The following is an 86,990-nucleotide window of genomic DNA, read 5'->3' as shown; positions in this document are numbered from 1 at the left end:
GTTCTAAGAGACACAGTCTGTGCCTCGCATACATATATTATGATGATCTTAGCCTATGAAAGGATTGATTTTTATGTATCCGTACCCCGGGAATCCGTATCCCTTTAGAGGTCCCTCAGGTTATCCCTATTCACAACCGAGAACTGTTGGCTATTCCGCGCGATCTGAAGGACCATCAGCGCTGCCTTTTAAAGATTATGGGCCGAACCCGTTTGCTGTGAATATTGAACAGGCGGCAAAGCAGAACCAGGCCTATCGCCGCGCATTATGGACGGGAAAACATTTGCAGGTGACATTGATGAGCATTAATCCCGGCGAGGATATCGGTCTGGAAATTCATCCGCACCTGGATCAGTTTATACGTATTGAAGACGGACAGGGGCAAGTGATGATGGGCAGGCAGAAAAGCCAGCTCGATTTCCAGCAGCCGGTATCCCGTGATTTTGCCTTCATAATCCCTGCAGGAACATGGCATAACTTAGTGAACACTGGTCATGTACCGATCAAATTGTATTCCATCTACGCACCTCCTCAGCATCCCTTCGGCACCGTTCAGCAAACAAGGGCAGAAGCCGAGTCTGCAGAACGCTATGTCGTGGAACCGCCGACCTTTGTGTACACCGTGGATTAAGCAGTGTATCCCGTTCGTGCTTATCGCGCAAAAAAAGACTAAAATAGAAGCGACAATATATTCCTTTCTGCGAAAAGGGAAACGGCGGTGAACCTGTGTCTTTACTTGAATTTAATCATGTATTTTTCAAAAACGGAGATAAAACCATTCTCAGAGATCTTTCCGTATCAATTGATGCCGGCGATTTTGTATCGATTGTGGGTCCGTCAGGAAGCGGCAAAAGCACCTTTCTCAAACTGTGCTGCCATCTTATCAGTCCGACCGGCGGCACCCTCACCTTTCACGGACAGGCTATTGAGACCATTGAAGCAACGACTTTAAGGAAAAAAATTGCTTATTGCTTCCAGACACCGTATCTATTTGGCGAGCGGGTTCTCGATAATATCGCATTTCCCTATGTGATCCGAAACACATCCGTTGATCACGCACGGGTAGAGGCGCTTTTTTCTTCGTTTCAAATGACAACGGAATATCTGCAGAAAGACATCAAAAATTTATCTGGAGGAGAGAAGCAGCGCATTGCACTGATCCGCAGTCTGCTGTTTACGCCTGAGATTTTGCTGCTCGATGAAGTAACATCGGCACTCGACGTTACCAATACAGCCATTGTCGAGCAAGTGATCGCATCGCTTCATGACAAAGGAATGACCGTCCTGTGGATCACACATAACCCCGAGCAAAGCAGACGCCATGCCAATAAAGTGCTCACAATTGATAATGGAGAAATTCGGACATTGGAGGCGATTCGATGAATGGCTCCGCAACGATTCATGTGACTTCTCTGTTGATCGCTTCATTACTTGTGGCTGTTACTCTTTTTTTCTCGTATTGGCAAAAGCTGAAGCTGGAAAAAGAGACGATCATCAGCGTCATCCGCGCCGTTGTCCAGCTGGTTGCGGTCGGCTATATACTCGACTTTGTCTTCGGCTATAAAAATCCGGCTTTTACGACGCTATTGCTCCTGTTTATGACCTTTAACGCATCTTATAATGCTGCGAAACGTGGAAAAACCATTAAACACGGGCTGACGATTTCTTTTTTCTCCATCAGCGCCGGTACCCTTGTCACACTATTCATCCTGATCCTGTCCGGCATCATCAAGTATGAACCCAATCAGATGATCCCGATCGGCGGTATGATCATCAGCAATGCGATGGTCGCACTCGGCCTGTGCTACAAGCAGATAACCGCTGATTTCAGGCACAAACGCGATGAAATCGAGACCAAGCTTGCTTTAGGCGCTGATCCGCTGCGCTCATCCAAGGAGATCATCCGTGATGCCATAAAGACCGGTATGCTGCCAACCATCGATTCAGCGAAAACGCTTGGGATCGTTTCACTTCCGGGCATGATGACCGGGCTGATTCTTGCAGGCACATCACCAATGGAGGCGATCAAATATCAGATCATGGTTACATTCATGCTGCTCTCAACGACTGCCATTGCCTCTTTTCTTTCCTGTTACCTTGCCTATCGAAGCTTTTTCAATGATCGCAAGCAGCTTATCAATCAGAAGTAATAGGTGATTTGTTTTACTCTTAATGATTAAATCATAGATAAGGCACTGTTTTCTGCACGAAAATCCCCTTTAGAAGCTAGTTGTGAGTTGTGCATCCAACCTTTCCTTTTCAATCCAAAAAGGCAACTTTGCGGTAAAATGATGATAGTTTCCACAACACAACAGCACGGCTCAGGTTCAGTAAAACCAGTTTTCAGGAGGTTACGATGAAGATCTTACTTTTCATGGCACAGGGCTTTGAAACAATGGAATTCAGTCCCTTTGTCGACGTATTTGGCTGGGCAAGGAATGATTATGGGTATGATGTATCCGTGTCCACCTGTGGTTTTAGGAAAAAAGTAATGAGCAGCTTTCATATCCCTGTACTTGTCGATAAGACCATTGATGAAGTGAACATAAATGACTACGATGCGCTCGCTGTTCCCGGAGGATTTGAGGAATACGGATTCTATGAAGAAGCCTATGACGCACGCTTCCTGTCTCTGATCCGTGCGTTCCATGAAAGCAGAAAATGGATCGCTGCGATATGTGTCGGTGCACTTCCCTTAGGAAAAAGCGGGATACTTACCGGACGGCACGCAACCACCTATCATTTAGGTGACGGCAAACGCCAAGCTCAACTTAGCGCAATGGGAGCAAAAGTCGTGGACGAACCAATCGTGATTGATTAGAAAACTTGGCTTTGCCAGGCCTCTGGCGAAGGTAAAGGCTTAGTTGCACTTATACTATAATCCGCTGAATTTTAAACTTTCTTATAGTATAAAAAAATCATCACTTCTTATTGTCCGGAAACCGCCCCCGGTGTAGCGTTTAAGCTTCTTGAAGCCCTTACATCAACCGAGCAAATGGAGACCGTCAAGACGGCAATGGGCTATTAGGCAGAATCTATTAATGAGGTGCGACAATGAATCGAATTGAAGTAATTAGAAAATCAGAGAAAGATTACCACGATTATTGCTATGACCACAATAAACTTTTTGAAAAAGGTTCTTGGCTTTATATGCCGGTTTCAACAGTCATGGAGCAGCTCAAGGTTCTCAAAAATAAGGATTTTGTGCGCGTTTTAGATCTGGGCAGCGGCGTCGGGCGAAACAGTATTCCGATCGCGCAAAAGATCCGCGATGGTGAAGTGGTTTGCGTTGATTTACTTGACTCAGCGATCAACCATTTAAGGCGCTACAGTCAAAGCTATGGCGTCAAAGAAAAAATTAAACCGATTCAATCGGACCTCGTCGACTTTCCGATTGAACCCAACGGCTACGATTATATTATTGCTGTTTCCAGCTTAGAGCATGTTGCCACTATCGACGATTTTAGATATGTTCTGCAACAAATAGTAAAAGGCACTAAGCACAACGGCATTAATTGTTTGATCATTAACTCTAATATGGAAGAGCGTCTTGTTGAGACAAACCAGCCACTTGATGTAACTATGGAACTCAACCTTCCAACCTGCAAATTACTTGAGGAATTAAATCAGGTTTACAGTCAGGGCTGGAAAATGATTGACTCACATAGCAAACTGCTTGACTTTACAATAAGCCGTGCGGGGCAGCCTGTTCGATTAACAACAACTGCCGTCACTTATGTTGCCCAATTGATATAACTGAAGACAACTGGTGCTAAAATTGTCACCTCTCCTTCCAGTTCGCTGGAAAAACAGACTACGATCACTTTCAGAAAGTAATCAATTATCCGTTCGTTGTTCCAAATATTATTTTGCATATTCCATTTCCTTTGAACAAATTTCGCGTTGTGCCGATGTTTCACCGCACATCAGGCAGGGCTTGAAAACGCCGCAGTTTGCCAACGCAAGAAAGGAAAGTCTTTTGGCCAAAAAAATCGCAGCTTCTTCACAGGTTGCTTCGGGCATTTTTTTGCTTCGGTCATCAATCGGTCCACCTCTTTGTCGGTTAATTGAAGACAGGATTCAAAAAAGCCATTAAGGATGCTTTCACGCGCGAAGTCCAGAATATTTTATTAATTTCCTAAGCAAAAAACTTGCTCATCTTAAGCGACAAGCAAGTTAAAATTCACCAGAGTTAGAAGAGAATGCAAAGATGCTCATAACAATTAAATTACTGATTAAAAGGTTAATGCGATGGAAAGACGACCGTTTTGCTGCAACACCGTTACACGACGATCATAAAAATCGGTCATAATTTCCGGCGTCAGCACCTCCCTTGCCGCCCCCGCCTTATAAACCGTTCCTGCCTTAAGCAGCAGTGTATGCGCAAAACATGGGAGAATTTCGTCGACGTGGTGCGTCACGAAGATTATGGTCGGTGCCTCGGGCGATCCGGCCAGCTCAGCAACCAGCGACAGCAGCCGCTCCCGGGCGAACAGATCAAGTCCGTTGCACGGTTCGTCTAGAATCAGCAGCCGAGGAGCTGCCATTAATGCACGCGCGATCAGCACGCGCTGCTTCTCGCCTTGCGACAGCAGCCCGAACGGCCGATTTTCAAAGGATGTACAGCCGAGCTTGTGTAATAAGTCGTGCGCCCTTTCACGTTCGGCGGACGACGTTCGCACATATAAACCAATTGAAGCAAACTTGCCGCTAAGCACAATCGATTCCGGGCATTCATCTACCCTGATTTTCTCTGAAAGCGATGCGCTTACCCAGCCGATTTTCCGTCGCAGCTCACGCAGATCGACGGTGCCGAAGGGGTTGCCCAGTACAGCAAGGCTGCCGCTCGTCGGCCAGATATAGCCGTTGATCATCTTCAGCAGAGTAGATTTCCCCGAACCGTTCAGACCGATCAGCGACCAGTGTTCGCCTTCGCGCACCTGCCAATCTATATTCTGAAGAACCGTATGATCCGCACGTACCCAACTAATCTTTTGCGCATCAATGATCATACCTTGTTCCCCCTTTCACAATTTGCAGACATTACGGCTCACACCTGAGGCCATTTGTTTGAGCAGCGCCAGTCCCCCCGTGTCCGCGTTGCCGCCGCTGACAATCAAACCAATGTGCCTTCCTTGCACAGGTACCGTTTCAGAAAGCACTGCCCCAAGCGCGGCAGCACCGGCACCCTCGACGAGCAACTTGCTGCGTTCGAGCATCAGGAGCATCGCCTGGGCAATCTCCGAATCTGTAACGGTTACCAGATCATCAAGATAATGCCTCAGAACAGGAACGGTACGTTCACCTGGTTTATCAACGAGAATCCCTTCGGCTATGCCCGGTGATTGGTGGTTTGGCTGCTTCCTAGCACGGTGAAAAAGGTTATATGCCGCCGGTGCGTGATCGGATTGAACACCAATAACACGGATGCCGGGCTTAACACTTTTCAAATAGCAAACCGTTCCGGCAGCAAGTCCGCCACCACCGATCGGCACAAGCACCATGTCAAGTTCAGAACATTGAGCGAGCATTTCTGCGGCAACGGTTCCTTGCCCTGCGATTACCTGATTATCATCAAACGCATGGACAAAAACAGATTGATGCGTTTGACATTCGGCACGTGCCGTCTCATACGCTTCCTGATACGATGCACCGGCAAGCACAACCTCTGCGCCATAACCAGCAGTCGCTTGAATTTTCGCCTGTGGGGTGCGCTCCGGCATAAAAATTTTTGCCAATGCTCCGCGTTTTGCTGCCGCATAAGCAATTCCCTGGGCATGGTTGCCCGCAGATGCGGTCACAATACCACGATTCAGTTCTCTTGCTGACAGATGAGCCATTTTATTAAATGCGCCCCGCAGTTTAAAAGACCCGGTTCGCTGCATATTTTCCAGTTTCAAATGCAGATGTGCTCCGCTGATACGGTTCAAGGTTGCCGACTCGATCATCGGTGTCCGATGAACAACAGGCGTCAGTATTTCGCGCGCCTCCGCTATATCCGCCGCCGACACATAATCCCCAATGGACTTCACCCTTTCAGTTGTGATTCGGATTGCACCAACGATTTATTGTGCAACATTGGCTGTAATGTCTTCACTGTCTTCCTTGCCTGCCTTGACGAACGGCATCAGTTTGCGCAGCTCGCGGCCCACACGTTCGAGTTCCGAATTGTTTTCCTTTTGCTGAAGCGCATTGAACATTGGGCGGCCGACTTTGTTTTCAAGTACCCAGTCGCGAGCAAATTTGCCGGATTGGATATTTTCGAGGACTTTTTTCATCCGGGCTTTGACACTATCATCGATGACATAGCGACCGACGGTGAAATCACCGAACTTGGATGTATCGGAGCAAGAATAGCGCATCCCGGTCAGACCGTTTTCATAGATCAGATCGGTGAGCATTTTCATCTCGTGACAGGTTTCAAAATAGGCATTTTCCGGCTGATAGCCCGCTTCAACGAGCGTTTCGAATGCGGCTTCGATCAAGTGAGTCAGACCGCCCATCAGCACGGCTTGTTCACCAAACAGATCGGTTTCCGTCTCTTCTTTGAATGTGGTTTTAAGGACACCCGCACGAGCCGCGCCAAGACCTTTTGCCCAGGCAAGTGCCAGGTCTTCTGCTTCGCCGGACGGATTCTGTTCAACCGCGTAGAAAGCCGGAACACCGCCACCATTCAGATATTCGCGGCGGCAAAAGTGACCGGGACCTTTTGGCGCGACCATGAATACATCGACATCCTTTGGTGGAAGGATCTGAGTGAAGTGAATATTGAAACCATGTGAGAAAGCAAGAGCATTTCCCGGTTCCAGTCCCTCTTGAACTTCACTGTAATAGACCTCCGGCTGACGTTCGTCGGGGAGCAGCATCATCACAACATCAGCCTCAGCAGCTGCCTCCTTGACACTTTTTACCGGAAACCCGTCGCGCTGTGCTTTATCCCAAGATTTGCCTGGCCTCACACCAATTGTCACAGAAAATCCGCTGTCACGCAGGTTCTGAGCCTGCGAGTGCCCTTGCGAACCGTAACCAAGAACCGCTATTTTCTTTCCGCGCAATACATTTTCATTGATATCTTTGTCATAGTAAACTTTCGCTGTCATTTTCGTATCCCCTATCTATTTTTGTTTTATTGCCAATAATTAAATATTTTTAATTAGTCGTATCCATCGATGATACTTTTGGGATGCTTAGCGCAACAGCGTATACATCTACCAGCTTTTCCGCTTGACGAACGAAACGACGAAACTGGTACTCAGTCTCCGCCGACAATTCCAGGCACATGTGAAAGTGCTTGCCCTTGTGTTCCGCGTTCATTCCTACAATCGACAAATTGCCGCGTCCAAGCAGCATCGTTACCCGCGTCAACACATCGGGATTCGCCGCTGTTTCTACTGATACAGTCTGTCTCATTGATTCACACCCCCGCCATTTCCATTAGGCCTTTGCCAGGAGGAACCATCGGCGTAACATTTTCCATCTGCTTCACAACACAATCGACAAGTGCCGGCGCATCAGTCAAAAGCGCCGATTCAATCATTGCAGCCGCACCGGACGGATCAGTCAGCCGGTGAGCTGAAACTCCATAGCTTTCCGTAAGCCGAACAAAATCAGGCTGCATTTCAGGAATTGATTCCGCATAGCGTTCTCCATAAAAAGATTCTTGCCATTGCCGAACCATACCCAGCGTATGATTGTTCAGGATAAAAATTTTCACTGGCAGCTTGCGTTCCGCAATGACCGCGAGCTCCTGCAGTGTCATTTGGAAGCCACCGTCGCCAAGAATTGCTACAACTTTTTTCTGTGGACAAGCAATCTGGGCACCGATGGCAGCCGGAAGACCGAAGCCCATGGTTCCGAGTCCTCCCGAGCTGACAAAACGGTTCGGCTCTTCGAAACGGTAATATTGAGCCGCCCACATCTGGTGCTGTCCGACATCAGTCGCGACAATGGCATCAGGACCGGTAAAACGGCAAATCTGTTCAATCACGTATTGCGGTAACAATTCCCGACTGGCTTGAACATAATGGAGCGGATGGCTATCCGCGTAGCCGTGCAAATGATTCATCCAGTCGCGGTGATTCGGCAGTGGTTCTTGTAAAGCATTCTGCAACTGATCAAGAACCGTACCAGCATCGCCAACCAGGCCATAGTCGGTGTGCACCACCTTGCCAATTTCCGATGCATCAATATCGATATGCGCCACTTGGGCATTCGGGGCGAATTTTTCAAGATTCCCGGTCAGCCGGTCATCGAAACGCGAGCCGATATTGAGCAGTAGATCGCATTCGGAAAGTGCCATATTAGCGGCAAATGTTCCATGCATCCCGCCCATTCCAAGAAAAAGCGGGTGCGATGCCGGAATACTGCCAAGACCAAGGAATGTCGTCACCACCGGTAAATGACATGTTTCAGCAAATTGCCGCAATTTTCCCGCCGCATGGCTATGAACCACACCTGCTCCGGACAGCAATACTGGACATTCGGCCTTCTTAAGTGCTTCAGCGACCCGACGCACCATGCGGATATCTGCCTTGTTCGGTACATGATAGCCGGGGAGCCGGAGATCAAATGCCAGATCCGGCATGTTTTCCAGCCGTCCCGCGCAAATATCCTTCGGCAGATCAACCAAAATCGGTCCCGGACGCCCGCTTGTCGCCAAGAAAAAAGCTTTGGCAACCACCTCGGGAAGCTCGCTTGCTTGTCGGACGCGAAAATTGTGCTTCGTTGCCGATCCGGTAATTCCGATGACATCCGCTTCCTGAAACGCGTCGGTGTTAATCGCCTGCCGCGTCACCTGTCCGGTAAAAACAACAAGCGGCAACGAATCAATCAATGCGTCCATCAATCCTGTAACCAAATTTGTCGCGCCTGGGCCGCTTGTCGCAAGGACCACACCCGGTTTCCCCGAAACACGGGCATATCCTTCGGCAGCGTGCACCGCCCCCTGTTCATGCCGGGCAAGCACGTGGCGCATATGGTGGCGATAAACCGCATCATAGAGGGGCAATACCGCGCCTCCCGGATAACCAAAAAGTACGTCCGTTCCCGACTGTCGGATCAAACGAATCAATAAGTCAGCACCTGTTTCTGCGCACATTTCCGTTTTTTCGGTCACTTAGGGTTCCTCCTCTCTTTTTCTGTATCAGCCTTTGTTTCTGAGACCTTCAGCCTTCTCTGTATTTTTCGTCTCAAAACCCTTTGATACCTCATCGGATTTTCACATCCGCAAGTGGCATTTTTTGGGGTTGGCACAAATGTTAATCACTTTAAAAAATTCAGTCAACCCCCTTTTTTGAATTTTACCTCAGGGTTTTTAGGCGCACTTATGGAAGAAAATGACCCAAAAAAATTTTTTGATCAGCAAGCAAACCCGCATGTGATCAACGTAATCAATAATTTGCGTAAATTTATTATTGACAGAGATTTCCGGCGGTGCTATAGTTACGGTACTAAAAAAATTGATAATTCAGGTAAGGAGCAATTTACTATGAATCGCCCATTACAACGCATGGTTAAAGCCATTATTATTATTAGCTAGGGTCCCGGCATCCGTTGACAACTTAACGAATGCTTGGACCCAGCTTCGCGTTGGATGGGTTCAGGCAAAGCCGCCCATCCACAATCGGATGAGCGGCTTTTTATTATAATTTAAACAAGGTGGGATTTCTGTGAAGAACCAATACTGCATGAAACCAAACGTTCAAATGTATCTCATGTGGCTTTTTATCAATCTGTGCCGCAACATTCTCGAAGCCTGCAATGTTGCGCGCGTTTTTGTAACGAGCAAAAACGAAAAGAGCTTAAATGATTTTGCTGAACCGTTCCAGCTCACATTTCATCAGCTGCGCATGGCCGTGCGCTTCGCACTCGATCGGCGAATAGTTCTTTCATTTTCCGTTGCACATAACGAGTATTCATCCTTAAGACTTAAGCCGATTCTTTTTGTAAGAATGATTAGAACATTGAATCTGGCACTTAGAAACCGAAGCATCAATCTATTTTCAACAATTATTTTCTGACCGTGATCTGCTTTTTCAATTGTTTTCCTGCTACATTTCTGCGCTGAGGTCATATGTTGATTTAAGTTTCAGAAAGACCGAATCGCCCATATCATAGTTTTGAGAAAGATCCGTATCCACTCGCCAGATGCCTCCGTTTGTGCGGACAGTATAATGAATTTCTTTTCCCTGATACTGGACATTGGTCACTGTAGCCGGAATGCCCGAAGATGCGCGACTGAGTGCAAGCTGTTCCGGCCTGGCCGGATAGACAGCTTGTTTCTTCAACAGTTCAGAAACGCCAGGATCCGGCCACCGGCTGTCCGGTGCTTCATCCGGAGAAAAAGTCTTACCCGTCCAGGTTCCTTTAATCAGGTTGGCCTTCCCGACAAAACGGGCAACAAAATCCGTTTTCGGATGCATATAGATCTCTTTCGGCGTGCCGATTTGTTCGACCGTACCGCGATTCATGACCACCATACGATCCGCCATCGCCAGTGCCTCGCTCTGATCATGAGTAACATAAATAATTGTTGCACCGGTCAGACGATGTATGTCCTGTAACTCGCCGCGCATGGCAATTCTGAGCTCCGCATCGAGACTGCTGAGCGGCTCGTCCATCAGCAGCAGCTTGGGTTGCGGCGCAATCGCCCGGCCAAGAGCAACCCGCTGTTTCTGGCCGCCGGACAGCTCCGCGGGCATCCGGTCAGCGAAATGCTGAAGCTTGATCATCCTCAGAACTTCGTCCGTGCGCTGCTTATACTCCTTTTTTAACGCTGTGCGGACATACTGGTGGTGTAAAAGCGAGAATTCTATGTGCTTGCGTACATTCATATGCGGCCATAGCGCGAACGATTGAAAAACCATGCCGATATTACGCTGTTCCGGGGGAAGCGAATGTCTGGGACTCCCGACTATCCTGCCATCCATTTCAATCGTACCGGCCGTTGGCGCGTCAAATCCGGCAAGCAGACGAAGAAGCGTTGTTTTCCCGCATCCGGATGGGCCAAGTATGGCTAAGAATTCCCCGTCCTCAACGATGAGATTGATCTTGTCTAATGCAGTGAACGCGCCAAACGTCCGCCCGACTTCCTTAATGCAGATCGACATGATGGACCCCCACCTTCCGTTTCCAAAAGAAATGAATCATGGATAAACCGGCAAAACCAATAATCAGCAGTATAATGATTAAACTTGAAAAAGCAGTAGAATAGGTTGTATATCCCGCCTGCTCATAGCTGAAAATCACAACGCTTATTGTTTTCGACTGTGCTGAATAGAGCAACGCAGACACGGTCAGTTCTGTCAATGCTGTCAGGAACACAAGTCCCGCCCCGTTCAGAATCCCCGGGAGCAGCAAGGGGATTAAGATTTTCCGCCATTTCTGCCACCAGGACGCTCCACTTACCTGTGCCGCTTCTTCCATAGATACGTCGACTTGCAGCACGGCCGTTGTACTGCCGCGAACCTGCAGAATCAGAAAGCGTGTGAAATAGGCGATGAAGAGAATGAGCGTTGATCCGTAAATACCCGGATTCCAGCCTGGTATCGGTTCCATCCAGACAAAAATCATCGACAAAGCCATAACCGTTCCCGGCAGTGCATAAGGGAGTCCAATAAACAGTTCACTGATCTTCAGCAGCCGTGATGGCCTACGTATCTGCAAATAAGCGAAAAAAGTTCCGATGACTGCACCGATAACGGTCGTTACGGCGGCCAGCCGCAAACTATTGCGAATCGCCATCTGAGTGTCAGGGCTTTCCAGCAAAACAAAACGATAATTCTGCAAACTCAAATGCTGCAAAGTAAACTCAAGTCCGTAGGCCGGAAGGAGTGACGTTATCATCATGGCCGCGAACGGAATGCATGCAGTAACCAGGAAAAACAGCCAGATACCGCTTTCCACCAGCACTTTTGGCATGCGGGCAGGAAAATAGCGAGGTTCCCTGTCGGCAACGGACGTCTCCGTCGCTTTCATGCGTCGCTGAAACAACCACTGGCACAGCATGCCAAGCAGCGCGAGACCTCCAAGGAGCACCGAAAAAACGGATGCGCTCGCAAAGGCATCGGGGCCGAATCCAATGATCTGCTGGTAGATATGCGTACTGAGCACGCTGATATGAGCCGGAATACCAAGAAATGCCGGAATACCGAAATTATCCAGACTTGCAAGAAAGGCAAGAAAAGTGCCGCTGACGATGCCTGGAAGCGCCATCGGTAAAGTGACCCTAAAGAAGGTCGTTACCTTTGATCCCCCCGACGCCCGGCAGGCTTGCTCCATTTCCCGAGGAATCTGTCTCAGCACATTCACGGTAAACAAATAGACCAGTGGATAATGCGTTAATCCAAGAATAAAGATCATACCTGTATAACTGTACAGATTCCATGGATGCCCCTGAATGGAAAGCAGCGCGAGTGCTCTGGCCACAAGACCGTTCTCACTGAACAGCTGTGTCCACGCCAGTGTCGTAATATATGATGGAATAACAAAGGGCAGAACAATAAACACCTGCATCCATTTCTTGCCTCTGATATTGACATAAGCGACCATCCAAGCAAAAAAAAGTCCCAGTACAAACGCAATCGCCGTTGACCCGACGCTGATCATCATGGTGTTCCAGACTACTCGCCATGTGTACGGATCATGAAGAATTTTTTGGTAGTTTGCCAGTGTCAGTCCTTTTTCCGATGTAAACCCGAGAGCAACCAGCCGCAGTGTCGGCCAGACAAACAGCAGTGCAAAGCACAGAATACTAAAAATCCTTATAGGAAAAGAGAACCTGGCCGTTCCCGGCACCGTTCTCCCTTTTCCCAAAAACAAAGCTTTGATCCATTTCATCGATCAGGCAGTCCCTTCTCACTTGCCGAACAAAGTCGTAAATTGATTCTTATCCTCGGTTCTTGATTGATTGAGTGTTTGAATATCTGCGTCCAGCACTTTAAGTTCATCAATGCTCTTCAGACCTTCCGGTGCATCAACGCCTGGACGGATCGGTGTATAGCCCAGCTCGGCCGCCACTTTCTGACCGTCTTCAGACAGGACAAAATCAACGAACGCTTTGGCTGCCTTTGCATTCTTCGTATCCTTGATGATTCCGATCGGTTCAGTGATCACCGGTGAACCTTCGGACGGATAAATAAGTTTTACCGGTGAGCCTTGTTTTGCCGCATTGGCCACAACAAAATCAACAACCATGCCATAGGATTTACTTCCGGAAGCGACTGCCTTGAGCACGTCACCATTTCCCTGGACAACCGAAATCTGATTTTTTTTCAGATCCTTGTAAAATGACCAGCCTAATTGATCATCACGAGTGAAAACGCCTAAATTGTAAGCTGCAGCGCCGGAGTAAAGCGGGCTCGGCATAACTGCCTGTCCCTTCGTTTCCGATTCAGTCAGCACCTTCCAGGAATCAGGTGTTGTTTTCACTTTTTTCGTATTGACCGCAAGCGCCGTCGCCATCACTTTCGTACCGGTATAGTAACCGTCCGCATCGACTAATGCTTCTGGCAGATCCACAGCTTCCTTTGATTTATAAGCCATCAATAGATCCTCATCCTTCAGTGTTTCGAAGGTAACCGCATCAGCAAGCAAAAGCACATCGGCCTGAACTTTTCCGGATTTCTTCTCAGCCTGGATTTTACTCATCACGTCTTCCGTACCTGATCGAAAGACATTGACTTTCACATCCGGATACTTTTTGTTAAAGGCAGCGACCAGTTTCTGTTGATCCGCATCGGGCTGAGAGGTATAGAAAGTCAGATTTCCGGATACCTTATTCTCACTGCTTCCTGACGAATCAGAATTTGACGCGGAAGTCCCGCAGCCGGATAGCATGACGAGCACCAAGAGTGCAGCAGTTAAATAATTAATGATTTTCATCAATAAAATACTCCTTTTCTTTGTTAAAATGTTTAAACCACTGACCGATCTGATCGATTTTTCGTTTTCCGTTCTTTTTAATTTCAACCGGTGTAATCGTGACATAACCATTCTTCAAATGCAGAAAATCCGCACCTTTTGTCAGCTCGTCCAACTGCTGGTAATTGTCCTTCAGCCAGTAATAAACATTACCATACGGATCGTTCATGCCGACATACTGATAACGCGATACGGAAAGGTCCAGCGGCGCGACTTTCACACCACGACAGCATTCCTTCGTTGTATAAGGGAGATTCACATTTAAAAAAAGGTCCCTGGGAATCGAGTTTTGCACAATGATTTCACTGATTTCATAGACAAGCTGCTGAATCTTTTGATAATTAAGATCACGATTATTGAACGCCGCAAGCGACAGTGCCACAGCCGGAATTCCATAAAGTGTTGATTCAACAGCCGCAGCAATGGTGCCCGAATAGTATAAATCGCGGCCGAGATTGGGACCGAGATTAATCCCCGAAAAGACGAGATCTGGCCGATCCTTCATTAATACTTCAATGCCCATTTTCACACAATCGGCCGGTGTTCCATTCACTGCCCACGCCTGCACATTGGCCGGAAAAATATTCAGTGGCGTTGCTTTGATCGGGTAGCGAAGCGTGATTGAATGACTCACACCACTTTGCTCCTGATCAGGACAGGCGACCCAGACATCGCCCAGATGTTTGAGCACTGTGACCAGCGCTTCAAGTCCGGGTGCAAAAATCCCGTCATCATTACTTACAAGTATTTTCACACGGAATCCTCCTTACCGATGTGCCAAGACTCTGTAGAAAATCAAGATCTGCATGCAGCACATCATGCGATGGACTCAGGTCAAAGCCTTCCAAAATGATCGGCACATCTGCAGATTCCAGAAACGGCATGATTGAACGAATCGGCAATTGTCCTTTCCCAAGTGGTACATGACAGCACCCGACGGTTGAATCACTGAAATGAATTTTGCTGACTCTGCTGGTCCGCCTGTAGTAACGCACAATATCCTCCTCCATGGGGACATGGGCGATATCGAAAGTGGCGGTGACCGATGAAGGAAGCATGCTCAGCAGACGGTTAATGGCTTCAGGCGTTGTGATTAGCTCCTTCGGAATCTGCTCCATGAGCTCAATCGACAACCTCACATGCAATTGCTCCGCACGTTTCGCCAGGTAACAGAAACTTTCGTTCATCCAGTGTGCATAACTGAACGGAACATGAGCCAAGGTGGCCCGGCCAGGATGCACGGTCACATGACCGGCACCTATGCGGCTGGCAAGCTCAAGTGAGCGCTCTACTTCATGTACTGACTGGCGGCGCACACCGACGTTCAGCGCACATAAATTTAAATCCCAGCTTGCCGCATGAAGCGTCAGCTCTTGATGATACCGTTCACTGGCTGCCACAATGGCTGCTTCATCCGTCCCCCGATACCAGATGTGTTCTGCCCAGACTTCGACACCAGAGAATCCATATCGATCTGCCAGTTCCATCACCTCGTCAACCGCATTCGCCCAGCAAAGTGTTGACGACAAGTACATCGAATTCCCTCCTGAAATTCAAAATACCCAAATGTTCAGATGCCCCCTTTTTCACCGTTTTCGTCTTCCGTGACCATAATGATAAACAAACACTTTTAATCTTAAACAAATAAAAGTTAGCTTTACTATTAATCTTCTGTAAACCCCATGATTTGTCGTGCACTCCTGTTACAGATGCGAAAAAACAAATTATGCCGTTCTCATCAACTTTTTAAAAATAATCGTAGCGAAGGGCACAGACGATGTATTACTTTTATGTAAATAATTTACCTTTTTTTAATATCGCTTCGTTAAAACGCCTTTTCTTCACCTTCAGGATCATGTATTTCAGATTAGAAAACTTGGCTTCGCCAAGCTTTTGGCGAAGGCGAAGTCTTAGTTGCACTTAAAGTGTAAATTCAAGAGGTATTAAAAAAGCTTTTCCTGCTTCTTGTGCAAATGCACAAAAAACAGGAAAAGCTTAGCCGCAATGACCGATAAAACGCACCCAGTGACCGGTAAACCACCGCCGCAACCGCAACGATCGATAAACAACCTTCCGCCGCCTCTTTGATCAGCCAAGTGTCCTCACTAATAGAAACAATTCAGTTCACGACAAGCGCGCGCCGCCCCATTGTATCGTAAATATTTTGGAACTTCTCTCTGCCGACCCTGACATCCTTGCCGCTCAATTCGGTGGACTCACAGTCGTTGAAAGAAACATAGTGATCATCGAAACCAGTGACGACGATACAGTGCAGCGGTCTCGGTGAACTGATCCGTTTGCCGGCCGGCGTTTTCCAGAATCTCGGCGTCGGCAGTTCATGTGAAATCGTGAACCAGACAAGCACCGGTTTCCCGCTTGCCACATAGTCTTCGACAACGCTGAACGGTTCGCCGTAGAGTGCCTGACCGCCACGCCGGTAGCGGTCGAGCACCTTCTTCAAAGGATTTGGATTGATGGTTATACCGTCGTCATACGGATCGCCGATGAACCCGACTTCGGGATCGCCCCATGTGTTCACGGATCCATCCGCATGCCGCGAAACCGGAGTGTCATCCCGGGGCATTTGACGAGCAATTACTTCTTTATCCACATTCATACCATAATAACGGAGTGCCATCGCCAGAGCAACCGCCTCACACCCGGTCGGCAGTTCCGGGCGCTGTCTGATTAATGGTACATCCAATTGAAACATGCTGATCACACCCTTGATTTGGATTATGACACCTTATCTGTTTAATACGAGATCATTTAGATTTTCTACCGCCCCGTCCGACAGATTCACACCATATTGGCAGTCTAATTTCCTGCAGAGAATAAAAAGATATGTACTCGGATCACAGACGTAATAAGGTTGGAATTCCAGCAGTGGTGCGAGCAAGGCATAGGCCTGTTCTTTCGAAATCGTTGTTTTCTCTGCCGGTTGAAAATGGCTGAATGAATCAATCAGAAGCTGGTTATCCAGGCATTTGCATACCTTTAAGTCATTCGAGTCAATAAACAGGATGAGCTTTCTTTGAAACGCATGAGCCGTCACATTCACCAATTTGATGGTCGCAACGATATAGTCTCCCTCTCGATACAGTTCTTTTAAAATCCATTTTCCGGAGTCGCCAGGGTACTCCTGTCTCAGAAAATCGCGTACAACATTAATGCATTGTTTTTGTTCAGAGCTTGTGATCGGCCGTTCGTCCGGGCCAGGTGCTCCTGAGAAAGCCTGCTCACAGGTGATTGTTTCAAACAGTTGAATATCTCTTTCTGTGAACCGTCCTCCTTCAAGCGGAATGTCCCAGAACATAACTTGATTTTGTTCAACCACCGGTTTTTCATGCATCAGGCTTTCATACGGAATGACCTTCTTCTGCGCATTTGTGACAAAGGCCTCATCTATAGCATAATAGGCGGTGATTTTTTCTTGCTCATAAACTGGGATTTCAATCATGGACAGCTGTTTTTTTGCCAGTTCATGCAAACTGTCCGGATTCAGTGTCTTTTTTTCCCTTCTTATTTGACTTTCCGGGGGGTGCTGCGTGTGATTAATAAATGTCGTTAATTGCCCATTGGCATTATATTGAATCTCCAAAAACCCCGAAGGAAAGATTCTGATCCCGTCAATACATTCATAAAAGTAGAAATGGCGCTCTTCCTCCACTTTTTCCAGCTGAAATTGCTGGCCGTAAATCAGACCGGTTTCTTGTTCGATCCATTTGATGACTGTCTGCCGATCCTGGTCATCAAAGCAAACGCCATTTGCAAAAGTCTGATCTTGGACAAAAACAATGCTTCTCGTCTCCCTCGTCTTCACGTCGATTTCGATAACTGCCGTTCCGTCAGGATTCAGGTCCTCATCGTCAGAAAGATCAGCCTGCCTGGGCACCCACTCCATTGACAGTGTGTACATTCTTTCATTAAAAAAATGGGGGTACCGGTAAAATGCGCAGTTTTTCAGGACATATTGCTCCAGTCCGAATTTACGCTCCGTGAATGCGACGAGTGCTTTGATTCTTTCATCCATGTCATCATCTCTTTCGGATTATTCGGGCATTTGTTCTCTCTGCATTATACACGAAAAGCACTGCAAATCGACGCAGCGCTCAAACCAGAATATTCGTTTATCTTCGAAACTATTTGTGAATACTGAACGTAATAGAAAAGTGTAACATCTTGCTTTTTCACTCTATTAACGGTATAAAGGGAATAAATACGTGATAATCAGAACTTTCAAGACAGTTACATGTATCAAATAGTTTTAAAAGGGAATAGACCATTAAAAGAGAAACTGGCATGAATGTGGGAGTGACTATTTTTGACTTTGCAAATACCTGAAGAGATAAACTTGTTTGATGAGATGGTGAAGCAGGCAAAGCTGCATCCGAAGAAAGTAATCATTGAGGATATGCAGAGCAGGTTCACATATAAGAAATTCCTGATTGCCGTCAATATTATGAGTAAAAAAATCCTTGAATCAGCCGGCCACGAAGAACGGATCGGTCTTTTTCTGCCCAACGTGGCCGCACAGGCCATTGTTCTGTTTGCATTGTTTAAAAACGAACAGCAGCCCTGCCTGCTTAATTTTACAATGGGCACGCAGAATATAATTGACTGCATGGAGACCGCATCATTGCAGACGGTGATTACATCCCGGGAGTTCGTTAAAAAGGCAGATCTTAGCTTCACACTTGACGAGATGGAAAAGCAGGTCAAGATTATCTATCTCGAAGACTTGACAAACGGCATTTCAACCCTGCACAAAATCTCTGGCCTGGTCGAATCAAGGGTCGCCGGCCTGAAGAAAAGAAAGATGTCCGACGTGATTCTGTTCACATCCGGAACCGAAGCCAAGCCGAAAGGTGTTGTGCTGACCCACCGGAACATCTATGCAAACATTGTCCAGGTAAAGGAATATATCGAACTTAACGAAAATGATCGGATCTTCAATCCGTTGCCGCTGTTTCACTCGTTCGGCATGACTGTCGGTGCCATTCTTCCGTTTATTCTTAATATGAAATCGTTCCTGTATCCGTCACCGCTCAATTTCCGTGACATTCCAAAAGCAATTTATAAAGATAAAAGCACACTGTTTGTTGCGACAAACTTCTTCTTTGCCAATTACGCCAGGTTTGCAACGAAAAAACAGTTCCAGTCACTGCGTATCGTGGTAGCCGGAGCAGAGAAATTAAAAGAAGACGTTCGCGAAACCTATAAAGAAAAGTTCGGCATCACGATTCTTGAAGGGTACGGAGCAACAGAGACTTCACCGATTATTTCTCTGAATACGCCGCAGCATGTCAAAGAAGGCACCGTTGGAAGGCTGATTCCGCTTATGGAAGCCAAAGTCGCGCGAGTTGAAGGAGTCAGTGAAGGCGGAAACCTGCTGCTCAAAGGTCCGAATGTCATGAAGGGTTATCTCATTCATGGCAAGGGATTTGTGCCTTGTGCTGAGTGGTACAACACCGGCGATATCGCGCGTATCGATGAAGATGGATTTATTCATATCATCGCCCGTCTTAAACGATTTGCAAAGATTGCCGGTGAAATGATCTCGCTGAACAAAGTAGAAGAGCTGGCACTCGAATGTTTTGGCACGTCTGATTTTTACGCTGTCAGCATCCCCGACAGACGAAAAGGAGAGCAGATCATTGTGTTCACCACGCAATCCAGATTTTCACCGCGGGAATTCAAAAAATTTATTAAGAGCAGGAAAATGTCGATGCTCTATATGCCGTCTGAGATCAGGCAAATTGCCGAAGTCCCGCTTCTCGGCAGCGGTAAACCGAATTACTGGCGTCTGGAAAAACTGGCAAAAGAATAATTGTCGGATTTGAAAGCGATACGTCAAAATAGAAAAATGGTCTCACGTGTTCAAAACGTGCTGGATTTTATATGAAGAGGGGAGCTCATCGTCAATGAGACTTTGAGCTCCCCTCTTTTCTGGCCGATTAAGCAACAAATAGCGCTGAACCGATCTGTTCCGGTCCCCAGACCCTCATCAGTTTTCCTGCCCGCTGATCTGGCGGTTTAAATTAGCCATTTCAATCGCTCCGGCTGCAGCATCCCATCCTTTATTGCCTGCCTTAGTGCCGGCACGTTCGACGGCCTGCTCAATCGTGTCCGTCGTCAGAACGCCGAACATAACTGGGATGCCGCTGTCAAGTCCGGCTCGGGCAATCCCTTTCGACACTTCATTGCATACGTAGTCATAATGCGAGGTCGCGCCGCGGATGACCGCACCGAGTGCGAGCACAGCATCGTAGCGTCCGGAAACGGCCATTTTCTGTGCAATCAGCGGAATTTCAAAAGCACCCGGTACCCAGGCAATGTCCACATCTTCAGGGGCGACGCCATGCCTTTTTAATGCATCCTGCGCACCCGACAGCAGCCGGCTGGTAATAAATTCATTGAAACGGCTGACAACCACACCGATTTTCAATCCTTTTCCGATCAGATTTCCTTCATAGATATGTCCCATGTTCATTCTCCTTTTTCACATTCAAATAGGCTCAAAGATGCAGTAAATGCCCCATTTTCTGCTGCTTGGTCAGCAGATAAGGTCGATTTTGCTCATTAGCCGGAATTTCAATAGGTACTCGCTTGATCCGAGTGATCCCGTGTTTTTTCAGATCTTCGATTTTGAGTGGATTGTTGGTCATAAGCAGCACATCGTCAATACCCAGATCAGACAATATTTCAGCGGCTGCGCCGTAATCACGCATATCGGCGGGAAATCCGAGCTTTTCATTAGCCTCGACGGTATCCTCACCCTGCTCCTGCAGTTTGTATGCGCGCAGTTTATTTAATAATCCGATGCCCCGTCCTTCCTGGCGCAAATAGATGAGCACGCCTTTGCCGCGTGCTTCGATCATCCGCAGCGAAGCATGCAGCTGCGGACCGCAATCGCATCGCTGCGAACCGAATACATCACCGGTCAGGCATTCAGAATGGACACGGACCAACGTCGGTTCATGATCACCGATCACTCCTTTGACGAGCACTATATGCTCCTTCCCGTCAAGGAGCCCCTGATAGCCAATCGCCCTGAATTGACCATATTCCGTTGGCAGATTGACTTCGGTCGTACGGCGGACTTGATGACTCCTCCGGTAAGCGATTAAATCTTTGATCGTGATTCGCTTCATCTGAAATTGTTCGGCCATTCGTTCAAGCTCGGGCCGACGCGCCATATGCCCGTCTTCGCGCAGCACTTCGCAGATAACCGCAACCGGCTGGCTGCCCGCCAGCCGGGCCAGATCAACGGCAGCTTCCGTATGACCAGCACGCTCAAGCACCCCTTCCTGACGGGCGATCAGCGGAAAGACATGTCCGGGATGATGAAAATCTGCGGGACCCGCCCCTTTTTCGAGCATCGCCCGAATCGTCTGCGAACGCTCAAAAGCACTGATTCCGGTTTTCACCGTTTTATGGTCAACACTGACGGTAAACGCGGTTTCATGGTTATCCGTGTTCCGTTCTACCATGGGCATAAAACCAAGCGATTCAGCCACGGATGGGGCCACCGGCGTACAGAGCAGTCCTTTGCCATAGGTGACCATAAAATTGATGGCTTCCGGTGTTGCATGTTCGGCAAGGACAAGCAGGTCACCTTCATTTTCGCGCTCCTCATCGTCGCTGACTAAAACCAGCTTTCCTTTTCGCAAATCCTGCAGTGCATCTTCAATAGTTGATAACATTGCCACACCTCCAGTAATGAATTAAATAAATCCATATGCATGCAGCTTTTCAATCGTCAGCGTTTCTTTATTCGGCTCAGCTTCCTGATCTCTCTCCAGCTGCTTTTGCATGTATTTTTGCAAAATATCGCACTCAATGTTCACTTGATCACCGATCCTTTTTGCCCCTAAAAGGGTATGCACCGATGAATGCGGGATCAGAGATACTGTAAAGGTATCTGATCCGACTGCAACAAGCGTAAGACTCGTTCCGTCAACAGCAACAGATCCTTTTTCCACCATCCGCTCAAGCAGGCCTGGCGGCACCTGAATCGACAGCATTCGAGCATTGCCTTTGACCGTGATGCGGACAATCCGCCCGACTCCATCTACATGTCCGGTCACAAAATGCCCGCCATACCGGCCATTTACCCGCATTGCCCGTTCAAGATTCACAGGATCGCCGCGTCTCATATCCGCAAGCGTTGTTGATCGGATTGTTTCGGGCATAAGATCCACGGTAAACTGATTTGAGGAATATCCGGTGACCGTCACGCATGCACCGTTGACGGCAATGCTGTCACCAGGCCTCACATCGCTTAGAATCCTGTCGGCATGAATAGCCATTCGAACAGCCTGAACTTGTTTAACAATTGTAGCAACACTTCCAACTTCCTCGATCAATCCGGTAAACATGGTTTAATCACCTCGGCTGGCGACAATTTTCAAGTCATCGTCCATCTGCTCAATATGTTCAATTGTCAGCTGCACACTGTCGGCGAGCTGCGCCATACCTTTGCCCCCGATCGCCGGCAGCGCATCGATCCCGCCGATCAGCTTAGGTGCGACATAGGCAACCACTTCATTAACCGCGCGAGCTTCCAAAAAACTGCCGTGCACGGTTGCTCCGCCTTCAACAAGAACAGAGGTGATCCCGTTTTCCCATAGCGCCGCAAGCATCTCCCGAATGGCAATCGGTTCCTGTGAGAGATTAAAAATCCTGACATGTCCGCCGCTGATCCGCGCCGCTTTTTCCCGATCAAAATTGTTGCCGGTAATCAGCCAGGTTGGCGCACTCCGATCTGTCAGCACAAGCGCATGCTCATCAATGCGCAGATGGGTATCAAGCACAATGCGAATCGGCTGGCGCGCTTCCGTGTGTGCCCGGACCGTCAGCCGCGGATTATCCGCCGCCACCGTTCCGATACCGACAAGAATGGCGTCATGTTTCTCCCGCAGTTTCTGCCCGTCACGCCGCGCCGCCTCACCCGTAATCCACTGACTTTCACCGGCTGTTGTTGCCGTCTTACCATCCAGGCTGCATGCGATTTTTAAAGTCACATAGGGAGAATGGTGGCGGATCGCATGGAAAAAGAAACGATTGACAGCATCCGCCTCTTTCCTCATCAAACCGGTGTCCACCGTAATACCTGCCGCGCGCATGCGGGCGATGCCTTTCCCAGCAACGAGCGGATTTGAATCAGTTGAAGCAACCACCACCCGCTTCAGCTTTTTCTGTATGATTAAATCCGCACAGGGCGGCGTTCTTCCTGTATGCGCGCATGGTTCCAGTGTGACATAGATGGTCGCGCCTGCGGCCCGCTCGCCAGCCATGCGCAGCGCATGGACTTCCGCATGTGCTTCGCCTGCTTTAAGATGTACGCCAAGACCGACTACCCGGCCGTGACTGACAACGACCGCCCCCACCGCCGGGTTCGGATGTGTCTGCCCCCGTGTCGTTTCGGCCAGATGAATCGCCAGTCTCATGTATGCTTCATCATCCAAACCAATCCCCTCTTTCCGCCTCAAATATAATAAGCCCCCCGAGAAATGAAACCTCGGGGGGCATTGCGTGTCGCTGTCAAATACAACAGAAGTCTCCTGCATGGCACACATTATAAATGAAAACATACGTTCTCTATAAATGGCTGCCAAATAAAGAGTTCTGCTTATTGATCCTTCTCCCATCCAGACTGTACTGTCGGCTCCAGCTTCTCACTGAATCCACCGTTTGCCAGAGGCAACCGGGTCGCGGGCTGACGTTCATACGAACGAATCACCGCCGGTTGGGAATTTCACCCGACCCCGAAGGATTTCTCTATGAAATTGGTTTTATTATAGCACAGTCCATTGATCGAATGAACAATCATGCTCACACAGGCTTCTTCCAGTCATTACCCGGAATTTACCGTTCGTCAAGGTCACGAATGATTTACCGGTCATTGTCCGAAATTTACCGACCATTGCTGTCTCCACAGTTTTCTTGAAAGCGGCAGCATGCAGTTTGCTGTATTGCTTTCCCTGGTATCAACGAACGACAAGAACAGATATGGGAGCATATTTGGCCATATACGCCGCCTGACTGCCAAAATGTTTTGCAATCCCTTTCTTATCTTCGGAGCCGATAATCAATAAATCGGCATCCGTGTGCGGAATGATATCTTTAACGATCGTTTCACCCGGTTCGCCTTCAGCAACAATCACTTCGACATGTTCGACACCATAATCCAGTGCTGCTTTTTTGTAGAGCTGCACATGTTCTTCCAGATCTTCACGCTTCCCGTGAATAAAATCTTTATTCAGTGCCTGATATACATTCATTTCACCTTTTTCCAAAATGGATACAATCGTCATTTTTAGCTGATCTTTTTTGGCGCGATACATCGCATACCGAAACGCCAGTTGCGCGTCCGCAGAATCATCGACACCAACTAACAGATGTGAAAAATCTTCGTTCATCAATTACGCCTCCAATGCGTGATCACAGCGATGTAATAAATCCCCAGACAATCTGCAGGTTAAGATACGTAAGCACGATCGTGCAAGCCCAGGCAACCAGTGTCACCCACATTTTATTAACAAAACGTTCGCCCATAATTTTTTTCGAGCTGGTAAAAAGAGTCAGCGGAATCATGGAAATCGGCAAGGCAATCGACAGAAACACTTGTGAGTTAACAAGCAGGTTATCCATGGCGCTCTCTTCACCATGATAAATGATCGTGCAGGCCAGAACCGGGATCACAGAAATTAAACGTGTCACCAGACGGCGCGCCCACAGAGGCATCTTCAAGTGAATATATCCTTCCATGACAATCTGCCCGGTCAATGTGCCGGTAATCGTCGAGTTCTGCCCGGAAGCAAGAAGCGCAACCGCAAACAGAATACTTAAAACAGGGCTCGCGACCGCTCCGGCCAGCTGATTGTCCTGCAAAGCATTGAAAAGCGACGTGAACGTACCAAGACCTTCACCGTGCCCGAAGAACAGTGCCGCACCAAGCACCAGCAGCAGGCAGTTGATAATAAATGCACCGGACAGTTGAATATTAGAATCCCATGTAGCAAACTTTACTGCTTTGGCAACCTCTTTTTCATTGTTGTGATCAATACTGCGAGACTGTGCAATCGATGAATGCAGATAAAGATTGTGCGGCATGACCGTCGCGCCGACAATACCTAAAGCCATCGTTAACTGGCCGGTATGCAGAATCTCGGGTTTCGGAACAAATCCGGCAAACATCGCTGCAACATTAGGATTAGAAACGACAACTTCATATAAGAAAACAAGTAAGATGACGGAAATCAAGGTGATGACAATAGCCTCTATTTTTCTAAAACCAAGCTTAGTCAGAAGCAGCAGCAGGAGTACGTCGAGAACAGTCAATGAAACACCGATCACAAGCGGGATATGAAACAGCAGCTGCAACGCAATCGCACCGCCAATGACCTCCGCAATATCCGTGGCACAGATGGCTGCCTCAGTCGTAATCCAGAGAATAACTCCAAGTACTTTGCCTGTATGGGCACGAGTCGTCTGAGCCAGATCCATTTGCGTGACAATGCCAAGCTTTGCAGCCATGTACTGAAGCAGCATCGCAATTAAACTTGAAATAAGAATGACCGAAATCAGAAGATAACCATATTGTGCTCCGCCGCCAATGGACGTTACCCAGTTGCCCGGGTCCATGTAGCCGACAGCAACCAGTGCTCCGGGACCCGAAAAAGCGGCCAGTGTCCGCCAAAAGTTCCCGTTTTTTGGAATGGGAACCGTACTGTTGATTTCTTCCAGACTGGGCCCATTTGCATATTCAATTAATTTACGACGTTGTTGCGACTGTTTTCTGACGCTTTGCAGTTCAGTCATACTTTCACACCTTTCCATTTTTAGTCAATATTCATTTTTTGATGCCCACTTATTCGATCAATTCCTTATTCTGAAAAAATCATGGTCACAGCAAAAACCGAAAAAACTTTCGCTCGCGATTATTATCATGACCATAATTTTTTCTTCATCGAAAACCATTCCATACCTGGATGTTCGCCTTCTTCCATAATGAATTTATTTTTCTGTATAGAATCAATGTTTCTCATAGGAAACTTTTATTCTGTAATACAATATACATCTGTTTTTCCTGGATAACAACCCCACTCCATAAAATTTTAAAATTTTTAACGAAGCAGTTGAAATTTAGTTGCGCACTTATTTTCCTCGTTCACTTTCTTCATCAATAATCAAACAATGATTTGATTATGAAAGACAATTAATCTATACTTTAATCAAATATTCATTTGATTGAGGTGATCAGATGCCTGTACAACAGGATATCTGCAAAGTGACCTGTATTCATAAAGACAAGGTGATGCGCCTTAGAAAAGAATTGTCGGAATGCCGCTCTGATCCAGTGGCGGATCTGTTTAAATTATTGGCGGATCAAACGCGCGTAACCATTATTCATGCACTGGCACTTGAGCAGGAGTTGTGTGTGTGCGACGTTTGCGCGGTGATTGGATGCTCCAAAGCAACAGCGTCTCATCATCTTCGGTTATTAAAAAAATGGGGATTTGCCGAGTCACGTAAAGATGGAAAATTCGTTTATTACACTTTGGTTGATGATAATATCCGCAAGCTGGTAAAACTCGTATTTTTACATCAGCAGCCAAAAGAGAACCAAAGTGATCAGGAACTGGCTGAATAGGAAAAGAGCGGCGTGAGAATGAGGGCGACAAAATCATCAAGCAAAATATCGCTTTCGCTCTGCTTGTCAAAGCGGCCGCTATGCTCCTCGTTTTTCCGGGATGGCTGACGCTTTGGCTGGCTGTATTGAGTGATACCGGTGCAGCATTGCTTGTTATTCTAAATAGTCTGCGGCTTTTCAGGATTAAAAACTGAAGCAATCGTTGGGGGGGGGATTGTTTGGAAATTCGAGAATATCAGCCAGAAGATGAGGAAAGCTGGCTGCGCTGCCGCGTTCTTGCTTTTCTTCATACGGCCTATTACGATGATGTTTATCAGCAGAAAGAAGTATACGCACATCCATCCATTGAGCTCGTCGCTATTGAAAAAGGTCAGGTGATTGGCCTGATCGACGTTGAATATGAAACAGAGAAACACACCGTTTGCGCGGCCTGTTCCGCGCTTGGCGCTATGATCTGGCACCTGGCTGTCCATCCCGATTTCCAACGATCAGGGATCGGTACGGCTTTGCTCATTGCAACGGAAAAGAAGCTGAAATCGCTCAATATTTTTCAGCTGGAGGCCTACACGCGTGATGATGCCTGGGTCAATCTCTGGTATCAGAAAAATGGCTTTCATCAGGTGAGCCATTATTTGCATATATTCATGGAGGGCAACGAACTGAATGGAACCATCCATGCAACCGATCCGCATTTAAAGCCAAAATTCTGCTTTGCACAGTATACAGGAGCAGATGAAACGCTGATTAAAAAAAGATTTTCTCGTGTCCACGAATGCCGCTGTTACCGGAAAAATCTTTAAATTGCCAATTGCGGATTGTATCAGGACATACCAGTACCCGCATGATGATCACACTGCATCTTTAAGCCCGTTTACAAACCAGTTGAATCGGATTGCCATCCGGGTCCTTTATCCAGCCGGCACGAAGACGGTGATTGAGAAAGTCATGGGGCTCAGACAACCGTTTGGCCCCTTTTTCTATTAAAAAAGTAACTGCGCGATCTGCATCATCTACCCAAAATACCAATTCACAGCCCGAGTTACCCCCCGGAGCCAGGCCATGAATATCGACCGCGGACTCTTTTGTCGCAATGCCCAGTGTAAATCCTTCAAGCACCAGTTCATGATGAACCGCCAAACCATCAATTTCAGCCGTAAACGTCGTTTTAAATCCCAGGCTTTCATAAAAAGCTTTCGATTTTGCCAGGTCTTCAACATACAAATTGATTTGCGGTGAATGGAAATTCATTGAGCGCCTCCTGACTGCCCTCATTCGATTAAATAAGAAAACTCGATATTCAGGTACTGCAAAGGGACAGACTGAATGATCGAGTTGACATTTGGCATGCTTCATTTACTTTTTTTAAACGTTTTTTTACTGGTTTTCTGAATTCTGTTTTTCACGAAAGGTTCGTTTACAGCATTCATCCGTTGGTCTGTGTAGAAAATGCCTGGAACTTTTCCTTAATTGTATCGGCGGAATGTTTGAATCTTGCTTCTTCCGCATCTGTTAATGGAAGCGTCAGTACTTCTTCGATTCCATTCTTGCCGATGATGGCTGGCTGGCCGACATATGTACCGTACTTTTCGCTGTAGCAGGAGCAGATATATGCGGCACGGGCATCGGAGAGAACCGCCTGACCGAGTTTAACAGCACAGGTCGAGATGGCCCAGCTTGTGTAGCCCTTTCCCTTATAGACTTCCCAGCCTCCGCGGCGTGCTGCTTCTTCAAGATCATCCAGATTCAGATTTTGTCCCTCAGCAAGCTCTGTAATATCCAGTCCGTTTACGCGGACCGTTGACCAGGCTGTGAATTGCGATTCCCCATGCTCTCCGTAAACATAGCCGGAAACATTTTTTGGATCGCAGTTAAACTGATCCGAAACAACCTTCTGCATCCGGGCCGTATCAAGGAATGTGCCGGTCGCAAAAACCTGCTGACGGCTGAGTCCGGTGTTTTCCTGAAAATACTGTGTAATTGCATCACATGGATTCATCGTATCAATAACCACACCATGGAAGCCGGACGCTTTAACCTTCGGTGCAATATCGCGAACAATGTCCTTCGTGTACTCGAACTCAGCCCAACGGTTGCCTGCTGCCTGCTTCTCCGCGTAGGCGAGAATATTCCCGGCGGTAATGAACAGGATATCCGCATCGGCAAGTTCGTCGTAATCATTGATTTTAATGATGGTTCGTGTGTCAATCCTTCCCTGCATGTCCTGCAGATCAAGCTGCTCGGCGCGTGCCAGTTCTTCGTTCGTATCGATAAGGATCAGCTCATCGGCAATCCCCCTTAATACGAGCTGGAATGCAGCTGCGGCGCCAACGTGACCAAGACCGATAATTGCATACTTTCTCATCTCTCTAGCCTTCTTTACAGTGATATTTAACATTCTATCACTATCATAACATAGATTGATTTTTCTGAACCTGTTGCTGTTAATATTTTCCGATCATATTCCAATAATTTTGCGTATGGAGAATAAAAATACATTCACTACGAATGCCGCAATTTTGGAACAACGTCTTTTTACAGCTTTGCTATACTGAATTTACCGTACGGTTGGAGGGAATGCTTCATGGACACAATGGAAATCTTGCAAGATATTCTGGACTATGTTGACGAACATATCTCAGGTGACATCACGCCCGAGCAATTAGCAGCACGTGCCGGATACTCAACTTGGCACTTCTGCCGGGTTTTCCAGTGGGGAACCGGCTATTCGGTGATGACTTATGTGCGCAACCGCCGTCTTGCTTTTGCCGCCTATGAACTCGCATCCAGGCAGCGTATTCTTGATCTTTCAGTGAAATATGGATTTGAGACTCAATCTGGCTTCAGCAAGGCATTCCGCCGTCATTTCGGCTGCTCGCCGGGAACGTACCGGTTGCACGCCCATCGTGCACGGCCACTCCCGCCAAGTCTCTCCCTTACCAACAACTATTTAATTGGAGGAATTCTATTGGAACCGAAATTTGTGAAACTTCCTGCGCTGCAAATCGCTGGCTTTGTGCTTAAGACAACAGCATCTGATGGCGAAAACAACCAGGCCATTCCAGAGTTTTGGAAAGAATATATGACGGATGGCAGAATGGAAAAGCTTCACTCCGAGGAGTTTGTGAAAAAGCATGACGAGTATGGGGCATGCTTCCCGGAAGAACCGGAAACTGGGAAATTCGAATATGTGATCGGCGTCGAAACTCGTGAAGGCGCAGCGATTCCAGGCGACTATCAAATCCGCTGCCTTCCCGGCGCAACCTATGCGGTCTTTTCAACACCGCCAAGTAATGCAGATCATTTTTCCAATGCTATTCAAGGCACGTGGAACTACATCTTTAATGAATGGTTTGCCAAATCCGGATATGAATATGCACCAAATTGTGCCGACTTTGAGCTTTACGACGACACATGCATGTCAGACACAGGAAAAGTATGTGCCATTTATATTCCGATTGTAAAAAAACAAGAATAATCGATAGATCGAAACACGGATGCTCCCTAATCAGCAGGCGGGTTATCCGTGTTTTTCTTTTGTCCTCATTCTTTAATGGGTCAGCCGTCTTAATCGATGAACAAAATAGTACACGGATAAGGGCCACCAGGAAACGGCAAACGCGGGATACACCGCCCACAAATGCTGCGGTGATACCAAATAATTCACCGATGAAAAATAAAGGATGGTCACACCAGCTCCAGTCATGGCAAAAAGGAACGGTTTCTTAGCCAGAAACAGGCTCATTGGCCACCACAGCACAGCAAAGATCGGGTGAATGACCCAAAAACAGTCAGGTGAAGTGATGCGATTGACAGCCGCAAAGAAAATAATAATCAGTCCAGAGCCAATAATCGACAATTGATGAGGGTGACGCCCGAATGTAATGCCAATTGGCCACCATAGCAAGGCAAAAGTCGGGAAAATGCACCAGATAAAGCGTGGTTCAAAATAAATGTTCAGCAGCACATAACAGCCCATTAACGAAAAGCTGGCCAGATATGCAAAAACGGGCTTTAAAGCAGCTTTTCCCGCACATACGACAATAGGCCAGGCAACAGCAACAGGCAGAAGATAAACAAACCAGAGATACTCCGGAGTCTCTACGATATTTTGGATGATACATAAAGTCAGAAATAAACCGGAAGCGATGATGGATCCTGTTTTCTGATCACCGGTCAGTAACCAGGCGAGCGGACAGAGCAGCAATGCAACAGGATAAATGGCCCAGAAACTTGTCACACCGGTAAATAGATTGACTGCCAGAAGGAAGACGCCGGTCATGACGCAGCCTATTGCAATAAAATCGCGCAGCGCTCTGTTCATTCTCTCCCCTCCAACTTTTTGCGATGCAAGTGATAGAACATCGAAAGCGGCCACCAGGCAACGGCGAATGCCGGATAAATAAACCATACAACATGTGGCGTGTAATAAAAATTGATAAAGACGAACAGTGCAATGATCAGGCCGCTCCCCCAGAGAGAAAAACCAAGATTTAAGCGTGCCAGTTCAGACTTGCGATGATTTGAATCGGGTAAATCCATTTCCTGCCTGATCTCTTCAATATCTCCAAATTCAACAATGACTTTATTAATGGCATCCTCCTCGGACTTGCCTTCCTCGATAAGATCAGCTACTTTTTCTTCTAAGTCGCGAATGATCTCTTCCCTCACGATTTTTGTCTGCTCGGTCTCCGGAAGCGTTTCAAAAAGCTTATTAATATGGGCTGTCAGACGTTTCATTCATCAATCTCCTCCATAAATAAATCCACAATTTCTTTAACCTCTTGCCATTCTCTGACCATCTCATAAAGATAGGCCTTTCCAAGTGTCGTGATTCGATAATATTTTCTTTTTCCGCCATGAGAACGTGCGCCATAATACGACTCAATTAACTGCTTCTTTTCCAGTCTTTGAAAAACGGCATAGAGCGTAGCCTCTTTTATTTCAAATCGGCCGCCCGTTCGATGGCTGATTTTTTTCGAAAGTGCATAGCCATAAGAATCTTCATCTTTGAGCAGGCGAAGAATAATGGAATCTAAATGCCCTCTTAGAATATCACTGCGAATAGGACTACCCCCCATTTCCTCAATTACTCTGTCTGATGTAGTAATCATAGCATCAATTACTCTACCTGTCAAAGTAATTTTAATCGAAATCAATTCAGACCGCTGGGTATCCTGGACTGTAAACTTCGCAATTTGGAACCGCAATTTTTTATGGCTTTATCTATATTGATTTTACTGTGGGATTAGAGGGAAGCTTCATGGCAAACGTTTTGCTGAAAATCATGATGGGGTATGAGGCGCGACTTCCGGAAGACCCGGAAACCGGAATGTTCGAGTGTGTGATCGGCATTGAGCCATGTGAGAGAGTTAATATTCCGAAAGACTACCAGATTCGCGAACTGCTGGGGAGCAACCTATAATCGCAAGTAGACATCGGGGGCAAAAGGTCACTCAATCGGGTCAGATTATTTATCGATATGAAACTTTATGTAAGGCATGTCTTTCACTTTTAATTGATATTTTTCCTGAAATACTTTTTCTTCCTCATCTATATATCCTTCAAAATAGATCTCTTCTATATTCTCATGATTAAAAAAGTAGACCTGATCTTCGACTTTTCCTGCCGGGTACGTACAGGCCGAATAGTCAAAGTATCCGATTATCCCATTTTTGTTGTACAAAGGGGCCCGATTTAATATCATCAGTTTGACGTCACCATTTTTAAGTCGAACAACACTTCCAATAGGCAACAGTTTCATCAATCGATTTCTCCCCTCTCTATCCTCTTATAGAGCTGCATACGCGAAAAAGGCTTCATGATCATCAGCATCCAGAAAACAAGATACCCCAGCCCACTGACGATTAAAAGAAGCAGCCGGCTGAACATGAAAAAAAACAGAGAGCCGGTCACGCTGGCAAGAAAAATAAAAAGAGACACAAAGAATTCCCTGTGAAATTGTTTTTTCCCCTGAGCAGCATAATTCAGCAGATCTGTATTCGTGATAAAAATGTTTCTTGAACGATTCTGAACATAATAGTTTTTATAGAAAAATTTAGCAACCAAGAAGCTGCCGGCCAGAATCACGATAAAACTGATGAGATTGGAAACAATGCCGCTAATGTTCTGATACAGAGCATTTAATGCGTACGAACCATAAAGCACAGCCAAACCAAGAAAATAGTAGCGTACGTTTCCCTTGTTTCTGTGAGGCAATCGGTACATCTGCTTTTGATTCGCATCATAAAACAGTGTGTAGCTTTCTTTTTCCCTGTAAAAAGGAATCAGTGTCTCAAACATTTTTTCACCCACGTTTGCATAATTGAAATCTTTCTTTTGAAAAAAAGCACAACATATAAGCCATCATAATAGCAGTGACAAACGAAGCAAGCGTCCAGACAAACCACCAGGTCATGACGTATAACCATGTGAAAAATATAAAAGCAGCCACTAAGGAAAAAGCAATAACAAGGTCTTTCTTCAATACTTTTCTTCCTTTGTATTCATAATCCTCAAGAGTGTCTTTTGTAATAAAAATTTCTTGTAAATCCCTGAAAAAGTACATGCGGTACAGGCCATAACCAATTGCCAGACTGATTACAATTTACTATTTTCCTTAAATTTTATATACTTTCTTATAGTATAATAAAAGCCATGTCCGGTCCCGGCGCAATTAAAATCACTAATGATGTTAGGGGAAAAGCAGAAAAATATGCCAGGTCGGTCATAAAATCGCGCCTTCCTATTCTCACGCAGTTTTGTGCGGCGGCATCACCAGATTTTCTAATTATTAATTATTGCGTAGCATCTGTATTTAATCATTGGAGATGGCAGATAAATAATTGGAGAGTCTTTCTTTCAGTTTTCCATGCTTTTCTTCACTGAATTGCTTGTCTTCATCAAACCAGTTCGAAGAATCATAGAGCCACACCGGCTTTTTCCTTCGCTCTTCAAGTTCCCATTCATATCTTGGAAAAATATGTGCATGTAAAAACGCATCCGTATTGCCCAGTATATCGTAATTAATGCGGAGCGGGTGGCAAATCTTGATGATCGCGTCACCAATGATGCTCATGTCCGTTAAGAACTGTGCACGCTCTGAAATGGTTAAATCATTAAGACTTGATACTTCTTTTTTCGGAAGCAGAATGCAGTAGCCAGGCAAAAACTGTGTATCACCGATGACCGCGTAGCCGCTTTTCATTTCTGCCAGCACCATCGGATTGGTCCCGTTTTGTGCGGATTGAATTCTGTTTTCTTTCCAGTTCACATGTATCGCCTCCTTTTTTCTTCTTTTGATTGGCTGACTGGCTTCAATGCAGATTTTTCATGAATGGTTCTCAAAAACCAAAGGTAAAAATGACCGGTGACAAACGGCCTCAGCGTTATAGCCATCAGGATCTAAAAGATAAGCCGCATAGTATTGAGGATGATAGTGTTCACGGTATCCAGGCGCACCGTTACTTTTTCCGCCGCACTTTATCCCCTGCTCAAAAAAATCCTGCAAACAGATTCTGTCCATGTCTTAATTCATTTGATATAATATACAAAAAGGAGTCGTTTTGTATTAGTACACTTTCCGCGCTCGTCCCCATTTATTTTTTGATTTTTATTGCAGTTCCTGTCTTTGTCATTTGGTACATGTTTCAGTTTCTAAACATACATAAAGAACAGAATGAACTGCTCAAAGACATCGCCAAAAAATTGGATAAACATGATCAATGACAGAGGAGCTTCCTCGATTCAGCATATCGATTTTCCATTAAAGTTCAATCCAGTAACGCTGAGTGATCCGTTCTCCATGACGAAGCTCATTTTCGAGAACACCGCCATTATGGAGAATCGTTTTCGCAGAACCAATATTATTCTGATCACACGTTAGCAGAACACGTTTGAGCTGCAGATTGCGCGCTTTATCCAGAGCCAGCGCCAGCATCTTCGTCGCATAACCTTTATGCCGCTCCGATGGTCGAATGCCGTATCCGATGTGACCACCAAGATTTACTAAGGCTTCGTTTAATTCATGACGCAGATGCACTGACCCATAGAGATAATTCTGTTCATCCACCAGAAAATATAATGTTGCAGGAACCCAGCCGCGCCTGCGAACAATGTCCGTTTTCCCCTCATTCAATTTTTCCAGAAATTGCGAATAGGCTTCCGCTCCTTTTGCGGAAGCACTGGGTACAATTGCTTCGCCTGACTGGATCCACTCCGACAAATAACTGTTAAAAGATTCTTCAAGTTCAGGCGTTAATTCAATCAGTTTGAACATATGATCTCCTCTGCTTTCTTTGCTCAAAAAAGCTTTTTTCTAACTGTACTTTTTCCATTTTCTGATTTTCGTTCGAAAACTCTTAAACGGCGCAACCGAGTTAATATGGATCCATTTCCACATTGGCCAGTTTGCGTTTGTTACCGTCCATTTCCGGACACCCGGTGTAAAAAGTTCGTCATCGCTCAGTCCCTGAATCCAGGCACACCATGAATCGACCTTTTTCTCAAACAAATCACACAGTTCCTTTAAGGAATAACCGGTATATTGATCGTAAAATTGCTGATAAAGAAGCCCGAGCTGATTCCATTTATAATTGGCAGAAGGAGTCATCACTTTCTGCCCGGACAGCTCCGTACTTTCCCAACCCATCACCTGTGTCAGCCAGCCGACCTGATAAGCGATCATTTCATACGGCGTTCTGTCCACCTGTGCAATACGCCAATGCATTTTATTTCCCGGGACGTTATCAAATTCTTTGATGAAAAGTTTAAATGTTTTTTGGATTTCAGCAATGAGAGCTTCCTTGTTATCATAGCTCTGCATGATTAGTTCTCCCAACTCATTTACTTGTATAAACCACTTCAAAAACCTCGCAGACACAAGGTATGGTTTGATCAAAATTCAAACCGGCTTCGGCATATTCCCGCTTAAAGAAATCTTCGTGCACTTCTCGCCAGTAAGCAAGTGAACGATCGCCTTCTCCCTCATGGTAGGCGTGCTCCCAGCTTACTGCGTTAAACGGAATGATTTCCACGACCACGGTCTTTGTCACCGCAACAGGCAAGCCACTGCCGTCCAGAATAATATTGTACTCGCCGACTTGCGGAAGCGGTTCATCCTTTTCATATAATTCATAGGCTGATGCCGTCGCTGTCTTGATTCCTTGAACAACCAGATCGGCCAGCTCATTGGCTGTTTCTGCCGTGTAGCCAAAGGACCAGGCCTGATAGTCATCCTGCGCCAGACTGTGCTTCATTTTAAAATCATTCCAGAATTTTTTTATCGCTTCATCGTTTGCCATTGACTTGTCCCCTTCCTTTTATTGACAGACCACTCAATTTTGTGAAAAACAAATCCATTTTGAAGCAAGCTTAAACATAAGCGGAATAAGGAAGAGCATCGCCGTAGACATTGCGAACGTCCCTATTATTAAACCGTTGAATAAGATTAAATGGCTTTGGAAAGCTCTCATTATTATGATGGTGTGGACGGGAATAATCAATAAAATTCCGGTCATTAATCCTGGGGAATACTTTCTTTCTATAATCGCTCCAAGTAAATACGAAAAAAGAACATTTAACATCATGGCAGCCAGAAATCCAAAATAAGCATATTTAAAGCATACATTTTCAGGAAAAAGAATGAACATTGACGTAACAAAATACGCGGCTGCTGTCACTGCAATGACCGCAAACAGAAATTGATCTTGTTTAACCGCCTGATATAACCTGACCTTCGAGTGCCTGGTCATTCTCATCAGCCAAATACCCTCTTCAGTATTGTGAATGGAAATGATAAATAGAAAAAGGAGGAACATTGATGTTTCCACAATCATCCGGCTCCCTTTGTCACTAATTTATGACTGTCAGTTATGCAGAATACGAAGTGATCCAGTTTAGAATTGGACACTCAGCTTTTGCGGCCGCCAATATCCCTTTACCTTTGAATAGGGAATCACGTGATCATAGTTCCCGACCGTAAGAATGGACAATGTATTCAGTCTGTTTCTAAGGGGAGCAATATAATCTTCAGGAATGAATACTTCAATCTTGCAACGATCAAAAGCCATGCTTCACCCACCTCTACACTATTGCATGAATTTCAGAACATAGAAAATTTTACTTGCTCACTCTTCCCATGACAATTGTATTGTAGTAACGGCCATCAGATAATAATTTATCTTTTTTTAAAACACCCTCAATCTCAAACCCAAATTTTCTATAAAGGCCGACTGCCTTTTCATTTGTTTCTAAAACAGTAAGGGTCATTTTTTTAATCGTATTGGATTCTGCCCATGCAATCGACTCTTTAAGCAGATGGGTTCCGATCCCGAGACCCCAGTATTTTCTTAAAATGCAAACACCAAATTCAACTTTATGAGCGAATCGTTTTAAATGATTTCCCTGGCATCTTGAAAAACCCACGATGATGTGGTCAATCGAGGCAACCAGAAAAAGATTCCGATCACTTTCTGTATCTTCTTTAATTAATTGCCGAAAGCTCTGCTCATCTATGAACTGCTCCCCTGATTCTCTGTCCATGTTCTGAGTTTCACCGTCAATTTGTACCCTAATCTCGGATAAACGCTTTGCATCATCCGGACATGCCGACCTGATTATGTAGTTGATCCCACCACTGCCCGTGAATTTTTTTTGCGCACGAATCATTCGATTCCACATCCCTAATCATGGATTGTCAAAATAGGACTGCCAGCATCAATGGTAGAATTCCTTTGTCATGTATGTACTATTGGGATCATTGGTGTAGTCTGCAAAGGGCTGACATTCGTGAAATCCAAAACACTCATATAATTTTCTCGCAGGCGCAAAGGCTGCACCCGCCCCTGTTTCTAAACTTAACCGGTGATACCCACGTCTGCGAGCTTCTTCGATTATTTTTTGAAGAATCTGCTTAGCCACACCTTTTCTCAGATGCGCTGATGCTGTTCTCATGGACTTGACCTCTCCATGCTGATGATCGAGCTCCCTAAGCGCACCGCAACCGAGTAATTCATCCTTTTCCCATGCACTCCAAAAGGTTATTTCCGGCCTTCTTAATGCCTCAAGTGCCATTGCGTGAATACTTTCAGGCTGAGAAACCTGCGCCATGCCCTGAAGATGTGCTTTAATCAGTTTAATGACCTGATCACCGGTTAAATCGTCGATTTTAATGTTTATTATTTTTTCTCCTCACTCGTTTATGGCATGACCCGTGTGCCGCTTAATACGGGATTCAATTAGATCGAAACGATGGATTTTAATTTTGAAAAATCCTCTATTTCCAAAATAAAACCTCCCAGCTTGTCGCTCAGAATCCATCTTCTGCTGTTCAAAACATCGTACAATTATCTAATCGATCCACCGGAATAGCTGAGGCGGTAAACTTTCTCATCTCTAAATGAAATGTTCTCTATCCCTTTAAATAACTCAATACTGCCTTCATGTGAGTCAGAGTAGATAAAATTTCCCTCTGTGAATTGCTTAGGTCCACGAAATGGAGTATCTAAATTAACTTCGCGCATCGCTTTTCTTAAAAAAGAATAAATTGTTCGGGCATCTTTAATATCCTGCTTACTGTTCACGCCGCCTGAATACACCATAGACCATATTGGCTTTTCCTGATAATAAACGGTTTCCTGCCCAATGAAATAACTCATCCCAAAATAGATATCTCTGTAGAAGAAGTCCCCATTTTGAAATTCTAATTGTTGCGAACCTTCAAGTTTGGGCTCCACGGATGCATCATCACCCTGAGAGGCATACGATTTCTTTTTTGCTTCGACCAAAAAATCCAGAAATGCTTCATTTAAATTCACTATTTTACATCCCCTAACCTTGAGATACATGAAGCATATCGCAGGAATATGCATTCGTATATCATTTTAAAATCAGCTACATACGGCAATATCTGTTATGTGGACGTATTTCATTAATAAACTTGTTGTGTTAAAAGAATAGATTCATTTGATACGATGTGCACCTCTATGGTGTCGCATATCAAATAAAAGAGCAATAAACCAATAATCGATAAAATTTCCTTCGTCAACTTGTTGTAAAATCTCATTCTTATTTGCCCATTTCACTGATTGAACTTCCTCATCTTGTAATTTTAAATCTTTAATATCGATTTCTCTCTTAACAAGATAGTAATCATCAAAGCCCTCATCAAAATTTATCGTAAAAAATGGTCGTTCATTTGATAAATCAATTTTATAGCCTATTTCTTCAAACGTTTCTCGTTCGGCGGCTTTTTTACTTGTTTCGCCAGACAATGCACTGCCACCGACAGAGACATCCCACATATTTGGCCAGCCCTTTTTCCATGGCTGACGTTGTTGGATAAGCATTTCATTTTTTGAATTAAAAATACAAACATGAACGACAAGATGATAATCACCTTTATCAAATTTACTTCCTCGTTCCATTGTTCTGCCAGTTAAGTTTCTGTTTTCATCATAAATATCCCAAAGTTCCGTAAAAAATCACTCCCGCAAATAATATTCTCGTTATGAGGCCATTCACAGTTTGCGTCACCCGCGCAGCAGGGATGTTTGGCGCAACCGTTTCAAGTTGATTTATAAAGAAATCAAGTGCTCATTCATTTGTGCAGCTGTTCCTCCTACTTCAATCCGTATGATTGCTCCATTTTCAATGGTTAGTTTTGAAAGAATTGAAGATGTGCAGTTCATGCTGTAGCCCTGTTCAAATTCTAATTGTTGATTCCCTTGAATCTTATTATATTTATACAAATAGCATGTCAATGCCCCGGTTGATGTTCCTGTTGCACTTTCTTCAGGAATGTCATATAACGGCGCAAAATTCCGGCAACTGGCTACTTTATCGCTGCTTTCATTTAGTGTGAACAAATGATAACCGACAACGTGATACTTTTTGCTTATTTCGCGAATTTGGGAGAAGTCAGGCTTTATATGATTTAAAACAGAAACATTCTTAATCGGAACAAGGATGTCCCGTAATCCGGTTGAGACAATTTCAACAGGAAGATCAGGATCAAATCCCGTGTCCGGAAGATTCAATGATTCCGCAATTTCTTTTTTGTTTGGCTGCTCATAAAAAGCGGGGAGTGCCTGAGAAAGAAATACTTGTTGCGTATCATTAACGCGCACAGAAAGTATCCCGGCCTTAGTTTCTAATGCATACACGCCCGGGTGAATCTTCTGCTCTGCATGCAGTAAATAAAAAGCGGCGATCGTCGCATGACCGCATAAAGGGACTTCATTATTTGGGGTAAAGTAGCTCAGTTTAAAATCAGCTACGGTTGACCGCTGAAAAAACGCTGTTTCCGAAAATCCAATTTTACGAGCAACCAGCTGCATTTCTTCTCTTTTGAGGGAATCAGCTTCTAGAACTACGCCGGCGGGATTACCGCCTGTACCGTTTTTTGTGAATGCATGTAACGTATGTACTTGAATATTCATGCAGGCTTCCTCCTGATCGCATCGCTTTTCTGAGTCATCTCTATTGTGACGTTGTATCCTATTTACTCACATATCGTTCAGTCATCAGCATGTATGTATGTTCAGATCCTTTTCAAAGCACACGGATTCAGAATGTTCCACATACTTTCCATAGTTTAAAATGCGATGATAAGATTTTCGCTGATAAAACCGAACTGCATTTTGATTGATCAATCTTGTTTCTAAGATTAACTTGAGGTAGCCCGTTTTTCGAGCCTCCAAAATTCCGCCGCAAAAGCTTACTCGTGGCAAACTGCTTCAATGTTATATCCATCAGGATCTAAAAGATAGGCAGCATAGTATTGAGGGTGATAATGCACCCGGTATCCGGGGGCACCATTACTTTTTCCGCCACACTTTAACCCCTGTTCAAAGAAGTCCTGGACTTCCTTATGGGTATTAGCCTGAAATGCAAAATGACCATATACAGGTTCCCCAACTGACAGCCACAGATCGCCTCCCGGGTCACTTGAAATCCCATCACTGAAACTTACAGATTGTTCGTTAACCAAATGCTTGTGATAACCTAACATCGCAAGAACACGCTCATAAAAATCGGCACTGCGTTTCAAATCACTAACGATCACATTAATATGATTAATCATTGGCTTATCACCATCCTTGATCAGTCTTTCTTGTCTCATTATAGAACGTATGCTCCCTGTGTACAACGATTGTTAACAAAGTTACGAAATCTGTCAAAAATGAAACCAAGGAATGGATGCAGTGAAACGGCAGGACCATAGACCCTCGAAGCGTTAAGATTGATCCTTCTCTATAAAAAAACTTAGAATGATACCCTCTTTTCTAAGTCAAGGTATGCTTCGGATAACCAGGGATGCACTACTTTTAGTTCATTCTTATGCAGCATTAAATAATGAATATAGCAATACGCTGCACTGGTTATTGAATCATGCAATGCACGATTCAATTCCTCTACGTAAGGAGGCGTGCCCTCTTGATCCCATTTGATCTTATCCGCCACAAATAGAATAAGATCCAGTTGCCCCGGATTCTTTCTAAGTGTTGTGTGACATTCTATCGCATTCAATATTTCTAAATCTCTTATTTGAAATAGATCTTGTGCTATCACTTTGGATATCTTTTGGTGAAGGAGCATCGGAAAATCAATCTCCTCGTCCAAAATGGGAATACCGAGTTCCTGAGCTACCGACAAACGTTCAGCTGAAGGGAATACTGCACTAATATCATGTAAAATGCCAGCAATCGCAGCCTTATGTTCTGGATAAAGACATTCTTTTGCTAATCGTTCTGCTTCTTGACTCACTCGTTTCGAGTGTTCTGCAACCGCCGGCAAATGATGCTGTACCAAAAATTGATAAGCATCATTCATACAGTCACCTGTGAAATCAAAACTACCAATTACATTTGAGAAAACGTTCAAAAAGGTTCCCTCCCCCATAATCGCACAATAATTCTAAACCACCAGACATCTTCTTTATTTCGCGAATCTCTTTTGTAAAAAATATTGATTAAATCCCTCCGGATGATTTTCAAGAACACCAAAAACTTGAAACCCGTGTTTTTTATAAAACTCAGGCGCCTGAAAACTGAATGTATCCAGATCGATGAACCTGCATCCACTTTCCAGTGCAAAGTTCTCCATCTTATTCAATAATTTACTACCGTATCCCTTACCGCGAACTGCTTTATCAACCCACAAAAAGTCAATAGAACATTTCTCTCAAGCAGTTGCCACAACAATAGGTAGCTTACTCATAAGGATAATAATGAACAGCTTCCATTCTATATTCTTTTATGCATGTAATATATGTACTATTGTATTGAACAACACTGCAGCCTTTGAAATGATGATCTTTTTTTCCCGAATAGCATTTAAATGCCCATTCAAAAACGGCTGTTAAAGAAGCAGTATCAATGTAATTTCTCAGGATATCCCATTGTTTCACCCGATGATGCCTGCTTATCCAAGCATCAATCCAGCTTTCTATTTGATTGGTTCCTTTATAAACCGGACCATAGCATTCAATGATTTCACAGGTAACATCACAGGTGCTTATAATTAACTGTTTGTCACTTTTTTTCCATCCGTTGACATAATTCTGAAAAAGACGATCCATCTCATATCTGTTCATTTTGGTTTCACTACCATTGGGGTTGTTTTTATTCAGCTTTTTGATTCATTCAATCCGCCAATAACCCGATCATACTTATTTTCTTTTCTTTCACGCTCATCTTAACCATGTCTGCATTTGATTCTATTGCAAAAATGAGTTATTTGGCACAAAATGATTAGCTGTAATGCCAAATTACCTTCCAAAATCAAGCACTTGAGCATCTGTTACTAATGGTAATGCGATAATTGCTCACAATTTTTGAGTATCGTTCCAATAAAAAGTTATCAATTCATCCATTAAGCAATGAGATGGATTGGCTGCTCGCGAGATTAACTGACTTTATTTATGAAGATTGATGTTCAACATATTCCGCAATAAGACCGTCAGGGTGTCTTACCGTGACATTTTTTCCTGTTGGTACTTTTCGTGGTTCTCTGATGATCTCAAAATGGTTCTGCTTAAAATAAATGAGAAAGTCATCAAGTGAGTCAACCATGAAAGTCACTTTGGTTTTGCTGAATGGTTTCAGATCTTCACGTTTCCCTGCGACAAACAGAAAATCACCAATTGAAGCGAGTTCCAGATGCATTTCAGGATAGTTAAATCGTGTGTCCGGATGCATACCAAACAATTTTTCATAGAACGGCAGAACTTCGTCTAAATCATTCACATACATGCGAAAATAGGTTTTCTTTATGTGCATTTTATACGCTCCATTTCATTCCATAGTGCTTTCATGCATCAACTGTCGGCATTACTCCTATTTTGCAATAAAAAGAGCATATAAAATAAATGCGATGGCAATGATTACAATCACAGACATACATCCTGGTTTTCCGATGAAAACGCGATCAAAATTGTTATCTTCACTGATTTTTTTTACTTTTTTGTCATCGTCAGTCATGATCTGGTCCCCTATCTTCGTTTCGCTTAACCTAACAGGTACTTGCAGGACGCCATATAAATAAGATATATTCCTGCGGACAAAATAACTGCGTTTACCGGACGCAGCCAATTTGTTAAGAAAAACACAGAAAAAATTAAGACAACCGCGCCGAACGCGCCAAAAATTCCATCAAATTCTGTGGTCCTGAATTCCTCAACATTCATATGCCGAATTTGCAGCCCCATATTGATCAACGTCATGACAGGAATAAAAGTGATGACCCCTGATAAAAACAGAATCTTTGATTTGCTGAAATAGGACATGAGCACAAAAATGGTCCCGCCAATGATAAATTTTATAATGTAACCCCAAGCCACCGAATCATCACCTTTTCCGCTACTGGCACTGATAATCGCTTTTTAATAAAAATACGATTAAATACGTTGAAAAGCAAAGCATTTTTTGATTGTTTTGCAACCATTTATTCAAAAATATTATATTTATGTATGTTCAGAAAAAACGGACGTCCAAATACTCACCCATGCTTTTCAACCATGATTCAGTGTTTTCAAATATTGGACCTTTGTCAATTCCACAATTGATTCCGAGGTCCTGATAAATCCAAGTTTCTTGAAAACTTTCTCAGCTGACGTCCTTGCCCCAGGAAACTCGTCATACAGTTTCTCTGCGCCTAATTGATTGAAGGCTGTTTCAATGAGCAGCCGCACAGCTTCTTCACTGTATCCACATCCGCGAAATTTTGCTTCAATGATTATGTTCACGCAGTAGGCTCTCTGTTCTGCGTCATATCGCAGGGCCACTTCACCGATTGGCGTTCGGGTATCATTTTTCATAATATACGCATAGTAGTTTTTAGTCCCGTTGCCGTTCCATCGCAAATACCAATCGTTCCAATACTTTTCCGTGAAATCAATGCACCCTGGGTCGTTATTATAATTATCAAGTGGCAGATGATAGCCGCGATTGAATGACATAGTGTCCGGCTGTGCCAATAGTTTTTGTCGATAAGCCAGTTCACGGAATGAAGGCTTGTACAAATATAATCGTCCGTTCATTTCATCTGTTTCCTTCTTTCAATGTTGACCTTGAATAGATGTGAGTAAATCTGCGATTCATAAGCCTGCCTTGCTTTCTGCCTATTTATTCAGCAGTCGGGCAACATCACGTTTTTTCCATTTCTTATGTACATGGTCGCGAACATACACCTGTTTCGGGCTTGCCTCTACCTCATCATAGGTTCCGTCTGAGTACGTCCCCACCACAAGTGTCGCATGATATCGGCTGTAAAAAACAATGTCGCCGACTTTGGGGTACGTTGCATTCGCAACAAGCTGCCCATTATTACGGGCATAATCATAGACATTGCGCACACGGCGATAAAAATAAGGAGTTGCCGGTGTGTTGGTGCCTTTTTGGGTCTGATAGTGGTCCGGATGATGTGCAAAATCATTTTTGAGCAGCTGATCCAGAGAAATACCGGCATCCGCATAGGCAATGCGCGGAACATCAACACAAACAATGAAACCCATATTTCCGCCGATGTTACCATGTCCGCCTTTCAGCGGATCATAGAGCACACCAACCAGCTGCTTTGCTCCATCAATGAGATCCTGTTGATTCGATTTTCCATTTCCGTTGGCGTCCCCATCCTTGAGATTTGCCGCGCCATCGCCATCCGTATCCGCATCGAATTGATTGGTGACCTGATCACGGTCCAGGTCACCACTGAATACGTGCTGATCATGAAAACCGTGAAATCGATCAAGATAGAAGCCAATCAAAACCACTAACACAATGAACGAAGCAGCAACTAGGGACAGGGTTTTTAATTTTTTCATCAGCATCATCCATTTCTGTCCATTGACGTGAGATTCAAAGTTTTAAAGCTTGCCGTTTAAGACAGGATGCATTACAAACAGTCCAGCACTTCATCCAATTTTTCAAACTTTCTTATAGTACAAAGTAAGCCGATCGATTGAAGCTAACAATCTCGTACTCAATACCCTCAGAATCTTTAAAGAAAAAAGCATAGTAATCCTTACAATACTCAGGATAAAATCGTGGAAAATGAACGATGTTAATCCTCATTTTTTTAATCTCGGCGAACAGGCGGTCAACTTCAGCACGCAAGCCGACTTGAAAAGCAAGATGATGAAGTGCCCCAGGCTTCCTTCTGCTTACCTTTTCCTCTTTGTATACAGAACGTGGACTGACAAAGCCCAGTGAAAAAGCTTTGTGATGATACTCGACAATCTTGTATTCAGATTCCAAAACAGCATCTTTTTCCTTGTCCTTTAAATCAAATCCCAACAGCGGCAATAATTGATCATAAAATGCCTCCGCTCTCTCTAAATCAGAAACAGCTAAATACAAATAAAGAAAAGCTGCTTCCGACCATGAACCCATTGCTGCATTGGTTGCCGAATAAAATCGGCCGATTTGATAAAAACGTTTGGCAGCGAGGATTCTATGTTGAACGATCTCCTGAACTGTATAAATCATCTTTTTCTGCGCGCTGGACGAGTTTAGAAATGTACAGGCTTCCTGATGTATGTTCCTTAGAAGATTATCTTTATCCCGAAGCACCCTGATTTCAGATAGAAAACGATTTGCCCATGGATCTTTGCAGACAGACCTTATTCTTGGCAGTGAGGAAAAATGAATCTGGATGATGATATCGCGGTATTCAACGTTCTGATCATCGGTCACTTTTAAGTGGTTATAAATGGTTAGATCAACATCACTGTATTGATCCGCAGTTCCTCTTGCTATTGAACCACCTATTGATACAAAGCGTTCATTGGGAAAGAACGAAGCAACATAGTCCATTGCTAAAGCAATCAATTCTTTGCTTCTCGCATTCGTTGTAATTCCTCCTTTGACGGGGCAGGATCTGTTTCCATTATAAAGGAAGTGGGAAGGTGCAGCACATCATTTATTTGACAATTCAGTTCATTTTATAAATTGGGAGCGATCGTTATTAAAGATTGGTTTGCTGCCACCAATTTGTTCATTCGATTCAACCAACGCGTCTGTTATACTAAGAACAGCGCTGCTGATTGTTCGCTTATCCTTCACGATGGGGTGATGACATGCACTGGAAATTAAGAATTCCGCTTCTATTATTGACTTTAGGCACCATATCCGGGATTTATCAGAAAATACCCGCCATTTTCTGGGATCATTTGGGCTATGTAATGAGCAGCGCTCTATTTTTCATCATCATTGCCCTGCTGTTTATGCTGTTCGAACGGCTCGGGATCAATAAAAGAAATGTTCATTTTTCTATAGGACTTTCGCTTATTTTTATGGGTTATTTCTTCGATCTTTTGATGAAGTGAAATTAATGGAAAATGAATGTCAATCCCTTAATGATCGGTGTCCACAAATGTGGATAGGCTTTGAGAATGGCCGCCTGAACTTCGGCCGCAGAAATGTCGCTCATAGGACCTTCCTGTGTCGAAGAAACAACAGTTTCCATGCCTTGAACAGCACGCCCGACGGCGACATACCCATGGGCGTACTCACCAATAGCCACATGAGAAGCGATGGCCATTCCGCCGATGGAGAACATCCCAATCGATAGGCCACCCAGAGAAAACACGCCGATCGCTATACCGCCAATGGCAAGTGTCCCGATTGCGATGCCTCCGACAGCAAGCAGCACGCCAAGAACAAGATTACCGAAACTAAGCAGCCCGAGCGACAGCAGACCAACACAGAGAACACCCAGAGATAGCAGCCCTACGGATAACAGGCCGATGGCAACGCAGCCCACCGCGATGATTCCTTTAGCGACATATAATCCGGAACCGATATTGACATGAATCAGTGGAAGACCAAACAGCTTCCGATCACTTTTATATTCGTAATGCAACCTGTGACTGCGCATGATCATTGTTTTTGAATCGCTCGATTTTTCTTCGGCCGGAGAAGCATCCTGAACCAGGCTGTCAATACTGGTTTCAAATCTTTTGCTGAGCGCAATTAATTTTTCCATATCCGGATAAGATTGCCCGGACTCCCACTTAGAAACGGCTTGTCTCGACACGTTAAGTTCATTCGCCAATGTTTCCTGAGACATCCCCTGCTGTTTTCGTAATGTTCGCAGCTTTTCCTGAAAACTCATGCTTATCACCTCACCTTCAGTCTATTATTTTTTCTTTATGCCGACGACCACTTCAAGCTGTCAATTTGTCAACCAATAGTTGCATGTCTGTTTTTTCACAAGTTGACCTTTATTTATGTCCTGTTCAGAGCGGAAAGTGATTAAGGGCTGACACAAATATTCGTGAGTTTGGGAGCAATGGGCGTGTCATCATTCGTTATCTTCGCCCACGCTGATCAGACCTTAGAAACAAAATCGTTATCCGATGAACGTGCTGAAAACATATATGGGATCTGAGGTGCGTTATTTTCCGATCTGCTCGATCAGCCGGTTTGCTGCCTGTCCGGCGGAAAGATGACTTACGTCGATTTTCTGCGTGGATAACGTTTGATACAGCTGCATCCGTGAATAGCTTGCCTCAAGCGTGTCCATCGTTCGAATTCCCTTTTGAACATCCTGCGTAAAATGCGCACGCAATGCTTCTTTAGAGCAAATCAACGAAAATTTATACAGGTCAAAGCCACCATGCAGACGAGAGAGAATCTGATCAAAAATGAACTCACGATGAAGTACCCAACAAAAGATGACATAGCGGAATGAAGTGTTAGCCAGGTAGGCGTTCAACAAATAAGTAATGTTATTGATGACCATGGCTTTGTTCTCTTCTGAGAAGACCCATGGATTCATTTTCCAGCACCAGTCGCCATCGAGAAACACGCTTGGCTCCAGTCGGTCTGCGACCAGCTCCGCAACCGTCGATTTTCCAACACCCATCGTCCCATTAATGATGATCAGTTTTTTCATTTTCATTACCTTCCCTCATTTTTAGTAACAATGATTCTCGTTCATTTATGGGCATTGCATACATTTCAAAAATTTTCTGTTCGTATTTATGGTCAGATCCCAGTCACATTTTTGCAGCATATCCTTCTTTTTCCGAATGACCGAGCAGGTATAAAAAAGCCGGTGCGGGAATTCGGATGACCGGAACGCGCGTATGATGCGCAGTCACGCCATAATCCTCAGCTCGTTTTGTAATAACCAAAGCCCCCCGTGTCTTTTTGCTTTCGTCATTAGCAAGTTCAATAATCGCATCGGATTCCGGAATATGCGAATTTTCGCGATATTTAACCTCACACAAAATTCTGGAAGCAGGCAGTTCAACCACAACATCGACTTCTTTTTCATTTTCTTTAAGCTTACGATAATAACCGACTTGTGCATTCGTTGTATAATAAAAAGCTGCAATATGCTTATACACTGTTGATTCAACCATCACGCCCATTTCATTCGAATTGGTAATGACATCATCCAGCATGAGCACTGCATTGCGTATGGCAGCGTCAGCGACATAAATTTTCGGGCGGCCTTTGAGAATGCCCTTGCCCTCAACACTGATGGGTTCACTAATGTAAATTAAATTGGCCTCCTTTAAGAAGCGTATATAATTCGAAAGCGTCACTTTATTCATGCCATCGAGCTCTTTGGACATTGTGGACAAGTTAATAATATTTGAAGAATTCATACATAGGTACAGAAATACCTTTTCAAGCTGCAACGGATTGCGTACATTAAAGAGTGTTAAAAGATCACGCTTAATCACTTTATCAACAACATCTTCCCGAAGCATTCTCTGTGAAAAGGCGTCATCATGTGACAGTGCAAGCTCCGGAAATCCTCCAACTGAAAGATATCGGTAAAAATGCTGTTGTAACGAAGACAGCCTGGTCATGAGGTCCGTTAAATCACTCTGCGGCAGCCGATAGAGTTGAGTTGGACGTATGCCGGATTCCAATTGGGGCCTTGCCGGTATTTGCAAAAGATCACAATATTCATAGAAGGATAGGGTCGGAATTTTAAGTACACTCCATCTCCCCACACCGCTGTCGGCAGAACCTTTTTCTAAAGCAGGACTTGCGGACCCAGTCGCAACTAAGCGGACATTAAGGCGCGTATCATATAACGTCTTTATCCAGGTTTCCCAGTTTTCCGCATACTGAACTTCATCAAAGAAAAAATAAAGGGTTCCCTCAGTGGGATAGGCATTCTCGTACGCACGCAGAACACCTTCGAAACCACCTAATTTCAAAATAGGATTATCAAACGACAAGTAAACAATATTTCTTGCCGCCGTTCCTTTTCCTAAAAGATTTTGAATGAGCTGATACATGATTGTCGTTTTCCCAACACGTCTTGCGCCTGATAAAACCACAAATCTTCGCAATTCCGGATGAAAGAGCAGCTTAGTTGCTTCATAATAAGCAAAACGATGATGCGGCGGTGCCATTTTTTCAGATATTGGGATTCCCTTCCACCAAGGATTATATTGAATTAATAAATTAAGCAGCTTTTCGTCTGCAAACGGGATCATTTATTATCCTCCTTGAATAACACAATATATATTCATTTTAACTATATAAAAAGTATACTATACATAATTATAATCATCATGAATAGTATACTGTTTTTTTATGATTGATAAATCCTGTAGAAGAAAGAGACTATCCGCGATGCACGTACCTCTCCATGCAGAGAAAAATCGGGGCAAGAACGACCAGCGTGATAATAAATAAAAGAAGCAACAAAGCCGAGTGGTGTCTGTCGATCATGAATCCGGCAATGATCGGACCAATGATAGCCCCCATTTGCCAGGCAGTGTTAATGGCGCTGTTATACCGTCCCTGTACATTTCGTGCTGCCAGTTCATTTGCCAGCGCAGGAAGACTTGAAAACAGCAGAGTTTCACCCACTGCCGTTATCGCAAATGAGCCAATCAAAATCAGCGCTCCAGCAGACACATTGATAAATCCTGCAATAAAGATCAATGAGTAACCACCTGCAAAAAGTAACATCGAAGCAGCAAGAGCTATCGTCTCCCGCAAATTTTTCACTAATTTTAGAACTAACCACTGTCCAATCACAATGACCAGACTGTTTGCAAGCAACGCCTGACCGACGACGGACACAGATACATGTGCCTGATCCGTGACCCATTGCGGGAACAATGTACCCGCCATCCCCGTCATTGCCGTACTGATAGCTAAGTAACTGCACGAAAGAATAAACAAAGCTTTCTGGCGTCCCATTACCCGATGAAGCGAGGAACAGTGATTAATCTTTCTACGCTTTACAGGCATGGGTGGGTATTGCCATTTCCGAATCACCCGGTTGCTGAAAAAGGCAAAGCACACATAGGTGGCTGCATCAAGCAGAAAGATGAATTGAAAAAGAGCAAGACCATGCCGCTGAAAAAAGAATCCGCTTAATGCAGACCCCAGGCCAAACCCGGCATTTTGTAACGCAAAGGCAACACCAAAAAGCTCCACTTTTTGCGATTGATCAACGGCATGAATTAAAATAATCGATAACGCATTCCAGGCCGCTGCGGCACCAGCACCGGATAATAGCGATGCAAATATTGCCCATTCTTCGTGAAAAGCACCTGCATAGAAAATTCGTCCCAATGCACTCATTACCAAAGCGGCAAGGAACACAGGCTTGACACCGAACCGATCACTTAACAGTCCTGAAATCGGAGTGGCAACCGTTCCAGCAACTCCGCCAATGCCTATGATCAAGCCGGCCATTGCAAATGAAAAACCCCTCAAATGATGCAAATAGAGAATGAGATAAGGATCAGACATACCGGTTCCAAAAAGCGAAACGGTGTATACAAATAAAATCTTCCATATTCCTTTTTTAAATGAAGGAAAAATACCTGACATTGTCTTTAAATCTCCTGTCTTTCTAGAAAACACTCTTTCATTTTAATTGACCCATTCTGACACCTGCTGTCACCTTTAGAGAGCTTTCTTAAAAAAGAACAGAGATGTCCATATGGACAGATTGATATAAAGAACATTGATATAAAGAACGAAAAACCGAACTTTCGCAAAAACTTCACATTTTTGCAAGACTGCTTTTCATCGTCGAACATTTGCAGATGCACATTTTTCTCTCGGTAAATTTAAGTTTGTGGGTGCTTGTCGAAAAATAGTTGGCACGAATAATGATCGAAAAGCATAAAGAACTTGTCGTTATTGGACGAATATAGTCGGAATAATCAGCCATTTTACCCATAGGATTTTTTTCGAGCACATTGACCTATTGTTTGCCTTAGATGCTCATAGTAAGGTGGCAATTGAAAGCGATTCCAAAAATAATGTGGAAAGAGGGGAGAAAAAAACATGAGTGTTTCTCTGTTTGGAACGTTTTCTTTTAATCAGCACGATTTGTCATATAGAGAGAGAACATTTCATGTGCATCTGATGAGAGAAAAACACTTTTAAAGACAAGGGGGAAAATTATTTGTTGAAACGACATCTCTTTACAACCAGTTTACTGGGATTCAGTCTACTGCTTGGAACTTTCCCTTCCAGCTTGGGTGAGGTACATGCGAAGGCACAGCAGGCAGACTCCTCAACCATTGTCGTGGACAATGCGACCGGAACGGATCAGAACGGCAAGGCAATGTCGGGGCCCGGACTAAACAACACCGATGTCGATGGCTACTGGTACTCGATCGGAGCATCTCAGATCAGTGCCTCGGCTGGTGGGCAGACTCTGTATCTATACAGGGGCAAGGACTGGCGCAATAAGAAACAGTTTGCCAAAATTGCCGACCCGGAGACCTCCTATCGCAAGGCAGATGGAACCGTGATACGTCCGTTTGCCAATTCGAAACTGGAACGTATCGATTTCGAACGATCGCCAACGGGAAAATACGTCATCTGGATGCACTGGGAACTCAAATCAACCTACAATGCCTCTCATGTGGTCGTCCTGTCCGCAAATAAAGTCACGGGTCCGTACAAAGTTGTTGCCGACCACAGTCGGCCCGGAGCCAGCCGAAATGTTGGCGCCAAGGGCCAGGCCGGAACGACTGATAAAAAAGCGGCAATGGGTGATCGGGTTGGCCAGTTACGCAGTGACTTCAATACCAAAAATGCTGCCGGAGAGTATGACGGCAGTCCTGAAGTTCCGGTAACAGGAAAAGATTATCCGGCATATGTTCAGTCTTATCCGGAGCCGACAGGCCCGAAAAGTACAAGCTATGACCCTGACAAACCGACAAAACCGGTCAGTTCCGACATGTATGGCACTTCAGAAGGCGGTAACTGGTGGACATTCAATTTTAACGACTTGAAAGACAGCTGGAATCTCAAAGCTGTTGCGGTGCGCATGACCCCCTATGATCAATCCGCCTACGATGCGGCCGTGGCAAAAGGATTAAAACCAAGCGCTTCAGGTTATATCGTCAGATACCCTGCAGCCAAAGCCGATCCAACCAAGGCGGCGGGCATTTCCGCGCAGAATTATGGCGGAAGTGCAAAAACGGCTTATGATCCAAATACTAAAGATCAGACCAAAGCCGTCCTGGGTCCAATGGCTAAGTCGTCCGTCTATACCCAATCTTATACAAAAACGTCCAATGATAACGATCAGCGTCAGTCGCTTAAAGCACCGTTAATCTCGCCGCGAATTGACGAGAATACCGGCGTTAACAAGGATAGCAAGTCAGTGGTCGTGAATCAGGGCGACCGTGTCTATGTTACTTCTGACGTGGATCTAGGCAAGTACAAGGTTATGGTAACAACTGATGGTTCAGATCCTCGTACCAGTAAGACCGCCTGGCAATGGGATAATCGCTATAATGTCCCCGATGTGCCGATCAAGGATGGTATGACGATCAAGGCGGTAGCCACAGACTTGGCAGGCAATAAATTTTCACGAGTATCGACAAGCACGTTTACTGTAGCCAAAGCAGGAACCAAGGAGTCGGCTGATGTACCGGTGTTTCAGCCGGTTGCCAATTTTAAGAGCGGTAAATATCAAGTCACCGATACAGCCAGCATGTTCGGCTATAAAGAATTACGCGTCCTTGAACCGACTTATAACGCGGAAGTATACTACACCATGGATGGCGGGGATCCTACGCCTCCGCGCTACGGTCAGAACATCGGCTTTGGAAGCCGCGATTTTACCATTTTCAATGACAGCCAGAAAAGCGGCGGTAATGGAAAATCCTACTTTATCACCGCTCAGGACAATATCTACACACGCGTTTGGCAGCTGAACGCTGACATGACGAATGTGGTGTCTGCCAAAGAGCATGATATAGACATCGCAAAACACCGTGAGGCTCCCCAAGTGATTCGCGGTCCTCACGGCAAGTATCTCTATCTGCTGACTTCCGGCCAGTCTGGCTGGTACAAGAACCAGGCAATGTATCAGCGCACCACTAGTCCAGCATTGGGCATGAGCGCCAAGCGTGACCAATATGGGTACCGTAATGGCGGGAGCAGCTGGACTCCGTTGCAACCATTCGCTGATGCGACGACCTACAACAGTCAGGTCGGCGGTGTGTGGAACTTCGGTACCAAAGACAAGCCGGTCTATCTGTTTAATGGCAGCCGTTGGATTGCCAACGATCTGGCAGGATCGACCACCATCTGGCTTCCGTTAACCATTAATGATAAAGCGAAGGGACCTGGAGCGGAAACCGGCAAAACGGTGACTGTCGGTACCAATAGCACAGGAACAAAAATCACTGTTCCGACATACAAACCGGCACCGGGTCTGGTCAGCGTCAAGTATTTCCAAAAGACCTACATCAACCCGTCCAAAGGGACAGTCGTTGGCGGTGATGGTACCGATGAACAGATCAAGATTCAAACCAGCTCAGGTAAGCCCGAGAAATTCGATCCTTATAATCACACCCCGCGGGTCATTGCCATTCAATCGGTGGGCAGCTTCACGCAAATTGGTAAAGCGAGCCCCAGCAAGAAAATTGGTGACAATTGGGAGACAATTGCCAACAGCGCGCTTGAAAAACAAGGTATCGTCCATCGCTACGACGTCGGTGAAGCGTTCAATGGAATCGACTGGGACGTTGACAACTACGACGGTACAGAACAGGCGTATAAAGGGCAAAATGGCAAGTTCTACATCACCCTGGATCTGGGCCAGAAACGCAAGCTCACGAATGTAGCCCTTTCTTTCAAAAGCGTCGGCGGTTCTGACAATGCGCATCGGTATACCATTCTGGGTTCAAACGACAATAAAAACTGGACGACCCTGGTCAATAACAATCAGAATAATATCCCGGGATTCCAGGCCCATGATTTAACCGGTAATACCTATCGTTATCTCAAGTTCCAGAACAATCAGTCATTTGATATCGTACACAACAAAGATGCAGACTGGGCACGGGGACTGTATGAGATGACGGTCCGCGCAGAGAAGACAATCCCGCTTAAGACCGCCGATCTGGAAAAGGCAGTTACCGAAGGCGAAACCTTGCTGGGACTGGAAAGCCACTTTACCGCAGCATCTTTCGCCGCCTTCAAGGATCAATACACCAAAGCCTCTGCACTGCTGGACGAACTGCGTCATGAAGGTCAGCAGACCAAGCACACTCAAGCCGAAGTCGACAAGGCAGCAAAAGATCTCAATGCCGCAATCAATGGACTGCAGGGGATTGGCAGCAGCCAAACGGGGATCAAGGTTGATTTTGCCGACCTGTCTGATGCCGTCCAGGCTGGGAAAACCAGTCTGACCGAGACAAAACAGGCAGAGATCAATACGGCAAAAGAGGTTGAGGCGGTTGCTCAGAACGCGACAGTATCCGTGAAACGCAGCTTAAAGAATGTGAAGGCGCAGACACCATCATCCAAATTGATTAAAGCTGTAGCTAATGGACAAAAAGTGCTGTCAAAGGTAGCCGATCCGTCAACCACACAATCTGACATCAACACTGCCCTCAAAGCAATTAAAGAAGCAAGAAAATGACTCACGGTTATCCGATAATAAACTTGATGATAAGAAGACTAACCATGTCCTCCCCATTTTAATACGCAAGTGGTAATGGACACTTACTGAAAATAGCTCCGAGGTGACAATTGATCCTCATTGTCACTTCGGGGCTATTTAATTAATCCTGGTGGCTCAGCCAGTCTTACTGATAGGACAGGTTGGGGATCAAGCAGCTACTGGCTCCGAAAATTCTTGTATTCACCTATACCTGGTCGCCCATTCAGTTACAGAACGTCAGACTTGCGCAATATATAAGTGAATGATAATATTTATATACGATTATATAAGAAGGTGTTTATATGAAAGGCATCAATTTAGAAGACATGTCCTTTTTGTTAAAACTGATCAGCGACAAAACCCGCCTCACCATGCTTGCCTACTTAAAAAATGGTGAAATGTGCGTATGTGAATTTGTTGCGGTGTTTGACCTGTCACAGCCTGCCATTAGCCAGCACCTGAAGAAATTGCGCACAGCAGGCATCATTTGCGAACGCAAGCAAGGTACATGGGTCTATTATCGCTTAAACCCGGACCTTCCCGTCTACATTTCGGATCTTATCCGGGCTCTCCCCACTCTGATAATCAAGAAATGCAGTTGCCAGACAAGCAAGCTCCCACCTACCCCAAGCGTAAAGGATGGTGTTTAACGTGGATAAAAAAATCATTTACTTTCTCTGCACAGGAAATTCCTGCCGCAGCCAGATGGCCGAAGGCTTTGGAAAAAAATATTTAGGCGACACATTTGATGTACGTTCGGCTGGCATTGAAGCACATGGATTAAACACGAATGCAGTGAAGGTCATGAAAGAGGCAGGTATTGATATTTCACAGCAAAAATCAAAACGCATTGATATGCATCGATTAAAAGAAGCCTACCTGGTCGTCACGCTTTGCGGGGATGCCGAGGAACGGTGCCCAATGACTCCTCCACAGGTGCGCCGGGAACACTGGGGCTTTGATGACCCGGCAAAGGCTCAAGGTACGGAAGCGGAAAAATGGGCAGTATTCCAGCGTGTCCGTGACGGCATTGAGAAGCGAATCAAACAATTCGCGGCAGAAGAATTATCAATGAAAAGGAGTGGGTAAATTTGGCACTGACCAATGACCAGATCAGGCAAAATGTACGGAATCGGTATAAGAAAATCGCTCTTCAGGATGTTTCAGCTTCATCCTGCGGCTGTTCCTCTGAAGTGGGCTGCTGCGAAATGCGCGCTGATCATAATCATGTAGCCAGGCAGCTCGGTTACTCTGCTGAAGAATTAGATGCCATACCTGAAGGAGCTAATTTAGGTCTGGGCTGCGGCAATCCACAGGCCATTGCTTCTTTAAAAACCGGCGAGCACGTACTGGATCTTGGAAGCGGCGGCGGATTTGACTGTTTTCTTGCTGCACGTCAGGTGGGGGCTTCCGGTCAGGTTATTGGTGTTGATATGACAGCGGAAATGGTCAGCAGAGCACGTCAGAACGCTGACCGCGGGCAGTTTGTCAATGTTGATTTTCGTTTGGGTGAAATTGAACATTTACCTGTAGCTGACCAGTCTATCGATGTCATTCTGTCGAACTGCGTCATCAATCTTTCACCCGATAAATTACAAGTATTCAGAGAAGCTTTTCGTGTACTGAAAAAAGGCGGACGGCTGGCGATTTCAGATGTTGTGCTCACAGCCGAACTGCCTGACGAAATAAAAAATGACCTGGAGGTCGCCTACTCTGGCTGTATTTCAGGTGCATCCTCAATCGCTGATCTGCAAACCATGATGAAGCAAAGCGGGCTTGCACAGATTGAAATAAAACCAAAAGATGAATCCAAAGCATTCATCAGGGAATGGATTCCAGGAGCAAAAATTGATAAATATATTGTATCGGCAACGATCCAGGCCGTTAAACCATTATTTGATTAGATGTGTCAATTAGCGGCGCCGGCACCTTTGTTTTCAAGAATCAGCAGCTACACTTGGCCCGTATATTTTGATATTCTCGCTCAAGTTCCGATAATGACAATTCAAAAAGATGCTTGCCGTTCTTCTTATATACATGATGAGCAATCAGCCGGTCAATTAATTGCTCACGTCTGCTCTCTGCTGCCTGATTCAGCACACTGCTCATGTAAAACATCTCCTTCAACTAAAATAGCCCCTTCCGCTTTTTCCACGATAAGTAGAGAAAGCAGAAGAGGCTTATTTTACTGACTCTACTTATCTTCAAGCAATCTCTGCTTTTGGACTTAGCACCGTGCCCGTATCTGGCCGGTTGCTGAGGCTTCACTGGGCCAATCCCTCCGCCTCTCTCGATAAGCAACATGTAATCCTGGTTATTAACTTATAGATTCATTTTACGACAATTATTCATACCTGTAAACTGTGAATTAAGAAAATCCAGACAGAATTCCCACTTCTTAATTTTCGAATCGTTCATTTATACCTGTCGAGATCGTCTCCCGCTTGCCGCAGGCAGTCCAAGGTTTCAGTAAGTATGAACACCCTTGGTTGAACACTACCTGTTCCAAGTTTGTGACTCTCATGTGCCTGTACTGCTGTGGCAGTGAGCTTCTCGTTTGAGTGAAGCAGTTCGACTCGTTGTCAGCTGCGAATAATCAGAACATCATGCGGTTCAAGAATGGTTTCTTCATCTATTATCGCGGCGTTCAGTATATTCTGTCTACCTGCAAATCGCGCGGTGTTCACCTTCTGCTTCTCTGCCGTATGGTTTAACACAAAATAAAGCTGATCGTCTCCGTAAGTTCTGACAGTGATCTCGACCCCGTCCGGTGAGGGATAGAACGGCAGCTGATGTGCCGCAATGATCCGATCAACAAGTGCATCCATGCCCTTCTCATCTAAAACCGTACCTACATAATAAGCGGCGCCTTCACCAAATGTGTTCACGGAAACAACGGGCGATCCTTTGTAGAAGACATCGTCATCATAAGTTGCGAGTGACTGAGCCCCTTCAAGATGTGAGCAGTTGGCCACTAATGAGCCGCTCACTTGCTGGCTGCCGAATTGTATGCGCAAAGACTTCTTCGGTGGCAGGGCATCAATTTCTTCCGCCCAGATCCCGCACATTCTGCGGAACGGTCCGGGATAGCCGCCCATCACTACATTGTCATGTTCATCAGATATACCGCTTAGAAAAGTAGTGACAAAGGTGCCGCCATTCTGAACGAATTGCTCAATAGCTTCCGCAACGCCAGGCTTAACCATCATCAGAACGGGCGCAAAAACCACATCATACTTTTCAAGCTCCCTCGCGGACAGATGGTCAGGAATCATATCGACAGCGACATTTTTTCGAAACCATGCCGCATAATAGCGATGAACCTGGTCAACATAGCTCAGTTCAACATTTGGACCGCTCGAATACTCAAATGCCCAGTAGTTCTCCCAGTCAAAGATGATCGCCACTTTGGCTCTTGTCTATCCATTCATCAGCTGCGTGCCTATGGCTGCGAGCTCCTGGCCCAGCTGTGCAGTTTCTTTCAGAATACGTGTCTGATCATGATCCGCGTGGCTGATAATGGCACTATGGAACTTTTCCGTGCCGCCGCGGGACTGCCTCAGCTGAAAATATTGAATTGTATCCGCTCCATGAGCAATAGCCTGATAGCTTAATTCGCGCATCTGCCCCGGTTGCTTAATCGCATTATAAGGCTGCCAGTTCTGCTGGCTCGGCGTCTGTTCCATAAGCATGAACGGCTGCCCGTTTTTTAAACCACGCATCAGATCATGCTTCATGGCAGTAAGACTGATTGGTGTATTGTAGGCAGGATAGCTGTCCCACGAAATGATATCGATCTCTTCCGCCCATTTAAAATAGTCCAGATTCTTATAAGTGCCCATAAAATTAGTCGTAATCGGTGTGATGCGATCAAATTGACGGATCGCTTTCTTCTCGGAAATGAAGTTGTTCAGCATGCTGTCCGAAGTAAAACGGCGATAATCAATGGACATGCCCGACAGCGTCGTATACCGTTCATCGATCGCGTCACCAAGATCATTAGGCGGAAAAATCTCGTCCCAATCATAAAAGGTGTGCCCCCAGAAATGCGTGTACCACGCCTCATTAAGTGCTTCCAGAGACTGGTATTTGTTCTTTAGCCAGATGCGGAATGCCTGGGCACAGTGATCACAATAGCACGATCCGCCGTATTCGTTTGAAATATGCCAGCAAACAACTTCGTCCAGATGTCCGTAACGCTTGGCAAGCCTTCCTGCTAAACGCGCACTGTACTTCTGGAATGTCGGCGAATTCGGGCATGCATTGTGACGCTCGCCGAAGCGGTGCTGCCTGCCGTAAAAATCGGTTCGCTCAACGTCCGGGTATTTCTTTGCCATCCACGCTGGCAAGGCGGCGGTAGATGTAGCCAGCACAATATGGAAATGGTGCTGCGCTAACACGTGAACGATTTCATCCAATGTCGAGAAGTCATATTCATTCTCGCCCGGCTGCAGTTGTGCCCATGAAAATACATTAATCGTCGCTTCATTCATATGAACATTCGTCAGAATCCGCATATCCTGCAACCATACTTCTTTCGGCCATTGTTCCGGATTCCAGTCCCCGCCGAATAAAAAGTGCTTGAAAGGTGTCCGTTTCATTGTCAGCCTCCATCAATGTCAGTCATTTCTAAACTCATCTTAGCACAAATAAACAGACGAACTCACCGGTTTACTCAGACGACTCTGTTTTTCTGCTATATGCCATATGCCAGAAATGCTTTTATGAAATCACTTTAAAAATTCATTAAAACGTCAAATAACAGACCGCCAGGTGTTAACAGGCAACCGCCAGATTCAGATGGGCACCAACCAATACACAAATCATGCAACCTGATGTATGATGGTCTTACTGCTTAAATTGAGGTGTGTGCTTCATGTGGGATTTAACAAAAGGAAGTCCGATAAAAAAAATAGTCCTGTTCACGATTCCGCTTCTTATCGGGAATCTTTTTCAGCAGCTCTATAATGTTGCGGATACCATTATTGTAGGCCGTACGATCAGCATCAAGGCTTTGGCTGCCGTAGGCGCAACTGACAGTTTGTTTGCGCTGATTATTGGTTTTGCGCAGGGAATGACAGCCGGGCTGACCATCGTGACCGCACGTCGCTACGGTGCCGGGGACATTCAGGGAGTTAAACGCAGTTTTGCCGTCAATATTCTTATCAGCGTCGCCGTATCACTGATTCTGACATTTATCGGTGTTTTCTTTGCACGTCCAATACTCGTGCTGATGCAGACACCTCATGACATTATCGACGATGCACAAAAGTTTATTGTTGCCTGCTTCTGGGGGATCGGCGTTACCGTCCTGTACAATCTTTTTAATAACGCCTTACGCTCTTTGGGCAACAGTCGGGCACCGCTTATTTTTCTGGCTCTTGCCTGTGTGGTCAACATCATTTTTGACTTTATTTTCATTCTGTTTTTTCATATGGGCGTTGCCGGTGCCGGTTTCGCCTCCGTCGCCGCACAAGGGTTATCTGCTATCTGGTGCCTGCACTTCATCAAAAGATTCGTGCCGGAACTCCAATTGTCACGCGCGCATTTCCAGCATCTTTTCCGGGAAATCAAGCCACATCTCCAGCTTGGTCTGCCGATGGGTTTCCAGGCCTCAATCATTTCAATCGGAGCCATCATTGTTCAGGTGATGCTGAATACACTGGGGTCGAATGCAGTAGCCGCGTATACAACGGCAGGACGTATCGATTTTCTGGCGACACAGGTCTCGCTGTCTTTCGGAATCACGATGGCCACCTATGCAGCGCAGAATCTGGGCGCAAAGCAATATGCGCGTATTCGCAAGGGCGTTCGTCAGACGATCATGCTCTCCTCGGTGATAAGCGTGCTCATGGGGGCGCTGATCATCGCTTACGCAGTCCCGCTCTGCCATTTATTTGTCGGCAACCAGCAGCCTGCCGTCATTCATATGGCACAAACTTATTTTCTGTATAACAGCACAATGTACACACTGCTTTCCTTACTGTTGATTATACGCTACACGCTGCAGGGACTTGGCCACAGCGCCCTGCCAACGCTGTCCGGAATCGTCGAACTGCTCATGCGTTCATTTGCCGTTATTTTTCTAATTAAGCTCCTGGGCTTCACAGGAGCAAGTCTGGCCAATCCGCTCGCATGGGCCGGTGCGCTGCTCCTGCTCATCGGCTCCTATGTTTCCGTTAGCCGCAAACTCAAGGCATTGGAGACAGGCAGTGAATCCTATGAAACACATCGCACGCAGCCTGAGTTTATTAAATGACGTAAGAAGTGCAGCATTGCCGTAATGAAAAGTCAGCCTGCTTTCCGTGATCTGGAATTAAGATACAGACAAAACGCGCCAAGCAGCGCGCTGACCGCACAGAATGAATACATGAGACGGGCGCCGCCAAGGCTGAATAAGTAACCGTTGAGCAAGTTGCCGAGGATACCGCAAAGACCGACAAAAACCATGTTGAAAATACTCTGGCCCGTAGCCAGCATTCTATTTCCCGAAATAGTGGCAACATACTGTACGGCAGACACATAGAAGAAGCCAAATGAGAGTCCGTGAAGTCCTTGCATCAGCATCATTGTGAGGGGATCAGCAATCATCATCTGCAAAGACCAGCGCAGCACGTAGACGGATGAGCCAGTATTAAGGTACCTTCCAGTCCGATGCGTTTAATCACCCGGGAAGCAATCAGCATGGCCGGTATATTCGTTAATGAAGCAAGAAGCAGGCCGACTCCCGCCATTGAAAACGATCCGCCGATTGACTCAAAGGTAACGACGAAGTAAGAATCAAATGCCGGCAAAGTCTGATTAACGAACAGACAGCCGATCAGGAAGAACAGAAACTTCCTGTTTTTTAAAATGAGCGACACATCTTTGAAAAAAGGTGCGCTGCTCGTTTTATTCGCTTTTCCTTCATCAGAAAGACCGAGTACATTCAGAAAGCAGACCGCGCTGAGAAGTACAGTCGGCACCCACAGACGCTGAACAGAGAAACCCGAAACAAAGAGTCCGCCAAGAAATCCGCCGAATGCCATGCCAAAACTGGCAAAGCTGCGTATCTGTCCGTAAGACACGGAGAAGCGACCGGACATTGAGATGGCATATGAATCCGACACTGGTGCCTGAATATTTTTGAAAATCGTAGCCAGCGAATAAGCGAAAAGCAGAATCAGAAATGAGCGAGAATTATAAAATAACGACAGAACAGCTGGGACAGCAACGCTAAGCAGCAAAACAAATTTACCGATTCCATATCGATCAACGGCCACACCCAAAACAGGCTGAAAAATCAGCGCAACCAGTGTTGCAACAGCAATGATCAGCCCCGCTTCTTTCGTCTGCATACCGTCCGATACGAACCAGGAAACCATATAAGGACCGAGAAATCCCCAAATCAGGCCGGAAAACAGATAAAAGCCTCTTAAATTCATCAGCCCATGCTTTGAACGGTGGAGCTGGATCTCCTTACCTGATACATTCATTTTTATCTTCTCACCCGTAAAATGCGCCACATCTCTTTGATCAGGAACAGCTAAGACACATGGCAGCTTTATCTTTTTATATCTCAGATTTTAATTTTCAGACATTCACGGAAAAATGTTTAGAAGACTTGGCTTTGCCAAGCTTCTGGCGAAGCCGCCGTTGCACTTATACTGATATGAACAAAACTGTCAATACCCCCACTTCATGAGATGGGATCAGCTGTTTTTAGGCAACTTGAAGCAGATGCCTTAATGCAGGACGAAAAACGGACAAACACCAGACAGAAAACGTTCTTTGCTTTATTCTGAAACAATTGCGTCGATCTTTTTTAATTCTTCCATCGTGAAAGGCGCACTGTCCATCACCTTTAAATTATCCACAATCTGCTTCGGTTTTGACGCTCCGATGAGGACGCTGGTAACCGCCCCATCTTTCAGCACCCATTTTAGCGCCATACTTGCCAGACACTCTCCGCGTTCATGAGCGATTTCGTTAAGCTGACGGACACGGTTCAGCCTGTCTTCCGAAAGCTTTGTCTTGTTCAGGAACCTTCCGTCAGTTATCACCCGGCTGTCGGCAGGAATGCCATTGAGATAGCGATCCGTCAGCACTCCCTGTGCAAGCGGACTGAATGAAATGATCCCTTTTCCTTCTTGAACCGCCGCCTCCTTCAATCCATTCTTCTCAATCGTACGGTTAAAAAGATTATAGGAATTCTGATTAATAACAAAGGGGCATTTCAGTTCATTCAGGATCCGGGCAGCTATGCTCATTGTCGGTCCGTCGTAATTGGATAGCCCGACGTACAGCGCCTTTCCGCTCTTTACCGCCTGATCAAGCGCACCCATCGTCTCCTCAAGCGGCGTTTCCGGATCCATCCGATGGTGGTAAAAGATATCGACATAATCAAGACCCAGCCGTTTCAGACTCTGATCCAGACTGGACAGAAGATATTTTCTGCTTCCCCAGTTTCCGTAAGGGCCGTCCCACATCTCATAGCCCGCTTTCGTGCTGATGATCAGCTCGTCTCGATAGGGTTTGAAATTTTCCTTCAAGATTTTCCCCAGATTTTTTTCTGCGCTTCCCGGTTCAGGTCCATAATTATTGGCCAGATCAAAGTGCGTGATTCCATGATCAAAAGCCGTAAAACACAACGCTTTCATTCGTCCGTATTCCGCCGTATCGCCAAAATTATGCCATAAACCCAGTGACACTGCCGGCAATTTCAGTCCGCTGTTGCCGCAGTGATTGTAGGTCATTCGATCATATCGATTATCAGATGCTTGATACATCGTCATCATCTCCCTTTCACTTAACAGAAGATACCACTTCAAGTATACTTGAAGTCAACAGACTGTTTTTCCGGGAGTGCGTACCATTGACTGTATACACAATTAAAGATATCTCAGAGATGTTCCATCTGCCTGCATCGACACTGCGTTATTATGAGGACATGAATATTCTGACCAACATCCGTAGAACCGCCTCCGGCCAGCGCATTTATGAAGCAAAACATGTTCATCGTCTCCGAACGATCTGCTGCCTTAAGCGAACCGGTTTGTCGATTGCCAAATTGCAGGCATTCTTTACCTACGAAGAACGGGAACCGGAACATATCGATGACATATTGAACCTGTTAACGGAGCAACAGCAGCATATTACAGAACAACTCATACAGTTCCGGAAGGATTTAGCGCATGTAAACAGAAAGCTGCATTATTATGGCGATATCAAAGCCGCACTCACTTCAGGAAAAGCACTTCCCCGCTGGAGCAACTACAGAGACAAGCAGTTTTGAGAACGTAAGGCTGCTGGAGATCATCCGCTGTGATCGGCATGTGGCACTGACGTTTCTTCATCAGAATCCTTTGCACCGCAGGCACGATAGAGTCAATCAAAATTGGCATGCCGATGCCGTACCAACGTTTCTGGTCCCCACTGGAAGATGATGATCGCCGTCGTTATGCCAAGGAGCACCACCGTGATGAACGGATCATAATGTGAGCCGTTATTCGGAAACAGCGTCTCACTGACATTGACCAGATCGTGAAAAAGAATGGCTGATAATATACTTTTTCCCGTATTACTGTAGAGCCAGACGATGATGATGCGAAGCAAAACGGTCGCCGTGCATTGCCAGAGGGCCCATATCATGCCATGGCTGGTTTGAATGAAGGGAATAAAATGCCATACCGCCCACACAATGCCCAGAGCCGCCCCGGCCGTTAATGCGGACCATCGTTTGAGCATTGGCTCGAAGACATAGCCCATCCAGCCTAGTTCTTCGCAGGCGGCGGCGACAAAGAACAGAACAAAGAGTACCGGTATTGACACAAAAGGTATGTGTGCCTCGGGGAGCGTTCGTCCCGAAACGCGCATTACCCAATAGGAGAGCCACATGATTAATGGCATCAAAAACAGGATGGGCAGATACCAAAGCTTATGCTTCACTCTTTTATAATCAAAAACTCTCTTTAATAACCTTTTTATGCATCCCGCTCCCTCCTCTCTGCAGGTAAGGATCAAAGCAGCAAGGAGCGGGCAGCAGAACATAAACGCACTCAAAGGAAGATTCATCGGGAGCCATTTCACCTGCATGGAGCCGAACAGCCAAAAGGGTATTGAGAGTACAAAAACGAGCACAAAAAATGTGATCGGTGATCGCTTCATTGCGCCATCTTTATTCATGATCGCTCCCCTCCGCAAAATCTATTTTTTACCGAACTATGCCTCATCATCAGCCAGTCTCCTGATCTTTTGCTTCTGCTCTGCTTCCGTCCGGACATATTGCATAACCTAAAGCAACGGCTGTCAGAAGGCCTGTGGAAATGAGCCGGCAGGCTACGCCTCTTTCAAAATACGCTCAGCGCATTAAAAATCCCGCGCGTCACAATAATACTAGGAACTCATGCGTTTTCCTCTCTGAGCAAACTCTTTTTTCATTTCATGTCCGTACCTGACACCTGCCACATTCATGGACTCTTGCATTATAGCATTAGCAAATACGAACAAACAGTCTGCATTTTTAATTTCTGAAGTGTTATAATTAAGCTGGGAAGGAAGATAGATTTGAAATAATAAACGGCATAAGAGATTGTAAAGGACTGTACATGTTCCAGATGGATCTGTACATTGAATTGATCCAACGATCATCATCACACATGTCTTTTAGGAGAAAAAAGCCACTTCAGATTAATCATTGGCACAGAGTGAGGCAACCTACCATATTCGGCAACCTCGCCAATGATCACGTATTCCATTCAAATTCCTCCTTTAAAATTCGATCGGTCCATACCAGTTCATCATCCCACCTGCCATATTCTTTACCTTAAATCCATGCGCGGATAAGATGGACGAAGCCACACCGCTTCTGCTCCCGGAATGACAAACCATAATATGTTCCTGATCTTTGTTGATTTCGCCAAGTCGGTCTTGGATCTCATTAACCGAAATATTCTGTGCCCCGGGAATGTGCCCCTCGGCAAATTCAAACGATTCACGAACATCAATGATACTTACCGGTGCATGACTGCGTATCAATTGTTCTACTTTCTCAGGTGTCCATTCTTCATACATACTGTTCTCCTCCTTGAATCTGCTTTCTTCTTAAAAATCATGTTTTTTATACCTGCATGGGTATATTTTTCTCCATAAAAAACTAAAACCAGCGATTCATGCCGCCTCGTACATTGATCACATGCTCATAACCTGCCCTTGTCAGAAGTTTGCAGGCCAGTGTGCTTCTCATTCCGCTTTGGCAAATGACAACCAATTCTTTGTCCTTCGGAATCTTGCTTAGATGTTCACTCAGAGTTTGCAGCGGAATATTGATAAACCCCGGAATTGACTGACCGCTGAACTCTGCCCTTGTGCGGACATCAAGAAAATAGTTTTCCTTTTTATCTGGCAGATAGACATTCTTAAGTTCTGAAGTACTTATCTTTTTAATCTTTGATTTCCCAAAGATCCAGTTCATGTCTGACTCCTCCTTTCTTCTGATTCCTACCGGCTTTTTACCAGCATTTGAACCGCTTCATTTATAATGGATTCAGCTGATCCTTCTCCGTTTTCAATTTGCTGACGCAAACAGGCTTCAAGATTCTTGCCAATAACCAGGCCAAGCGTGCGATCCATCGCTGAGCGTGCAGCCGTCATCTGGGTGACCACATCGCGGCAATTTTCACCCTGCTCCATCATGTGAATGATGCCACGGATCTGCCCGTCAATCCGTTTTAACCGATTTTTCATTTGCGGTGTGTATTCCATTACTCCTCCTCCTTATTATACCCCTATGGGTATAATACCCGGCTCATTTTTTAAAGTCAATTAAAATGATGAGCGCATAACAGATTCAACTTCTGGGTTCATGTCAACCCAACCATGCGATAAAAACATTCTTAAATGCTGATGCCATGAATCCAGTTCCCACTCCTGATTAGTTAAATCATACTATAGCTTCAGTGTCTGACGGCTCAAATCAATGGCAACCATTATCAATCCGGCATGGAAATGAAAAAGGAGAAATTTTTTATAAATGAGGCATGTTGATTTCAATTGCAATACGATTGCAATTTGAAATACAATGGCAGCATAGGAGGCATTCAAAATGGCAAGAACATCCAATGTATTTGCTCATGTTGAACCAGAAATCAAAGAGAAGGATGAACAGGTACTGGAACAGCTGGGAATTCCTATGTCATATGTGATCGGTCTGTTCCTGCGGCAGGTCGTACTGCAACGCGGCATTCCTTTCCATATAAAACTTCTGGAAAATAAGCCTCTTGCTTTCGTTTCTCAAAACAATGAACAATTCAATGCCAAAATTGAAAGTGGCCTGGCTGATCTGATTGCTGAAAAAGTATGTCAACTGAAAGCGCCGCTGACAGAATGCGGCGTGATTATGTGAATATGACATATGAACCAGTGGAAGGGCATATATACCGTGTACGCGGGCCGCAACCCGTACAGAATTTATGAGTATATCACTTTCTCGCTGCTTGAACCGGAGACTGCTAAAAACAGGCTTGGAAAATTCTGAATGCAGCCGCGAGGATAAGCATCCTCTTTTCTATACTCTATTTTGGGAGGAATACCCATTGCTGACAGATCAACTGACGACTCCCTGCGGAATCATTTCTGTTCTCAGAAACGGCAAACCAGTATCCTTTAATATTGTTGACAGTGAGTACAATTCAATGTTCACTAAAGATAATATTACAGGTCAGAATATTGAAGTCTATCCAGACAGATGTATTGAAATCATCATTGATACACAGGAGCTTCCCTTCGGTGATAAAATGATCTGCGTGCTGGATAAGAACATAATGGATAATGATGGTGGTGGAGAAGGGATGGTGAATCTAATAGGACAGCATAACGGATTTGACATAGCCTTGGGTACTCTTGATACCGAACACTATGAGTATGGCTGGAACCCGAAAAGCAAAACTTTTCCTTCCGATCTGCACCCGACAAAGCGGTGTCTTTGCTACACCTTTGATTATTGCAACGGGGGCTTCAAGTTTGACATTGTCGATGATCCGAAATTATACAATGACCGATATTACAGAAGATGCATCCTTATTAAGGTGGCATGGTGCAATAGTGAAAAGCCATATGCATGTAATATTGTCAGTTATCTGACCAGTTGGTAACGGTGATTTGCAGAGAAGGATGAGTGAGCGCATGAAATTGTCAAACAAAATTCATCAGATAAACATCGTGAGGATTGATTATCCCCTGCGTTCTACGAAGACACAGGCCTGCGATTACATATTCAACCCCCTGCAGCTACCAAGATAATGAGTTACACGCCGCCTTCATGATCAAGATAAAAACATCCAATGTCAAAACCAATGTTGCGCTGATCGGATCTTTTTATGCACACGCGGCACACTGTGCCATACTGGATGGTTCAAAACTGACTGTGCTCATGGATGATCAAGCCGTACTCTTCGATATTGAGACCATGTCTATTCTCAGGCATAGGTCCATCGGCGATGAAACCTATTTCTCCATTTATCCGCTCAGCAGTGGCTATTTGGTTCATGGAGAATTGTCCATAGTGCGGCTGAACAGCCGTTTTGAGCAAGTATGGACATTTTCAGGATCAGATATCTGGGTCACTCAGAACGAGAACCACGAAGAATTCCGCATTGAAAATGATCAGATACTCCTGGAGGACTGGAATGGGGTCAGATACGCGTTGAACACGAACGGAAAGCTACTCTGGAATACTCAATAGAAAGCAAAATCACCTACCTTTTTATATCTTGCTCATAAATTTTCATTTTCTGACGAAATACCCTTTCTGCGGTGCACCACTACTTATCAGCGCTTCCTGAATGCTGCTCTAGGGTCTTTGTGATCTTCCGGCGTTTGCGTGTGGGTATGCGCATAGACCTTGTTAAAATGTTGACACATTTCTTTATCCGTGATTCCTTTTTTGGCTGCTATCTTCAGCATTTTCAGGAGTTTTCCCAAATCCTCAGTTTTCATATATTCCGTTTTGATGTCCATCAACTCACTCCCCCGGCCAACTCGTATTGATGCTCTCGGAATTCTGCTTACCGAACGCACCCGCCACACCTAAGCCACTGCCCATTCTTCAATTTAATACGAAAGTTCTCTGTTGACAAACCAGCTATTTAGTAATACTATATACCAGTAGTTAGTAATACTGCATATCAGTTATAAAAAGTAGGCAGAGGTGATTGTCCTGGAAAACCTGACGGAAATGCTCAAAGGCGTGCTTGAGGGCTGCGTTCTTGAAATAATAAGCCGTAAAGAGACCTACGGCTACGAAATCACGCGGCGGCTGAACGCCCTTGGTTTTACAGATGTGGTGGAAGGAACAGTGTATACCATACTGATCCGGCTTGAACGAAACAAACTGGTTGAAGTTACCAAAAAGCCTTCCGACATGGGACCGCCACGCAAGTTTTTCGCGCTCAACGATGCGGGACGCGAGAAACTGCGGACATTCTGGGAAAAATGGACGTTTGTTTCATCAAGAATTAACGAGTTAAAGGAGGAAAAACAGTGAACTTTTGGGAAAAAATCACCGGCAGCGACATGACTAAAGAATTTAAAGCTTTTGAATTACGCGCCAAAAAACTGCCGGCGGATTATCAGGTGGCATGGGAAAAAATCAAGGCCAATCTCTGGCCGCACTCAGATTTGACCGGCCGCAACCTCATGCCTATTTTCGATAATGTACTTGGTTTTCTCGAAGAAACGGCGGCGGATGGTCAGAGCGCACAGGAAGTTCTGGGTGAGGATATCAGAGGCTTTTGTTCTGCGCTTGCCGGCGAAGAAGGGGCAAAGTCTTTTCGTGACAAATGGCGTGCGCAACTCAACCATAATATCGCTAAAAAATTAGGTAAATAGGAGGACAGAAAATGGGAATTCAAGAGATCATCAAAGGTAAAAAAGAATGGCGCGCACATATGGCCCGTGTCAAATCACTCCCGCAGGACTATCAGATTGTGTATAAAGAGATTCAGAAATACCTCTTTAAAGTCGGACCAGTTCAGTTGACCGAGGGGACAGGTTTACTCTCGGAAATTGTTGATCTTTTTGAGGATGGTGCGGCTTTGGGAAAAGATGTGCTCGAAGTAACCGGCAAGGATGTGGCTGCTTTCTGTGACGATCCAATCAAAGATTCAAAAACGTACGCAGACATCTATCAGGAATCGGTTAACCAAAAAGTTAACAAGGCAATGAAAAAAGTTACGGACAAAAAAAAGTAAAAGGAATGATCAGGATGGAAAAAGCAATCCAAGTAAAAGGGCTGCAAAAATCGTACAAACAGCATCATGTCCTGAAAGGTGTGGATTTGGAAGTGGAAAAAGGCAGTATTTTTGCCCTGCTCGGCTCCAATGGCGCGGGCAAGACCACAACCGTCAAAATACTCGCCACGCTGCTTAAACCGGATGGAGGAACCGCTGCCGTCAACGGCTTCGATGTTACGACAAGTCCTGAAAATGTGCGATGGTCGATCAGTCTGACCGGGCAATTCGCCGCCGTTGACGAGATTTTGACCGGGCGGGAAAATCTGATCATGATTGCCAGACTGCGGCATCTCAAGAATCCGCGTCACGTGGCGGATGACTTACTCAAACGTTTCGGCCTGACCGGAGCTGCCGACCGAAAAGTTTCCACTTATTCCGGTGGCATGCGCCGCCGGCTCGACATTGCCATGAGCCTGATTGGAAATCCGCAGCTTATCTTCCTCGATGAGCCGACCACCGGGCTTGATCCCGAAGCGCGCATCGGGGTCTGGAACGTGGTTCAAGAACTTGCCGACAGCGGGACGACGGTATTTCTGACGACGCAGTATCTTGAAGAGGCCGAGCAGCTTGCAGATCAAATTGCCATTTTGCATGAAGGACGGATCATCGTGAGCGGCACGTTCGAAGAACTGAGGAAACAGTTCCCACCCGCGAAAGTGGAATATATTGAAAAGCAGCCGACTCTCGAAGAAATATTTCTCGCAATCATTGGCAAGAAGGAGGAAAAATAAATGGAAACAACAAAGAACCACTTTTTCAGTGACATGAGCGTCATGCTTGGACGTTCGATGCGCCATATTACCCGCAGCATGGACACCATTATCACAGTCTGCCTCACTCCGATCGCAATGATGCTGCTGTTCGTCTATGTATTCGGCGGAGCCATCAAAGTCGGTACGGACAACTACGTGAATTACCTGCTGCCCGGCATCCTGCTGATTGCCATTGCAACCGGAATCTCCTATACAGCCTACCGTCTGTTCATGGATATGCAGCGAGGTATATTTGAACGATTCAATTCCATGCCGATTGCGCGTTCAGCCGCGCTTTGGGGGCATGTGCTGACCTCACTCGTAGCAAACGCAATCTCGGTTGCCGTCATTATTCTTGTTGCACTCGTTATGGGTTTCCGCTCAACGGCAGGAATACTCTCGTGGCTTGCCGTAGCCGGCATCCTCGCATTGTTTACGCTGGCGCTGACCTGGATCGCGGTGATTGCCGGACTATCTGCAAAATCGGTAGACGGAGCAAGCGCCTTTTCCTATCCAATTATTTTTCTCCCGTTTATCAGTTCAGCGTTTGTGCCAACCGAATCGATGCCGCCTGTTGTGCGCGCTTTCGCCGAAAACCAGCCGGTGACCGCGATCGTGGATGCCCTCCGCGCGTTATTATCCGGGCAACAGGTGGGTACTAATCTATGGATCGCACTTGCGTGGTGCGTCGGCATTATGCTCGTGGCCTATATCTTCGCGATGCGGGTATATAAAAAGCGGGTATGAAAATGGAGCATCCTATCTCAGAACGCAGGTGTGAACCGCTGACATCATCTTTAAAAATCGAGCTCAAAGCTGCATCTTTGAGCCCGGTTTTTGCCGATTTTTAATCCCTGTCTCGTGCTGAATGGCTAGTGAGCAAAACACAATCGTTCATCCCAAGGAATCAGTGGCTGGCCTTCTTTTCTTTTTTAATCGTGTATATTTTTCTGTTCTCACCACATTCGGCAATAAGCACATCGCGCAACATGTGGATGTTTGATTTTTCCAATTCACGGACAACCCATTTTTTATCGACCCCCAGTTGACGGGCATTGAGATTGACCCACTGTCCGTTAATGATGATCAACGAAGGCCATGCTGTCATACTTGACATGATTCGCAATTATTTTATAAATCATCCGACTTTATTTAAAAGCGACACGCATCTTTCTAAACAACTATACACCTCTTCAAAAAGAGCTATCATTGGTAGAATGAGAACTTCCTCCGCAAATCTCAACAGTATTTTTTCATTAATCGTTCTTACTTCCAGTCGCCTCAACGAGCATTTATTCCATGCTTAATTTTAGAGCCTCTTTGGCGGCAAAATTCTTATTCTTTACTTGTAAAAAAAGATATGATAATCTATGAATGAATAAATTATTTAATTCATTCACGAAAGGAAAATTATTTTGGACAAAGAAACGTTACTCAAAGCTGCCAGGAAGTCATTTCTTAAGCAAGGATTCAAAAAAACGAACGTTGCGCATATTTGCGCTGAAGCGGGTATGGCCACCGGATCGTTTTACAAATTTTTCAGATCAAAAGAAGAACTGTTTTTAGTGCTTTATGATCGTGAGAATGAAACTTTACGGAAAAATCTGATGCAAGAATTAGATCGGCAAACGGATCTCATTGAAGCAGTTGATGTTTTACTTGACTACGTGTTTGCTCATGTCAGGCAAAACAACATTTTATTGGAGTGGTACAAGCAGTCAATCGGGCCAACACTCCATAATTATTACGCGCGGCAAATTGCTGCCGGCGATTATTCATTTTCCGCCTATTTAAAGAAACGACTCACTGAATTTAAGGTGGAGCTAACTCCGGCAGGAAAAGAGGCTTTAGATCAGCTCGTCCTTTTCGTTGATTTTATGGATAAGAAAATGGATTCGGCGGGATTTGTTGCCTACACGGGGATCTTTCGAAAGATGGTACGTGCATATTTGAATCAATATGTTATTCAACGAAAGAAAAATGGAGGCGTGAAATGAAGGTGTTAACGTGGTCGATCATCATTGTCCTATTAATCGCTGTTGGCTTAGTGGGCATTTCTTATGGAATAACCTTGTCCAATAATCGATTTGACCTTAACAAATTTTCGATGGTCAAATTAACATCAAAACAGGTGGAACTTGGGCAGTCTATTAATCAGATCAGGATCAATGTCAGAACCGCAAAACTGACTTTTACGACCGGCAACAGTTCCAAAATCGAGATGACACACGTTGCAAACGGACAATATCAGGTGAAGCAGTCAGGAAATCAGTTAGTCATTGAGCAGGATGATCACCTGAGTCACCATTTAGAAATCGGAAAGTCTCCAATCATTAAGATTACTGTTCCAAAGCCTGAGATAAAAGAAATCAACGTTTCCCAGTTAAACGGAACACTGATTTTTAATCGGCTCACAACCGAAAAACTTATCGTCAATCATTATAACGGAACAACGGTTGGAAATAGCTTGACCATTGCTAAACAAGGTGTGATTAATAAGCATAACGGAGCAACCAGACTGACAGGTGCCAGATTCCCCGGACTAAAAGTTTCTGTCAAAACCGGGAAATTTACATTAAATGGCGCGAAAAAGGCATCGTCCATGCACACTTATGATGATCATCACACAGATCAATTGGTGATCAATAGTGGATCGGGTCAGGTATCCGTATCAAAATAATAATTTTATAACGCCTGATGTCACTTTGGCATCAGGCATTATCTATTTCTTATAAAGTTAAAGATCTTTTTCGCGTAGAATCGATTATGCGAATTTTTCCTCCCTGGACTCTCACAGAACCGCATGTAAATCAGCGAAGTTCACCATCATTTCCCACAGCATTTCTTATACTTCAGTCCACTGCCACAAGGACAAGGATCATTACGTCCGATTTTATCAACTTTAATTGGCTGATTACTTGATTCAAAATGGTATGTATCCTCCTCTAATTCTTTTTCCCCTGGTAGTTGTTCCTTCTCCACGTTCTTATCAAAGCATGCCCACCATTTCATCTCGGCAATCGAATCCTCAATAAATTGAAGGTGAGGGCTATTTTCATATTGATTAAGCGCTTCTTCTTTCGTGAGTTGTAAAACTTGTTCTACGTCCTTCAAACGGATCATCATCGTATCTATGCAACCCTTCGCGTAAACACGTTTTATAGAAGCATAGGTTTCTTGCGGATACAAATCCGTGCAGCAGTTGACTATTTGGGCATTAAAGCAGTCATGCTCGTCAGACCGTTTTTCCGTGAGCAGACATTCAAAATACTTGACGACCCCTTCCCTCTTGATCTGTCCTTTCAGGGCAAGGATGACCAGGGCACTGAGGCCCTGACCGCGTGCAAACTCATCCAGTTCTGTATTTTCGATCAGTTGCTGAAGCGTTTGAATGTCTCCATTATAAACAGTTGCCAGCATACGACTTGTTCCTTCGGTCAGGGCGTCTCCGAGTAACAGATCAAGTTTATCATCTGAAAAATGCAGAATACTCACTAATAATGGAAATAGTTCCTTGACCCGAAATTGCGATAACAGATATAAAGCATAAATAAGATCAATTCGCCGTGGTTCATAGTCATCAGGGTGATTGACCACTTCCTTGACGATCTCGATAAGAAATGGAATGGCCTCGTCTTTTCTTTCAATGATCTGCTGCAACTGTTCTTTCGGAAAGGTTCCATTATAATACTTGATGGACTCGATGATCTGTTTCATTTTCCCATGTTCCTTTCATCACTTTTCATAAAGGATGTAGCTCTCGCTTTCAACTTCTCAAAATTTTCTCCATTTTCTTTCCTTTCGCCAGTTCATCCACCAGTTTGTCAAGCCAGCGGATTTTCTGCATAAGCGGATCTTCAATTTCTTCAACACGAATGCCGCAGATTACTCCGGTGATTTTGGAAGCATTCGGATTGATTTGCGGTGCCTCAGCAAAGAATGTCTCAAAATTAACCTCTTTCTCAATTTGTGCCTGCAGGCCTTGCTCGTCATAGCCCATCAGCCAGCAAATGACTGTATCAACTTCTTCTTTTGTGCGTCCTTTTTTCTCTGCTTTTTGAACATACATTGGGTAAACTCTTGAAAATGCCATCTTGTATATGCGCTCGTTTTTCATAAAATCGCACTCCTTTTCGCCTGGTTTTCACCGAACAGTAAATAAATGACAAACAACATTAGAAAATTTGGCTTCGCCAAGCCTCTGACGAAGGCGCACTTATACTATTTTCCTTAAAATATATACTTTCTTATAGTACAAGTGTAAATGTATTTCGTTTTTCCAATTTCAAATTTTCCATATCGCATGCGTTCCTTTATGATTATTTTTACAGTGTTGCCCGATTACATGCCGATCTTCGCACACAGTTCGTCGACAATAAGAAGGACTAGGTATATTATAACAAAGAATAAAGCATGAAAGTTCTGATGTTTTTCCCGCTGTGAGAAGTGCCAGCTTATAGCTGTAAGCGTTTTTTCTTCGAATTATGGTATAGGTAGGTATGAAAGGTGGTTCAGCAATGAAGATTCTCATCGTCGGAAATTTTACCGAGACCTCAAAAGCAACGATTGCAAGATATTTTCCGGAAGACTGGGACATTGTCACAGTCCCGCCCGGAAAAGAAATGCTGCATCATCTTGAAGATTGTCAGGTACTTATACCTGAGCATATTAAAGTAGACCACAACCTGCTTTCTGTCGCCAAAAAGTTAAAATTGGTACAGACCGGCGCAGGCTTTGATAATGTAGATATCAATGCCTGCACGCAGCTCGGCATTTGGGCGGCAAACGCCGCGGGAGTGAATGCACAGGCGGTAGCTGAGCACGTCATGGCACTGATGTTGTCTTATTATAAAAACATACCGCTTCTTGATGTTTTCATGAAAAAAAGAATGGATGAAAACCAATTGGACTATACAGGTAGTGAGTTAGCGGGCAAAACAATTGGCATTATTGGGTTGGGTGCCGTCGGTAAAAAAGTAGCTAAATTTTGCAGCGCTTTTGATATGAATGTGCTGGCTTATGCGAGACATGCCGCTGCACAATCTGACAGTTTTGTAAAAATGACGGATTTCGATCATCTAGTAGGCGAATCGGACATAGTCAGCGTGCATATCCCACTGAATCCGCAAACCAAACAGCTGATCAACAAAGCGGTATTCAAAAAAATGAAGAATGAGGCACTGTTTATCAATACAGCCCGCGGCGGGATTGTCAACGAACGCGATTTGACCGATGCATTAAAAAACAGGGACATTTCCGGCGCATGCCTGGATGTGTTTGAATCTGAGCCGCTTCCGATTAACAGTGAGCTCCGCAGTCTGGACAATGTGATTCTTACACCCCATACAGCGGGCATGCCGGACGGTCTCAAATTCCATAAAAAAAGATATGATTTCTTCGTGAATAATATAAAGCGTGTTGCGAATGGCAAAGAGCCTGAAAGCAAGCTCAATCAGCTGTTATAGTTTTGGCCCATATTGGGGGCAAGGAGAATTTGATTGTCAGCGGCGACGCCTGAACCAAAAACGTCGTATAAGCTGGAAAAGGACTGCCATGCGGCAGCCCTTTTTGTTTTCAGTTTTGATCCAGATACCGGTGAATATCGCGGCTCCCGTGCAGGATGCGATGGATTTCAACCACATCATCGCGCACTACATAGAAAACGAGATAATTGTCGACCGGCATCCGGCGGTAGATCTGGTGGAACTGCCCGCCGGGATACACCTCGTACATCTCGGGGAATTCGGCCAGCTCTTGAATTTTCCCGACAATGGGTCGTACTGCTGCACCGCCGTCGATTCATAGAACTGCGCCAGATAGTTCACGATGTCCTCAAGGTCTTTTGCCGCAATGGGCAGCATAACGATTTTACGCATTTTTACGGCTCACTTTATCCGTCAATTTCTTTCGCAGCTTTTGCGAGACGTCAGCAAAATCGTAGCGGGTGGGGTCGCTCTCCGCCTGCGCCTCGGCTTCATGCAAAGCGGTCTCGATACGCTTGGTTGACTGAATGCCCTCGTATTGCTCCAAACTCATAACCACCATATCGCCGTAGCCGTTTTTGGTCAGAAACACCGGCTCCTTTTCCTCATGGACAATGCGCGAAATTTCCGTAAAATTGTTTCGCAGGTCTGAAATCGGTCGAATATTCGGCATGATCGCCTCACCTCCAGTATCATTATTTTATCATTATTATGATATAATATCGAGCATAACAACTAAAACTTATTCCCGATTCAGCAGGGACGTCCCGAAAAGGGCGGCCCCGCTGCCTTTTGAAAGGAGATCGCGATGCCTAAGATTGACCGCACGGTCGTTCGCAATCAGGCGTACGGAAGGCGGGCATTTCCATCCGGGAGCGCAACAAGGCCCTCTCGGAGCAGTTGGGGCGGGACGTCTTCCATTACCACCTGCATGTGGTCTATGCGCCGGTGGTGGAGAAGAAAATCCGCTGGTCGAAGCGGTGCAAGGATAAGACGCTGATCGGCAATCGGTTCACGCTGAAGCCGGAGGACTGGAACAAGGTAAAAACGCTCGCCAAGGAAGCGCTGGTGCTGCGTGGCAGGGTTTCTGATCTCAAGCGCCGGTGCAAAGCTGAGGAAAACGAGATTCAACGGCTGAAAGAGCAGCAGTCCCCACCTAACATGCTCCAATCGATGGAGGCCACGCAGTCTGGACAATGTGATTCTTACACCCCATACAGCAGGCATGCCAGATGGCCGCAAATTCCATAAAAAAAGATATGATTTCTTCGTGAATAATATAAAGCGTGCAGAAAATGGTGAAGCACCTGAAAACAAACTCAATCAACTGTTATAGTTTTGATCCATATGTGGGGCAAGTACAAACAACTTATCCTGCTGAAACGTATCGACATAACTATTATTCTCTGCGAATGCCTTATGCCGGGCAGAGTTGACTGCATCAGAATGTATCCGCATAAAGTGTGGCGTTTTTACCTGAGTCATTAACGTGCCAAGGGCACCGAATAGATTGACAATGAGTATCGCAGCCAGTGAAACAAGCATAGCGGCAGCGGCAACAAATATCATCATTGTGAGCGTAAATCAGTTTGTTTTTGGAAATATCATTGCGAATTAATCTCCAATACATGAGTCCCCTCTATTTTCCAGCTTTTTAACTGATTTTAAGCGATACAACAGTACCGAGATCACGCTCAACAGCAAACCGGCGATAATCAGCAGTCCGGAGCTGGACTTGGCATGGATATTATAAGAAAAATCCACATACGCGCTGCTGTGCGGATCGGTTATTTCTTATAGTTCCGCATCAACAAATCCATAGACCGCCTCGTCGGCTCCAGTCCGTATTCATAAATATCCGAATAAATCCTTGGCACTTTTTTCAGCCTGTAATTCATATCACCTATGTCAAAAGAAGACAAATCCATATCCTGGACACCAAGCCACTCACAATATTGGCGATACTCCGGGCCTTTTTTCTTGTTAAAGGCGTCAGCGATATCCTCCAGTCCACCGGGACCGCCACAATCTTCAATAATTCCATAACCGTCACCCTCGAGAACGCGTGGCAGTTCTTTGCCCGGAAGATCCTTGTCCTCAACGATTTTTTCAAGGACCATATGAACTTCCCAGCCGTCACCGTAGTCATAAGAGAAAGTAATGGTTTCCGTTTCTTCGGTAAGGACATTTTTCACCTTCGTTTCCGCGGCGTCAAGAGTACGCCCTTCAAACTCCGAAAAATCATCTTCACTGGGCAGTTCTATACGCAGTCTAGTAAGATCCGACCTTTCTGCAAATAAATCAATAACTTTTCCGTTTGTATTATTATTGATGTGTTTTTTCACACATTTTCGGAAATTCGCCGCCATGGGCACATTGAAGCAAAACAGATGACTGGCCTGCATTTCGAACAATGTCATCATGATATAGCCAAGCTTTGCCATGCCCACGTTGTTCATTACCTGAAACCGTCGCCATATTTTCGGCTCGTAATCGGCAAGTTCCGCATAGAACTGATAAATCGGATGGGATGCCATGATAAATGTCTCTTCCCTTCAGCAAAGTACAGATTTTTTGAATTGGATACCAAGCGTCTTCATTGTTCAGCGACCGGATTGCGGCTCCAGATCGCCCTTGTCTTGACGGTTAGCAAAGTCATCAAGCAATGCGCGCACTTCATTTGTTGACCTAGTGTTCATCAATTGGTTTCTCAATTCACCTGCTCCGCGAAAGCCACGGACATAGATCTTGAAAAAGCGATGCAGCGCGGTAAACGGCCGTAGCTCTAATTCCGCCGAATACTGATCATAGAGATCCAGATGCAGCCTTAAGAGATTCAGCAATTCCTGACTGCTGTGCTCTTTCGGCTCCTTTTCAAAGGCAAATGGATTCGCGAAAATCCCGCGCCCGATCATCAGCCCATCTACACCATATTGTTGTGCGAGCTTCAGTCCGGTTTGATGGTCGGAGACGTCGCCATTGATCGTCAACAGTGTATCCGGTGCCAACCGGTCGCGAAGTTGCTTAATCTCCGGGATAAGGTCCCAGTGTGCGTCGACTTTGCTCATTTCCTTCTTTGTACGCAGATGAATGGTCAAATTCGCGATGTCCTGTTTCAATACATGTGTCAGCCAGTCATGCCATTCGCCGACATCCGTGTAACCCAGCCTGGTCTTCACACTGACGGGCAAGCCCCCTGCTTTGGCTGCCTGTATTAGATCGGCCGCGACTTCGGGACGCAAGATAAGACCGCTGCCCATCCCATGTGCCGTCACATTAGGCACCGGGCAGCCCATATTAATATCCACACCACTGAATCCTTGCTTCGCCAAACCGATGCTCATCTGCCGAAAATAGTCGGGCTTGTCTCCCCATATTTGGGCGACAATAGGCTGTTCATCCCCTGTAAAAGTCAAACGCCCCCGCACACTATTGATTCCCTCTGGATGACAATAACTCTCCGTGTTTGTAAACTCTGTAAAAAACACATCAGGTCTGGATGCTGCACTCACTACATGGCGAAAAACAACATCCGTCACCTCTTCCATTGGTGCCAGTGCAAAAAAAGGTCGTGGTAAATCACGCCAAATATTATCACTCATCGTTAAATCCAAATCCTCTCATCAAGGGATAACAGACCAAAAACCTTATCCCAAAAATTGCTTTGTTAATACTTATAGCATGCTTAAGCAGTTTAAATCAAACTACAGAAATTTTGAGTATTATAATTTCCACCTTAACAAAAAAAAGAATGTACCCATCAACGGAATCAACACGCACATTGATGGACGATCTTCAGAGTATAAACGGCGTATGGAGACACTACAAATAGCGCTTCAACTTCTCAAAATCTTCTCCATTGACTTCCCTTTTGCTAATTCGTCAACCAGTTTATCAAGCCACCTGATTTTCTTCATGAGCGGATCTTCGATTTTTTCTACGCGATACCCACAGATTACACCTTTTATTTTGGATGCATTTGGGTTGATTTGCGGCGCATCGGCGAAGAACGTTTCAAAGTCCACATTCTTGTCAATTTGCGTCGCAAGCCCTGCATCGTCATAACCCGTCAGCCAGTAAATAACAGTATCCACATCGGCTTTGGTTCGCCCTTTGCGCTCCACCTTTTGAATGTAAAGTGGATAAACACTGGAAAACGTCATTCTGTAAACACGTTCGTTTTTCATCGAGAATGCTCCAATCTCCACCGCACAATGTTCGATGATGAGTTCAAAATTTATCGGCTTGCTAAACGGATGCTGAATCGCTCCCTTGGGAGTCTTATACCTGCGAACCGCTTTGGAATTGCCACTAACGGGGGTTTCTTTTCATTGCCACAGCAGATTACATGACTATCGCAAAATAAAGTCTCCGAGATTATCCATAATGTATACGTTTGAAAACTGATTTCACATTTTTCTCCACGCAGTGGGGTTTCCTCTCACTTCCCACAGCATTTCTTATACTTTACCGTTTCTCGTATTCCCATCTATCTTTTATTTTTTTTCTAGCGACACACAACATTCAACATGACTTGAGTGCTCATTATTGATGTCTGCGTCCATGGAAACTTGTCAACGGTTTTTAGCGCTTTCGAGGTTTGCGGTAATATATCAACTTTTTTAAAGGTTTTAGTGAATATGTCAATATTCGTATTAGAAACTACATAGTTATACATTTTATTTATAGATCTTTATTTGCAGCTAAACAATTCTTCTATAACTCTGTTCCAAATATTTTCAGGTATCTGATCTAAATCATATTTACCTGATTCTCTAAAATACAAATCCATAACTTTTCGAACAACTGTTGCGTGTGAAATTTCACCTGTCATGAGTAAATGCTTTGTTATTTTATACCATCCAGGAGCTTTTATATCCAATTTTTCAAGTTCCATATCTTTAATAACTCTTTCTCGATCATAATGAAGTGAAATGAACTCTGGACTCCAAACTCCTTGATTACCATGCAAAATCATAAATTGTGTTTTCCCTTCACTGTGAAGTGGAACGCCTACTGCCCCTGGATTAATAATTTGTTTTCCTTTTCTCTTATAATTCATCTGTATATGAAAATGTCCACAAAGCACAAGATCAGTCGGTATCTCATCCATCAGTTCATCAATATAATCATAGTCAGGACGCATGCTCTGATTTACTTTTGAGGGTGAACCATGACAAATTGTAACATCTGGATATCCATCATAGTGCATTATGTCTGATATAGGAAGTTTTTCAAAAAAATTGATATCTGAGTTTGATAACTGACTGTAATTATATGCCAACATACCAGTTGGTGTCTTTCCACTTTCCCATACCTCATCAGAATTTCTTCTATGGTCTATCCAATAATTCTCCTTGTTGCCACGAATAAATGTACATGGATACTGTTCTTCTATTTGCTTTAACAATTCCAATGTCCTTTGAGGAGATGCCATATCGCCAATATAATCTCCGAGAAAAATAAATTCATCCACTTTTCTCTTCCTTGCTTCATGAATACATGTTCTCAAAGCTTCACTGTTACCGTGAATATCTGCCATAACTGCAATTTTTTTCACTTTTTCGCATTCTCCTAACTATAAATGTTAGAAATTATATTACAAAAAACGGGAACATCGATTTTGTTGTCACGAAGTCCATCAGCCGCTTTGCCCGAAACACAACGGACTGTCTGGAGCTGGTGCGAAGGCTGCAAAACCTCGGCATTTTCATTTTCTTTGAAAAGGAAAACATCAACACCATGGATTCAAAGGGTGAGGTCATGCTCACAATTATGGCATCCCTTGCCCAGCAGGAAAGCCAGTCTTTAAGCCAAAACGTCAAGCTAGGATTGCAATACCGCTACCAACAAGGGGAAATACAGGTCAATTGCAATTGGTTCCTCGGCTATGCCAAGGATGAAAACAAGCACCTGGTGGTTGTGCCGGAGGAAGCCGAAATTGTCAAGCGCATCTACCGGGAATACCTTGAAGGTGCCAGTATGCTGAAAATTGCCCGTGGGCTGGAAGCAGATGGCATTCTGAACGGCGCGGGTCGGGAAAAGTGGCATACCAGCAACATCAGCACAATTCTTCGAAATGAAAAATACATCGGTGATGCCCTTCTTCAGAAAACTTATACCGTAGACTTCCTCACCAAACAGCGAGTCAAAAACAACGGTCTTGTGCCGCAGTATTACGTAGAAAACAGCCACGAAGCCATCATTCCACGTGAAATTTTTATGCAGGTGCAGGAAGAACTGGTGCGCCGCCGTATCGTCCACACCAGCCCGAATGGAAAGAACCGGGTCTTCAGCAGCAGCCACTGCCTTTCGAACATCGTTTTCTGCGGCTGCTGCGGAGAGTTTTACCGCAGGATTCATTGGTACAACCGTGGCAAGAAGTCCATCGTCTGGCGGTGCATCAGCCGACTTGAAAATACCGGGTTGTTCTGCGACGCCCGCACCGTGCCGGAAAGCCAGATCGAGCAGGTGCTGGTTGCCGCCATCAATCAGACATGGTGTGACAAGAACACCTTCCTCACCACCCTGCAAAGGAATATTGAAGCCGTTTTGGAATCCGAAAAAGGCCAGCCTCTTACCGACATCGATAAGCGGCTGGCAGAGCTGCAGGAGGAACTTTTAAAGCGGACCGGTGCCCGAACCGACTATGAGGACGTCGCCGAGGAGATTTACCGCCTGCGTGAGGAAAATCAGAAGCTTCAGTTGGAAAGTGCCGGGCGGGACGAACAGAAAAAACGCATTGCCGACATGAGCACTTTCCTTCGGGAGCAACCCACCGCATTGACGGAATACGACGAGCCGCTCGTCCGGCGGTTGATTGAAAAAGTCACCGTCTACGAAGACAAATTCACCGTGGAATTCAAGTCCGGCATGACGGTGGATGTGGAGGAATAAGGGTGAAAACGAACAAGGGAATCTACAAAATCACATTATAGATTCCCTTTGCCGCTCAAACGGTTCTTCAGCAAACGAGTAACTGGCCTTTCTTTCGCTTGGCGATGTTTAAAGAAGTCCGTGCTTTTGACTAATTGTGTTTGCCATATCTCGAACTTTTGGATATGCACTACTGCATGCTTCTAACACTAAGGTTCTATATTTGTCTTCGTATACGTTGTCTATATAGTTCAGTGCATTTATCTGCCACTTCCAAAGCTCATCCGGTGCCAAATAAAAGAATTTTGGCTGGATTCTTTCTTTGTAATACTGTTCGTCCATTCTTAAAATATGTTCTACCGTCAGGGTGTCTGATAACTCAGCCAGCCCCGGAAATTCCTCGTTTCCTATCCATTTCTGATGGTTCATAGGGCAGACATCCTGACAGACATCGCAGCCGTAAATCCAGTCGCCAAGCTTTGCGGCCAACGGGTCTTTCGTCAGATCTCTTCCTCCAAAAGTGGTCAAAAAAGAAACACATTTCAGCGGATTCATGGTGTACGCTTCGCATAGGGATGCGGTTGGGCAAGCCTTGATGCAGCGGTCACAATTTTGGGGGCAAGGCGGGAGTTCCGTTGTATCAATCAGTTCCATATCACGGTCGGTCAGAAATGCTTCAATATTAACATAGGAGCCGGATTCGGTATAGAAAAAATTGTTCCGACGGACAAGACCAAGCCCTGCCTGCATAGCAGCCCAGCGCAATCCGACTACACCGAATTTCCGGTTGGTGGCTGTTTTTACCCCCAGTTCGTTCATATATTTTTCCAACGCTGTGCTATTTTGATATTCCTTTGTGTTTTCGTCAATACGGGTATCCAATAAATACTTTTTGGCGATATGCCCGCGAACCACTTTGGGGATATGGTATCCACAGTAGGGAACTGCCAGAACAACGACGGACTTTGCCCAAGGGAACTCTTCTTGAAATTTAACAAGGCGTTGCTGGCCCTGATAAAACCCTCCTGATTCCGGTATCTTTTGTATCCGCTCCTCCAATTTTTCTTTGTAGCCACCCAATTTTTCAACTGATATAATACCGCATTTTTCATAGCCCAGTTCAAGGGCTTTTTGTTTTATCTTGTGTGCAATTGAGACCATCTCGTTACACTCCCTCCCTTTAATATTATAAAGTTTTCCAACACCCTATAAGAACAGCGATACCGCGCAATAAACAAGCAGCAAAGCCATAATGAGGTTAATCGGCTTTCGATATTTGCAAAACAGCTTTTCAAAGGCTGCTCCAAAAATGGCCCAACAAATGCAGCCAGATGTACCAATCGCTGACAACAGGAGCGCAAAGAGCGCAATACTTATGACATCGTGATAATACGGAAGAATATAGGACGACATCGCTGTGATACCGTATAGGATGATTTTCACATTCACAAATTGCAGCAGCATCCCGGATAAAAAGGAGTTGGCCTGCGTGATACCACCTCTGCTATCATGGGGCTTGTCACGCCAGACTGTCCATGCAAGATAAAGAATATAAGCCGCACCTATCCAAAGCATGATGGGTTTGATTGACGGGATAAACGCATAAAGCAGCGAAGAAAAAGCAGCACAGACGCTCATCACAACAATGAAACCGGTACAGACGCCTGAAAGAAAAGGGAATGTTCGCTTCAGCCCATCCTTACTGGCATTAGTCATGGACATAATGTTGTTCGGGCCGGGTGTATAAGCCGTTAGCAATGTGTAGGAAAAGAATGCCGAAAAATTCATGTTTATGTAACCTCCAATGATATATTTGCTGCTGTAAGATCGCAGCGCAAGAAGGCTCATAAAACACACTTCCAATTATTAATCAGCTATTGCATGGCAACCTTCTTTGTGCTACCATACCATTAGAATAAGGTTCATTCAAATTAAATATTTTAAAGTTATAGTTCAATATTGTTGAACAGTGAAGAGGTGAACATCATGGATTTAAAGTATCTCAACACATTTAAAACAATTGTGGAGGAAGGCAGCTTTTCAAAGGCCGCAGAAAAGCTGAATTATACGCAATCTACGATTACTTTTCAAATTGGCCAGCTCGAACAGGAGTTATCCTCCCAGCTATTTGAGAAGATTGGGCGGCGCATGGTGTTGACCAAGGCAGGATCACAGCTTGTCCCTTATGTGAATGATGTATTGACATCCGTTGATCGAATGCGATATTTCGAAAATGATTTGGCACAATTTCAAGGCAATTTAAATATAGGCATTGCCGAAACGCAACTGTGCTATAAAATGCCGGATATTTTGAAAGCATTTCATCAGCAGGCACCCAACGCCCGGTTGCTTCTTCGTTCCATGAACTGCTATGACATTCGTGATGAGCTTTTAAATGGTACGCTGGACCTGGGAGTCTTTTACGAAGATGTTGGCGGTTTTGGCTCCAATTTGACCACTTACCGATTGGGCGAATATCCCGTGATATTAGTGGCTTCTCCTGAAATTTCAAAAGACTGTTCTGATTTTATTACCCCGGACCGGAACATATCCATTTCCTTTATTATCAATGAGGCAAATTGTATTTTCAGGCAGATGTTTGAACAATATCTCCGGGAAAGATCGATCATGATTGATCATACCATAGAGCTTTGGAGCATTCCGACAATTAAGAATCTTGTTAAAAACAATGTGGGGATATCTTTTCTTCCAAAGTTTGCTGTACAAGAAGAGCTTGACTGCGGGGAATTGGTCGAAATACCAACAGATTTGGTCAACACGAAAATTTCAGCCGTATGCGGTCACCATAAAAACAAATGGATTAGCCCATTAATGCAGGCTTTTATTGATTTGTGTGTAAAGCTAAAATAAGAATGGTTTTGTTGTTGGAGTAGCCCACCTTCCTAATCGAATGGGAAGAGCTATTTGCCCGACCGCAAATTGAAAAAGTTACGTCTAAAAAGACAAATTCACCGCAGAATTCAAGTTCGGCGTGGCGGTGGCTGTCGAAGGATAATTATAGACAGGCCGATTGGTTTTTGTCTAAAATCAATCGGTCTGTTCTGCGACTATACCTATCGCCACTTAGCAACGCGTTAATTTCGCGTAGATAAATTGATTGCTTTAAAATTCTCCCATCGCACGTTCCGCTTTCGCTCTGTTCCCACGCACACGTTAAACCCTCAAAAACATCTATCCTGTTCTCTCACCAAGCCCCAAAAACACAAAACATCTATCCTGTCTTGTCGTGAAAACCTGCTATCAATCCTGTTCTCTCGCGAACAGAATCCGACCCGATAGATTTATTCCCTTGCACAAGCAAAATCACGTTTTTAGTGTACAGCTTAAAAGCCCCAAAATCACAGAAATGGCTTATTTACTGGGCTTTCCGCACATTCAGTCTTTTACCCTTGACATCAATACTACCGTCTCAACGTGGCTCGAGAGGATAGAATTGATGTCATTTGAGTATGTCTGTTCTCGGAAATATATCCATGGTGTTTTTGGCGCTATCGGTAGACGGGAACATATCTACCAATCGTACTGTCTGCGCAAAGGAGCTGTGACATAAGTCCCTAGAAAAAGTCGTATGAAATTACGAAAAATCGTTCTTTTCATGCGATTTATTGGA

104 protein-coding genes, 4 pseudogenes and 2 riboswitches are annotated in these 86,990 nt (G+C 45.0%); of the genes and pseudogenes, 35 read left to right on the top strand and 73 right to left on the bottom strand.

Annotation, left to right across the window (positions count from 1 at the left end; all coding sequences use genetic code 11):
• Positions 1-55 precede the first annotated feature (55 nt).
• The 5 genes from M3N64_RS08675 (at position 56) to M3N64_RS08655 (ending at position 3,756) form a co-directional block, all read left to right on the top strand.
• The gene (locus M3N64_RS08675) at positions 56-631 is read left to right on the top strand and encodes a cupin domain-containing protein (protein ID WP_249101162.1); all 576 of its coding nucleotides are present in this window, start codon (positions 56-58) and stop codon (positions 629-631) included.
• A 95-nt stretch (positions 632-726) separates the two neighbouring features.
• Positions 727-1,383, top strand: coding sequence for an ABC transporter ATP-binding protein (locus M3N64_RS08670; RefSeq protein WP_249101160.1), 657 nt, complete (start codon positions 727-729; stop codon positions 1,381-1,383).
• The gene (locus M3N64_RS08665; RefSeq protein ID WP_249101157.1) at positions 1,380-2,150 is read left to right on the top strand and encodes an ABC transporter permease; all 771 of its coding nucleotides are present in this window, start codon (positions 1,380-1,382) and stop codon (positions 2,148-2,150) included. Before M3N64_RS08670 ends, M3N64_RS08665 begins: the two co-directional genes overlap by 4 nt.
• Positions 2,151-2,356: 206 nt before the next feature.
• Entirely contained in the window at positions 2,357-2,821 is a 465-nt protein-coding gene (locus tag M3N64_RS08660; RefSeq protein ID WP_249101154.1) for a DJ-1/PfpI family protein, read from the top strand.
• A gap of 233 nt (positions 2,822-3,054) precedes the next feature.
• Complete coding sequence (locus tag M3N64_RS08655) at positions 3,055-3,756, top strand: class I SAM-dependent methyltransferase (protein ID WP_249101152.1); 702 nt, start codon at positions 3,055-3,057, stop codon at positions 3,754-3,756.
• 479 nt (positions 3,757-4,235) lie between these two features.
• Here the strand turns inward: M3N64_RS08655 and M3N64_RS08650 are convergent, their stop codons facing one another.
• The 5 genes from M3N64_RS08650 to ilvB are packed head-to-tail and all read right to left on the bottom strand — an operon-like array spanning position 4,236 to position 9,097.
• Positions 4,236-5,012 carry an ABC transporter ATP-binding protein gene (locus tag M3N64_RS08650; protein WP_249101149.1) on the bottom strand — a complete coding sequence of 259 codons (777 nt, stop codon included), beginning with the start codon at positions 5,010-5,012 and terminating at the stop codon, positions 4,236-4,238.
• Positions 5,013-5,027: 15 nt separating this feature from the next.
• Complete coding sequence (locus M3N64_RS08645) at positions 5,028-6,032, bottom strand: threonine ammonia-lyase (protein WP_249101146.1); 1,005 nt, start codon at positions 6,030-6,032, stop codon at positions 5,028-5,030.
• A gap of 33 nt (positions 6,033-6,065) precedes the next feature.
• Positions 6,066-7,100 carry a ketol-acid reductoisomerase gene (ilvC, locus tag M3N64_RS08640; protein WP_249101142.1) on the bottom strand — a complete coding sequence of 345 codons (1,035 nt, stop codon included), beginning with the start codon at positions 7,098-7,100 and terminating at the stop codon, positions 6,066-6,068.
• Positions 7,101-7,149: 49 nt separating this feature from the next.
• Entirely contained in the window at positions 7,150-7,410 is a 261-nt protein-coding gene (locus tag M3N64_RS08635; RefSeq protein ID WP_249101138.1) for an ACT domain-containing protein, read from the bottom strand.
• Positions 7,411-7,414: 4 nt separating this feature from the next.
• On the bottom strand, positions 7,415-9,097 hold the full coding sequence (gene ilvB / locus M3N64_RS08630; RefSeq protein ID WP_249101183.1) for a biosynthetic-type acetolactate synthase large subunit: 1,683 nt from the start codon (positions 9,095-9,097) through the stop codon (positions 7,415-7,417).
• Between the two features lie 132 nt (positions 9,098-9,229).
• Here ilvB and M3N64_RS08625 point away from each other — a divergent pair, with 132 nt between their 5' ends.
• Together M3N64_RS08625 and M3N64_RS08620 are read left to right on the top strand one after the other, a co-directional pair.
• Positions 9,230-9,538, top strand: coding sequence for a hypothetical protein (locus M3N64_RS08625; RefSeq protein ID WP_249101136.1), 309 nt, complete (start codon positions 9,230-9,232; stop codon positions 9,536-9,538).
• 130 nt (positions 9,539-9,668) lie between these two features.
• Positions 9,669-10,019: a hypothetical protein gene (locus tag M3N64_RS08620; RefSeq protein ID WP_249101132.1), complete on the top strand. Its 351-nt coding sequence runs from the start codon at positions 9,669-9,671 to the stop codon at positions 10,017-10,019.
• A gap of 30 nt (positions 10,020-10,049) precedes the next feature.
• On the opposite strand, the gene M3N64_RS08615 is transcribed toward M3N64_RS08620, so the two are convergent.
• The 7 genes from M3N64_RS08615 to M3N64_RS08585 form a co-directional block, all read right to left on the bottom strand.
• Positions 10,050-11,108: an ABC transporter ATP-binding protein gene (locus M3N64_RS08615; RefSeq protein ID WP_249101129.1), complete on the bottom strand. Its 1,059-nt coding sequence runs from the start codon at positions 11,106-11,108 to the stop codon at positions 10,050-10,052.
• The gene (locus tag M3N64_RS08610) at positions 11,092-12,837 is read right to left on the bottom strand and encodes an ABC transporter permease (RefSeq protein WP_249101127.1); all 1,746 of its coding nucleotides are present in this window, start codon (positions 12,835-12,837) and stop codon (positions 11,092-11,094) included. The genes M3N64_RS08615 and M3N64_RS08610 overlap by 17 nt, the downstream gene beginning before the upstream one ends.
• A gap of 18 nt (positions 12,838-12,855) precedes the next feature.
• Positions 12,856-13,881: an ABC transporter substrate-binding protein gene (locus M3N64_RS08605; protein ID WP_249101124.1), complete on the bottom strand. Its 1,026-nt coding sequence runs from the start codon at positions 13,879-13,881 to the stop codon at positions 12,856-12,858.
• Complete coding sequence (gene surE, locus M3N64_RS08600) at positions 13,868-14,674, bottom strand: 5'/3'-nucleotidase SurE (protein WP_249101120.1); 807 nt, start codon at positions 14,672-14,674, stop codon at positions 13,868-13,870. Before surE ends, M3N64_RS08605 begins: the two co-directional genes overlap by 14 nt.
• Positions 14,655-15,455 carry a sugar phosphate isomerase/epimerase family protein gene (locus M3N64_RS08595; protein WP_249101116.1) on the bottom strand — a complete coding sequence of 267 codons (801 nt, stop codon included), beginning with the start codon at positions 15,453-15,455 and terminating at the stop codon, positions 14,655-14,657. Before M3N64_RS08595 ends, surE begins: the two co-directional genes overlap by 20 nt.
• Positions 15,456-16,039: 584 nt before the next feature.
• Entirely contained in the window at positions 16,040-16,633 is a 594-nt protein-coding gene (locus M3N64_RS08590; RefSeq protein WP_249101113.1) for a C39 family peptidase, read from the bottom strand.
• A gap of 33 nt (positions 16,634-16,666) precedes the next feature.
• Positions 16,667-17,953 (bottom strand): hypothetical protein, encoded by a 1,287-nt coding sequence (locus tag M3N64_RS08585; RefSeq protein ID WP_249101110.1) that lies wholly within the window; start codon positions 17,951-17,953, stop codon positions 16,667-16,669.
• Between the two features lie 291 nt (positions 17,954-18,244).
• Between M3N64_RS08585 and M3N64_RS08580 the strand changes: the two genes are divergently transcribed.
• Positions 18,245-19,750 (top strand): AMP-binding protein, encoded by a 1,506-nt coding sequence (locus M3N64_RS08580; RefSeq protein WP_249101107.1) that lies wholly within the window; start codon positions 18,245-18,247, stop codon positions 19,748-19,750.
• A 177-nt stretch (positions 19,751-19,927) separates the two neighbouring features.
• On the opposite strand, the gene ribH is transcribed toward M3N64_RS08580, so the two are convergent.
• The 6 genes from ribH to M3N64_RS08550 all read right to left on the bottom strand — a co-directional run bounded on the left by ribH (position 19,928) and on the right by M3N64_RS08550 (position 25,746).
• A complete protein-coding gene (ribH, locus tag M3N64_RS08575) occupies positions 19,928-20,407 on the bottom strand; it encodes a 6,7-dimethyl-8-ribityllumazine synthase (protein ID WP_249101103.1) in 480 nt (159 codons plus the stop codon).
• 31 nt (positions 20,408-20,438) lie between these two features.
• Entirely contained in the window at positions 20,439-21,626 is a 1,188-nt protein-coding gene (locus M3N64_RS08570; RefSeq protein WP_249101100.1) for a bifunctional 3,4-dihydroxy-2-butanone-4-phosphate synthase/GTP cyclohydrolase II, read from the bottom strand.
• Between the two features lie 21 nt (positions 21,627-21,647).
• The gene (gene ribE / locus M3N64_RS08565; RefSeq protein WP_249101097.1) at positions 21,648-22,301 is read right to left on the bottom strand and encodes a riboflavin synthase; all 654 of its coding nucleotides are present in this window, start codon (positions 22,299-22,301) and stop codon (positions 21,648-21,650) included.
• Between the two features lie 3 nt (positions 22,302-22,304).
• Positions 22,305-23,390, bottom strand: coding sequence for a bifunctional diaminohydroxyphosphoribosylaminopyrimidine deaminase/5-amino-6-(5-phosphoribosylamino)uracil reductase RibD (gene ribD / locus M3N64_RS08560; RefSeq protein ID WP_283163380.1), 1,086 nt, complete (start codon positions 23,388-23,390; stop codon positions 22,305-22,307).
• A gap of 167 nt (positions 23,391-23,557) precedes the next feature.
• A riboswitch (FMN riboswitch) is annotated at positions 23,558-23,702 on the bottom strand.
• A 210-nt stretch (positions 23,703-23,912) separates the two neighbouring features.
• Positions 23,913-24,344, bottom strand: a complete 432-nt coding sequence (locus tag M3N64_RS08555; protein WP_249101093.1) for a universal stress protein — start codon at positions 24,342-24,344, stop codon at positions 23,913-23,915.
• A gap of 22 nt (positions 24,345-24,366) precedes the next feature.
• Positions 24,367-25,746: an Nramp family divalent metal transporter gene (locus M3N64_RS08550; protein WP_249101090.1), complete on the bottom strand. Its 1,380-nt coding sequence runs from the start codon at positions 25,744-25,746 to the stop codon at positions 24,367-24,369.
• 442 nt (positions 25,747-26,188) lie between these two features.
• Between M3N64_RS08550 and M3N64_RS08545 the strand changes: the two genes are divergently transcribed.
• Positions 26,189-26,578, top strand: a complete 390-nt coding sequence (locus M3N64_RS08545; protein WP_249101087.1) for an ArsR/SmtB family transcription factor — start codon at positions 26,189-26,191, stop codon at positions 26,576-26,578.
• A 218-nt stretch (positions 26,579-26,796) separates the two neighbouring features.
• Positions 26,797-27,378 (top strand): GNAT family N-acetyltransferase, encoded by a 582-nt coding sequence (locus M3N64_RS08540; protein WP_249101084.1) that lies wholly within the window; start codon positions 26,797-26,799, stop codon positions 27,376-27,378.
• Positions 27,379-27,439: 61 nt separating this feature from the next.
• On the opposite strand, the gene M3N64_RS08535 is transcribed toward M3N64_RS08540, so the two are convergent.
• Positions 27,440-27,826, bottom strand: a complete 387-nt coding sequence (locus tag M3N64_RS08535) for a VOC family protein (protein WP_249101081.1) — start codon at positions 27,824-27,826, stop codon at positions 27,440-27,442.
• A 175-nt stretch (positions 27,827-28,001) separates the two neighbouring features.
• Entirely contained in the window at positions 28,002-28,940 is a 939-nt protein-coding gene (locus M3N64_RS08530; RefSeq protein ID WP_249101079.1) for an L-lactate dehydrogenase, read from the bottom strand.
• A 219-nt stretch (positions 28,941-29,159) separates the two neighbouring features.
• Between M3N64_RS08530 and M3N64_RS08525 the strand changes: the two genes are divergently transcribed.
• The gene (locus tag M3N64_RS08525; RefSeq protein WP_249101074.1) at positions 29,160-30,053 is read left to right on the top strand and encodes an AraC family transcriptional regulator; all 894 of its coding nucleotides are present in this window, start codon (positions 29,160-29,162) and stop codon (positions 30,051-30,053) included.
• 72 nt (positions 30,054-30,125) lie between these two features.
• Here the strand turns inward: M3N64_RS08525 and M3N64_RS08520 are convergent, their stop codons facing one another.
• Genes M3N64_RS08520 through M3N64_RS08510 form a run of 3 tightly spaced genes read right to left on the bottom strand, consistent with a single transcriptional unit; the run spans position 30,126 to position 31,656 of the window.
• The gene (locus M3N64_RS08520; RefSeq protein WP_249101071.1) at positions 30,126-30,899 is read right to left on the bottom strand and encodes a hypothetical protein; all 774 of its coding nucleotides are present in this window, start codon (positions 30,897-30,899) and stop codon (positions 30,126-30,128) included.
• On the bottom strand, positions 30,896-31,315 hold the full coding sequence (locus tag M3N64_RS08515) for a permease prefix domain 1-containing protein (protein ID WP_249101068.1): 420 nt from the start codon (positions 31,313-31,315) through the stop codon (positions 30,896-30,898). Before M3N64_RS08515 ends, M3N64_RS08520 begins: the two co-directional genes overlap by 4 nt.
• Positions 31,312-31,656, bottom strand: coding sequence for a PadR family transcriptional regulator (locus M3N64_RS08510; protein ID WP_249101065.1), 345 nt, complete (start codon positions 31,654-31,656; stop codon positions 31,312-31,314). Before M3N64_RS08510 ends, M3N64_RS08515 begins: the two co-directional genes overlap by 4 nt.
• Positions 31,657-31,838: 182 nt before the next feature.
• Between M3N64_RS08510 and M3N64_RS08505 the strand changes: the two genes are divergently transcribed.
• A complete protein-coding gene (locus M3N64_RS08505) occupies positions 31,839-32,000 on the top strand; it encodes a hypothetical protein (protein ID WP_249101061.1) in 162 nt (53 codons plus the stop codon).
• 45 nt (positions 32,001-32,045) lie between these two features.
• On the opposite strand, the gene M3N64_RS08500 is transcribed toward M3N64_RS08505, so the two are convergent.
• The 3 genes from M3N64_RS08500 to M3N64_RS08490 form a co-directional block, all read right to left on the bottom strand.
• Entirely contained in the window at positions 32,046-32,339 is a 294-nt protein-coding gene (locus M3N64_RS08500; protein WP_249101058.1) for a DUF4176 domain-containing protein, read from the bottom strand.
• Entirely contained in the window at positions 32,339-32,878 is a 540-nt protein-coding gene (locus M3N64_RS08495; RefSeq protein WP_249101055.1) for a hypothetical protein, read from the bottom strand. Before M3N64_RS08495 ends, M3N64_RS08500 begins: the two co-directional genes overlap by 1 nt.
• A 514-nt stretch (positions 32,879-33,392) precedes the next feature.
• A complete protein-coding gene (locus M3N64_RS08490) occupies positions 33,393-33,848 on the bottom strand; it encodes an HIT family protein (protein ID WP_249101052.1) in 456 nt (151 codons plus the stop codon).
• Positions 33,849-33,907: 59 nt separating this feature from the next.
• On the opposite strand from M3N64_RS08490, the gene M3N64_RS08485 reads away from it, so the two are divergent.
• On the top strand, positions 33,908-34,303 hold the full coding sequence (locus M3N64_RS08485) for a hypothetical protein (protein WP_249101049.1): 396 nt from the start codon (positions 33,908-33,910) through the stop codon (positions 34,301-34,303).
• 37 nt (positions 34,304-34,340) lie between these two features.
• On the opposite strand, the gene M3N64_RS08480 is transcribed toward M3N64_RS08485, so the two are convergent.
• From M3N64_RS08480 to M3N64_RS08385, 20 genes and pseudogenes are all read right to left on the bottom strand, one after another.
• Positions 34,341-34,853 (bottom strand): GNAT family N-acetyltransferase, encoded by a 513-nt coding sequence (locus M3N64_RS08480; RefSeq protein ID WP_249101047.1) that lies wholly within the window; start codon positions 34,851-34,853, stop codon positions 34,341-34,343.
• A 39-nt stretch (positions 34,854-34,892) separates the two neighbouring features.
• Positions 34,893-35,399 (bottom strand): ClbS/DfsB family four-helix bundle protein, encoded by a 507-nt coding sequence (locus M3N64_RS08475; RefSeq protein WP_249101044.1) that lies wholly within the window; start codon positions 35,397-35,399, stop codon positions 34,893-34,895.
• 16 nt (positions 35,400-35,415) lie between these two features.
• A complete protein-coding gene (locus M3N64_RS08470; RefSeq protein WP_249101042.1) occupies positions 35,416-35,877 on the bottom strand; it encodes an ASCH domain-containing protein in 462 nt (153 codons plus the stop codon).
• A 33-nt stretch (positions 35,878-35,910) separates the two neighbouring features.
• Positions 35,911-36,405: an HXXEE domain-containing protein gene (locus M3N64_RS08465; protein WP_249101039.1), complete on the bottom strand. Its 495-nt coding sequence runs from the start codon at positions 36,403-36,405 to the stop codon at positions 35,911-35,913.
• A gap of 66 nt (positions 36,406-36,471) precedes the next feature.
• Entirely contained in the window at positions 36,472-36,645 is a 174-nt protein-coding gene (locus M3N64_RS08460; RefSeq protein WP_249101036.1) for a hypothetical protein, read from the bottom strand.
• Between the two features lie 49 nt (positions 36,646-36,694).
• Positions 36,695-37,243, bottom strand: coding sequence for a GNAT family N-acetyltransferase (locus M3N64_RS08455; RefSeq protein ID WP_249101032.1), 549 nt, complete (start codon positions 37,241-37,243; stop codon positions 36,695-36,697).
• 48 nt (positions 37,244-37,291) lie between these two features.
• Positions 37,292-37,753: a GNAT family N-acetyltransferase gene (locus M3N64_RS08450; RefSeq protein WP_249101175.1), complete on the bottom strand. Its 462-nt coding sequence runs from the start codon at positions 37,751-37,753 to the stop codon at positions 37,292-37,294.
• A 167-nt stretch (positions 37,754-37,920) separates the two neighbouring features.
• The gene (locus M3N64_RS08445) at positions 37,921-38,391 is read right to left on the bottom strand and encodes a DUF5680 domain-containing protein (protein WP_249101030.1); all 471 of its coding nucleotides are present in this window, start codon (positions 38,389-38,391) and stop codon (positions 37,921-37,923) included.
• A gap of 144 nt (positions 38,392-38,535) precedes the next feature.
• Complete coding sequence (locus M3N64_RS08440; RefSeq protein WP_249101027.1) at positions 38,536-39,000, bottom strand: NUDIX hydrolase; 465 nt, start codon at positions 38,998-39,000, stop codon at positions 38,536-38,538.
• A gap of 150 nt (positions 39,001-39,150) precedes the next feature.
• Complete coding sequence (locus M3N64_RS08435; RefSeq protein WP_249101024.1) at positions 39,151-40,014, bottom strand: PhzF family phenazine biosynthesis protein; 864 nt, start codon at positions 40,012-40,014, stop codon at positions 39,151-39,153.
• A 278-nt stretch (positions 40,015-40,292) separates the two neighbouring features.
• Positions 40,293-40,697: a VOC family protein gene (locus M3N64_RS08430; RefSeq protein WP_249101021.1), complete on the bottom strand. Its 405-nt coding sequence runs from the start codon at positions 40,695-40,697 to the stop codon at positions 40,293-40,295.
• A gap of 143 nt (positions 40,698-40,840) precedes the next feature.
• The gene (gene yqeK / locus M3N64_RS08425) at positions 40,841-41,407 is read right to left on the bottom strand and encodes a bis(5'-nucleosyl)-tetraphosphatase (symmetrical) YqeK (protein WP_438271010.1); all 567 of its coding nucleotides are present in this window, start codon (positions 41,405-41,407) and stop codon (positions 40,841-40,843) included.
• Between the two features lie 105 nt (positions 41,408-41,512).
• Positions 41,513-41,746: pseudogene (locus M3N64_RS08420) on the bottom strand (GNAT family N-acetyltransferase); the annotation flags it as partial.
• A gap of 40 nt (positions 41,747-41,786) precedes the next feature.
• Entirely contained in the window at positions 41,787-42,170 is a 384-nt protein-coding gene (locus tag M3N64_RS08415) for a hypothetical protein (protein WP_249101014.1), read from the bottom strand.
• 325 nt (positions 42,171-42,495) lie between these two features.
• Positions 42,496-42,855, bottom strand: a complete 360-nt coding sequence (locus tag M3N64_RS08410) for a VOC family protein (protein WP_249101012.1) — start codon at positions 42,853-42,855, stop codon at positions 42,496-42,498.
• A 57-nt stretch (positions 42,856-42,912) separates the two neighbouring features.
• Complete coding sequence (locus tag M3N64_RS08405; protein ID WP_249101007.1) at positions 42,913-43,056, bottom strand: hypothetical protein; 144 nt, start codon at positions 43,054-43,056, stop codon at positions 42,913-42,915.
• 26 nt (positions 43,057-43,082) lie between these two features.
• Positions 43,083-43,415 carry a GlpM family protein gene (locus M3N64_RS08400; RefSeq protein WP_249101004.1) on the bottom strand — a complete coding sequence of 111 codons (333 nt, stop codon included), beginning with the start codon at positions 43,413-43,415 and terminating at the stop codon, positions 43,083-43,085.
• Between the two features lie 171 nt (positions 43,416-43,586).
• Positions 43,587-44,114, bottom strand: a complete 528-nt coding sequence (locus M3N64_RS08395; RefSeq protein WP_249101001.1) for a GNAT family N-acetyltransferase — start codon at positions 44,112-44,114, stop codon at positions 43,587-43,589.
• An 81-nt stretch (positions 44,115-44,195) separates the two neighbouring features.
• Positions 44,196-44,897, bottom strand: a complete 702-nt coding sequence (locus M3N64_RS08390) for a DUF1287 domain-containing protein (RefSeq protein WP_249100998.1) — start codon at positions 44,895-44,897, stop codon at positions 44,196-44,198.
• Between the two features lie 112 nt (positions 44,898-45,009).
• The gene (locus M3N64_RS08385; RefSeq protein ID WP_249100996.1) at positions 45,010-45,903 is read right to left on the bottom strand and encodes a VOC family protein; all 894 of its coding nucleotides are present in this window, start codon (positions 45,901-45,903) and stop codon (positions 45,010-45,012) included.
• A 248-nt stretch (positions 45,904-46,151) separates the two neighbouring features.
• On the opposite strand from M3N64_RS08385, the gene M3N64_RS08380 reads away from it, so the two are divergent.
• Entirely contained in the window at positions 46,152-46,400 is a 249-nt protein-coding gene (locus M3N64_RS08380) for a hypothetical protein (RefSeq protein WP_249100993.1), read from the top strand.
• Positions 46,401-46,402: 2 nt separating this feature from the next.
• Here M3N64_RS08380 and M3N64_RS08375 read toward each other — a convergent pair whose 3' ends face one another.
• The 4 genes from M3N64_RS08375 to M3N64_RS08360 form a co-directional block, all read right to left on the bottom strand.
• The gene (locus tag M3N64_RS08375; RefSeq protein WP_249100990.1) at positions 46,403-47,188 is read right to left on the bottom strand and encodes a helix-turn-helix domain-containing protein; all 786 of its coding nucleotides are present in this window, start codon (positions 47,186-47,188) and stop codon (positions 46,403-46,405) included.
• A gap of 282 nt (positions 47,189-47,470) precedes the next feature.
• Positions 47,471-47,977 (bottom strand): AAA family ATPase, encoded by a 507-nt coding sequence (locus tag M3N64_RS08370; protein WP_249100986.1) that lies wholly within the window; start codon positions 47,975-47,977, stop codon positions 47,471-47,473.
• Between the two features lie 97 nt (positions 47,978-48,074).
• On the bottom strand, positions 48,075-49,538 hold the full coding sequence (locus M3N64_RS08365) for an ATP-binding protein (RefSeq protein WP_249100983.1): 1,464 nt from the start codon (positions 49,536-49,538) through the stop codon (positions 48,075-48,077).
• Positions 49,539-49,668: 130 nt separating this feature from the next.
• Positions 49,669-50,892: an MFS transporter gene (locus M3N64_RS08360; protein WP_249100980.1), complete on the bottom strand. Its 1,224-nt coding sequence runs from the start codon at positions 50,890-50,892 to the stop codon at positions 49,669-49,671.
• A 583-nt stretch (positions 50,893-51,475) separates the two neighbouring features.
• Between M3N64_RS08360 and M3N64_RS08355 the strand changes: the two genes are divergently transcribed.
• The 4 genes from M3N64_RS08355 (at position 51,476) to M3N64_RS08340 (ending at position 56,883) form a co-directional block, all read left to right on the top strand.
• The gene (locus M3N64_RS08355; protein ID WP_249100977.1) at positions 51,476-54,958 is read left to right on the top strand and encodes a discoidin domain-containing protein; all 3,483 of its coding nucleotides are present in this window, start codon (positions 51,476-51,478) and stop codon (positions 54,956-54,958) included.
• 323 nt (positions 54,959-55,281) lie between these two features.
• Positions 55,282-55,629, top strand: a complete 348-nt coding sequence (locus M3N64_RS08350) for an ArsR/SmtB family transcription factor (RefSeq protein WP_249100974.1) — start codon at positions 55,282-55,284, stop codon at positions 55,627-55,629.
• 1 nt (position 55,630) lies between these two features.
• Entirely contained in the window at positions 55,631-56,068 is a 438-nt protein-coding gene (arsC, locus tag M3N64_RS08345; protein WP_249100972.1) for an arsenate reductase (thioredoxin), read from the top strand.
• A 2-nt stretch (positions 56,069-56,070) separates the two neighbouring features.
• Positions 56,071-56,883 (top strand): arsenite methyltransferase, encoded by an 813-nt coding sequence (locus M3N64_RS08340; RefSeq protein ID WP_249100969.1) that lies wholly within the window; start codon positions 56,071-56,073, stop codon positions 56,881-56,883.
• Positions 56,884-56,923: 40 nt separating this feature from the next.
• On the opposite strand, the gene M3N64_RS08335 is transcribed toward M3N64_RS08340, so the two are convergent.
• The 3 genes from M3N64_RS08335 to M3N64_RS08325 form a co-directional block, all read right to left on the bottom strand.
• The gene (locus M3N64_RS08335; RefSeq protein WP_249101172.1) at positions 56,924-57,079 is read right to left on the bottom strand and encodes a Fur-regulated basic protein FbpA; all 156 of its coding nucleotides are present in this window, start codon (positions 57,077-57,079) and stop codon (positions 56,924-56,926) included.
• Between the two features lie 95 nt (positions 57,080-57,174).
• Positions 57,175-57,279, bottom strand: a riboswitch (SAM riboswitch).
• 282 nt (positions 57,280-57,561) lie between these two features.
• Positions 57,562-58,386 carry a beta-galactosidase gene (locus M3N64_RS08330; protein ID WP_249100966.1) on the bottom strand — a complete coding sequence of 275 codons (825 nt, stop codon included), beginning with the start codon at positions 58,384-58,386 and terminating at the stop codon, positions 57,562-57,564.
• Positions 58,387-58,398: 12 nt separating this feature from the next.
• Positions 58,399-59,580 carry a beta-galactosidase gene (locus M3N64_RS08325; protein WP_249100962.1) on the bottom strand — a complete coding sequence of 394 codons (1,182 nt, stop codon included), beginning with the start codon at positions 59,578-59,580 and terminating at the stop codon, positions 58,399-58,401.
• Between the two features lie 275 nt (positions 59,581-59,855).
• Here M3N64_RS08325 and M3N64_RS08320 point away from each other — a divergent pair, with 275 nt between their 5' ends.
• Positions 59,856-61,238: an MATE family efflux transporter gene (locus M3N64_RS08320; protein WP_249100959.1), complete on the top strand. Its 1,383-nt coding sequence runs from the start codon at positions 59,856-59,858 to the stop codon at positions 61,236-61,238.
• A gap of 32 nt (positions 61,239-61,270) precedes the next feature.
• Here the strand turns inward: M3N64_RS08320 and M3N64_RS14105 are convergent, their stop codons facing one another.
• From M3N64_RS14105 to M3N64_RS08310, 3 genes are all read right to left on the bottom strand, one after another.
• Positions 61,271-61,573: an MFS transporter gene (locus tag M3N64_RS14105; RefSeq protein ID WP_283163369.1), complete on the bottom strand. Its 303-nt coding sequence runs from the start codon at positions 61,571-61,573 to the stop codon at positions 61,271-61,273.
• The gene (locus M3N64_RS08315; RefSeq protein ID WP_283163368.1) at positions 61,570-62,454 is read right to left on the bottom strand and encodes an MFS transporter; all 885 of its coding nucleotides are present in this window, start codon (positions 62,452-62,454) and stop codon (positions 61,570-61,572) included. Before M3N64_RS08315 ends, M3N64_RS14105 begins: the two co-directional genes overlap by 4 nt.
• Positions 62,455-62,754: 300 nt before the next feature.
• A complete protein-coding gene (locus M3N64_RS08310) occupies positions 62,755-63,747 on the bottom strand; it encodes an aldo/keto reductase (RefSeq protein WP_249100956.1) in 993 nt (330 codons plus the stop codon).
• 86 nt (positions 63,748-63,833) lie between these two features.
• Here M3N64_RS08310 and M3N64_RS08305 point away from each other — a divergent pair, with 86 nt between their 5' ends.
• Positions 63,834-64,253: a MerR family transcriptional regulator gene (locus M3N64_RS08305; protein ID WP_249100953.1), complete on the top strand. Its 420-nt coding sequence runs from the start codon at positions 63,834-63,836 to the stop codon at positions 64,251-64,253.
• Between the two features lie 92 nt (positions 64,254-64,345).
• Here M3N64_RS08305 and M3N64_RS08300 read toward each other — a convergent pair whose 3' ends face one another.
• The 4 genes from M3N64_RS08300 to M3N64_RS08285 form a co-directional block, all read right to left on the bottom strand.
• Positions 64,346-65,143: a CPBP family intramembrane glutamic endopeptidase gene (locus M3N64_RS08300; protein ID WP_249100950.1), complete on the bottom strand. Its 798-nt coding sequence runs from the start codon at positions 65,141-65,143 to the stop codon at positions 64,346-64,348.
• 585 nt (positions 65,144-65,728) lie between these two features.
• Positions 65,729-66,031, bottom strand: a complete 303-nt coding sequence (locus tag M3N64_RS08295; RefSeq protein WP_249100946.1) for a rhodanese-like domain-containing protein — start codon at positions 66,029-66,031, stop codon at positions 65,729-65,731.
• A gap of 82 nt (positions 66,032-66,113) precedes the next feature.
• Entirely contained in the window at positions 66,114-66,431 is a 318-nt protein-coding gene (locus M3N64_RS08290) for a rhodanese-like domain-containing protein (RefSeq protein ID WP_249100944.1), read from the bottom strand.
• Between the two features lie 26 nt (positions 66,432-66,457).
• Positions 66,458-66,721, bottom strand: coding sequence for a metal-sensitive transcriptional regulator (locus M3N64_RS08285; RefSeq protein ID WP_249100941.1), 264 nt, complete (start codon positions 66,719-66,721; stop codon positions 66,458-66,460).
• 340 nt (positions 66,722-67,061) lie between these two features.
• Between M3N64_RS08285 and M3N64_RS08280 the strand changes: the two genes are divergently transcribed.
• The 3 genes from M3N64_RS08280 (at position 67,062) to M3N64_RS08270 (ending at position 68,699) form a co-directional block, all read left to right on the top strand.
• Positions 67,062-67,361 carry a type II toxin-antitoxin system RelB/DinJ family antitoxin gene (locus tag M3N64_RS08280; protein ID WP_249100938.1) on the top strand — a complete coding sequence of 100 codons (300 nt, stop codon included), beginning with the start codon at positions 67,062-67,064 and terminating at the stop codon, positions 67,359-67,361.
• Positions 67,362-67,551: 190 nt separating this feature from the next.
• Positions 67,552-68,109, top strand: coding sequence for a hypothetical protein (locus M3N64_RS08275; RefSeq protein ID WP_249100935.1), 558 nt, complete (start codon positions 67,552-67,554; stop codon positions 68,107-68,109).
• A gap of 167 nt (positions 68,110-68,276) precedes the next feature.
• A complete protein-coding gene (locus M3N64_RS08270; protein ID WP_249100932.1) occupies positions 68,277-68,699 on the top strand; it encodes a hypothetical protein in 423 nt (140 codons plus the stop codon).
• Between the two features lie 86 nt (positions 68,700-68,785).
• On the opposite strand, the gene M3N64_RS08265 is transcribed toward M3N64_RS08270, so the two are convergent.
• Entirely contained in the window at positions 68,786-68,974 is a 189-nt protein-coding gene (locus M3N64_RS08265; RefSeq protein ID WP_249100930.1) for a hypothetical protein, read from the bottom strand.
• A gap of 217 nt (positions 68,975-69,191) precedes the next feature.
• Here M3N64_RS08265 and M3N64_RS08260 point away from each other — a divergent pair, with 217 nt between their 5' ends.
• From M3N64_RS08260 to M3N64_RS08240, 5 genes are read left to right on the top strand one after another with little or no spacing between them, the layout of a single operon-like run.
• Positions 69,192-69,500, top strand: coding sequence for a PadR family transcriptional regulator (locus M3N64_RS08260; protein WP_283163375.1), 309 nt, complete (start codon positions 69,192-69,194; stop codon positions 69,498-69,500).
• The gene (locus M3N64_RS08255; RefSeq protein WP_249100927.1) at positions 69,497-69,844 is read left to right on the top strand and encodes a DUF1048 domain-containing protein; all 348 of its coding nucleotides are present in this window, start codon (positions 69,497-69,499) and stop codon (positions 69,842-69,844) included. The genes M3N64_RS08260 and M3N64_RS08255 overlap by 4 nt, the downstream gene beginning before the upstream one ends.
• Before the next feature lie 11 nt (positions 69,845-69,855).
• Positions 69,856-70,206 (top strand): DUF1048 domain-containing protein, encoded by a 351-nt coding sequence (locus tag M3N64_RS08250; protein WP_249100922.1) that lies wholly within the window; start codon positions 69,856-69,858, stop codon positions 70,204-70,206.
• A gap of 14 nt (positions 70,207-70,220) precedes the next feature.
• Positions 70,221-70,979, top strand: coding sequence for an ABC transporter ATP-binding protein (locus M3N64_RS08245; protein ID WP_249100919.1), 759 nt, complete (start codon positions 70,221-70,223; stop codon positions 70,977-70,979).
• Complete coding sequence (locus M3N64_RS08240) at positions 70,980-71,747, top strand: ABC transporter permease (protein ID WP_249100916.1); 768 nt, start codon at positions 70,980-70,982, stop codon at positions 71,745-71,747.
• Between the two features lie 160 nt (positions 71,748-71,907).
• On the opposite strand, the gene M3N64_RS08235 is transcribed toward M3N64_RS08240, so the two are convergent.
• Complete coding sequence (locus M3N64_RS08235) at positions 71,908-72,090, bottom strand: hypothetical protein (RefSeq protein WP_249100913.1); 183 nt, start codon at positions 72,088-72,090, stop codon at positions 71,908-71,910.
• Positions 72,091-72,415: 325 nt separating this feature from the next.
• On the opposite strand from M3N64_RS08235, the gene M3N64_RS08230 reads away from it, so the two are divergent.
• The gene (locus M3N64_RS08230; RefSeq protein WP_249100909.1) at positions 72,416-72,997 is read left to right on the top strand and encodes a TetR/AcrR family transcriptional regulator; all 582 of its coding nucleotides are present in this window, start codon (positions 72,416-72,418) and stop codon (positions 72,995-72,997) included.
• Positions 72,994-73,680, top strand: a complete 687-nt coding sequence (locus M3N64_RS08225) for a DUF4097 family beta strand repeat-containing protein (protein ID WP_249100907.1) — start codon at positions 72,994-72,996, stop codon at positions 73,678-73,680. Before M3N64_RS08230 ends, M3N64_RS08225 begins: the two co-directional genes overlap by 4 nt.
• A gap of 146 nt (positions 73,681-73,826) precedes the next feature.
• On the opposite strand, the pseudogene M3N64_RS14130 reads toward M3N64_RS08225, so the two are convergent.
• From M3N64_RS14130 to M3N64_RS08210, 3 genes and pseudogenes are all read right to left on the bottom strand, one after another.
• A pseudogene (locus M3N64_RS14130) lies at positions 73,827-73,916 on the bottom strand (SEC-C metal-binding domain-containing protein); the annotation flags it as partial.
• Positions 73,917-74,003: 87 nt separating this feature from the next.
• Positions 74,004-74,717 (bottom strand): annotated as a pseudogene (locus M3N64_RS08215) (DUF1186 domain-containing protein); the annotation flags it as partial.
• A 49-nt stretch (positions 74,718-74,766) separates the two neighbouring features.
• A complete protein-coding gene (locus M3N64_RS08210) occupies positions 74,767-75,117 on the bottom strand; it encodes a DUF2200 domain-containing protein (RefSeq protein ID WP_249100905.1) in 351 nt (116 codons plus the stop codon).
• Positions 75,118-75,517: 400 nt separating this feature from the next.
• Between M3N64_RS08210 and M3N64_RS08205 the strand changes: the two genes are divergently transcribed.
• Positions 75,518-76,465 carry an NAD(P)-dependent oxidoreductase gene (locus M3N64_RS08205; RefSeq protein WP_249100903.1) on the top strand — a complete coding sequence of 316 codons (948 nt, stop codon included), beginning with the start codon at positions 75,518-75,520 and terminating at the stop codon, positions 76,463-76,465.
• Complete coding sequence (locus tag M3N64_RS14260) at positions 76,425-76,805, top strand: hypothetical protein (RefSeq protein ID WP_438271011.1); 381 nt, start codon at positions 76,425-76,427, stop codon at positions 76,803-76,805. Before M3N64_RS08205 ends, M3N64_RS14260 begins: the two co-directional genes overlap by 41 nt.
• A gap of 63 nt (positions 76,806-76,868) precedes the next feature.
• Here M3N64_RS14260 and M3N64_RS08195 read toward each other — a convergent pair whose 3' ends face one another.
• The gene (locus M3N64_RS08195) at positions 76,869-77,156 is read right to left on the bottom strand and encodes a type II toxin-antitoxin system Phd/YefM family antitoxin (RefSeq protein WP_249100898.1); all 288 of its coding nucleotides are present in this window, start codon (positions 77,154-77,156) and stop codon (positions 76,869-76,871) included.
• Between the two features lie 227 nt (positions 77,157-77,383).
• Here M3N64_RS08195 and M3N64_RS14255 point away from each other — a divergent pair, with 227 nt between their 5' ends.
• Positions 77,384-77,734, top strand: coding sequence for a hypothetical protein (locus tag M3N64_RS14255; RefSeq protein ID WP_249100895.1), 351 nt, complete (start codon positions 77,384-77,386; stop codon positions 77,732-77,734).
• Between the two features lie 126 nt (positions 77,735-77,860).
• Here M3N64_RS14255 and M3N64_RS08185 read toward each other — a convergent pair.
• From M3N64_RS08185 to M3N64_RS08165, 5 genes and pseudogenes are all read right to left on the bottom strand, one after another.
• Positions 77,861-78,113 (bottom strand): annotated as a pseudogene (locus M3N64_RS08185) (ABC transporter permease); the annotation flags it as partial.
• A gap of 157 nt (positions 78,114-78,270) precedes the next feature.
• Positions 78,271-79,020, bottom strand: a complete 750-nt coding sequence (locus M3N64_RS08180; RefSeq protein ID WP_249100893.1) for a plasmid pRiA4b ORF-3 family protein — start codon at positions 79,018-79,020, stop codon at positions 78,271-78,273.
• Between the two features lie 66 nt (positions 79,021-79,086).
• Complete coding sequence (locus tag M3N64_RS08175; protein WP_249100890.1) at positions 79,087-80,085, bottom strand: tRNA dihydrouridine synthase; 999 nt, start codon at positions 80,083-80,085, stop codon at positions 79,087-79,089.
• A gap of 234 nt (positions 80,086-80,319) precedes the next feature.
• Positions 80,320-80,670, bottom strand: coding sequence for a DUF2200 domain-containing protein (locus tag M3N64_RS08170; RefSeq protein ID WP_249100886.1), 351 nt, complete (start codon positions 80,668-80,670; stop codon positions 80,320-80,322).
• A gap of 506 nt (positions 80,671-81,176) precedes the next feature.
• Positions 81,177-82,043, bottom strand: a complete 867-nt coding sequence (locus M3N64_RS08165; protein WP_249100883.1) for a metallophosphoesterase family protein — start codon at positions 82,041-82,043, stop codon at positions 81,177-81,179.
• Between M3N64_RS08165 and M3N64_RS08160 the strand changes: the two genes are divergently transcribed.
• Positions 82,028-83,380, top strand: coding sequence for a recombinase family protein (locus M3N64_RS08160; protein ID WP_283163372.1), 1,353 nt, complete (start codon positions 82,028-82,030; stop codon positions 83,378-83,380). The genes M3N64_RS08165 and M3N64_RS08160 overlap by 16 nt on opposite strands.
• A 108-nt stretch (positions 83,381-83,488) precedes the next feature.
• Here M3N64_RS08160 and M3N64_RS08155 read toward each other — a convergent pair whose 3' ends face one another.
• Both M3N64_RS08155 and M3N64_RS08150 read right to left on the bottom strand, forming a co-directional pair.
• Complete coding sequence (locus M3N64_RS08155; protein WP_249100880.1) at positions 83,489-84,520, bottom strand: epoxyqueuosine reductase; 1,032 nt, start codon at positions 84,518-84,520, stop codon at positions 83,489-83,491.
• Between the two features lie 45 nt (positions 84,521-84,565).
• On the bottom strand, positions 84,566-85,147 hold the full coding sequence (locus M3N64_RS08150) for a LysE family transporter (RefSeq protein ID WP_249100877.1): 582 nt from the start codon (positions 85,145-85,147) through the stop codon (positions 84,566-84,568).
• 198 nt (positions 85,148-85,345) lie between these two features.
• On the opposite strand from M3N64_RS08150, the gene M3N64_RS08145 reads away from it, so the two are divergent.
• Positions 85,346-86,230 carry a LysR family transcriptional regulator gene (locus M3N64_RS08145; protein ID WP_195198643.1) on the top strand — a complete coding sequence of 295 codons (885 nt, stop codon included), beginning with the start codon at positions 85,346-85,348 and terminating at the stop codon, positions 86,228-86,230.
• Positions 86,231-86,990: the final 760 nt, after the last annotated feature.

Source organism: Sporolactobacillus mangiferae, from assembly GCF_023336505.1.
Taxonomy (GTDB): Bacteria; Bacillota; Bacilli; order Bacillales; family Sporolactobacillaceae; genus Sporolactobacillus; species Sporolactobacillus mangiferae.
The sequence above is the reverse complement of the archived record's forward strand: the minus strand, read 5'-3'. Positions and strand labels throughout refer to the sequence as shown.

Excerpts from the sequence above, each read along its gene's own strand:
- M3N64_RS08675 (WP_249101162.1), top strand. The coding sequence starts at position 56 with ATGAAAGGATTGATTTTTATGTATCCGTACCCCGGGAATCCGTATCCC.
- M3N64_RS08665 (WP_249101157.1), top strand. The coding sequence starts at position 1,380 with ATGAATGGCTCCGCAACGATTCATGTGACTTCTCTGTTGATCGCTTCA.
- M3N64_RS08660 (WP_249101154.1), top strand. The coding sequence starts at position 2,357 with ATGAAGATCTTACTTTTCATGGCACAGGGCTTTGAAACAATGGAATTC.
- M3N64_RS08655 (WP_249101152.1), top strand. The coding sequence starts at position 3,055 with ATGAATCGAATTGAAGTAATTAGAAAATCAGAGAAAGATTACCACGAT.
- M3N64_RS08650 (WP_249101149.1), bottom strand. The coding sequence starts at position 5,012 with ATGATCATTGATGCGCAAAAGATTAGTTGGGTACGTGCGGATCATACG.
- ilvC (WP_249101142.1), bottom strand. The coding sequence starts at position 7,100 with ATGACAGCGAAAGTTTACTATGACAAAGATATCAATGAAAATGTATTG.
- M3N64_RS08635 (WP_249101138.1), bottom strand. The coding sequence starts at position 7,410 with ATGAGACAGACTGTATCAGTAGAAACAGCGGCGAATCCCGATGTGTTG.
- ilvB (WP_249101183.1), bottom strand. The coding sequence starts at position 9,097 with ATGTGCGCAGAAACAGGTGCTGACTTATTGATTCGTTTGATCCGACAG.
- M3N64_RS08615 (WP_249101129.1), bottom strand. The coding sequence starts at position 11,108 with ATGTCGATCTGCATTAAGGAAGTCGGGCGGACGTTTGGCGCGTTCACT.
- M3N64_RS08610 (WP_249101127.1), bottom strand. The coding sequence starts at position 12,837 with ATGAAATGGATCAAAGCTTTGTTTTTGGGAAAAGGGAGAACGGTGCCG.
- M3N64_RS08605 (WP_249101124.1), bottom strand. The coding sequence starts at position 13,881 with ATGAAAATCATTAATTATTTAACTGCTGCACTCTTGGTGCTCGTCATG.
- M3N64_RS08595 (WP_249101116.1), bottom strand. The coding sequence starts at position 15,455 with ATGTACTTGTCGTCAACACTTTGCTGGGCGAATGCGGTTGACGAGGTG.
- M3N64_RS08590 (WP_249101113.1), bottom strand. The coding sequence starts at position 16,633 with ATGTTTCAATTGGATGTACCATTAATCAGACAGCGCCCGGAACTGCCG.
- M3N64_RS08585 (WP_249101110.1), bottom strand. The coding sequence starts at position 17,953 with ATGGATGAAAGAATCAAAGCACTCGTCGCATTCACGGAGCGTAAATTC.
- ribH (WP_249101103.1), bottom strand. The coding sequence starts at position 20,407 with ATGGGACATATCTATGAAGGAAATCTGATCGGAAAAGGATTGAAAATC.
- M3N64_RS08570 (WP_249101100.1), bottom strand. The coding sequence starts at position 21,626 with ATGTTATCAACTATTGAAGATGCACTGCAGGATTTGCGAAAAGGAAAG.
- ribE (WP_249101097.1), bottom strand. The coding sequence starts at position 22,301 with ATGTTTACCGGATTGATCGAGGAAGTTGGAAGTGTTGCTACAATTGTT.
- M3N64_RS08555 (WP_249101093.1), bottom strand. The coding sequence starts at position 24,344 with ATGAACGAAGATTTTTCACATCTGTTAGTTGGTGTCGATGATTCTGCG.
- M3N64_RS08550 (WP_249101090.1), bottom strand. The coding sequence starts at position 25,746 with ATGACTGAACTGCAAAGCGTCAGAAAACAGTCGCAACAACGTCGTAAA.
- M3N64_RS08545 (WP_249101087.1), top strand. The coding sequence starts at position 26,189 with ATGCCTGTACAACAGGATATCTGCAAAGTGACCTGTATTCATAAAGAC.
- M3N64_RS08535 (WP_249101081.1), bottom strand. The coding sequence starts at position 27,826 with ATGAATTTCCATTCACCGCAAATCAATTTGTATGTTGAAGACCTGGCA.
- M3N64_RS08530 (WP_249101079.1), bottom strand. The coding sequence starts at position 28,940 with ATGAGAAAGTATGCAATTATCGGTCTTGGTCACGTTGGCGCCGCAGCT.
- M3N64_RS08525 (WP_249101074.1), top strand. The coding sequence starts at position 29,160 with ATGGACACAATGGAAATCTTGCAAGATATTCTGGACTATGTTGACGAA.
- M3N64_RS08520 (WP_249101071.1), bottom strand. The coding sequence starts at position 30,899 with ATGAACAGAGCGCTGCGCGATTTTATTGCAATAGGCTGCGTCATGACC.
- M3N64_RS08515 (WP_249101068.1), bottom strand. The coding sequence starts at position 31,315 with ATGAAACGTCTGACAGCCCATATTAATAAGCTTTTTGAAACGCTTCCG.
- M3N64_RS08510 (WP_249101065.1), bottom strand. The coding sequence starts at position 31,656 with ATGGGGGGTAGTCCTATTCGCAGTGATATTCTAAGAGGGCATTTAGAT.
- M3N64_RS08505 (WP_249101061.1), top strand. The coding sequence starts at position 31,839 with ATGGCAAACGTTTTGCTGAAAATCATGATGGGGTATGAGGCGCGACTT.
- M3N64_RS08500 (WP_249101058.1), bottom strand. The coding sequence starts at position 32,339 with ATGAAACTGTTGCCTATTGGAAGTGTTGTTCGACTTAAAAATGGTGAC.
- M3N64_RS08495 (WP_249101055.1), bottom strand. The coding sequence starts at position 32,878 with ATGTTTGAGACACTGATTCCTTTTTACAGGGAAAAAGAAAGCTACACA.
- M3N64_RS08485 (WP_249101049.1), top strand. The coding sequence starts at position 33,908 with ATGAATGGTTCTCAAAAACCAAAGGTAAAAATGACCGGTGACAAACGG.
- M3N64_RS08480 (WP_249101047.1), bottom strand. The coding sequence starts at position 34,853 with ATGTTCAAACTGATTGAATTAACGCCTGAACTTGAAGAATCTTTTAAC.
- M3N64_RS08475 (WP_249101044.1), bottom strand. The coding sequence starts at position 35,399 with ATGCAGAGCTATGATAACAAGGAAGCTCTCATTGCTGAAATCCAAAAA.
- M3N64_RS08470 (WP_249101042.1), bottom strand. The coding sequence starts at position 35,877 with ATGGCAAACGATGAAGCGATAAAAAAATTCTGGAATGATTTTAAAATG.
- M3N64_RS08460 (WP_249101036.1), bottom strand. The coding sequence starts at position 36,645 with ATGGCTTTTGATCGTTGCAAGATTGAAGTATTCATTCCTGAAGATTAT.
- M3N64_RS08455 (WP_249101032.1), bottom strand. The coding sequence starts at position 37,243 with ATGATTCGTGCGCAAAAAAAATTCACGGGCAGTGGTGGGATCAACTAC.
- M3N64_RS08440 (WP_249101027.1), bottom strand. The coding sequence starts at position 39,000 with ATGGAACGAGGAAGTAAATTTGATAAAGGTGATTATCATCTTGTCGTT.
- M3N64_RS08435 (WP_249101024.1), bottom strand. The coding sequence starts at position 40,014 with ATGAATATTCAAGTACATACGTTACATGCATTCACAAAAAACGGTACA.
- M3N64_RS08430 (WP_249101021.1), bottom strand. The coding sequence starts at position 40,697 with ATGAGACAAGAAAGACTGATCAAGGATGGTGATAAGCCAATGATTAAT.
- yqeK (WP_438271010.1), bottom strand. The coding sequence starts at position 41,407 with ATGAATGATGCTTATCAATTTTTGGTACAGCATCATTTGCCGGCGGTT.
- M3N64_RS08415 (WP_249101014.1), bottom strand. The coding sequence starts at position 42,170 with ATGAACAGATATGAGATGGATCGTCTTTTTCAGAATTATGTCAACGGA.
- M3N64_RS08410 (WP_249101012.1), bottom strand. The coding sequence starts at position 42,855 with ATGCACATAAAGAAAACCTATTTTCGCATGTATGTGAATGATTTAGAC.
- M3N64_RS08405 (WP_249101007.1), bottom strand. The coding sequence starts at position 43,056 with ATGACTGACGATGACAAAAAAGTAAAAAAAATCAGTGAAGATAACAAT.
- M3N64_RS08395 (WP_249101001.1), bottom strand. The coding sequence starts at position 44,114 with ATGAACGGACGATTATATTTGTACAAGCCTTCATTCCGTGAACTGGCT.
- M3N64_RS08390 (WP_249100998.1), bottom strand. The coding sequence starts at position 44,897 with ATGAAAAAATTAAAAACCCTGTCCCTAGTTGCTGCTTCGTTCATTGTG.
- M3N64_RS08380 (WP_249100993.1), top strand. The coding sequence starts at position 46,152 with ATGCACTGGAAATTAAGAATTCCGCTTCTATTATTGACTTTAGGCACC.
- M3N64_RS08375 (WP_249100990.1), bottom strand. The coding sequence starts at position 47,188 with ATGAGTTTTCAGGAAAAGCTGCGAACATTACGAAAACAGCAGGGGATG.
- M3N64_RS08370 (WP_249100986.1), bottom strand. The coding sequence starts at position 47,977 with ATGAAAATGAAAAAACTGATCATCATTAATGGGACGATGGGTGTTGGA.
- M3N64_RS08365 (WP_249100983.1), bottom strand. The coding sequence starts at position 49,538 with ATGATCCCGTTTGCAGACGAAAAGCTGCTTAATTTATTAATTCAATAT.
- M3N64_RS08360 (WP_249100980.1), bottom strand. The coding sequence starts at position 50,892 with ATGTCAGGTATTTTTCCTTCATTTAAAAAAGGAATATGGAAGATTTTA.
- M3N64_RS08350 (WP_249100974.1), top strand. The coding sequence starts at position 55,282 with ATGAAAGGCATCAATTTAGAAGACATGTCCTTTTTGTTAAAACTGATC.
- M3N64_RS08325 (WP_249100962.1), bottom strand. The coding sequence starts at position 59,580 with ATGAAACGGACACCTTTCAAGCACTTTTTATTCGGCGGGGACTGGAAT.
- M3N64_RS08320 (WP_249100959.1), top strand. The coding sequence starts at position 59,856 with ATGTGGGATTTAACAAAAGGAAGTCCGATAAAAAAAATAGTCCTGTTC.
- M3N64_RS14105 (WP_283163369.1), bottom strand. The coding sequence starts at position 61,573 with ATGATGATTGCTGATCCCCTCACAATGATGCTGATGCAAGGACTTCAC.
- M3N64_RS08315 (WP_283163368.1), bottom strand. The coding sequence starts at position 62,454 with ATGAATGTATCAGGTAAGGAGATCCAGCTCCACCGTTCAAAGCATGGG.
- M3N64_RS08310 (WP_249100956.1), bottom strand. The coding sequence starts at position 63,747 with ATGTATCAAGCATCTGATAATCGATATGATCGAATGACCTACAATCAC.
- M3N64_RS08300 (WP_249100950.1), bottom strand. The coding sequence starts at position 65,143 with ATGAATAAAGATGGCGCAATGAAGCGATCACCGATCACATTTTTTGTG.
- M3N64_RS08295 (WP_249100946.1), bottom strand. The coding sequence starts at position 66,031 with ATGTATGAAGAATGGACACCTGAGAAAGTAGAACAATTGATACGCAGT.
- M3N64_RS08290 (WP_249100944.1), bottom strand. The coding sequence starts at position 66,431 with ATGAACTGGATCTTTGGGAAATCAAAGATTAAAAAGATAAGTACTTCA.
- M3N64_RS08285 (WP_249100941.1), bottom strand. The coding sequence starts at position 66,721 with ATGGAATACACACCGCAAATGAAAAATCGGTTAAAACGGATTGACGGG.
- M3N64_RS08280 (WP_249100938.1), top strand. The coding sequence starts at position 67,062 with ATGGCAAGAACATCCAATGTATTTGCTCATGTTGAACCAGAAATCAAA.
- M3N64_RS08270 (WP_249100932.1), top strand. The coding sequence starts at position 68,277 with ATGATCAAGATAAAAACATCCAATGTCAAAACCAATGTTGCGCTGATC.
- M3N64_RS08265 (WP_249100930.1), bottom strand. The coding sequence starts at position 68,974 with ATGGACATCAAAACGGAATATATGAAAACTGAGGATTTGGGAAAACTC.
- M3N64_RS08260 (WP_283163375.1), top strand. The coding sequence starts at position 69,192 with ATGCTCAAAGGCGTGCTTGAGGGCTGCGTTCTTGAAATAATAAGCCGT.
- M3N64_RS08250 (WP_249100922.1), top strand. The coding sequence starts at position 69,856 with ATGGGAATTCAAGAGATCATCAAAGGTAAAAAAGAATGGCGCGCACAT.
- M3N64_RS08245 (WP_249100919.1), top strand. The coding sequence starts at position 70,221 with ATGGAAAAAGCAATCCAAGTAAAAGGGCTGCAAAAATCGTACAAACAG.
- M3N64_RS08240 (WP_249100916.1), top strand. The coding sequence starts at position 70,980 with ATGGAAACAACAAAGAACCACTTTTTCAGTGACATGAGCGTCATGCTT.
- M3N64_RS08225 (WP_249100907.1), top strand. The coding sequence starts at position 72,994 with ATGAAGGTGTTAACGTGGTCGATCATCATTGTCCTATTAATCGCTGTT.
- M3N64_RS08210 (WP_249100905.1), bottom strand. The coding sequence starts at position 75,117 with ATGAAAAACGAGCGCATATACAAGATGGCATTTTCAAGAGTTTACCCA.
- M3N64_RS08205 (WP_249100903.1), top strand. The coding sequence starts at position 75,518 with ATGAAGATTCTCATCGTCGGAAATTTTACCGAGACCTCAAAAGCAACG.
- M3N64_RS14260 (WP_438271011.1), top strand. The coding sequence starts at position 76,425 with ATGGCAAAGAGCCTGAAAGCAAGCTCAATCAGCTGTTATAGTTTTGGC.
- M3N64_RS08195 (WP_249100898.1), bottom strand. The coding sequence starts at position 77,156 with ATGCCGAATATTCGACCGATTTCAGACCTGCGAAACAATTTTACGGAA.
- M3N64_RS08180 (WP_249100893.1), bottom strand. The coding sequence starts at position 79,020 with ATGGCATCCCATCCGATTTATCAGTTCTATGCGGAACTTGCCGATTAC.
- M3N64_RS08175 (WP_249100890.1), bottom strand. The coding sequence starts at position 80,085 with ATGAGTGATAATATTTGGCGTGATTTACCACGACCTTTTTTTGCACTG.
- M3N64_RS08170 (WP_249100886.1), bottom strand. The coding sequence starts at position 80,670 with ATGAAAAACGAACGTGTTTACAGAATGACGTTTTCCAGTGTTTATCCA.
- M3N64_RS08155 (WP_249100880.1), bottom strand. The coding sequence starts at position 84,520 with ATGGTCTCAATTGCACACAAGATAAAACAAAAAGCCCTTGAACTGGGC.
- M3N64_RS08150 (WP_249100877.1), bottom strand. The coding sequence starts at position 85,147 with ATGAATTTTTCGGCATTCTTTTCCTACACATTGCTAACGGCTTATACA.
- M3N64_RS08145 (WP_195198643.1), top strand. The coding sequence starts at position 85,346 with ATGGATTTAAAGTATCTCAACACATTTAAAACAATTGTGGAGGAAGGC.